Here is a 115,343-nt window from a genome sequence, read left to right on the forward strand (position 1 = left end):
GGGTGGCGGTAGCCTCGCCTTGTGTTGATCGCTGCCGCCGTGTGCCCCCACCCACCCGTGCTGTTCCCCGAGGTCTCCCAGGGGGCCGCGCCGGACCTGGCGGCCCTGCGGGACGCCTGCGACCGGGCCGTGGCCGGGCTCGGCGTCAGTGGGGCGGACCTGCTCTACGTGGTGGGGCGGGGGCCCGAGGAACGACACCATGGCCCCGAGACCGGGGGAGACCTGCGCGCCTTCGGAGTGGATGTGCGGGTGGGTCCGGAACCGGCGGTGTTGGACCTGGCCGCCACCACCGGCCGCTGGCTGGCCGAACGCTCCGGCCTGAGCCCCGACGGCTACCTGGAGGTCTCCTCCAGGATCGCTCCGGAGCGCGCCCTCGAATTCGGTGCCGCGCTGGCGGAGGCGGGGGACCGGGTCGCGCTGCTGGTCATGGGGGACGGCAGCGCCCGCCGGACCGAGCACTCACCCGGCTACGTGGACGAACGCGCGATCCCCTACGACGACGCCGTCGCCGAGGCGCTGGCCAAGGCGGACACCGCCCACCTGGCCGGGCTCGCCCCCGAGCCGGCCCGCGAGCTCATGGTCGCCGGGCGCCCCGCCTGGCAGGTGCTGGCCGGTGCGGCGGGGGAGAGCCCGCTCACCGGTGACCTGCTCGCCTACGAGGCGCCCTACGGCGTGGGGTACTTCGTGGCCGCCTGGTCCTGAGCCCGCGCCAGCCCGAACCGAAAGCGGCGCGGTTCAGTGCTGGGAGTGGGGCAGCAGCGTGGCGATGTCCACCAGGGCCTCGCCGGGCTCCTCCACCTTGCCTGCCAGAGCCGCCTCCACCTGGGCCATCGCCCGCTCCAGGAGGTTCGGGGCGTCGTAGGGTAGCCACTGCACGCGCTGGTCGCGGCGGAACCACGACTCCTGGCGGCGGGCGAACCGGCGGGTGGCCTGGGCGGTCTGCTCCTTGGCCTCGGTCTCGGTGATCTCGCCGTCCAGCTGGGCGAGCGCCTGCGCGTAGCCGAGCGCCTTGGCAGCTGTGCGGCCCTCGCGCAGCCCCTGCTTGTCCAGGCGGCGGACCTCCTCCAGCAGCCCCTGGCCCCACATGCGCTCGACCCGCAGGTCGATGCGCTCGTCCAGCTCCGGGCGCGGGGCGGTCAGCCCCAGCTGCACGCACGGGTAGAACGAGGTGTGGTCGGGCAGGTTGGCGGTGAAGGGCTGTCCGGTGAGCTCGATGACCTCCAGCGCCCGGACGATCCGCCGCCCGTTGCCGGGCAGGATCGTACGGGCCGCCGCCGGGTCGGCCTCGGCTAGTCGGGCGTGCATCAGCCCGGGGCCGACGTCGGCCAGCTCGGACTCCAGCCGGGCCCGCACCTCGGGGTCGGTGCCTGGGAACTCCATGTGGTCCAGGACTGCGCGTACGTACAGCCCGGAACCGCCCACCAGGACGGGGATGACGTCGCGGTCCGCGCAGTCGTCCACCCGCTCCCGGGCCAGGGTCTGGTAGCTGGCCACGTCGGCCGGTTCGTGCACGTCCCAGATGTCCAGCAGATGGTGGGGGATGCCCCGGCGCTCCTCCTCGGGGAGCTTCGCGGTGCCGATGTCCATGCCCCGGTACAGCTGCATGGAGTCGGCGTTGATCACCTCGCCGCGACGACCGGTGCGTTCTTCCAGCCACTCCGCGAGGTCGACGGCCAGGTCCGACTTGCCTACAGCGGTCGGGCCCACGACCGCGATCACCTTGATCATCTCTCCAGCGTAACCACGTCGGACCCGCGCTGGGGCCACACCGGGTGAGAGACAGGTGGGAATCGTGTGACGGACGGGTTACTGACCAGCGGCCGAGCGTCGGCGTTCGATCGTCGGGGAGCGCGCACCTAGGATGGTCGGCATGCGATTCGCCAAGGGCCACGGAACAGAGAACGACTTCGTGATCCTCCCCGACCCCGACGGGGAGCTCCAGGTCACGGAGGAGACCGTCCGGCTGCTGTGCAACCGCCGGGCGGGCATCGGCGGCGACGGCATCCTCCGGGTGGTGCGCACCAGCGCGCTCGGTGAGACGCTCGCCCCGGCGGCCCGCACGGCCGAACGGGCCGAGTGGTTCATGGACTACCGCAACTCCGACGGGAGCATCGCGGAAATGTGCGGCAACGGGGTGCGGGTCTTCGCCCGCTACCTGCTGCACGCCGGCTACGTCCGGGCCGACCGCTTCGAGGTCGGCACCCGCGACGGAGCCAAGGGGGTCGTGATCGAGCCCAACGGCGACGTCACCATAGACATGGGCCGGGTCGAGCGCCAGGGCACCTCGTCGGCCAAGCTCGCCCGGCAGGTCGTGCACGGCGCCCAGATCTCTGTGGGCAACCCGCACCTGGCCTGCGAGGTCGAAGGGCCGGTCGCCGACGTCGACCTCAGCCAGCTCCCCGAACTCGACGCGGAGGCCTTCCCCCAGGGCGCCAACGTCGAGGTGTACACCGAGACGGCCCCCGGGGTGCTGGAGATGCGCGTGTACGAACGCGGCTCCGGCGAGACCCGCTCCTGCGGTACCGGCATCGTGGCGGCGGCCGCCGCGGCCACCCCCGAGGGCGAGGGCGCCACCTGGAGGGTGCGCGTGCTCGGCGGCGAGTGCACGGTCTACCTGGACGCCTCGGGCGCCCGCCTGAGCGGCCCCGCCGTCATCGTCGCGGAGGGCGAGACCGTCCTGGTCTGACGGGGCCGCACCACGGGTCAGCGCGGGGCGAACTCCCGCTGGGCGGCGACGTCGAAGGCGGTGTCGCAGGCGTCGCGCACGCTGTCGTTGTGCGTGGCGATGACCACCGCGCACCCCGATCGGCTCATCTCGCGCAGCACGTCCACCACCATGGCGCCGTTGTCGCTGTCCAGGGCCCCGGTGGGTTCGTCGGCCAGTACCAGCGACGGCTTCTTAACCATGAGCCGGGCCAGCGCCACCCGCTGCTGCTCGCCCCCGGACAGGTAGTGCACCTTCTCCTTCTCACGCCCGGCCAGGCCCACCCGCTCCAGGGCGGCAGCCTGGTCGGGACGTGTGCCCCGACGCCTGGCCACGTCCAGGTTGGCCTTCACCGTGGCGTTCTCGATCAGCGCGTAGTTCTGGAAGAGGTAGCCCAGGTGGTCGCGGCGGAACCGGCGCTGTCGACCCGGGCCCAACCGGGTGACGTCGGAGCCCTCGAACAGGATCTGCCCGCCGGTCGGTTTCTCCAGTAGCCCCATGCAGTTGAGCAGGGTGGTCTTGCCCGATCCGCTGGCGCCGACCAGGGCCAGCATCCGGCCGGGCTCGACCGTGAGGTCGAGGTCCTTCCACAGGACGCGGCTGCCGAACGACTTGCTGAGGTTCTTCAGGATGATCACGGCGTTCCTCAGTTCTTTGGTTGGTCAGGCCTGGGAAGCGCCCTCGCGGACAATCTTTCGGTGGAAGAGGGCCAGTGCGGTGACGGTGATCACCAGGCAGAGCAGTACGATCCCCAGCGCGTAGAAGGGCTCGGCCCCGCTGGGTGACGGACCCGGAACACCGGCCCGGGCCGGGTCAGCCGCGGTGGCCAGCCCGGTGAGGGTGTCCCACACCGCCCAGCCCAGGAAGGCCAGGGCGATCGCACCCTCGACGAGCAGCAGCCGCCGGTGGACGGATACGAAGGCCCATCCGTTGATGTGCCGGGCGAAGATCTCCTGGGCCCGGGAACGCACGTGGACGACACACGCCGCCATCGCGGTGAGCAGCAGTACGGCCGCCGCGCCGATCAGGTTGAACAGCTCGCTGCGCAGGATGTTCAGGGTCAGGGCCTGCTCGTGGCGCGCGTTGACGGTGAGGGTCTCCACCATCGCGATGTACCGGGACGCCTCCGGGTTCTGAGCCCGGTGGTCGGCCACCACGTCCGGATCGGGAAAGACGGTGGAGCGCGCCGTCATGTAGGCGATGTACGCGCTGTCGGAGAGAACGGCGCCGTTGGGCAGGACGATGATGACGGGTTCGTGGAGCAGGGGGAGATGGGGCCGGGGATCGTCGAAGCGTTTGGCGGCGTAGGTGAACAGCGTCTGCCCTTCGGCGGCGGGGAGCACCTCCGCTTCGGGGGCGGCCCCCGGTTCTCCGTGGAGTTCGAGCCAGGTGCCGGTGACCCCTTCGACGATGTCCTCGCTGTGTGCCGCCGCGCTCTCGGGGACGAGCACGCGCAGGGTCTCACCCGGGCCGTACCGTTCGCCGGAGGGAGAAAGGACCTCCTGCTCGGCGAGGTAGGTGTTGTTGACGAAGAGGACCTGCTGGCCGATGTCGGGTGAGTTCCACGAGGCCGTCGGACCGGGCGGAAGGAACTCCATGGTGCTACCGGGGATGACCAGCACCATGTCGCCGTCGGTGTCGGCGCGGCGCAGCCAGGGGCCGAGCTCGTCGTCCACGCTCAGGTCGTCGGCCCACCCGTAGTTGGCGCTCAGCGAGAGGAAGGAGGCTTCGCCCTGACCCCGGGCCAACTCCAGTTGGACGCGTTGGTCCCGTAGGTCCTGGGCGGCTGTGACGATGCTGCCGAGAATGATCAGGGTCAGCACCAGCACGGGGGCTCTGACGAGGTAGACGGCGACGGAGGTGCTGCGGACCGGAAGGCGGCCCTTGAGGGCGGCCAGGATGTCGGTGGAGTGCACCAGGCCCAGCACGGCGGCGTGCACGAGCAGGCAGGGAACTGCGAGAAACCCGAGGAAGACCAGGGCCGTCAAGCTGTAGAGACCGAGCTGATTCCACCCGTTGTACGCGCCGAGGAACACCAGCGCGGCGGCGGCGACCAGTGGCAGGACGACCGCGGCCAGCCGGGCGACCTTGAGCAGGTCGGTGGCGAGGAGCCTCGGGTAGGAATGACCCTGGAGGCGCATCACCCCGTAGTCGCGGGAGGCCAGCAGGACACCGGCCCCGGCGGCGGTTGCCGCGCCGAGCAGGGCGATCACCAACAGGTGGAACAGGTGTCCGCTGGTGAAGTAGTGCCACAACTCGGTGATCTGTGTGCCCGGTGCCTCTTGCAGGCCGTGTTCGGCCAGCGTCGCGCGCAGGGCGGTCTCTGCCTCGGGGCCGCCGAAGACGAGGTAGTGGCCGTTGGGTCCCACGCCGCCGAAGTCGGCGATGGGGTGGGTCTGGACGGTGAAGCCCCGGCCGAAGGCGGGGTAGCCGTCCGTCAACCACTCCGCCTGCGGGGAGGAGCTGTCGGGGACCGCGAGGTACAGGTGGGCGGTGGCAGACGGCTCGTTCACGTCCAGGATCGCGTATCCGATGGCGGCGCCGTGGTCGTCGGCAACCCGTTGCACGGAGGCTGCGACCTCGTCGGTGTCACTGGTCCCGTCGTTCTCGGAGATCCACACCAGCCCCGTGTCCTCAAGCACGTACTGGGTGCGCTCCACACCGGCGGCGAGAAGGAAGGCGAGGATCGAGGCGAAGACGGCACAGACCACGTAGGCGAAGGTCAGGGTTCTGTTGGGCACGGAGTGTTCCTGTCAGGGGGTGGGAACGGACCGCAGCGGGCGGGATCCACACCGTTATCGCCATCCGTTCCCCGACCGGTTCACCCCCGGCCGGGGCGTTTCCGGCTGTGCGAACCGAAGAGCTGCTCCGGGTCCAGGCCGCGCAGGGAGGCGTCCAGGAGCTGCGCGGTGTGGGCCACCGCGACCGACGACCCCGCGCGCTCCATCGCCGAGGCGATCTGCAGCGAGCACCCGGGGTTGCCCGAGACCAGGACCCGGGCCCCGGTTGAGGCCACGTCCTCGCCCTTGCGGTCACCCAGCTCACCCGCCGCCTGCGGCTTGAAGAGGTTGTAGACGCCCGCGGACCCGCAGCAGATCTCCTTGTTGGGCAGGTCCGCCACCTCCAGCCCGGGGATCTGCCGCAACAGCTCACGGGGCTGGCGGGTGACCCCCTGGCCGTGGGACAGGTGGCAGGCGTCGTGGTAGGCCACCCGCAGCGGGATCGGGTGGCGTTCGGCTCGCGGCCCCAGGGCGAACAGGTACTCGGTCAGGTCCACGACCTTCTCCGAGACCGTCCGCGCCCGGCGTACCCACGCCGCGCCCGCGCCCGCCTCCGCCAGGGTTCGGTCGAAGTGCTTCATGCTCGAGCCGCACCCGGCGGAGTTCACCACGATCCGCTCCACCTGGCGGGCCTCGAACACCTCGATTAGCCGCTTGGCGAATTCGGCGGCCTCGGTGAGCCGGCCCGAGTGGCCCGACAGCGCTCCGCAGCACCCCTGGGCGCGCGGGATCACCACATCGCACCCCTCCAGGGCCAGTACCCGGGCGGTCGCGGTGTTGACCTCGGGGAAGAACGCCCCCTGCACACAGCCCACGAGCATGCCCACGCGCGCACGGCGCTCGCCCACGGCGGGTACGAGCTCGGGCAGCGGGGGCGGCGGCGCCGACAGCCGCGGGGCGATGCGCTCCATGGTGGCCAGGGTCGGTGAGATCCGCTCCAGGATCCCGGACCGGCGCACCAGCGAGGAGGCCCCGCTGGCCTGGTAGGCGCGCAGCGGGCCGCGCAGCGCCCGCAGCCGCTTGTGGTACGGGAAGAGCGAGAACACCGCCCCGCGCAGCGCGCGCTCGCTCCGGGGGCGTTCGTGCTCCTCCTCGACCCGGTGCCGGGTGTGCTCGATGAGCGCGTCGTAGGCCACCCCGGAAGGGCAGGAGGACACACACGCCAGACAGCCCAGACAGTTGTCGAAGTGCCCGACGGCGGTCTCGGCGAGCACGTCCTCCTCGTGCATCTGCCCCATCAGGTGGATGCGGCCGCGCGGGGAGTCCATCTCCTGGCCCCACAGCACGTTGGTGGGGCAGGTGGGCAGGCAGAACCCGCAGTGCACGCAGTCGTTGAGCAGGTCACCGAAGAGCCGTTCGCGCTCGCCGGGACCGCCGCTGGCCGGTTCGGTCGGTAGGTCGGTCACGGTCGCTCCCAAGGGTCGGGGTCATGGCGATCGGCGGTCAGACGAGGTCAGATGCCTCCGGCGAACCGGCCGGGGGACAGGCGGTGACCGGGGTCGAGCGACTCCTTGACCGCCCGCATCAGCCCCAGGCCGGGCACCTCGCCCCACGGGTCGATCCCGGCGGCGCGCACGTGCGGTTCGGCGCGCAGCAGCACCAGCGGGTGGCCCTCGGCCGAACGCACCCCGTCGACCACCAGCCTGATCCGATCGGCGGGCGTCCCCGGCGGGAAGGTGACGAACAGGACCCCGGTGGCGGCCGAACCGCGGACGTGCGCGCCCGCGTCCACCGCCTCGGAGACCTCCCGAACCCAGTCGGCCGCGGTGACGCTCTCCGCCGGCGGCGCCGTGACCAGGGCGACGGTGCCTTCGGCGGGCAGCAGCCCCCAGCCCTCGGGTAGTTCCTCGGTGACGACTGGTCCTTCATCCGAGGCCCAGGGGGCCAGCGCCCGTGCGGTCGCGGCCACGCGCGCCTCAAGCCCGCCGGAGGTGCCCTCCAGCACTACGTGCAACCGCCCCGGGCCGGTGGCGGGCCAGTCCAGCTCCACCGCCGAGGGCACCACCGCGGTCCCGCGCAGCGCGGACAGAGCCTTCTCCGCGGGGATCCGGGAATCCAGGCGAGCACTCACCAGGCGCAGCGCCTCCGGAACGGGGTGCAGCCGGAAGGCGGCCGAGGCGATCACCCCGAGCGTGCCGTACCCGCCGGTGTGCAGCTTGGCCAGGTCGTACCCGGCCACATTTTTGACCACCCGGCCGCCGCTGCGCGCCACCACCCCGTCGGCGCGTACCACCGTCATGCCGATCACCAGGTCGCGCAGCGCTCCGGAGAGCAGGCGGCGCGGGCCGCTCACCCCCGTGGCCAGCGTCCCGCCCACCGTGCCGCCGAGCCGGACCGGGTCGTAGGACAGGCGCTGCCCGGAGGCGGCCAGCGCCGCGTTCAGGTCGGCCATCGGGGTGCCCGCACCGACCTCCACCACCAGGTCACCGGCGTTGTGGTCGATCCACGACAGCGTCGAGGTGTCCACCAACAGGTCCAGGGAGCGTGGTGGCCAACCCCAGTCCAGGGCGGTTCCGGCGCCGCGCGCGGTCACCGAGAGCCCGCCCCGGTGCGCGGCCGCCATCACCCGGGACAGGGAATCGGTGTCGGAAGGCACCGCCACCTGCTGGGGCACGACCCCGCACACGGTGTCCTCCGCGGCTGCCTCCCGCACTGCGCAGCCCTCGACGTCCAGGTTCTGTGTCACCCTCGGCCCTCCCGGCCAGTGTCGGTGGTACTCGGGTCTCTACCCGCCCCCGTGACCGGGCCACCGTCCGGGTCGTGACCCCGGTCGCGGCCAGGACGGATCAGAACTGCTCGGCCTCACCGGACTCCACCAGCGGGTGCACACCCGTGCGGACTCCGGGCCGTTCACCGCACAGGCGGGGCGTGGGCAGCAGCTTCTCCGGGTTGGCGATCCCGGCCGGGTCGAAAGCCCGCCGGAACAGGTCGAAGGTCTCCAGGGACGCGTCGTCGTACATCCGCGGCATCTTGCAGGCCTTGTCCACCCCCACCCCGTGCTCACCGGTGATGGAACCGCCGTGCTCGATGCACAGGTCCAGGATCGCCCCGGAGACCTCCTCGGCGCGTTCGCCCGCGCCGGGTTCGGCGTCGTCGAACAGCACGAGCGGGTGCAGGTTGCCGTCACCGGCGTGGAAGACGTTGGCCACCCGGATACCGGACTCGGCCGACAGCGCGGCGATCCGGCCCAGCACCTCGCCCAACGCGGTGCGCGGCACCACCCCGTCCTGGACGATGTAGGCCGGGCTGATCCGACCCACGGCGGCGAACGCGGACTTGCGGCCCTTCCAGATGAGCGCGCGCTCCTCGGCTCCGTCGGCCACCCGGGTCTCGAAGGAACCGGCGTCCGCGCACAGGGCGGTGACCCGCTCCAGCTGGGCGTCGACCTCCCCGGCCGGGCCGTCCAGCTCCACCACCAGCACGGCGCCCGCGCCCGCCGGGTAGTCGCAGGCCACGGCACGCTCGGCGGCCTCGATGGCCAGCGCGTCCATCATCTCGATCGCCGAGGGCAGCACCCCGGCGGCGATGATGGCGCTGACCGCCTGTCCGCCCGCGTCGAGCGAGGTGAACGCGGACAGCAGGGTGACGGTCTTCTCGGGGGAACGGGTCAGCGAGACGGTGATCTGGGTGGCTACGCCCAGGGTGCCCTCGGAGCCGACGAACGCCCCGATGAGGTCGTAGCCGTGCGCGCCCGGGGCCTTTCCGCCCAACTCCACGATCTCACCGGCCGGGGTGACGATCTCCAGGCCGCGCACGTGGTTGACGGTGAACCCGTACTTGAGGCAGTGGGCGCCGCCGGAGTTCTCCGCGACGTTTCCGCCCACCGAGCACACCTGCTGGCTGGAGGGGTCGGGCGCGTAGTAGTAGCCGTGCGGGGCGGCGGCGCGGGTGATGTCGAGGTTGGCGACGCCCGGTTCGACCACCGCGCACTCGTTGTCGAGGTCGATCTCGAGGATGCGGCGCATACGCGAGGTGACCAGCAGGACACCCTCGGCGTGGGGGAGAGCTCCCGCGGACAGGCCGGTGCCCGCCCCGCGCGGAACATAGGGGACGCCGTGCTCGGCGCAGAGCCGGATGACGGCGGCGACCTGGCCGGTGGTGGTCGGCATGACCACGACACCGGGGGTGGAGCGGTGGTAGGTGAGACCGTCGCTCTCGTAGACGCGCCGCTGGGAGAGGTCGGTCAGCACCCCGTCGGCACCGCAGATCTCGCGCAGCCGGGGGATCAGGGCGGTCAGCGCCGCGGGTGTGTGCTCGGAGGCGCCGGAGCCACCGGAGCCGCCTGGCGTGCGCGCGGAACCCTCGGGTGTGTGGGGTGCGGTCGTGGCCATGGGCGCCTCCCGGTTCCGTTCGGAGAACGCGGCTGGGGTCCCGTTCTCCGACTGCGACCTCGCAAGGGGACCGTACGACCGCGCCCCCTGCCGAAGCAAGGGGGCGCGGTGGAAACGGTATTTCGTTGTATGAAACCGCGTTGTATGAAACCGCGTTGTACGGAACCGCGGTGTTCGAAACCGGCGGAACCTCGACCGGGGCCCCGTCCAGGTTGGCCGCGCTGGACGGTGTGCCCGGGGTCCGGGTGCGGGTTCGGTTACGGCATGCGCTCGTAGGCGGGCAGCGTCAGGAAGTCGACGTAGTCGTCGTCCAGCGCGACCTCGGTGAACAGCTCGCTGGCCTGCTTGTACAGGTCCTCGTTGAAGTTCGCGCCGAGGGCCTCCTTGATGGTGGCCAGCTCCTCACCGATGATCTGCTTGACCAGCTCGGCGGTGACCTTCTCGCCGCCGTCCAGCGTGACGTCGTTGTGCAGCCACTGCCAGATCTGCGAGCGCGAGATCTCGGCGGTGGCGGCGTCCTCCATGAGGTTGTGGATCGCCACCGCGCCGTTGCCGCCCATCCACGCCGCCAGGTACTGCAGGGCGACGTTGATGTTGGCGCGCAGACCGGCGAGCGTGACGCCGCCCGGGGTCTGGTCGACGGCGAGCAGGTCGGCGGCGGTCACCTCGACCTCGGGGCGCTGCTTGTCGATCTGGTTGGGCTTGTCGCCCAGGACGCCGTCGAAGATCTCCTTGGCGACCGGGACCAGGTCGGGGTGGGCGACCCAGGAGCCGTCGAAGCCGTCACCGGACTCGCGGGACTTGTCGTCGCGGACCTTGGCGAAGGCGACCTTGTTGACCTCCTCGTCCTTGCGGGACGGGATGAAGGCGGCCATACCGCCGATGGCGTGGGCACCGCGCTTGTGGCAGGTCTTGACCAGCAGCTCGGTGTAGGCGCGCATCATCGGGGCGGTCATCGTGACGGCGTTGCGCTCGGGCAGCAGGAACTTGCGGCCGCGGGTGCGGTGGGTCTTGATGATGCTGAAGAGGTAGTCCCAGCGACCTGCGTTGAGACCGGCGGAGTGCTCGCGCAGCTCGTAGAGGATCTCCTCCATCTCGAACGCGGCCGGGATGGTCTCGATCAGGCAGGTGGCGCGGATGGTGCCGCGGGGGATCTCCAGGCGCTCCTGGGCCAGCACGAAGATGTCGTTCCACAGGCGCGCCTCGAGGTGGCTCTGCATCTTCGGCAGGTAGAAGTACGGGCCCTTGCCCTTGGCGATCTGGCGCTTGGCGCTGTGGAAGAAGTACAGCGCGAAGTCGACGATGCCGCCGCTGGTGCGCTCGCCGTCGACGAGGATGTGCTTCTCGTCCAGGTGCCAGCCGCGCGGGCGGACGACGATCGTGGCCAGCTCGGAGTCCTCCTTGAGGGCGTAGGTCTTGCCCTGGGGGGAGGTGAAGTCGATCTGGCGGTCCAGGGCGTCACGCAGGTTGAGCTGCCCCTGGATCATGTTCTCCCACAGCGGGGTGTTGGCGTCCTCGAAGTCGGACAGCCACACCTTCGCGCCGGAGTTGAGCGCGTTGATCGTCATCTTGCGGTCCGTGGGACCGGTGATCTCGACCCGGCGGTCGGTGATGCCCGGAGCGGGCGGGGCCACCTGCCAGCTGTCGTCCTCGCGGATGTGCTTGGTCTCGGGGAGGAAGTCGAGGTCCTCCCCGGCGGCGATCTGCGCCTCGCGGGTCTTGCGAGCGGCCAGCAGTTCCTGACGGCGCGGCTCGAAGGTGCGGTGCAGTTCGGCGACGAGGGCGAGGGCGTCCTCGGTGAGGATCTCGTCGAACCGTTCGTTGAGGGGGCCGGTGATCTCGACCCCGTGCGTGGCGCCCATGGAAAACCTTCCGCAATACGAAACAAGCTTCTGGTATGTGGAAATGAAGCTACTATCTTGATGTCGAGCGGTCAACGTCACTCGCACCCTTGATCAGTGGAGATCTTCCTGGAACAGGAAGGAACACCAAACTTCTGCGGGAACTTTTGCGTTTCTTGAGTTGCTGATCTACTCCCAGGTTCTCACGCTCCGCGCGGGGTCATGGTGTCCGTCACGTTGCCTGCGATAATTCAGATGCCCAGGTCGGGCGGAGGTGCGAGCATCAAGAGCACGGACCGCCGTCCCCGCTCCGGGAAGAACCATGACGGCACAAGCGTTGACCCACCTGGAGGGATATGAATACAGCTGACACCCACGGAAGCGACCACGCGGGGCACCACGCCCACGACGAGGACGTATTCCGTGAGGAGAACACCGTCGGGGACGGGGTCCACGCCAACGACGCGTCCCGCGAGGCCACGGCCGACGGCGGTAACCGCTACGAGGACCCGAACAACGCCCCCGACCAGGGCGAGATGGAGCTGGCCGAACGGCACGCGCTCCGCCGCGTCCAGGGCCTTTCCACCGAACTCACCGACGTCACCGAGGTCGAGTACCGGAAGCTGCGCCTGGAGCGCGTCGTCCTCATCGGCGTCTGGACCAGGGGAAACCAGACCGACGCCGACAACTCACTCACCGAGCTGGCCGCCCTCGCCGAGACGGCGGGCGCCCTCGTGCTCGAAGGCCTCACCCAGCGCCGCTCCAAGCCCGACCCCGCGACCTACGTCGGTAAGGGCAAGGCCGCAGAACTGCGCGACATCGTCGAGGCCACCGGCGCGGACACCGTCATCTGCGACGGCGAGCTCACCCCGGGCCAGCTGCGCCAGCTGGAGGACGTCGTCAAGGTCAAGGTGGTCGACCGCACCGCCCTGATCCTCGACATCTTCGCTCAGCACGCCAGCAGCAGCGAAGGCAAGGCCCAGGTCGAACTCGCCCAGCTCAACTACCTGCTTCCGCGCCTGCGCGGCTGGGGTGACTCCCTGTCCCGGCAGGCGGGCGGCTCCGGCGGTGGCGGCGCCGGCGGCGGCGTGGGTCTGCGCGGCCCCGGTGAGACCAAGATCGAGACCGATCGCCGACGCATCAACGACAAGATGGCGAAGCTGCGCCGCCAGCTCGCCCACATGCGGACCGCGCGCGACGTCAAGAAGGATGTCCGCCGCACCCGCGAGGTGCCCTCGGTGGCGATCGCCGGATACACCAACGCGGGCAAGTCCAGCCTGCTCAACCGGCTCACCGGAGCCGGGGTGCTGGTGGAGAACGCCCTGTTCGCCACCCTGGACCCGACGGTCCGTCAGGCCCGCACGCCCGACGGCCGCGGCTTCACCCTCAGCGACACGGTCGGCTTCGTCCGGCACCTGCCGCACCAGCTGGTGGAGGCGTTCCGCTCCACCCTGGAGGAGGTCGCCGACTCCGACCTGATCCTGCACGTGGTCGACGGTTCGCACCCCGATCCCGAGTCCCAGATCAGCGCGGTCCGCGAGGTGTTCGCCGAGATCGAGGCCGTGGACGTGCCCGAGCTCATCGTGGTCAACAAGGTCGACGCCGCCGACCCGGACACGCTCAAGACGCTGCGCACCCGCTACCCCGACCTGGTCGAGGTCTCGGCGCGTACCGGCGAGGGCGTCCCCGAACTGGTCACGGCACTGGCCGAGGCGCTGCCCGAGCTCGCCAAGGAGGTGCACGCCCTCGTTCCGTACTCGCGGGGCGACCTCGTGGCCAAGGTGCACGAGGAAGGACGCATCATCAGCGAGGAGCACACCGGGGAGGGCACGGCGCTGCACGCCTTCGTCCCCGCGCTGCTCGCCGCCAGGCTCGACGAGTACACGCCCAGCAACGCCTAGCCGAACAGGGCGCAGACGCCTGAGCGAGGTCTGAGAGCTACACGGCCGGGGTACCCACGGGGGTGCCCCGGCCGTGCTGTGTCCGCAGGCGGCGCGCCAGGTGCGGAGCTTGGGCGGGGGTGTGCCCCTCAGCGCGGACTTCGGTGGTGTTCTTCGGTTTCCTGCCCCGAGCGGCACCGGAACAGGCCTCTGTCACGGGCAGGTGGCCGGTGGGATGCATGTGCGAGGGAAGGCACGTGCGTCACATTCATGTTCTTTCGGGGCAGTGAGGCTGACCAGGGCGAACGGGGAAGACCAGCTCAATGCGGGTGCGGGTGTTCTTCGTCACTCTGCGGGCTTGCGAGTTTCAGTCCGGAACGCTCGCATTCGTCCCCGCGGGGAGGTGTACATGGAGTCCGCGGATGGACTACGGTTTTGGAGCACTGGCCGACAGTGATCGCGGTCCCCCCTGCGGCCGACGCGAACCCCCCACTGTCACGGCACCGCGCGGCGACCCCGAGTCGCCCACGGACCTGTCGGAAGCGCATCCAGATACGAGGTCGCCATGTCCGCCCGTGTACCCCACGCCCCTGCCCCGTACACACCACGGTGGCACTGACCGGCGAGGGCGGACCCCCATGACGGTAGTACTCCTCACCAATATCGGTCGGCTGTGGACCGGGAACGAGCTGCTCACCAAAGCCGCCGTCCTGATGGACAACGACCGGATCGCCTGGGTCGGCCACGCCGCCGAACTGCCCCAGCGCATCCCCGGCGTGATGGAGGACCTCACCGACGTCGACGAGGTTGTCAACATCGGCGGCGGCCTGGTCACTCCCGGGCTGGTCGACGCCCACTGCCACCCCGTCTACGCGGGCGACCGCTACGCCGAGGTCAACATGTGGGCCAAGGGGGCCAGCCGCGCGGACATCTTCGCGGCGGGCGGCGGGGTTTCCACGACCGTCACCATCACCCGGGGGACCGACCCCTGGACGCTGTGCAACGCGGTCCGCGAACGGCTGCGGCACTGGGTGCTGTCCGGCAGCACCACCGTGGAGGCCAAAACCGGCTACCACCTCACCCGGGACGGTGAGCTCGCCGACGTGCGCCTGCTGCGCTCCCTGGAGGAGGAACCGGGCATGCCCCGCCTGCACGTCACCTTCTTCCCCGCGCACGGGGTCCCACCCGAGTTCTTCGGCCGTCCCAAGGAGTACGTGGCCACCGCCGCCTCCTGGCTCAGCGACGCCGCTATGGCCGGAGCCGACGGCGTGGACGTGTACTGCGACAACCAGCAGTTCACCACCGAGGATGCCCACATGCTCCTGAGCGTGGGCCAGTCCGTGGGGCTGCGCACCACCATGCACGCCTGCTCCCGACCCCGGCACGGGGCCGTCCGGATGGCCGCCGAGATGGGCTGCTCCTCGGTCGACCTCGTCCACGAGGCCGACGACGAGGACCTGCTCGCCCTGGCCGCCACCCGAACCCCGGTCGTGGCCTGCCCCACCACCGCCCTGCACGAACGCCGCACCCCGCCGGTACGGGCCCTGCTCGACCACGGCGTCCCCGTGGGCCTGGGCACCGACCACAACCCGGGCCAGTCCGGCACCACGTCCATGCCGTTGGTCATCTCCCTGGCCGTCTCCATGTTCGAGATGACCGTGCAGGAGGCCCTCAACGCCGCCACGGCGGGCAGCGCGCACGCCCTGGCCCTCAACGACCGCGGCATGATCGCCCCCGGAATGCTGGCCGACCTGGTCCAGTGGGACGCCGACCACGAGGGCGCCTTCGCCTGGTCCATGGGCCTGAACACCCTCCGTGTCTGGCAGGGCGGCCGCACCATCCGCTGAGCCGGTCCGGGGCGGCCAGGACTGGCCGTTCTCCCGTCGCCTCAGCGAGTTCCCGGCTCTGGCCAGCTTTCAGCGGCTCTGCTCAGCGGGTGCCGCGGGCGCGGGCGATCTCGATCACCGCGCGTTCCAGCGCGTACTCGGGGTCGCGTCCGGCGCCCTTGATCAGCGCGTCGGTCTCGGCGATCACCGCCATCGCCCGGGTCACTCCGGCCGCGCTCCACCCCCGGGCCTGCTGGCGCAGGGTGCGCAGCTTCCACGGCGGCACCTTGGCACGCTTGGCCAGGTCCGCCTCGCTCACCCCGCGCGGCGGCTGGGCAGCCACCGCGATCCCCCGCACGGCACCGGCCAGGGCGCTGTTGATCAGCACCGGGGCGGTACCCACCGCCAGCGACCAGCGCAGCTGCTCCAGGGCCTCGGGCAGGCGCCCCTCCACGGCCCGGTCGGCCACGCTGAACCCGGAGGCCTCCGCTTTGCCGGAGTGGTACCTGGCCACCGCGGCGGCGTCCACCCTGCCCTCGGTGTCCGCGATCAGCTGCGTGCAGGCCGCGGCGATCTCGCGCAGCTCGGTGCCGACCGCGTCCACCAGGGCCTGTGCGGCGTCAGGGGTGATCTGCCGCCCGGCCGAGGAGAACTCGCCCTTGACGAAGGCGACCCGCTCGGGCCCCTTCGTGGGGCCCTTGCAGTCCACCCGCTGCGCCCCGGCCTTCACCGCGGCCTGGAGCAACGCCTTGCCCTTGGCCCCACCCGCGTGGGTGAGCACCATGAACACGTCGTCGGCGGGCGCCTTGAGGTAGTCGGTGACCGTCGCCGCCAGATCCTTGACCAGGTCCTGAGCGGAACGGAGCACGACCACCCGGCGGTCGCCGAACAGCGAGGGGGAGGTGACCTCCACCAGGGTGGACAGGCCCACCTGGGAGGGCACGAGGTCGTGGACGTCCACCTCGGGGTCGGCCTCACGAGCCGAGGCGACGACGGCGGCCACGGCCCGGTCGACGAGGAGCTCCTCGTCGCCGACAATGAGCGTGATGAGGGCGGGTGCAGGCATACAACGAGCATGCCACGCCCCACCGACCAGCTAGTGCCCAAAACCCGGACCCCGCCCCGAATCACCCCGTTCCCGCCCCCGAATCACTCACCGCCGCTCGCCCGCCCCCGTGCACCCACCCACCTCCGGCCGCTGGGATCTCCGTATCCTGTGCCGCTCCATCTCCATCGCCTATGTGCGTGCTCGCCAGGCCTCCGGCCACGGTCAGTGGTCCGGGTCCGGGCCCCGGGCGGCCACTCGGATCGGGCCGCCCAGGACAGCGATGTCTCCGTCGAGGTCGGTGCGCGCGTTCACCTGGGCCACCCGCTCCAGCACACCCAGCGTGAACGGCGCCGGGTGGCCGTAGGAGTTGTCCCTGCCCACCGATGTCACAGACACCTCCGCCCGGGTCGCGCTGAGGAAGGCCGGATCCTGGGTGCCCGCGCCGTGGTGGGGCGTGGTCAGCACCGTCACGGCGAGCAGCTCGGCCTCCGGTCCGCGCACCAGCCTTCCCTGCGCCTCCTCCTCGATGTCTCCGGTCAGCAGCACCGACATCTCCGGCCCGTCGGCGCGGATCACCACCGAGGTGTCGTTGAGTGACCCGACGAACTCCGGATCCGGCCAGAGCACCCGCAGCAGCCACGGCCCCACCCGGAGGTGCTGCCCGATCTCGGCCGCGGTCAGCGCCACCCCCTCCTCGGCGAGCAGACGGCCCACCGGGCTCTCCTCGAACCCCGCCGGGGCCAGCGCCGCCGACACCCGCCGGTGGCGCAGTACCCCGGGTGTGCCGTCGACGTGGTCGGCGTGGTCGTGGCTGAGCACCAGCAACGGAACCGCGCGCACCCCCAGCCGCTCCAGGCAGTCGTCCACCAGCTCCGGGTCGTCCCCGGTGTCGAACACCACCGCCTCACCTCTGGCGGAGGACAGCACGAACGCGTCCCCCTGTCCCACGTCGCAGGCGACCAGCGCCCACCCCGCGGGCGGCCAGCCGCCCGGGACACATCGGGCGGCCAACCCCAGGACCAGCACCGCCACCATCACGGCGGCGATCACCCGCCGGGTCAGCCCTCTGGTCAGCAGCAACACCACCACAACCGCGGCCAGCAACAGCCCGCCCGCCACGTCCGAGCGCCAGGGCACCGCACCGTAGGGGACCCGCGCCCCGGTCTCGGCCACCAGAGCGAGCCAGGACACCCCCAACCCCGGCAGATGCACCAGGAACGCAGCGGCGTCCGGCCAGACCGAGGCCAGCGCCGCCAGGGCCGACCCCGCCACGGTCACCACCGCCACCACCGGTGCAGCCAGTACGTTGGCCGGAACCGTCACCCAGGACACCTCCCCGGACAGCAGCACTAGGACCGGCGCGACCGCCACGTGCGCGGCCACCGCGACCGCGAAGGCCTCGGCCACCGGTTTGGGCCACCGCGCCGACCACGCCCGGGTCCAGCCCGGCACGAGCACGAGGATGCCCGCGGTGGCCAGCACCGACAGCGCGAAACCGTAGGAGGTGGCCAGCCCAGGTGCCACGAACAGCACCCCGACCACCGTGGCGCACAGGGCTCCCATCCCCGCCTGCGTCCGTCCGGTGGCCAACGCCAGCAGACCCAGCGACCCCATGAACGCCGCCCGCACCACGCTCGGCTCAGGTCGGCAGACCAGGACGAAAATCCAGATCATCAGGGCACCGCCCAGCACCGCGCACCAGGTCGGCGCACGCGTCCAACGCGCCACCGCGAGCACGAAACCGGTCAGGATCGCCAGATTGGCCCCGCTGACGGTCAGCAGATGCGTCATCCCGGTGGCCCGGAAGTCCTCGGCGGTCCGCTCCGGCAGCGCCGACACGTCACCGACGATCAGCGCGGGCAACAGCCCCCGCTCGGGCTGGGGCAGCTCCGCCGCGGCCTCACGCAGGCCCTCGCGCACACTTCCGGCGAACCCCTGGAGCCGACCCGGCTCGGTGACCCCCTCCGGCGGGCCCCGCACCGGCACCAGGGCGGCGGTCAGCCGGTCGCCGTCCGCGGCCAGGAAGGCTCCGCGTGCCTCGAAGGACTGGCCGGGCAGCAGGTCGGCCCAGCCCGGCCCGGAGGCCAGCACCACCACCGGCGCCCGTGAGACGTGCTCCCGTCCGTCCCACCGCACCCACTCCGTGCGCGCGGACACCACCCACTCGGCCCGGCCCGGGCGCGGCATCCCCGCCCGGGAACGCGGATCAGTGGTCACCACCGCCCGGAAGGCCGCCTCACCGCCTCGCTCCACGGCGCTCACCGCCGCACTCGACGCTGTCCGGTACACGTGCGCGCCGGCCACCGCCGCCACCGTGGCGCCGCACACCAAGGTCGCCACCAGGGTCAGCGCGGGGGCCTCCCAGGGTAGGCGGATCGCCGCGAACACCGCCAGGGCGGCACATCCCAGCACCCCCGCGCACAGCCAGGCCAGCCAGGGCGGGGCGGCGAGTGCCCCCAGGGCGGTCAACCAGGTCGCCACGGCGGGCAGGAACAACCTCAGGTCCGGCGGCCGGTCCAGGCCGTACGCGTCGGTGCCCAACCAGGTCACCACGGACCTCACCCCACCGTCACGAGGGGTTCGAGGCTGCTGAACGTCTTCTCCGCGATCCCGTCGACCCCGAGCAGGTCCTCCACGCTGCTGAACGAGCCACCGAGGGATTCCCGGTGCCTGATGATCTTCTGGGCCTTCTTCTCCCCGATCCCGGGCAGGGTCTCCAACTCCGCCTGCCCGGCCTGGTTGAGGTTGACCAGCGATCCGCTCCCCTCCGGGCCCGCGCCCGTTTCCCCTTCCGCCTGGGGGACACCCACCAGGATCCGCTCACCGTCGTTCAGGGTCCGGGCCAGGTTCACCAGGTCCAAGTCGGCGTCGGGCAGCGGCCCGCCGGCCTCCTCCACCGCGTCGGCCACCCGGGAACCCGCGGGCATCGTGTAGATCCCCGGCTCGGCCACCTCCCCGCCCACGTGCACCACCACGTCCCCGCTCGGGGCCGCGTCCGGCCCTCCTCCCTCGCCCCCGGGAGCCTGCCCGTCTCCGTCCGGGACGGTCGAGACCTGATCGCCCGGGTCCTGCCCCGCGGCGGCGGACTGGTTGACCAGTTCGGGCACCGTCACCTCGCCCGGCCGCTCGCGCAGCACCAGGAAGGCGCCCGCCACTGCGAGCAGCCCGAGCACCAGCAGGGCCACCACCGCCCGCCGGGACAGCGAGGCCTGGGGTCCCCACCGCTCGGCGACCCGATCCAGCACGGCACCGGGGGCCTCGGGATCCAGCTCCGTGTACCCCGAAGGCGGTCGCACCGCCTCCGGCCGCCGCCGATGCCGCCCGCCCGACGGCCCTTCAGGCTCTTCCTCCGAAGGCGGCTCAGGCCCGCTGCCCTCGCTCCGGCTGTCAGAGGAGAGCCGGCCCCAACGGCCGTTACGAGTTCTCCTGCCGCTGCGGGGCCTGGGTCCGTTCTCCTGTTCCTGGTCCGGGAAGTCCGCTGGGCCGTGTCCGCTGTCACCGTTCCAGCTGACGGAAGCGGGCTGCTTCTCGCGGTCTCCGCGGGTTGCCTGGCTGAGGGGCCTCGGCCCCTCTGCGCGGACCTGCGCCGGGGGTGTCGTCTCGCGTTCGCCGTTGGCGTTCGGGCCGGTGGCGGAGGGCCCCTTCGCGTGGGTGTCACTTCGGGGAGCTTCGCCGACCGGGGCCCAGCCGTCCTGGGGTCCCTCTGGTGGGGGAGGGTCCCGCCAGGGGCTTTGCGCTGGTGGGGTTCGGGGAGTGGGGCGGTGGGCGCGGCGGTCCAGCCGCAGGCGGACGGTGGGCGCCTCCTCCGGGTCCTCCGTATCCTCTTGATTCTCTTGGGCGGCTGGGCCGCGCGGTGCGGGCGTGGCTGACCACAGCTCGGCGGGGGTGGGCCTCGCAGGTCCGGGCCGGTAGGGGGTGGTGGCCTCCCCGATCGCGTAGGGCGCGCTCGGGACGGCTTCTCCGGGGGAGGGTTCAGTGGAAGCACGGGGGATTCGGGAGCGCAGCCGCCGGGCGGTGGGGGAGGCGTCCAGGCCGAGCGCGCGGAGTCGTTCCTCGGGATCTGACTGTGGAGGTTTGCGCCGTGACCGACGCGAAACGGTCATGAATCCAACGCTAGGCAGCAGGCAACGCTCTGTCAGCAGCCGTTTTCCATCTGTGGATAACTTCCGACGGGCGGACCGGGAGAGCATCGGGGTTGGGGCATGCCGAGGTGGGCGGGAGCGGAGGCTCCCCCGATATCGAGCAAAGCAGGTCGGGGACCAGCACGCCAGCGGCGGGGCAGGTGCCTGTGGACAACTCGCGGACCCGGCCCCAGGGGCCGGCTCAGGGGCCGGGAACGGCGAAGGGCCCGGTCCTGGTGGACCGGGCCCTTCGGGAAGCCTTGTGCTTCTCGTCCTTAGGCGGACTGAAGCGCGTCCAGGCGCTTGGCGATCGCGCTCTTGCGGTTCGCGGCCTGGTTCTGGTGGATGACGCCCTTGCTGCTGGCCTTGTCCAGGGCGCGAGCGGCCTCGCGCTGCGCGATGGTGGCCTGCTCGACGTTCCCGGCCTCGGCAGCCTCGCGGAACTTACGGATGGCAGTCTTCAGGGAAGAGCGCACCGCCTGGTTGCGGATACGAGCCTTCTCGTTCTGCTTGATGCGCTTCTTCTGCGACTTGATGTTCGCCATGCGAAAACGTGCTCCAGTTACTGTGATCATCGCGTCTGGCGAACAGGCGGCTCATCTCACGGGCAGCCGTTCCATGAGAGGCCTGCGTGGGCGCCGACGCAGGGTGTGTGTGAGTCCACAGGGCTCTTAACCGAACGTGGATTTCCGAGACACGGATTTCTTATTATGCCGTACTCGGCGGACTGCTTGGGACTCCGCGGCCGCACCACGCCATCCGGTGCCTGCCGGGGGCAGCCACACCGCTCCGGTGGTCAGCCACTCTGTTCCAGCGGGTTGAGCCACGCGGTGCGGAAGGCGGTCAGATCCCCGTCCCCGACCTCGTCCACCAGGTACAGGGACACACCCACGGTCATCGTCTCGGGGACCTCCTCGGCCTGGGTCAGGCCCAGACGGACTGCGGCGAGCGCGGTCAGCGCGGTCTCGTTGTCGGCCACCGGCCCCCACCGCTCACTGTCGTAGGTCGGCACCCCGAAGCGCACCGTCACGTCCTCGTGGTTGCGCAGCGCCGTCACCGACTCGGTCACCTGACGCACCATGAACCCGCCGTACAGCCCCGCCGTGGGCATGTTCGCGCCCACCCCGGGCAGCACGATCTCGTCCGCGTGCTCGCTCACCCGCTCCAGGTACCCCTTGGACCAGTACTTCTCCTCGCCGCCCGCGATGAAGGACGGAACCCGGCCGCCCGGCATCAGCTCCACGTGCTGGGCCTGCAGCGACAGGACCCGGTCCTCGCCCAGTTCCTCCCGGACCAGTTCCACGAGCGCGGGCAGGGAGGGGTCGTTCACCGTCACCGGGCGGATCTCCAGGTGCACCCCGGCGAACCCGTCGGCCGCGACCTCGGCCGCCCGCGGGGCCAGCCTCTCGCGGGCCTCGGCGTCGAAACGGTCCCGGATCAGCGACGAACCCGACTCCACGTGCCGCAGCCAGGCCAGCGCCGACACCTCGGGGAAATTCGCGTCCAACCACGACAACAGCGCGTCGGTCTCCGGAACCCGCTCCACGGCGCCGTCCGCGTCCGCTTCGCCCGCGTACACGTACAGAGTGCTCACCGCGCCGGTGCCCAGCAGCTCCTCCAGCGCCTCGGTGTCCTCCCACGAACCCACCCACGCCGCGTCCGCCCCCTGCGAGGCGGCCCACTCCTCGGGGGTTCCCGAGTACTGGTAGGACAGCAGCGCGCCCGCGCCCACCAGCACCACCAGGACCGCCGCCACACCGGCCAGCAACCGCTTCAGAAGCCACTTCACCCGTACGCCACCCGTTCCCGTCCGGTCTCCGCTTGGCCGGGCACCCGTTCCGTCCGGCTACCCGCATCGCCCGTTCCCGGTCCCAGGTCGCATAATCTGGACACAGGTCCCGCGCTCGCGCCCATACTGCCGTATCCGTCCCGGCCACATCCGGTGAGGACGGCACCGGCGCCGTGGGATGATGAAAGATGCCGTGGGTCGGTGGTGATCCCACTACCTTCCGCGGCAGGGCGGCGCCACCTCAGGCGCAGCGGCGCCACCTCGGCGCACACGACCCGGACCCAACCCTGTGAACGGAGCACGGTGGCACAGCCGAACTGGACCGATCCCGCGCTGATCCGCAACTTCTGCATCATCGCGCACATCGACCATGGCAAGTCGACGCTGGCCGACCGGATGCTCCAGATCACCGGGGTAGTCGAGGACCGCCAGATGCGCGCCCAGTACCTGGACCGCATGGACATCGAGCGCGAGCGCGGCATCACGATCAAGTCGCAGGCGGTGCGCATCCCGTTCACCGCGTTGGACGACAAGACGTACACGCTGGACCTCATCGACACCCCCGGCCACGTCGACTTCACCTACGAGGTGTCGCGTTCCCTGGCCGCCTGTGAAGGCGCGGTCCTGCTGGTCGACGCCGCGCAGGGCATCGAGGCTCAGACCCTCGCCAACCTCTACATGGCGCTGGACAACGACCTCACGATCATCCCGGTCCTGAACAAGATCGACCTTCCCGCGGCCCAGCCCGAGAAGTACGCTGAGGAGATCGCCGGGATCATCGGCTGTGAGCCCTCCGACGTGCTCAGGGTCAGCGCCAAGACCGGTGAGGGCGTCGAGGAGCTCCTCAACGAGATCGTCAACCAGATCCCCGCGCCGGTCGGTGAGGCCAACGCCCCGGCCCGCGCGATGATCTTCGACTCGGTCTACGACACCTACCGCGGTGTGGTCACCTACGTGCGGGTCATCGACGGCAAGCTCAGCCCGCGTGAGCGCATCCAGATGATGTCCACCAAGGCCTCCCACGAGATCCTGGAGATCGGGGTCAGCTCGCCCGAGCCGACCAAGAGCCAGGGCCTGGGTGTGGGCGAGGTCGGCTACATCATCACCGGTGTGAAGGACGTGCGCCAGTCCAAGGTCGGTGACACCATCACCACCCTGAACAAGCCCGCCACGGAGATGCTCGGCGGCTACCAGGAACCCAAGCCGATGGTGTTCTCGGGCCTGTACCCGATCGAGGGCACCGACTACCCAGTGCTGCGCGACGCCCTGGAGAAGCTCCAGCTCAACGACGCCGCCCTGGCCTTCGAGCCGGAGACCTCCGCCGCCCTGGGCTTCGGTTTCCGCTGCGGCTTCCTCGGCCTGCTCCACCTGGAGATCACCCGAGCGCGCCTGGAGCGCGAGTTCAACCTCGACCTCATCTCCACCGCGCCCAACGTGATCTACCGGGTGGACATGGAGGACGGCGCCGAGCACGTGGTGACCAACCCCAGCGAGTTCCCCACCGGCAAGATCGACGCGATCTACGAGCCGATGGTCAAGGCCACCGTGCTCAGCCCTTCCGACTACATCGGCCAGATCATGGAGCTGTGCCAGGAGCGCCGCGGCGAGCTCCAGGGCATGGACTACCTGTCCGAGGACCGCGTGGAGATGCGGTACACGCTCCCCATGGCGGAGATCGTCTTCGACTTCTTCGACGCACTCAAGTCCCGGACCAAGGGGTACGCCTCCCTGGACTACGAGCCCATCGGCGAACTGCAGGCCGACCTGGTCAAGGTCGACATCCTCCTCCAGGGTGAGGCGGTCGACGCGTTCTCCGCGATCGTCCACAAGGAGAAGGCCTACCCCTACGGCGTCGAGATGACCAAGAAGCTGCGCGAGCTCATCCCGCGGCAGCAGTTCGAGGTGCCCATCCAGGCCGCCATCGGTGCCCGAGTCATCGCCCGTGAGAACATCCGCGCTATCCGCAAGGACGTGCTCTCCAAGTGCTACGGCGGCGACATCAGCCGTAAGCGCAAGCTGCTGGAGAAGCAGAAGGAGGGCAAGAAGCGGATGAAGATGGTCGGCCGGGTCGAGGTACCCCAGGAGGCCTTCATCTCCGCGCTGTCCACCGACACCAGCGGTGCCGAGGACAAAAAGAAGAAGTAGTCGCGTCCGGCCCGGCGGGCACACCGTCACCCGGGCCGCCACCCGGACCCCAGCCGGGCTGGTACACGACGAAGGAGGGGTGCCCCCTACGGGAGCGCCCCTCCTTGCGTGGGCCTCGTGTATCCGGCGGACCTAGCCCTTGACCGCTCCGGCGGTCAGGCCGTCGCTGATGTAGCGCTGGAGGAACCAGAACACGATCAGCGTCGGCAGGGACAGCATGATGGCGCCCACCGCGAACATCCCGAAGTTGGCGTTGCGCTGCGAGGCCACCAGTTGGTAGAGCCCCAGCCCCAACGTCTTGGCGTCGGTGTCCCGCAGGAACACGCTCGCCATCAGGAACTCGTTGATGGTGGAGATGAACACCAGCAGTGCCACGATCGCCAGTACCGGGGTCACCAGCGGCAGCATGATTCGGAAGAACACCTGCGCGTGCGTGGCGCCGTCGATCTGCGCGGACTCGTCCAGCTCCTTCGGCACGGTGTCGAAGAAGCCCTTCATCAGCCACGTGTTGATGCTCAGCGCACCGCCCAGATAGACCAGCAGCAGACCCCAGCGGGTGTCGAAGCCGATCGCTGGGTAGAGCTCCCCGATGTTGGAGAACATCAGGTAGATCGCCACGATCGCCAGGAACTGCGGGAACATCTGGATGATGAGCAGGCCGATCAGGCCCACCCGACGACCCTTGAACCGCATCCGGCTGAAGGCGTAGGCCGCCAGTGCCGAGAGCAGCACCGTCACCGCCGCGTTGGTGAGCGCGAAGAACAGCGAGTTCGCGTACCAGGTGGTGAACGGCGTGTTCTGGAACAGGTCCTGGGCGTTGGCCAGACTCGCTCCGGTCGGCCACAGCTGTGAGCTGCTCAGGGTGCCGACTGGGTTAAGCGCGGCCGAGACCACGAACAGCACGGGGAAGACCGCGAAGGCCGCGACCACCCACATGACCACGTGTCGCCAGCCCAGGCGCTGTGCCCACAGTGCGAACCGGGTGGCGCCGCTGCGCCGGTAGGGCGTGCGCACCGCGTCAGGAACGGTAGCCGTCATCGGTCCACCTCCTTGAGTGCCTTGCTCCGGCTCAGACTGACGATGGAGATCACCGAGACGATCAGGAAGATCATCACCGACAGCGCCGCCGCGTACCCGTACTGGGCCGTGGCCTCGCTGAAGGCCAGCCGGTAGGTGTAGGTGATGAGCAGGTCCGTGCCGCCGGCCGTCGGGTTGTCCGGTGAGAACGGGCCGCCCCTGGTGATCAGCCACACCGCGTTGAAGTTGTTGAAGTTGAACGCGAACGTGGCGATGAGGATCGGAGTCATGGCGACCATCAGCAGCGGCAGGGTGACGTGCCGGAAGGCCTGCCACGGTCCCGCGCCGTCGATCTGCGCGGCCTGACCCAGCTCACGCGGGATGGCCTGCAGAGCACCGGTGGCCACCAGGAACATGTACGGGTAGCCCAGCCACACATTGGTGAGGATGACCGCCGCCCGCGCCGTCCACACGTCGCCCAACCAGTCGACCTGGAGTCCGAGCATCCGGTTGAACAGCCCGAAGTCGGTGTTGAACATGTCCCGCCACAGCAGGTACATGGCCAGCGAGCTCATGGCGTACGGCAGGATCACCAGGATGCGGTAGAAGGTCTTGCCGCGCATCCTGGGCACGTGCAGGGTCATGGCGACCGCCAGGCCCACCACGAAGACCAGACCGGTAACGGCCACCGCGAAGGTGATGTTCCACAGCAGGATGCCGAAGAACGAGCTGGCGAAGGTTGGGTTGAGCAGGAAGCGGGCGAAGTTGTCGAGCCCGACGTTGACCTGCCAGCCCTGGGCCAGCCGCTGTCCGTCCTCGTTGTAGAAGGCACCGCGGTCGTTGTCGGCCGTGTAGACCTCGCCGGTCTCGGTGTCGGTGATGCAGTCGCAGGCCTCGTCGTAGACCCGGATGGCGCTGCCCTCGAAAGCGCTGGACAGGCCGCTGGAGCGGATTCCGGCGCCGTCCCGAGTGGGGACCGCGAACTCCTGGAGCTCGTCGCTGCGCGCGTTCACCTCGGCAGGTGAAAGGAGCGTGTACCCGAACGCGTCGGTCACCTTCCCTGCCTGGTCGACGTCGGCGCCGCCGAGCTCGCTCAGTCCCTCATCGGTGCCCGCGTAGGCGTTGCCCTCGGAGTCGGTGAGCAGGAAGACCAACTCGCCGGTGTCGGGGTCGCCGGTGGTGGCCACGGTCAGGACGTATTCGGGGGAGTCGGGGTCGCGGGTGACCGAGAACGCCTCGATGGCGGCGATCGCCCGGTCCTTGTCGCCCCGGTGACCGTCACTGAGGTTGGTGACCGAGGTGCTCATCGTGTAGAGCACCGGGATGATCTGAAAGGCCAGGAGGAAGACCACACCCGGTACGAGGTACTTCGCCGGGACGGTGCGCTTGGACAGGTAGACGTAGTAGACCAGGCCGACCACCGCGACGACCAGGCCGATGCCCCACCAGTTCCCAGCCACGTAAAGCGGCAGGACCGCCCACACACCGAAGGCGGTGAACAGGCTGAGCAGAGCGATCTTGACGAGTTGCCCGACGATCGACCCGTTGGCGGCGAACCGCCCCCCGGGCAGCGGTGGACGGGCGGGCGCCCCCTGGGAGGGGGCACCCGCACTGTCGGGGCTGGAGGAGGCCACCACTACTCGCCGATCTGCTCGGCGATGGTGTTGTGGGCGGCCTCCATGGCCTCGCGGACGTCGTTGCCCGCGATGGCCTGGGCCTGGGCCTGGCCCAGCGGCTCCCAGGTCTCACCCATCTCGGGGATGGACGGCATCGGCATGCCCTCGGCACCGGCCTCGGCGATCGCCGCGATGTTGGGGTCGTCGGCGGAGACGGACTCCAGGGCCTCGGTCTGCACCGGGGTGCGCGGGTCGGCCTCGTAGAGGCTGAGGATGAAGTCGGTGGAGGTGACGTAGTTGGTCACGAACTCCTGGGCCAGGGCGCTGTTGGCGCTGCCCTCGGTGACGAAGAACGCCTGGTAGCCGATGTAGGGGCTGGCCGGGTTCTCGCCCTCGAAGCCCGGGATGGGGCTGATCTCGAAGTCGATGCCCGCCTCGTTGGCGTCACCGATGTTCCACGGACCGGCGATGAAGAAGGGCGCCTCCTCCTCGTAGAAGAGGTTGGCGTCGTTCTCGGTGTCGATGGAGCGGCGCAGCACCCCTTCGCCGTCCTCGCCGTACTCGGCGATCTTCTCCATGGCTGCGATGGACTCGTCCGAGCCCACGCCCAGGTCCGAGGGGTCCCAGGTGCCGGTGTCGTCCTGGCCGAACAGGTAGCCGCCCGCGGAGGTGAACAGCGCGTTCATCCGGAAGGGCTCGCCCTCCTGGCCCACGGCCATGGCCAGGACCTCGCTGGTGTCGCCCGCATCCTTGAGCTCGGTGCCGACCTCGACGAGCTCCTCGAACGTTTCCGGGGCGTCCGGGACCAGGTCCGTATTGCGCATCAGGAAGATGTTTTCCTGCGAGTACGGGACACCGAAGAGCTGTCCGTCGAAGGAGAGCGCCTCGATGGCGGTCTCGTCCACGCCGCCGGCCTGGTCGCCGGTCAACTCGACCGGGGTGACGGCGCCGTTGCGGACCAGGTTGCCGGTCCAGTCGTGAGCGCCGATGAAGACGTCGGGCGCGTTACCGGCCTGGTGGGCGTTGAGCAGGTCGCCCTGGATGTCGTCGAAGGCCAGGCCCTGGACGTCCACCTCGATGCCGTTGGCCTCGGCGAACTCGGCGGCCGCCCCCTGGATGGCGTCGGCGCGCTCGGGGTCGGACCAGATGACGAGCGTGCCCTCTGCGGTGCCCTCGTCGCCTCCGTCCGAGTCGTCGCTGTTGCACGCTGTCGCCATAAGGGCGATCGCGGCGATACCGGCGACCGCTGACGCGCTGCGGGATCTCATGGTGTCTTCCTTCCGGGAGGACTGATCGGAGGTGCTGTGCATGCGGTCCACCGGCGGAACCGGGTCCGTTGCGGGCATGCTTGGTGATGTGACGTTAGCAATAACTTGCAGCCTTTGAAAGGCTTTGCAGTCGCTGTGGATAAAGATGTGGAAACACCCCGGAAACGGAAAGGTGTTCCCTCCCGAAGGGTGCCAACTCCGTCGCGCTGGGTAATAAAAACGTGGTCGTTTGACGCTCGCCCCGGTGGCGGAGCTACTCTCCGAAGCCCTCGACGATCAGCCGCTCGGCCTCGGCCAACGCCTCGGCGGGGTCCGCGCCACCGATGATGTCCGCGCTGGCCTGCGAGAACGGGCTCCAGACCAGTTCCATCTCGGGGATCGCGGGCATCGGCAGCCCACCCTCGCCCGCACGCTGGAAGGCCTCCAGGTTCGGGTCCTGGTCGGTCACCATCTGCAACGCCTCGTCCAGGGCAGGCACGCGCGGGTCCGCCTCGTGCAGGATCACCGAGAGCTCGGGGTCGTCCAGGATCGCCTGGGCGAGGCTCTGCCCAAGATCCGGGTCGCTGGCCCCGGAAGCCACGTAGAACGCCTGCACACCGATCAGCGGGCGGGCCTTGGCTCTCTCCGCGAACGAGGGCACCGGGTCCACCGCGAACGGTACGCCCTCCTCCTGGGCCGAGGCCACACTCCACGGGCCGCTGACCAGGAATGGAGCCTGTCCGGAGGTGAACAGGGAAGTCGCGTTGGCCGAGTCGGTGGACCGGTTCAGCACCCCTGAGCCCTCCTCCCCGAGCTCGGCCAGCAGCTCGAAGGCGGCGATCGACTCCGGCGCGGCCACACCCAGGTCCGTGGGATCGGGGTCGCCCGAGGCGTCCTCGCCGAACAGGTAACCGCCGGCCGAGGTGAAGAAGGGGTGTATGTGGTAGGCGTCGCCCTCCGCGCCCACCTGAATGCTCAGCGCCTGGCTGGCCGAACCCGAGTCCACCAGGTCCGTGCCGGTCTCCAGCATGTCCTCCAGCGAGGTCGGTGCCTCCGGGGCCAGGTCCGTGTTGCGGAACAGCGCCAGGTTCTCGGTGGCGTAGGGAACTCCGTAGACCTTGCCCTCGTAGCTGACCGCTTCCACGGCACCGGGTGAGAACAGGTCGGTGTCCCCGGACTCCAGCCCGACCGGCACGATCGCCCCGGCGGCGGCCAGCTCACCGGTCCAGTCGTGCGGTCCCACGAGCAGGTCCGGGCCCAGCCCGGTGGCGTGCGAGCTCAGGAAGCTGGCGCGCAGCTCCTCGTGGTCCACGACGATCACCTCCACCGGGCGGTTGGCGTCGCGGGCGAAGGCCTCGGCGAAGGTCCGCATGGCCTGGGCGCGGTCCTCGTCGGCCCAGATGGTCAGCGGAATCGACGAGTACTCGTCGACCTCGTCGGCGGCGGAGCAGGCGGTCAGGGCGAGCACCAGACCCACCGAGCACAGGGAAAGTCGTGACCTCATGGCGGTCTCCAGGGGTGACTGGCGGGGCCCGGGCTAACGGGCGGGAGGGTGCCCCGCGGATGAAGAGGAAAGGGAAGAGGGAGGCAGGCGAAAGGGTGAAGAAGAGGAGCCGCGCGTAGGCGCGGGCTCAGGCGTGAGCGTGCGCCTGTGCAGGAACGCGCAGGCGGGTGCGGGTGCCGGACGGCCTGCGGGCCGCCCGGCACCCGGAACTCAGCGCCGGATCAGGCGCGCAGCCACACCGAGGTCTCGGCGGGCAGCGACAGCGTGCCACCGGACAACTCGGCGCCCGGGCCGCTGGCCACCAGGACCTCACCGGAGGCGGACAGCTCGACCGCCGCGTCGGTCAGGTTCACCGCGACCCGCACACCCGGCTCACGCTCGAAGTACAGAACGCCCTCCGGGGAGTCCAGCCAGCTCATCGAGCCGTCGCCCAGGGCGTCCAGCTCGCGGCGCAGACCGAGCGCGGTGGTGTACAGCTCCAGCGTCGAACCCTGAACCCCGCGCTGGGCGGAGCGCGCCAGGCCCGCCCACGCCTCGGGGACCGGCAGCCACGGCGTGGTGCCCTCGGGGCCGAAGCCAAACGGCGCGGCCTGACCCTCCCACGGCAGCGGCACGCGGCAGCCGTCGCGGCCGCGCTCGGTGCGGCCCGAGCGCTCCCACGTGGGGTCCTGAAGGGACTCCTCCGGCAGGTCGGTGACCTCGGGAAGGCCCAACTCCTCGCCCTGGTAGAGGTAGACCGAACCGGGCAGGCCCAGCATCAGCAGGGTGGCCGCACGCGCCCGGCGCAGCCCCTGCTCGCCGCCGCCAAAGCGGGTGACGTGCCGGGTGACGTCGTGGTTGGACAGCACCCACGTGGTGGTCGCGCCCACGGCGCCGTTGGCGGCCAGCGAACCGTCGATCACCTCACGCAGTCGCGCGGCGTCCCACGGCGCGGTGAGGTACTCGAAGTTGAACGCCTGGTGCAGCTCGTCCGGGCGCAGGTAGCGCGCCACCCGCTCGGCGTCCTCCACCCAGGCCTCGGCCACCATCGTCCGGTCGCCCGGGTACTCGGCGGCGATGCGCGACCAGCGGCGGTAGATCTCGTGCACGCCGTCCTGGTCGAAGTAGGGCAGCGAGGTGCTGCCGTCGAGCAGATCGGCCTTGGCGTTGGGGTCGATGTCGGGCAGGGCCGGGTCCTTGACCATGCCGTGCGCCACGTCGATCCGGAACCCGTCCACGCCCCGGTCCAGCCAGAAACGCAGGACGTCGTCGAACTCATCGTGCACCTCCTGGTTGGTCCAGTCGAAGTCGGGCTGCTCAGCGTCGAACAGGTGCAGGTACCACTGCTCGGGGGTGCCGTCCTCGGTCTTGAGGCGGGTCCAGGCCGGGCCGCCGAAGATCGAGTTCCAGTTGTTGGGCGGCTCGTCGCCGCTCTCACCCTTGCCGTCCCGGAAGATGTACCGGGCGCGGGCGGCGCTGCCCGGCTCGGCTGCCACGGCCTCGCGGAACCAGCGGTGCGCGGAGGAGGAGTGGTTGGGGACCACGTCGATGATCATCCGGATGCCCAGCTCGTGGGCGGTCGCCAGGAGGGCGTCGAAGTCCTCCAGGGTGCCGAAGCGGGGGTCGACGTCGCGGTAGTCGGCGACGTCGTAACCCCCGTCGGCCAGCGGCGAGACGTAGAAGGGGGTGAGCCAGATCGCGTCCACGCCGAGCTCGGCCAGGTGCGGGAGGCGTTCACGGATGCCCGCCAGGTCGCCCTCCCCGTCCCCGTTGGAGTCGGCGAAGCTGCGCACGTAGATCTGGTAGATGGCGGCCTCGCGCCACCAGTGCGACTGGTGCTTCATCTGCGGGGGTCCTTCCGGGTCGCGTCTGCAAGTTCTTGCGCAAGATTACCGCCAACTTTCATCCCTGTGACGGTAATCTCGACTAGAGTTGTCCGCATGGGTCCACGACTTGCCGACATAGCGCGGCACGCAGGCGTCAGCGAGGCAACCGTCTCGCGGGTGCTCAATGACAAGCCCGGCGTCGGCAGCGACACCCGCAAAGCCGTCCTGACCGCGCTCGACGTGCTCGGATACGAGCGCCCCGCCCGACTGCGGCAGCGCTCCGCCGGGCTGGTCGGCATGGTGATCCCCGAACTCGACAACCCGGTCTTCCCGATGTTCGCCCAGGCGGCGGAGGGGGCCCTGGCCCAGCGCGGGTACACCCCGGTGCTGTGCACCCAGACCCCGGGCGGGATAACCGAAGACGAGTACGTGGAACTCCTCCTGGAGCGCAACGTCTCCGGCATCCTCTTCGTCTCCGGCAAGCACGCCGACACCACGGCCTCGCACGAGCGCTACCAGACCCTGGTCTCCCGCCGCCTGCCGATCGTGCTCGTCAACGGCTACACCGAGTCCATCCCCGCGGCCTTCATCTCCGCCGACGACCGCGAGGCCGGACGCCTGGCCGTCAACCACCTGGTCGCCCTCGGCCACACCCGCATCGGCTTCACCAGCGGCCCCGAACGCTACGTCCCGGTCCGCCGCAAGCTGGAGGGCTTCCACCAGGCGCTGGCCGAGCACAGCCTGGACGGCGACGGCCTCGTCGAACTCTCCCTGTTCGGCGTGGAGGGCGGCCACGCCGCCGCGGTCCGCCTCATCGAACGCGGCGTCACCGCGATGGTCTGCGGCTCCGACATCATGGCGCTGGGCGCCATCCGCGCGGCCCGCCAGCGCGGCCTGCGCGTCCCCCAGGACTTCTCCGTGGTCGGCTACGACGACTCCCAGCTCATCGCCTTCACCGACCCGCCCCTGACCACCGTCCGCCAGCCGGTCAACGCCATGGCCATGGCCGCCGCCCGCGCCCTGTGTGACGAGATCGCCGGACACCCCGTCTCCCACGCCGAGTACGTCTTCGACCCCGAACTGGTCGTACGCGGCTCCACCGCCGCCGCCCCGACCGCCCCCGCCGTCTCCGTGCCCGGACCGGTCACCCCCGAGGCCCGCGTGAACAGCCCCGCCCCGCCGCGCCGCGACCCCCAGGAAGCTGCCCAGGGCCGCTGAGCCCCGGAACCCGCACGTACGAGCACTGGGGTGCGCGCTGCGCGCACGCACCCCTGGGTCGGAGAGGTCCTTCGCCGAACCGGACCGCGACCTCCCGTCACCCGTGCCAGGGCACATCGCCGGGTCGGCGACACTGGAGACATGCCATCCGTAGCCCTCGACGGCGAACCCGTGCCCCGGACCGGGGAACTTCCTGAACCCTCGCTCGCCCAGATGGGGGAGCGCCCGCTCGGGTTCTACGTCCACGTGCCCTTCTGCGTCACCCGCTGCGGCTACTGCGACTTCAACACCTACACCGCCGACGAACTCGTCTCCCGCGACGGCACCGCCACCGCCTCCCGCGAGACCTACGCGGAGCAGGCCGCTGCCGAGGTCGCACTGGCCGACCGGGTCCTGATCGGCGACCGTCCCCGCGTCAGCACCGTCTTCGTCGGCGGCGGCACACCCACACTCCTGTCACCTGAGGACCTCGGCCGCGTTCTCGGTGAGATCCGCGACCGCTTCGGGCTCACCCCCGACGCCGAGATCACCACCGAGGCCAACCCCGAGACCGTCGACCCCGACTACCTCGCCCGCCTGCGCGCGGCCGGGTTCACCCGGGTCTCCTTCGGCATGCAGAGCGCCCAGCCGCACGTGCTTAGGATCCTGGAGCGCGGCCACACCCCGGGACGCCCCGAAAAGTGCGTGACCTGGGCGCGCGAGGCCGGTTTCGAGCACGTCAACCTCGACCTCATCTACGGCACCCCGGGAGAGAGCGACCAGGACTGGGCGGCCTCCCTGGAAGCCGCGATCGGTGCCGGACCCGACCACGTCTCCGCCTACTCCCTGATCGTCGAGGACGGCACCCGGCTGGCCGCGCGCGTCCGGCGGGGCGAACTCACCGAACCCGACGACGACGCCATGGCCGACCGCTACCTCATGGCCGACGAGGCCCTGGCCGAGGCCGGGTACACCCCCTACGAGGTGTCCAACTGGGCCCGCAGCACCGAGGGCCGCAGCGCGCACAACATGCTCTACTGGACCGGCGGCCACTGGTGGGGGGTCGGCCCGGGCGCCCATAGCCACGTGGGCGGAACCCGCTGGTGGAATGTCAAGCACCCGGCCGCCTACGCCGCCCGCCTGGCCGCGGGGGACAGCCCGGCCCAGGCCCGTGAGGTTCTCACCGAGGCCGAACGCCGCTTCGAACGCGTCCTGCTCGAACTGCGGGTGGACGGCGGCTGCCCGCTGGACCTGCTGGACGCCCACGGGCTGTCCGCGGCCGAACGCCTGGTCGGCGAAGGGCTCCTGGACGCGCGGGCGCACGCCGAGGGCCGCGCGGCGCTGACCCGGCGGGGGCGGCTGCTCGCCGACGCCGTGGTCCGCGACCTCACCTGAGACACCTGAGACGCCCCGGGGCGAGACCCGGGGCGACCCGAGCCGTCCCGGGCAGAGAGCACAGGGAAGACGGACACGACGAAGGGGCCCGGCGCGATGCCGGACCCCTTCGGTGTCGATCGCGGGGATCGGTGTTACTTGATCCAGCTGACGTTGAACGGGTAGCGGTACCACTCGCCCTTGTTGGCAGCCATGGCCCCCAGGATGCCGAAGACGACCGCGCACACCCAGAGCGCCACGTGAATGAGCCCGCCGATGAGGATGAAGTACAGCACCATCGAGATCAGGTAGCCGATCAGCAGCAGGATCTGGAAGTTCAGCGCCTGCGCGGCCTGGTCGCGGACGAACGGCGACTCGTCCTTCTTGATCAGGTACAGGACCAGCGGCCCGAGGACGCTGAAGAGGATGCCGCTCAGGTGGCTGAGCAGACCCATCGTCCGCTCGTCCTGGTTCGGCTGCCCCGTGACCGCGGAGGAGTCGCCGAAGCCGGGGCCGGGCGCGTAGCCGCCGGGCTGCCCGGGGTAACCGCCCTGGCCGTGAGGAACACCGTAGCCGCCGGGCTGCCCGGGCTGGGGCTGCCCGTAACCGCCCTGACCGGGGTAACCGCCCTGGCCGGGGTAGCCCCCCTGACCGGGGTAACCGCCCTGCTGAGGGTCGGCCGGGGGCGGGTAGCCGCCGGACGGACCCTGGTTGGGCTGCTGGCCGCCCTGGTCGTAGGGATCATCCGGGTTCGGGTTGTTCTGATAGGACATGACGATTCCTCGGTGTCGGGGGACTCGGTTCTACTTCAGGAGCCGGATACTCGCCGGATAGCGGTACCAGGTTCCCTTGTTCGCTCCTGATGCTCCTATGACGCCGAAGACGATGGAAAGGATCCATACGAGGGCGATGAGCAGGTAACCGATCCAGGAGAGGTTGGGGAAGAAGATACCCAGACCGAAGAAAGCCACGCCGGCGAACACGTACGGGATGAGCATGGTGATCTGGAAGTTCGCCGCTTCTGACGCGTGGTGGCGGACGAACTGTGACTGGTTCCGCTTGGCGAAGTAGATCGCCAGCGGCGGGATCCAGCCCAGGCAGGCGATGACGAAGCCGGACAGGTGGGCCAGCATCGCGACCAGAATGTCGTTGCCGCCACCCGGCGCCTGCGGCTGCGGCTGTTGGCCGAAACCGGCCTGCGCACCGCCGGGCTGTCCGTAGGCCCCGGGCTGGCCGAACTGCGGCTGCTGGGCCTGCACCGGCTGGCCGTACTGCTGTTGTCCGGGCTGGGGCTGCTGGCCGTACTGCTGGCCGTAATCAGGCTGCTGTTGTCCGGGCTGGGGCTGTACCGGCTGCTGACCGTACCCCGGCTGTGCGCCGCTGGGCTGACCGTAGGGCTGCTGGGGTTGCTGCGGCTGCGCGGGCTGCTGCTGGGGCTGACCGCCTGAGGGCTGGCCCCACGCGGGCTGAGCGCCACTCTGCTGACCGTACTGCTGCTGGGGCTGCTGGCCGTAACCGGGCTGTGCGCCGCTGGGCTGACCGTAGGGCTGCTGGGGCTGTTGTCCGTACCCGGGCTGCTGCGGCTGGCCGTACGGCTGTTGTCCGGGCTGCTGCCCCGGCTGTGGCTGCTGCGGCTGAGCCTGCGGTTGGCCAGGCTGTCCCTGCTGCTGGCCGTAACCCGGCTGCGGCTGCTGCGGCTGCTGAGCCTGGCCGGGATCCTGCTGCGGCGGGTACTGCTGCCCCGGCGGGTACTGCTGCCCCGGCTCTTCGTCAGGGGACGGGGGACTGGACGGGGTCTCGCTCATGCTCTTCCTTGGCTCCGCTGTTGAGGGGCGTGTGATGTGCTGCCCGAACCGGTCGGGCCGTACCGACGACCGCGGAGGGCCGGAGGCTGTCGTTGTGTCCGCCGGAAACCGGCAAAGGGGACCACGGGGATCCGAGGCTCGCTCGTCAGACGACGCGATGGGGCAATCCTAGTGTTCCGCGCACCGGGAGACCGATGCCCTCAGAGCTCCGCGAGTTCCGTGTCGTGCGGGCCCGTGACAAAGTCGATGAGCTCCTCGACCCGCCCCAGCAGCGAGGGCTCGAGATCGCCGTAGCCGCGGACCGAACCCAGGATGCGGCGCCAGGCCTCACCCGTCTCCACCCGCCAGCCCAGGGCGTCCACGACACCCTCCTTCCACGGCAGGCCCCGAGGCACCTCGGGCCAGGCCCCGATCCCCACCGCACGCGGCCGCACCGCCTGCCAGACGTCCACGTAGGGGTGCCCGACCACCAGCACGTCCGAACCCCGGACGCGCTCCGCGATCCGGCTTTCTTTGGACCCCGGCACCAGGTGGTCCACCAGGACCCCCAGACGGCGCCCCGGCCCGGGTGAGAACTCCGCCACAACGGCCGGGAGGTCGTCGATCCCCTCGAGGAACTCCACGGCCACGCCCTCCACCCGCAGATCGTGGCCCCAGACCTTCTCGACCAGCTCGGCGTCGTGGGCGCCCTCCACGTAGATCCGGCTCTCCCGGGCGGTGCGCGCCCGCGCGTCGGTCACCGCGATCGATCCCGAAGCGCTGCGCACGGGTCCTTGGGGGGCGGCGGCCGGACGAACCAGCGTCACCGGCTCCCCGTCCACCAGGAAGGCGGCCGGGCCCAGCTCGAACACCCGGCGGCGGCCGTCCCGGTCCTCCAGGGTCACCGCGGCCTTGTCCCAGGACACCACGGCACCGCAGAACGTCTCGTCGGCGTCCTCCACGACCAGGTCGCGGGTGAGGGGTATCTCGCGTACCGCACCCTTCTTGGGCCGTCGCCAGTCTCCCGCCAGAACGTCGCGGCCGTAACGGCCGGTTCCCTTGGTAACCACGGTGGTGCAGTCTACCGATGAAGGCGGCCCCGCGCCCGGTACCGGGTGGCGCACGTCGCCGGTCCCCTCGGGAAGAAGCGGTCACCGTGCCCGTGTTACTACTTGCTGGTAGCCGTGCGGGTTTGCGGCCGGGCATAGAATTAGCACTGAGGACCTTGGAGTGCCAGGAGGTGGCGAGTTGCTGGATGAGCGCAAGCTCGCGGTCCTGCGTGCCGTCGTCGAGGATTTCGTCAACACCAATGAACCCGTGGGTTCACGGGCGTTGGCCGACCGGCACCCCCTCGGTGTCTCCCCGGCGACCATCCGCAACGACATGGTCGCCCTGGAGGAGGACGGGTACATCCACCAACCGCACACCAGTGCGGGACGGGTGCCCACCGACAAGGGCTACCGGCTCTTCGTCGACCGCCTCTCCTCGGTCAAGCCGCTCTCGGCGGCCGAACGGCGCGCCATCGAGTCCTTCCTCGGCGGCGCCGTGGACCTGGACGAGATCGTCGCCCGCACGGTACGGCTGCTCGCGCAGCTCACCCGGCAGGTCGCGATCGTCCAGTACCCGTCGCTGACCCGCTCGTCGGTCCAGCACGTGGAACTGGTGCCCCTCGGCAGCCAGCGCATCATGATGGTCGTCATCACCAACACCGGGCGGGTCGAGCAGCGCGTCATCGACGGACTGGGAACGGTCAGCGAGAACGCGGTCAACGACCTGCGCGGCATGCTCAACCGGGCCATCGCCGGAAAGCACCTCGGAGATGTCCCGGACGCGGTGGAGGACCTGCCCGCGCAGGTCGCGCCGGAGGACCGCCCGGTCGCGGTAGCGGTCCTGTCGGTCCTGTTGGAGAGCCTCGTCGAGCGGCACGAGGAGAAGATCGTCCTGGCAGGCACCGCGAACCTCGCGGCCGTCGACTTCGCGGCGAGCCTGCGGGACGTGCTCGAAGCACTGGAAGAGAACATGGTCCTCATCCGTTTGCTTGGTGAGGCGAAGGACCCCTCGATGCTCACAGTGCGCATCGGCGCGGAGAATTTCCACGAAGGCCTTCGGTCCACTTCCATCGTGTCGGCCGACTACGGTGTGGGAAACCAGTCGCTGGCCAAGATCGGTGTGGTGGGACCCACCCGTATGGACTACCCAGGGACAATGGGCGCCGTCCGTGCGGTGGCTCGGTATGTCGGACAGATTTTGGCAGGACAGTAACTCAGTGGCCAGAGACTATTACCAGGTTCTCGGGGTGCGTCGCGACGCGTCCAAGGACGAGATCAAGAAGGCGTACCGGAGGCTCGCGCGCGAGCTCCACCCGGACATCAACCCGGACCCCGCTACCCAGGATCGCTTCAAGGAAGTGACCCAGGCCTACGAGGTCCTCTCCGACGAGAACAAGCGTCGGATGTTCGACATGGGTCAGGACCCCTACGCCCCCGGCGGCGGAGGCGGCGCCGGAGGGTTCGGCGGCGCGGGCGGGTTCGCCTTTGACGACATCATGAACGCCTTCTTCGGCGGCGGCCAGCCCGGCGGGCGTGGCCCCCGGGAGCGGGTTCGGCGCGGACGCAGCATCAAGATCCGCATCGAACTTGACCTCGTCGAGACCGCGTTCGGGGTCAGCAAGGAGATCACCTTCCCGACCGCCATCCTGTGCGACACCTGCCAGGGTGAGGGCACCGCGGCCGGTTCGCACCGGAGCACCTGCGAGATGTGCCACGGCCAGGGTGAGGTCTCCCAGGTCACGCGCTCCTTCCTCGGACAGGTCATGACCTCGCGTCCCTGCCCGCAGTGCTCGGGTCAGGGCTCGGTCATCACCAACCCCTGCGGCGACTGCGCGGGCGAGGGCCGGGTGCGCGAGAAGGTCACCCGCACCGTCAAGATTCCCGCCGGTGTCGACGACGGCACTCGTATCCAGCTCGCTGGCGAGGGCGAGGTCGGCCCCAACGGCGGACCGCGCGGCGACATCATCCTCGAGGTCGTCCAGAAGGCCCACCCAACCTTCGAGCGTCGCGGCGACGACCTGCACTGCACCATCACCGTCCCGATGACGGCGGCGGCTCTGGGCGCGTCCTTCGCCTTCGACACCCTCGACGGCACCGAGAACATCGACCTGCGTCCGGGCACCAACTCGGGCCACGTCATCACGCTGCCGGGCAAGGGCGTCACCCACCTCGACGGCGGCGGCCGGGGCGACCTGCGCATCCGTGTGGACGTGGAGACCCCGAGCAAGCTGGACGAGGAGCAGGAGGCCCTGCTGCGCAAGTTCGCCGAGCTGCGCGGCGAGGACGAGAACCCGGGTCGCTTCAGCCCCGGTCACGGCGGTTTCTTCTCCAAGCTCCGCGACGCCTTCGGCGCCAAGTGACCCCGCCGGTCTTCCTGGTCGAGCCGGCCGCCCTCACGGGTGACCGGATTCGGCTGGACGGCCCGGAGGGCCGCCACGCCGTGGCGGTCCGACGCATCCGTGAGGGCGAGACCGTCGACCTGTCCGACGGTCTCGGCCTGCGTGTGCGCTGTGAGGTGGCCGAGGTCGTCGGCAAGGACACGCTCGTCTGCCGGGTGCTGGAACGCCTGACCGAACCCGAGCCGACCCCGCGGATCACCGTGGTGCAGGCCCTGCCCAAGCGGGACCGGGGTGAACTCGCGGTCGAAATGATGACCGAGGCCGGGGTCGACGCCGTCGTGCCCTGGGCCGCCGAGCGCTGTGTCACGCAGTGGAAGGGCGACCGCGGGGCCAAGGCCCTGGCCAAGTGGCGGGCGAGCGCCCGGGAGGCGGCCAAGCAGGCCCGCCGCGCCCGGACCCCCGAGGTCACCGAACTGCTGGACCGCAAAGGGGTCAGCGCCCTGCTGGCCGAGGCGGACCTGGCCGTGGTCCTGCACGAGGAGGGGGCCCAGCGGCTGTCCGGGCTGCCCCTTCCCAAGGACGGGGCAGGCGAGGGTACCGGGACCGGAATCGTACTGGTGGTCGGCCCCGAGGGCGGGATCTCCGACGCCGAACTCACCGCCTTCGACGAGGCCGGAGCGGTCCGCTCCCTGCTGGGGCCGTCGGTCTTGCGTACCTCCACCGCCGGGGTGGCCGCGCTGTCGGTCCTGCAGGCTCGCACCGGCCGCTGGTGACTCCGCCACCGGTCTGAACGAACACAGGACCGCTGGTCCGAACGAACGCAGTAGGGGCCCACGGGAGAGATCCCGCGGGCCCCTACTGCTGTGTACCGGAAGTTCCTCAGATAAACGGTCAGTTCTGGCTGGTGCCGCTTTCCTCGTCACCGTTGCTGCCGGAACCGCCGCCGTTGCCGCCGCCCGAGCCGCTACCGTCGCCGGAGCCGTTGCTGGACTCGTCGTCCTCGGGGTCGTCACCGTTGCCGCCGCCCGAGCCGTTGCCGGGCTCGTCGGTGGGCTTGTCCGTGGGTTCGTCGGCGGGGTCGCAGTCCGGGTGGTCCGAGCTGCCGTTGTCCCGATCGTCGTCGTCCTCGTCCCGCGTCCCGTTGGTCGCGGTGGCGTCGTCGTCCCTGGGCGGGCACGAGGTGGTGGACTCCAAGCTCTCGTCCTCGGCGGACGAGGAGCCGTCGTCGGCGCCTGTCTCGTTCTCGGGGTCCTGCCCCGGCGTCTCCTCCGGCTTGCTGGTGCCGGTGGCCGAGTCCGTGGTGGGCTCGGGGGCCGCCACACTGTCGCCACCACCCTGCTGAGCCTCGGGCGGGGTGCCCTCGCGGTCGGCGCCGGCGGGGACGATCTCCAGGACCTGGTCCCTTACCTGCGGGCTCGACATGATCACCGAGGCGACGATCAGAACGGCCGCCGCCACCGCTGACGCTGGACGTAGCCACGGCAGTCCGAACCACGCCGAGCCCCGTTGGCGCTCGGTCCGCTCACGGATGAGGTTGAGACCCTCGCCTGAGGGCTTGACCTCGCCCGCCTCGGCCTTGAGTATCTGGCGGAGCTGGTCTTCGAACTCCAGCTCGCTCCGTTCGTTGGGGGTACTCATGACGTCTGCTCCAGTACAGAGCGGAGGGCGGAGATGCCACGCGACGTATGGCTCTTGACCGCGCCTCGGCTGATGCCCATGGCGTCCGCGATCTGCGCCTCGGACAGGTCGCCGTAGTACCGGAGCACGATGGCCTCTCGCTGACGGGTGGGTAGCTTACGCAGTCCCGTGATGACTGCCTCACGTTCCAGGAGGTTCATGGCTCCGTGCTCGGCGCTGGGCGCGTCCGGCATGGCCTTCGGGGCGTGCTTCTCGACGACGGCCCTGTGACGGAGCACCGACCTGGCTTTGTTCACCACCGCCTGGCGGAGGTACGACAGAGCCTTGTTCGGGTCCCTGAGACGACGCCAGGCTCCGTGCATGGCCACGAAGGCGTCCTGAACGACTTCCTCCGCGGTCGCGTGGTCACGGACCAGCAGGGCGGCAAGCCGAACAAGTGGACGGTAGTGCTCTCGGTAGAGCTCCGTCACGGCGTGGTCGGCGTCCCACTCGACCGAGAGTGGCGCCGTGGTGGCACCGGCCACCAACGTTTCTGTCGTCACATCAGTTCGACGCACACCCTTGTCGCGGGGTTTACGAAAGGGCATACCTCTTCTTTTCCAAGTAGACGTGCGTTTCAATCCGAACACGCCGGATGCGGCCAAACGGCGGGCATGCCGACAACCTGACGCGCACGGACGCAAAGCCTATCGCGCCCCGACCCGCCACCGGCGGGGAAAACGGATCGGAACGGTTGCGGAAAGGTTGAGGGTTCATCTCTGTCGGGTGGTCAGCCGGGTCTCGGCCGGGACCTCCACGGGGCCCGCGCACCTGCGGCATCATGGGCACCGAACATGCCCGAGAGGGGTGCCGCCCTGCCCGGCGGCCCCGCGTGACGGAAGGTGAGCGATGGTCGACCCCGACTGCCTTTTCTGCAAGATCGTGAAGGGGGAGGTGCCCGCGGAGATCGTCCGCGAGGGGGAGCGCACGGTCGCCTTCCGCGACATCAACCCCCAGGCGCCCACCCACGTCCTGGTCATCCCGCGTGAGCACCACGCCGACGCCGCGGCCGCCGCGGCCACGGACACCGGCCTGCTGGACGCCGTGGTCCGTGAGGCCCACGAGGTGGCCAAGGCCGAGGACGTGGCCGACATCGGCTACCGGATCGTCTTCAACACCGGGGCGGGGGCCGGGCAGACCGTCTTCCACCTCCACGCGCACGTGCTCGGCGGCCGCGGCCTGAGCTGGCCGCCCGGATAACCACGGGTCGGGGTCGCTGGGGGCGCACACGCCCAGGACGGCCACGTCTTCCGTGCGGCTGTCTCTCCCCAGCTCGGTGGGCGCGAAAAATCCCATCGAGCCCGCCGGGTCCCCGTTGGTAGACTCGCAGACGGGCCCCACCGGCCACTTCGGTTGTCCCGCACACCCGTGGTGAACGTGCACGACACCGTCGGACACGGTGTGCGGCCCGTCCGCGAGGAACCCCGGGAAACCGACCCCGGGGCCGTGACCGAAGGGTAGGGACAGCGGCCGCAAGGCCACACCATGGTCGAGTCAACTCACACGCACCCGGACCGGGAGACCCAGGTCAAGGTCGTGGTGCCGGACGAACACACGATGATCAGCCTGCTGGGTTCGGGGGACGAGCTCCTCCGGGCACTGGAGCGGTCCTTCAAGAGCGACATCCACGTCCGCGGCAACGAGTTCACGATCAGCGGGACCCCCGAGGAAACGGGCATGGTCGTCCGCCTCGTGGAGGAGTTGATCGAGCTCGCCAAGAGCGGCACCCACGTCACCCCCGACACCATCGAGCGCATGATCCACATGCTGCGCTCACCGGGCAAGGAACGCCCCGCGGACGTGCTGACCACCAACATCCTGTCCAACCGGGGCAAGACCATTCGCCCCAAGACGCTGAACCAGAAACGCTACGTCGACATCATCGACCAGCGCACCGTGGTCTTCGGCATCGGTCCGGCAGGCACCGGCAAGACCTACCTGGCCATGGCCAAGGCGGTCAAAGCCCTCCAGGACAAAGAGGTCAACCGGATCATCCTCACCCGCCCCGCGGTCGAGGCCGGCGAACGTCTGGGCTTCCTGCCCGGCACCCTCTACGACAAGATCGACCCCTACCTGCGCCCGCTCTACGACGCCCTGCACGACATGCTCGACCCGGACTCCATCCCCAAACTGATGGCCGCCGGCACCATCGAGGTCGCACCCCTGGCGTATATGAGGGGTAGAACGCTTAATGACTCCTTCATCATCTTGGACGAGGCGCAGAACACCTCACCGGAGCAGATGAAGATGTTCCTCACACGCCTGGGGTTTGGGTCGAAGGTCGTGGTCACCGGTGACGTCACCCAGGTGGACCTGCCCGGCGGGCAGACCAGCGGGCTGCGCACGATCGAGAACATTCTGCGTGATATCGACGACATCGCCTTCTGCCGACTGACCAGTGAGGACGTCGTCCGGCACAAGCTGGTGGGGCAGATCGTCGACGCCTACGGCCGTCACGACGCCGCTCAGAGCAACCAGGCCAACGGGGACCGGGGTCGTCCGGGCCCGCGTCAGGGGCGGCGCCAGGGCGGCGACACCCCGAGGGACGGTGGTGGCGGCGCAGAGGGCGCCCAGGACCGGGCAGACTGAGAAGAAGTACGTAGTGACACCGGCCGGTGGGCCCGCCTCGTGCGGGCCCACCGCTGTCGGTAGGGCACCCCTCGCTGGGCGCCCCGGCGGGAACACCGCCGACCACCGACCACCGACCTGAGACGCAAGAAGGCAGCCGCAACCGATGAGTATCGACGTCGCCAACGAGTCCGGCGTCAGCAGCGTGGACGAGGAGCGACTCTCCCGCCTGGCCCGGCACGTGCTCGACGCCATGCGGGTCCACCCGTTGGCCGAGCTGTCCGTCGTGCTGGTGGACGAGGGACCCATGACCGACCTCCACGTGCGCTGGATGGACGAGCCCGGCCCCACCGACGTGCTCTCGTTCCCCATGGACGAGCTGCGCCCCGGCGGACCCGGCCGCACCAGTGACCCCGGCGTGCTCGGTGACGTGATCATCTGCCCGCAGGTGGCCGAGCGCCAGGGCGAGACGGCCGGTCACGGAACCGAGGCCGAGATCGACCTGCTGTGCACGCACGGCATCTTGCACCTGCTCGGCTACGACCACGCCGAGCCCGAGGAACACAAGGAGATGTTCGGTCTCCAGGGTGAGATCCTCGCCGCCTGGCGCGAGCGCGAGGCCGCCGACGAGGAGACCACCGAAGGGGACGAGAGCGCCCGATGAGCGCGCCCTTGTGGCCCGACCTTGCGCCGCTCACCACGGGTGACCCCCTGGAGTGGGCGGCGGCCTTCGTGGCCGCCCTGGTGCTGACCGCCGTCGCCGGGTTCCTGGTGGCGGCGGAGGTCGCCGTCACCCGCGTGGCCTCCATGGGAATGGAGGCGCTCCACGGTGAGCGCTCCGCTAAGGCCGGCCGTGCCTGGGAGCGGGTCTGCGCCGATCCCACCGCGCACCTGAACATGCTGCTGTTTTTGCGCGTGGTATGCGAGGTCTGCGCGGTCCTGGCCGCCGCCGTCGGCATGGTCTTCCTGCTGGGGCTGGGCTGGCCCGCCCTGGTGCTGACCGCCGTGGCGATGGTCGTGGTGGAGTGCGTCCTGATCGCTGTCACCCCGCGTATCCTCGGCCGCCAGTTCGCCGGTCCGCTCGCCCGGGCCAGCGCCGCGGTCGTCTACCCGCTCCAGGTGGTGCTGGGCCCGATCGCCAGGCTCCTGGTGGGCGCGGGCCGCGCGCTCACTCCGCGGGGCAAGGGCGACCGGGACGGCCCCTTCAGCAGCGAGGTCGAGCTGCGCCAGCTCGTGGACCTGGCCGAGCAGGGGGAGGTCATCGACCCCGAGGAGCGCCAGATGATCCACTCGGTGTTCAAACTCGACGACACCTCCGTGCGCGAGGTGATGGTGCCGCGGCCCGACATCGTCTTCACCAGCCGGGACGCCGACGCCGACGCGGTCCTCACGCTCGCCATGGGCAGCGGGTACTCGCGGATCCCGGTGACCGGCGAGGACGAGGACGACGTGGTCGGCATCGTCTACCTCAAGGACCTGGTGGAGCGGCTGCGCGACCGCTGGGCGGCGGCCGCGGGCGGCGCGGAGGACGTGCCGCTGACCGCCGCCGACGTGATGCGTCAGGCCAGCTACGTGCCCGACACCAAGCCCATTGACGAGCTGCTGCGCGAGATGCAGCAGCAGCGCAACCACGTGGCGGTGGCGATCGACGAGTACGGCGGCACCGCCGGGCTGGTCACCCTGGAGGACATCGTGGAAGAGATCGTCGGTGAGATCACCGACGAGTACGACCACGAGATCGCCCCGGTGGACTGGCTGGACGAGGACAAGGTGCGGGTGACCGCGCGCCTGCCGCTGGGTGAGCTCGCCGAACTCTTCCCCGACCGCGATCTGGAGGTCTCCGACGTGGAGACCGTGGGCGGTCTGGTGGCCTTCGTGCTGGGGCGGGTTCCAGCAGGCGGAGCCCAGGCACAATACGCTGGACTCAGGCTCACCCTGGAGGGCAAGAGCAGCCGCCGCAACCGGATGACCACGGTGCTGGTGGAACGCCTGCCCCTCGAACAGGGCCAGGGTTCGGACGAACACGTAAGGAGCACGGACCAGTGACGGACACGACGGGACTCGGCCCCGAGGACGGCAAGCTCATCACGCTCGCGCGGGCCTCCCGGGCCCGGAACGCGGCCGCTGAGGGCGCAGCCGTGCGCGACGAGACCGGGCGCACGTACGTCGCCACCACGGTGTCGCTGCCCTCGCTCAAGCTGACCGCGCTCCAGGCCGCCGTGGCCGCGGCGGCCTCCAGCGAGGCCTCCGCGTTGGAGGCCGCGGTGGTCGTCACCGAGGCCAAGGAGTTGACCGAGGCCGACCGCGCGGTGGCGGACGACCTGAAGACCCAGGTGGTGGTGATCGCCGCCCCTGACGGGGTGCCCGCGAGCATCACCCGGCGCTAAAGAAGGATCCATGAAAGACCTCGACCTCGAGAAGCTCCGCGTGCCACTGGAGTTGCCCTCCTACCCGGAGGGCTTCCGGAGCGGTTTCGCCTGCTTCGTGGGCCGCCCGAACGTGGGCAAGTCCACCCTGATGAACGCGCTGGTCGGGCAGAAGGTGGCGATCACCAGCAACCGGCCCCAGACCACCCGGCGGACCGTGCGCGGCATCGTGCACCGGCCGGACGCGCAGTTGATCATCGTGGACACGCCCGGTCTGCACAAGCCCCGCACCCTGCTGGGGGAGCGGTTGGACTCGCTGGTGCGGTCCACGTTGGTCGAGGTGGACGTGATCGCGTTCTGTCTTCCGGCCAACGAGCCGATCGGGCGCGGTGACACCTACATCGCCAAGGAGCTCGCGGAGCAGACCAACACCCCGGTGGTCGCCCTGGTGACCAAGACCGACCTGGTGGACAAGGCGACCGTCGGGGAACACCTGATGGCCGTGAACGAGCTGGGCGACTGGGCCGACATCGTCCCGGTGTCCGCGCGCGGCGCCTACCAGCTGGACACGGTCACCGAAGTGCTGTGCTCGCACCTGCCGGAGGGGCCGCCGCTGTACCCGGACGGCGACCTCACCGACGAACCCGACGAGATGCTCGTGGCCGAACTGGTCCGGGAGGCTGCCCTGGAGGGGGTTCGGGACGAGCTTCCGCACTCCATCGCGGTGGTCGTGGACGAGATGTACGAGCGCGAGAACACCAAGCCCGGCAAGGAGCTGGTGGACATCTACGCGTCGCTGTACGTGGAGCGTCCCAGCCAGAAGGCGATCGTGATCGGCTCGAAGGGTTCGCGGCTGCGCGACGTGGGCTCGCGGGCCCGCAAGCAGATCGAGGGCCTGCTGGGCCAGCGGGTCTTCCTGGACCTGCGGGTTCGGGTGGCCAAGGACTGGCAGCGCGACCCCAAGCAGCTGCGCAAGCTGGGCTTCGACCAGCAGACGTAGGCGTCGGCCGAGTCAGGTGTCGGTAGGGGCAGGAGCTCCGCTGAGTCGGATTTGGGCAGGATCCAGGCAACGAGAGGGGCCGTGACCACATGTGGTCACGGCCCCTCTCGTGTTCCGCGTGTCGCGTGCGGCACAGCGCACCGGGCGCGGTGTGCTTCGTGCGCTAGCTCTGGTTGTTGAGGTCGGTGGCCAGGACCCGGGCGCACTTGCGCACGATGGGGGCGGCCTGGTCTACGAAGCCCCAGCTCACCCGGGCTTCGGGGCCCGAGACCGACACCGCCATGCCCGAGGGGGCGTCCTTGACGGGCACGGCCACGCAGCGCACGCCCACCTCCTGCTCGCCGTCGTCGATGGCGTAGCCGGTCTCGCGGATGCGCTGGAGTTCGGTGAGGAAGGCCTCGGGGTCGGTGATGGTGCGCTCGGTGGCGGCGGGCATGCCGGTGCGGCGCACGGTGGCTAGGGCCTCCTCGTCGCTGAGCTGGGAGAGCAGGGCCTTGCCCACACCCGCCGAGTGCGGCAGGACGCGGCGGCCGACCTCGGTGAACATGCGCATGGCATGCGGTGAGGGGACCTGGGCCACGTAGATGACCTTGTCACCGTCGAGCATGGCGAGGTTGGCGGTCTCGCCGAGGTCCTCCACGAGCTGGGCCAGGTGGGGGCGGGCCCAGGTGCCGAGCATCTGCGCTGCCTTGTCGCCGAGGCCGATCAGGCGCGGACCCAGGGCGTAGCGGCGGGAGGGGAGCTGGCGCACGTATCCGTTGCCGACCAGGGTGCGGATGATGCGGTGGATGGTGGGCAGGGGCAGGCCAGAGGAGTCGGCGAGCTGGCTCAGGGAGGCCTCCCCGCCGAACTCGGCCATGATCTCCAGGAGCGCGAAGGCGCGGTCCAGGGACTGCACGCCGCCGGAGCGCCGGGCCGCCGCCTCCTCGGGAGGTCGGGGCTGGTCCGTTTGGGGGATCTCTGAGGCTGACAAGGGTCGTGCTCCCATGCTGAGGGCCGCTGCGGTCACGTCCATCATTCTGCAATACGAAAGCTGTTTTTCGCTCTCCGTTGTGTATCGAAGCTTCCGGATCCGGATCGTCGGTGCCTCAGGGGCCTTGTTCTTCCGAATCGCAGAAGTTAGTATCCGCATATAGAAATTAGTGACCGGTCTCTCAGTGACTCCGAGAGACCGGCACCGACGACGGAGGAGGACACGACACGTGGCGAGTGACAGCCTGCAAGGCCTGACCGACCTGGTCACCGAACTCGACACCCGGCTCGCGGAGGCGGACAAGCGGCTGGACCGCGAGTACCCCGGGACCAACGGCGGCCGCCAGCCGGTCCACAGCGTCTACGTGCCCGCCGACCGCATCCAGCCCGGCCTCGCCGCCGCCTGGGGCGAACAGGCGATCGCGGCCCTCGACGAGTACGCGCCCAAGGCCGCGGACCTCGCCGAGATCACCGGACTCAGCGAGACCGCCGTCGCCGACGCACTCCCGCTGGTACGAGCCAAACTCACCCGCGAACCCATCGAGGACCTGCGCGCCGACTTCGAGGACGGCTACGGGGCCCCCGGTGACGAGGCCGAGGACGCCCACGTGCTCGCCACCGCGAACGCGTTCGTCTCGGATCTGAAGCAGGGGACGGCCACCCCCTACTTCGGTATTCGGATGAAGGGCATGGAGGCGGCCGGGCGCCACCGCGGCGTGCGCACCCTCACTCTCTTCCTGCAGACCCTGCTGGAGGGGCACGGCTCCCTGCCGGACAACCTCGTGCTCACCCTGCCCAAGATCACCTCGGTCGAGCAGGTCGAGGCGATGGTGTGGGTCAGCGAGCGGCTGGAGGAGCGCTTTGGGCTGCCCGCCGGGCGGCTGCGGTTCGAGCTCCAGATCGAGACCCCCCAGTCGATCCTGCTCACCGATGGCACCGTGTCCGTCGCCCGCATGATCCAGGCCGGTCAGGGCCGGGTCACCGCCCTGCACTACGGCACCTATGACTACAGCGCGGCCTGCGGGATCACCGCCGCCCACCAGAGCCTGGCGCACCCGGTGGCCGACTTCGCGAAGTCGGTCATGCAGGTGGCCGCGGCCGGTACCGGCGTGTGGATCTCCGACGGCGGCAGCAACATCCTGCCCACGGGCACCCCCGAGGACGTGCGTTCCGCGTGGAACCTGCACGCGGGCCTGGTCCGCCGCTCCCTAGAGCGCGGCTTCTACCAGGGCTGGGACCTGCACCCGGGCCAGCTGCCCATCCGCTACCTGGCCACCTACGCCTTCTACCGCGAGGCCTTCGCCCCCGCGGCCGCGCGGCTGAAGGCCTACCTCGGCCAGGCAGGCGGCAATGTCATGGACGAGCCCGCCACCGCCCAGGCCCTGGCCTCGGTCCTGGCCAGCGGTCTGCGCTGTGGCGCGCTCGAGGAATCCGAGGTCGTTGATGCCTCCGGTGCCGACGCCGGTACCATCGTCGGTCTGGCAACCCGCCGTGTCGGACAGGAGCAGTGAGTTGACCGAACACGCACTCGTCGTCCGCGCCCGCCGCGCCCTCACCCCCGAGGGTGAGCGCCCGGTGAGCGTGGTCATCGACGACGGACGGATCACCGAGGTCCTCACCGGGGACGACGCCCCGGTCCAGACCGAGCGCGAGCTGCGCCTGGCCGAGGACGAGGTGCTGCTGCCCGGGCTCGTGGACAGCCATGTTCACGTCAACGAGCCGGGCCGCACCGAGTGGGAGGGGTTCGCGAGCGCCACCCGCGCCGCAGCCCTGGGCGGGGTGACCACCCTGGTGGACATGCCGCTGAACAGTGTTCCGCCCACCACCAGCATCGAAGGCCTCAAGGCCAAACGCGCCGTGGCCGAGGGCAAGCTCGCCGTGGACGTGGGCTTCTGGGGCGGAGCCGTCCCGGAGAACAGCGGTGCCGGCACCACCGGCATCCTGTCCGACCTGTGGACCGAAGGCGTCTTCGGGTTCAAGGCGTTTCTTTCGCCCTCTGGTGTGGACGAGTTCGGCCACCTGTCCCCGGAGCAGCTGCACACCGCGGCCACGGCCATCCACGCCTTCGGCGGCAGACTGATCGTGCACGCCGAGGACCCCGCCGTCCTGGACTCCGCACCCGCCGCCTCCGGGCGCGACTACGCGGACTTCCTGGCCTCCCGCCCGGACGAGGCGGAGCACGCGGCGATCGCCCTGGTCATCGACACCGCTCGCCGCACCGGGGTTCGCGCGCACATCCTGCACCTGTCCAGCGCCTCCGCGCTGCCCCTGATCGCCCAGGCCAAACAGGAAGGCGTGCCGCTCACGGTGGAGAGCTGCCCGCACTACCTGACCCTGGCCGCGGAAGAGATTCCGGCGGGTGACACGAGTTACAAGTGCTGCCCGCCCATTCGCGACAGCGCCAACCGCGACCTCCTCTGGAGGGCGCTCCAGGACAGTCTGATCGACTGCGTGGTCAGTGACCACTCACCGAGCACCCCGGACCTGAAGGACCTGGACACTGGCGACTTCGGCACCGCCTGGGGCGGCGTCGCCGGACTTCAGGTAGGCCTGCCCGCCATGTGGACCGAGGCCCGTTCCCGCGGCATCGCCCTCGCCGAGGTCGTCCGCTGGATGTCCGCGGAGCCCGCCCGCGTCGCCGGCGTGCCCGGCAAGGGCTCGATCGCCCCGGGCCTGGACGCCGACCTCACGGTCTTCGCCCCGGAAGAGACGGTCCGCATCGAAGCCCGCTCCCTGGCCCACCGCAACCCGGTGAGCGCCTATGACGGCGCCGACCTGTTCGGCCGGGTCCGCCGCACCATCCTGCGCGGATCTGACATCGGACCGGAGAGCACCAACGGCCGGATGATCACCCGGGGCTAGTTCCCCGAACCGTTCACGGGCGCCCCGCCGATGTGGTGGGGTGCCCGTTCGGTTGTGCGGGGGAGGAGCTAGTGCAGGTGGGATAAGTCGTCAAAGTGCCGTCCTCCAAGCCCCGGAGCACGGTATCGGCCCCCTGTTCCGAAGATGATCTTGCTACCAGGAGCGAAATGGGCGCTGAACTTGCTACTGGTAGCAAGATCATCGGGGGATGGGGTGGTTTCGAGGCCCGGGCTTGACCCAGGGGGAGCACCGCAGAGGGCAACCATCGGGCGGCGGGAAATCGGGCGGCGGGAAATCGGGCGGCGGGAAACAGGTGAACGGGAGCGGGGAGCCCGAGAGCCCGGCAGCCAACCCGGACCCTCTGCGGCAGCCAAACCTGGGTTCCCCTTCATGTGTTTCATGGGGACACGTGGAGGGGCGGGCACGCTGACGCGTGCCCGCCCCGGTCTCTTGGCGCTGGTCAGACCTGGGCGGACTGCCAGCGGTTACGGAGGTCTGTTTCGCCCGCTTCGGTGAGGGAGCCGTAGACGTTCAGGCGGGCGATGCCGCCGTCGGGGAAGACGTCGGTACGGATGTGGGTGACGGTAGCAGGGGCATCCAGGACGAAGCGGTGGGCGCTGTCGGGCTGGAGCCTGGTGCGGCCCACGAGCTCGAACCACTCGCCGTCACCGTCGCGGCCCAGGATGGTGACCCAGCCCGCCGAGTTGCCCTTGAGGTAGGCGGTGTCCAGCTCGATGGCGCGGACGGAGGCCTGGGCGGTCAGGCGGAAGCGGACCCAGTCGTTACCGGTGTCGCGGCGGCGGCGGTTCTCCCAGCCGTCGTCCATCTTGTGCGACCGGCCGGGCTGGATGATGTTCTCCGGCGAGGAGTAGAAGCGGTCCGACGCGTCCTCGACGGTGCCGCCGTTGACCAGGGCGGCCAGGTCGAAGCTGCCCAGGGTGGAGAGCCAGGTGGGGTCCGCGACCGGCTCGCCGTACACGCGCAGGCGCGCTACGCCCCCGTCGGGGAACTGCTTGAGGCGCAGGTGGGTCCAGCGGCGCCGGACATCGACCTTGAACCCGTTCTCCGCGTGCCCGTACACCGGAGTGCGGGGGACGATCTCGGTCCACTCGGCGGCGAGGAGCTCGTCGGTGGTGGGGGTGCCCTCGACGTGCGCGACCTCGACGCTGACCTCGGTGGGGTGGTTGCCGCGGAAGTGCGCGGTGTCCACCACGAGGCCGCGGATGATCCCGGGCAGAGCCAGGCGGACCAGGGCCCAGTCGTGGTCCTCGGCGGTGGGGTGCGGCTGCTCGGCGCTCACGCCGCGGCGGCGGCGGGTCTCCCAGCCGTCCATGACCTTGCCCTTGTGCCCGAAGTGGTGCGGGTCGAACACCGCGGGCTCTGTGCGGAGCAGGTTCTCGCGCTCGGCGAAGAACTCGTCGTTGGCGGCCACGACACCGGCGCCCAGGCGGCGGTCGGCGAGGTCGACCAGCCCGGAGAAGTCCAGTTCGGTCTTCTTGAAGTCACCGTAGGGGTCCCCACCCGGGTAGGGCTGGGCGTTGTAGGCGCGGGGGTCGAAGGACGGGGCCTGGCTCACGTTTCTCCTGTCGGTCTCTGTGGTGGGACCTTTCCAGGTTCGCAGGAGAAACCGATTAATTCCAGCGAAAGTTTTTGATCACTATGTTCGCTTTGGCTGAACAATCGGGTTGCTCAGATGCGCGGCGGCCTCGGCCAGGGCCTGGAGGGCGAGGGCGATCTGCGGGCGCTGACCCGAGCCTGAGCGAACCGCGGTGACCACGTGGCGGCGCGGTTGGTCCGTGTGCGGGATACGCAGCGCGACCCCCGGTGTCTCCTGGGCGGCTGCCAACCGGGGGATCAGCGCCACCCCCATGCCCGCCGCCACCATGTCCAGGATCGCCCGCCAGTCGGAGGCCACGTGCGCCTGCTCGGGGGCGAACCCCGCCTGGGCGCAGGCCGCCAGAGTGATCTCCCGCCAGGGCCCCGACGCCCCGTAGATCCACGGCTCCTCGGCGAGGTCGCGCATCCGCAGCGCCGGGGTGGTGGCCAGCCGGTGCTGGGCGGGCACCGCCACGTCCAGGGGGTCGGTGAGCAGTTCGGCCCGGTCGTAGCGGCCGTCGGAGCCGGTCGGTGCCTGCGCGGCCAGGGACAGGCCGATGTCGATCTCCCCCGCGGAGAGCAGCTCGTACACCTCGGCCGCCTCGGCCTGGTGCACCCGGGTGCGCAGCCCCGGGTGGGCCGTGCGCAGGGCGTTCAACGCGGGTACCACCAGCCCGGGGATGGCGGTGGCGAAGGTACCCACGCGCACGCGCCCGGACTCGCCGCGCACGTACCCGTCCAGCTCGGCCTCGGCCCGCTCCAACTGGGCCAGCACCACGTCGGTGTGCCGCAGCAGCACGTGCGCGGCGTCCGTCAGCCGGACCCGCCGCCCGTGCGCCTCCAGCAGCGCCACCCCCACCTGCTGGGACAGCGACGACAGCTGTTGGGAGACGGCCGAAGGCGTCATCGAAAGGGCCTCGGCGGTGGCGCGGACGGTCCCGAGCTCTTCGAGGGTGCGGAGTACGCGCAGCTTGCGCAGGTCCCAGTCGGTCACCCTCACAGACATACCATTCACCTTCGCTTAACAGAAAGCGGGGCGGGCGCACGGTTACGGTGCGCCCGCCCCTGGGGGAGTACGGAGAGGTCAGGTCCGTTCGGGGTGCTCGGTCCCCTCGCGCCCGCTCTCCTGCGACGACGAACCGCGGTAGGTCGCGCCCGCCTGGTCGGTGTACTTGGCCTCACCGGGCCCGGCGCTGCCGATGTCCGCTTGGTCGATCTCGGCGGGAGAAGAGGCGGGGCCGCGGCCGATCACGTTGAAGCAGATGTTCAGCAGGATCGACACGATCGCCGCACCGATGATGCCCGAGTGCGCGATCAGCTCGACTGACTCCGGCAGGAACTTGTAGAAGGTCGGGTAGGCGAGCGGGATGATCGCCACGCCCACCGAGGCGGCCACCAGGATCAGGTTGAGGTTGTTGGTGAAGTCCACCTTGGCCAGGGTCTTGATGCCGCTGGCCGCGACGCTGCCGAACAGCACCAGGCCGGCACCGCCCAGAACCGGGGTGGGGATGGCGGCCATGACCCCGCCGAGCACCGGGAACAGGCCAAGGACCAGCAGGATGCCCGCGCCGGTGGCGACCACGTAGCGGCTGCGGATCCCGGTCAGCGCGAGCAGGCCGATGTTCTGCGCGAACGAGCTGGTGGGGGTGGCGCTGAAGATCGGACCGATGATCGAACCGCTGACGTCGGCGCGCAGACCGGCGGAGATGCGCTTGGCGTCGACCTTGGAACCGGTGATCTCACCGACCGCGATGATGTGCGAGGCGCCCTCGGTCAGGACCACGAGCATGATGATGCACATGGTGATGATCGCGGCGATCTCGAACTGCGGCGCGCCGAAGTAGAACACCGAGGTCGGGTTGAACACGAAGTCGGCCTCGCCCACCCGGCTGAAGTCGGCCATGCCGAGCGGGATCGCGACGAGCGTGCCCACGACCAGGCCGAGCAGGATGGACAGCCGCCCCCAGATGCCGGGGAAGAGGCGGGAGCCGACGAGAATGACGGCCAGGGTCAGCCCGGCCAGGGCGAGGTTGCCCAGGGGAGCGGCCGGGACCTCGCTGCCGTCCTCCAGGACACGGGTGGAACCGTCCATGATCCAACGGGCGGCCACCGGCATCAGGCTGACGCCGATCACCGTGATGATCGTGCCCGTGACGATCGGCGGGAAGAAGCGGATCAGCTGCCCGAAGAAGGGGGTCAGCAGCAGGGCGAACACACCCGCGGCGATCGACGCGCCGAAGGCCACGGGGAGGTTCTCGCCGTTCTGGCCGGCGGCCAGGGCGGTGATGGCGCTGACGGGGACGAAGGAGCAGGCCACCACGATCGGCATCTGCGCGCCGATCCGCTTGTGGCCGACGGTCTGCATCAGGGTGGCGATACCCGCCACCAGGAGTGCGCCGCTGACGAGGATTCCCATGGCGGCGGGGTCGTTCGCGAGCCCAGCGGCGGCGCCGATGACGAGTGCCGGTGCCACCGCACCGGCGTACATGGTGAGGATGTGCTGGAGCCCGTAGACGAGCATGAGCCGCAGGGGCAGCTTCTCGTCCTCGGGACGAGTGGGGGTCGTGGCGTTTGTTGTGGCCGAGTCCTTCGCGGACGGACTGTTCGACATGGCCAGTTTCCAGCCTTCGGGTTGTTGGCCACCACGGGGGTGACCGGGTTCTCCGGGCGGGTGCCCGGTGGTGTCGCGCCGGCCCTGGCTGATCGGAACGCCTGTTTTCAGGCATGCCAAAGGCCGGTGTAGCCCAGTTCTGGGTGGGCAGGCGAGGGAGACCTCGGGTGGGTGCCCCGGCCGCGGTCGATCCACGTTTGAGTCGGTTCCGGGGTAGAGAGTCCCGAAGACTTCGTGTATCCGAAGCCCTCGAGTTCCCGGAGTCTCGACCGATCACGGGTCCGACCGGTTCGGGGCGGAGAATCCGGGGCCCGGCCGCACGCACGGGCCCCGGTGTTCAGGGAGCTCGAAAGAGCGCGGGGGAGGGCCCGGGCGAGCGCGCGGCACTCACCGGGGCCATCACCCGGAAGGGGCTAGACGAAACCCGGAACGGCCTTCCAGGCGTCGCCCGCCTCGGGGGCGTCGTCCCGCTCGACCGTCGCCTCGATCTTGCCGTAGGGGCGGTCGGCGGCGAAGAAGACCTCGTTGGGGTTGTCCAGGTCGAAGGAGGACAGGTCGACCAGGAAGTGGTGCTTGTTCGGCATGGAGAACCGGATCTCGGCAATCTCCGGGTGGGCCTCCAGGACGGCGGTGCCCATCGCGTACAGCGTCTGCTGCAAGGCGAGGCTGTGCGTCTCGGCGAAGGCCTCCAGGCACAGGGCCCGGACGGAGGCGTACGACTTGTCGAAGTCGTGCTCGGTGCCGACGTAGCGCCAGCGGGCGGTGACGTCGGTGGCCAGGATCCGATCGTTGGTCTCGGGGAGCGTGGTGTACCGGGTCTTGGGGTACCCGTGGAACTCCGAGCCGGTGGACTTGAGGACGGTCAGGCCCTCGAAGCCGGAGACCACCCACTCCTTGTCGCCGTCCTTGTTGACGACGGTGGTGCGGGTCTCGGCGCCGTTGCGGGAGAAGGCGTGGTCGTGCGGGCCCTTCGCGGTGGCGATCCGGTCCCAGGAGTACTCCTGGATCTCCTGGCGGGCGCCGTACACGTACTCGTGCTCGTCCACGAAGTGGCGGGCCAGACGCAGCGCGAAGTCCTCGATCGCGCCGACGCCGCCCCACTCACGGGCCTTGGCGTAGACGGTGTTCTTCTGGGTGTCGGTCGGCAGGCACTTGCTGTTGTCGCCGACGGTGTGGACTTCCTCAAGGTCGCCGCGCAGCTGCGAGGTGACGTTGATGTCCTTGATCTGGTGGACGGCGGTGTCGCGCTTGACGTGGACGAGGCGGACCTCGGCCTTGCCGTACTGGTTGTCTCCGAGCTTGATGCCCATCAGGGTGAACTCCATCCGTGTGGATTCGGTTTCATCGCTTGCGCCGCGCTTTGCGTTCGCGTCGGTGCGCTGTGCGTATGAGGGAGGACCGCTGTGGTCATGCGGAAGGACCTGTCACGCACTCGAAGAGGTTGAGATGTTTCAGCTGGTGGTGGGGCCTTGGCTGCTCCTGGCCGATGGGGTGGGGTACCGGGCGCTCGCTGGCTGGGGACCGGCTACGAGCCCCGGTAGGTCGAGTAGGCGAACGGGCTCAGGAGCAGCGGTACGTGGTAGTGCTGGTCCTCCTCGGCGAGGTCGAACACGATGCTGACCTCGGGGTAGAACCCCTTCTGTCCGCTCGCCTCGAAGTAGGACCCGGTGTCGAAGACGACCCGGTAGTACCCCGCGGAGAGCTGCTCGGGCCCCAGGTCGGGCACGCGGCCGTCGCTGTTGGTGCGGCCCTCGGCGACGGTCTTCCAGGAGCTGCGACCGGGGTCGACCGCGGCCTCCAGACGGACCGGAACGTCGCGGGCGGGCTTGCCCAGGGCGGCGTCCAGGATGTGGGTGGTCACGTGGCTCATGCTGCCTCCAGGAGTTTGACCAGGCGGAGTCCGGAGATCTTGCGGAGCTCCTCGCCGACCATGGTCAGCTCGGTGTCGCGGTCGTTGTCCAGCCGGGCGACCAGGTCCGCGAGGAGTTCGCGGCTGCTGCGGCCGCTGGCGCAGACAAGGTAGATCTGCCCGAACCTTCCCTCGTACTCACCCTGCGCGAACGTGAAGATCCGCTGAACCCGGGCGGAGGCGTCGTCGGTGTCGGCGGCGAACGCCGACTGCTCACCGCGCGACCACGCCGACTCGGTGTCCTGTCCCTTGGCCTTCTCCCCGATACGGGGGTGGCGGGCCAGGGCGGTGGCGACCTCGTCGGAGGTGATTCCGCGCGCGTGGCTGTCGGCCCGCGCGATCAGGGTCTCGCGGTCGGAGTAGGGCGCCTCGGACGCGACGGCCTCCACCCAGCGGTCCACGTTCAGGCACTGCGCGAGTTCGGTGCGCAGGTCCTCCTTGGAGAGGGCGTTCAGACGCGCCAGACCCGGGTCGGGGGCGCCCCCCGGCTGGTCCGGGGTGGTCTCGGGCATGTGTTCTCCCGTGGCTCGGCCGGTGCTCGGGCTCCCCGCCGTGGAGGGCAGAGGACCGTCGAACCGGCCTGGGCTTTCGTAGTGCAGATAGCTGATTCCGTATTACGGATTGGAGGGACTCTAGTTGATGACAGTGTGACCTTGTCAACACTGGCAAGGGGGGATCTCGGAAAAACAGTCGAATCTGTGTCTCCGCACAAAGAAATCGCGAAGTTCCTGCGTGCTGGCGAGGTGTAGGGGGTGGTTGGGGCCGTTGCTGTCGGTTCGTGCAGGCGTCGCGCCGGGGTTCGACGCGTGTCCGGCGGGGGTCTGCTGGAGGTCCATCCGAACTTCGGTTCGGCCGGGTGGTTGACAAGCGGCGGTGGCCCACCCCACACTCAAGGCATTCCTTAAAGTGAAAACTACTTTCCGCAATACGGAAGTGGATGTCGGAGGCAACGCATGAGCCACACACTCGGGTACACGGTGAACTGCTCCCTGCTGTTCACCGAGCTCCCCGTCAACGAGCGCCCCCAGGCCGCACGCGACGCGGGCTTCCACGCCGTCGAGTTCTGGTGGCCCTTCGAGACCGCCACCCCGGAGCAGGCGGAGATCGACGCCTTCGTCACCGCCCTCGACAACGCGGGCGTGCGCCTCAGCGGCCTCAACTTCTTCGCGGGCCAGCTCCCCGGCCCCGACCGAGGCGTGCTCTCCCACCCCTCGCGCACCGCCGAGTTCCTCGCCAACACCGCGGTGGTCGCCCAGATCGCCGAACGCACCGGCACCACCGGGTTCAACGCCCTCTACGGCCTGCGCCAGGACGGCGTGGACCCGGCTGAGCAGGACCGGCTCGCGCTGGAGAACACCGTGGCCGCTGCCAACGCGGTCGCCAAGGTCGGCGGCACCGTACTCGTCGAGCCCCTCAGCGGCTCCGACGACTACCCGCTCAAGACCGCCGCCGAGGGCCTGGCCTTTGTCGCCAAGGTCAGAGAGGCCGGGGCCGAGAACGTCGCGCTCCTCGCCGACTTCTTCCACCTGGCCGTCAACGGCGACGACGTGGCCGCCGTGGTCCGCGACCACGCGGCCGAGTTCGGGCACATCCAGATCGCCGACGCCCCCGGCCGCGGCGAGCCCGGCACCGGCGAACTGCCCATCGACGAACTCCTCACCGCGGCTCAGGCCGGCGGCTATCGGGGCCTGGTCGGCCTGGAGTACAAGCCGACCGTCCCCAGCGCGCAGAGCTTCGGCTGGCTGAGCTGACCCCACGGGTCACAGCGGCCCGGCCGAGTCGCGGAGCAGCGCATCGCGTCGCACCGATGCGCGGTGCACCGCGCCGCACGGAAGGCGTAGCACACCGCGACTCACCGGGCCGCGCACACCAGCCGCACCCCGTGGCAGCCACAGCAACAACAGAGCCACAGCAACAACAGCAACAACACGCAGTACTGCGACCACACGCAGCACAGCCACACAGTCACACAGTTGGAAAGGGGCCGACATGGCCGCCAAGAAGATCGCCTTCATCGGTCTGGGCATCATGGGCCTGCCCATGGCCACCCACCTCGTCAAGGCCGGCTACACCGTCACCGGTGTCAACAAGGGCCGCGAGCCCGAGGACGCCCTGGTCGCCGAGGGCGGCCTGCGCGGCGGGAGCATCGCCGAGGCGGTCGCCGACGCCGACATCGTCATCACGATGGTTCCGGACTCCCCGGACGTCGACCTGGTCCTGCGCGGGGAGGGCGGCGTCTACGACAACGCCAAGCCCGGCACCCTCGTCATCGACATGAGCACCATCCGCCCCGACGTCTCCCGCGAGCTCGCCGCGGTCGGCACCGAGCGCGGCTTCCGCGTCCTGGACGCCCCGGTCAGCGGTGGCGAGGCCGGCGCGGTCGAGGCCAAGCTGTCCATCATGGTCGGCGGTGCGCAGGAGGACTTCGAGGCCGCGCGCCCGGTCTTCGACGTCCTGGGCACCACCCCGGTCCTGGTCGGCCCCAGTGGCTCCGGTCAGACCGTCAAGGCCGCGAACCAGCTCATCGTGGCGGGCAACATCCAGCTCCTCGCCGAAGCCCTCGTCTTCCTCGAGGCGCACAACGTGGACACCGAGGCGGGCCTTGAGGTCCTGGGCGGCGGGCTCGCGGGCAGCACCGTGCTCCAGCGCAAGGGCAAGGCCATGCGCGAGCGCGACTTCGCGCCCGGCTTCCGCATCGCCCTGCACGACAAGGACATGCGCATCATCACCGACTCCGCGACCGCCGCCGGTGTGGCGATCCCGCTGGGTTCGCAGGTGGCGCAGTACGTGGCCGCTCTCAAGAACCAGGGGCACGGCGGTCTCGACCACTCCGCGCTGCTCAAGGTCGTCCTGGAGCTCTCCGGCCGCGAGGCCGACTAGCCGGGAGGCAGTGGCCGGACCCCGGCCGCACCGCAGTACCCGTAGCAGAGCAACACCAGCGGTTTCCCCAGCCACAGCAGTCCGTATGACCGGGACGTCGCGTCGTCCCCGGGTGGTGGCCCACCCGGGAGGCAGACGAGCGCGCCGCCCCACCCCTAGCACTCATCTCTGGATGGCCGGGGGACGTCCACCCAGCCAGGACGCCCCCGGCACCCCAGCCACCCCAGCACTGAAGGGTTCGCTCCCATGGCGAAAATGCCCGCGATGAACGCCGTCGTGGAGGTTCTCAAGGACGAGGGCGTCGACACCGCCTTCGGCTGCCCCGGCGCCGCGATCCTCCCCCTCTACAAGGCGATGGAGGACGTCGGTGGTATCGAGCACCTGACCGTCCGCCACGAAGAGGGCGCCACCCACATGGCCGACGGCTGGTCGCGTACGACCGGCAAGGTCGGCGTGGCCATCGGCACCTCCGGCCCCGCCGGAACCAACATGATCACCGGCCTATACACCGCCATCGCGGACTCGGTCCCGATCGTGTGCATCACCGGCCAGCAGCGCACCGACCTGCTCGACAAGGAGGGCTTCCAGGCGGTCGACATCGTCGAGATCGCCAAGCCCGTCACCAAGTGGGCCGTGCAGATCAAGGAGGCGGCCACCGCCCCGTGGATCTTCCGCGAGGCCTTCCGGATCGCCCAGGAGGGTCGTCCCGGCCCGGTCCTGATCGACATTCCGGTAGACGTCGCCCAGAAGATCATCGACTACGACCCCGAGCTGGACGCCGCGCTCAAGATCAACACGGTCGAGCCGCACCTGCCCCGGGTCGAGAAAGCCCTGGACCTGCTGCTGGCGGCCGAGCGCCCGCTCATCCTCGCCGGCGGCGGCGTGATCCTGGCCGAGGCCTCCGACGACCTGCGCGAGCTGGCCGACCACCTCCAGGTCCCGGTCCAGGTCACCCTCATGGGCAAGGGCTCCTTCGACGAGGACTCGCCCCTGTACTCCGGCATGACCGGTGTCCAGACCTCCCAGCGCTACGGCAACGCCTCCTTCCTGGAGTCGGACCTGGTCCTGGCCGTGGGCGCGCGCTTCGCCGACCGCCACACCGGCCAGATCGACGTCTACCGCGGTGAGCGCAAGTTCATCCACGTGGACATCGAGGCCACCCAGATCGGCCGGGTCTTCGAGCCCGACCTGGGCGTGGTCTCCGACGCCAAGCTGTTCATCCAGGAACTGCTGGCCGCCGCCAAGCGCCGCAAGGCCACGGCGAAGGTCGGTGCGTGGATCGAGCGCGTCAACGAGCTCAAGTCCACCCTGACCCGCCGCGAGGACTTCGACACCGTCCCCGTGAAGGCGCCCCGCGTCTACAAGGAGATCAACGAGGTCTTCGACGAGGACACCTACTTCGTCACCGCCATCGGCCTCTACCAGATCTGGGGCGGCCAGCACCAGAAGGCGTACAAGCCGCGCCACTACCAGATCTGCGGCCAGGCGGGCCCGCTCGGCTGGGAGATCCCGGCGGCCATCGGCGTCAAGAAGGCGCTGAAGAACACCGAGCCGGACGCCGAGGTGGTCGGCATCGTCGGCGACTACGGCTTCCAGTACATGGTCGAGGAGCTGGCGGTCGCGGCGCAATACAACGTGCCGTACGTGATCATCATGCTCAACAACGAGTACCTGGGCCTGATCCGCCAGGCGTCCATCCCGTTCGACATGAACTACCAGGTGGACATCCACTACGACGAGTACGGCACCGACAGCGTGAAGCTGATGGAGGCCTACGGCTGCTCCGGCCGCCGCGTCTGGGAGCCCTCGGAGATCCGGGAGTCCCTGGAGTGGGCGCGCAAGCAGGCCCAGACCACCTCCCGCCCGGTGCTCGTCGAGATCATGATCGAGCGCGAGGCCAACACCCCGCACGGCCCGGCGATCAACGCGGTGAAGGAGTTCGAGCCGGTCCCCGGCGAGTAACTCGCGTGGTTCCCCGCAAAGTCCGGTGAGTTCATCGGGTCCGGGCGCATCATCGGGGCCCGGACCCGCCACAGACCGCCACGGGGTCGGACCTGCACCCCGACCCCGTGGCTCAGGCCCCCTCCGCGACCGGCAGGAGGGGGCCTCCACCAACCCCGAGGGGCGGTAACGTTCTTCGCTGGCTCAGTGCCGCCCCTCGGTTCACCCTTGCGGGACTCTCCGGAGCCCATGATCTCTGAAGAGCGGACGATCAGTCTGAGCGCGGCGCCCACCCCTTTCTGGGGCGGGCGCCGCGCTGTTCTTGTTAGCGGCTGGTACGGGTTTGCTCTCCTGAGCTCCCTGGGGGTGTCCTGATGCGCGGTTCAGGTCAGCCGCAGTAGGCCTCTTCCTCGCCGATGATGCGGTAGGGGCAGTCCGCGTAGTCGAGCAGGCGAAGGACGGCCTCCTCGTTGCGGGCGGTTTCGCGTTCGATCACCGACGAGGGCGGATAGAAGCCGCCGCCCCAGGGCGAGCAGGGGTACATCTCGTACGTGTAGTTCACGATGCCCTGGTCGCCCCACAGCCAGTCGTTGATCGAGCCGTCCGTGATGTAGAGGTCACTGGACTGCTGGGGGATGTAGCCGTTGGCCTCGGCCATGTACTCGCCCAGACTCTTGGCGGAGATCGAGGTAAGCCTCGAGACCTGCACGGCGGTCCACCTCGCGGAGAGCAGGCTTGAGAATCTGCGTGCTGGTCGCAGCGGCACGGTTCTGTTGGCCGAAGTGATGGCCGAGTACGACACGGAAGCCTGAGCTTCATGACTACGCCCGGTGTGAGCACGCCTGGACGTGACGGCCTGATGACGGCCCTCTCTGAGGTGACGCGCAAGAGGCAAGAGAAACGCCCGCCCCCTGGCTCCGGGGGCGGGCGTTGAAAAAGGATCTCCGTCGGCGGTACCGGCTCTGCGGCGGTAGGGCTTACCTGCCTGCCGAGGCCTCGGGTGTTGGCCGCACCCTGGGTCCCGCCGACGGCATCCGTATGACCCCCCTAGCACTGAAGGGTTCCCCTCCAGGGTAACCGCTCCCGGCTGTATCTTGAAGTCGAGGTACCTCTTTTGAACGATCATCTAAAATCCGCAGGAAGCGTGCGAATCGCCGCAGTTCAGCGAGGGTCCGTCCCATCATGTGGACAGCGGGTACCGGATTCCGTCGCAGGTCTGCTAGCGTAACGATCGTTATGCTGCGCGAGCTCCTCCTTCTTAGTGGCCGCGGCGGGGATCGTTAAAAGGTCGGCCCCTCGCCGCGGGACTTCGGCTTGCCGTGTCGACCACGACATCACGCGCCACACTTTTCCCGAGGAGCTACACCGTTATGGTGCCGCAGCAGAAGACCAGCCCCATGCCGTTCCACCGTTACGAGCCCTTCGCTCCGGTGGACCTGCCGGACCGCACCTGGCCCACGAAGACCATCACCGAAGCGCCCCGCTGGCTGTCCACCGACCTGCGTGACGGCAACCAGGCGCTGATCGAGCCGATGGACTCCGCCCGCAAGCACGAGATCTTCCAGCTGCTGGTCAAGATGGGCTACAAGGAGATCGAGGTCGGCTTCCCCTCCGCCAGCCAGACCGACTTCGACTTCGTCCGGTCGCTGATCGAGGACGACCTGATCCCCGACGACGTACAGATCTCCGTACTGACCCAGGCGCGCGAGGACCTGATCGAGCGCACCGTGCAGAGCCTGGTCGGCGCCAAGCGCTCCACCGTGCACCTGTACAACGCCACCGCGCCCACCTTCCGCCGTGTCGTCTTCCGGGTCGACCGCCAGGCCTGCAAGAACATCGCCGTCGAGGGCACCCGCCACGTGATGCGCTTCGCCGAGCAGTACCTGGGTGACACCGAGTATTTCGGCTACGAGTACTCGCCGGAGATCTTCGTCGACACCGAGCTGGACTTCGCCCTGGAGGTCTGCGAGGCCGTCATGGACGTCTGGCAGCCCGGACCGGGCCGCGAGATCATCCTGAACCTGCCCGCCACCGTCGAGCGCTCCACGCCCAACGTCTACGCCGACCAGATCGAGTGGATGAGCCGCAACCTGTCGCGGCGCGAGCACGTGGTCCTGTCCGTGCACCCGCACAACGACCGCGGCACCGGGGTGGCCTCCGCCGAACTGGCCGTCATGGGCGGCGCCGACCGCGTCGAGGGCTGCCTGTTCGGCCACGGCGAGCGCACCGGCAACGTCTGCCTGGTCACCCTGGGCATGAACCTGTTCAGCCAGGGCGTGGACCCCAAGATCGACTTCTCCGACATCGACGAGATCCGCCGCACGGTCGAGCACTGCACCCAGCTGCCGGTCGCGCCCCGCCACCCCTACGGCGGTGACCTGGTCTACACGGCCTTCTCCGGCTCCCACCAGGACGCCATCAAGAAGGGCTTCACCGACCTGGACGCCCGCGCCGAAGAGGCGGGCAAGGCCGTCGAGGACTACCCGTGGGACGTCCCGTACCTGCCCATCGACCCCAAGGACGTGGGCCGCAACTACGAGGCGGTCATCCGGGTCAACAGCCAGTCCGGCAAGGGCGGCGTCTCCTACATCATGCAGCGCGACCACTCGCTGGACCTGCCGCGCCGCCTGCAGATCGAGTTCTCCCAGGTCATCCAGGGCCACATGGACACCGATGGCGGCGAGTTCCAGGCCGAGAAGATCTGGGACATCTTCTCCGACACCTACCTGGCCGACCAGGGCCCCGTGGCGGTTCTGGCGCACCGCTCCAGCACCGCCGAGGACGGCACCTACACGATCGAGGCCGACGCCCGCGTCAACGGTGAGATCCGCGAGCTGAAGGGCACCGGCAACGGCCCCATCTCGGCCTTCGGTGACGCCCTGGCCGACGTGGACGTCAAGGTCCGGGTCATCGACTACGTGGAGCACTCCATGGGCGAGGACGGCAACGCCCGCGCCGCCGCCTACGTGGAGGCCGAGATCGACGGTAAGACGGTGTGGGGCGTGGGAATCCACAGCAGCATCACCACGGCCTCGCTGAAGGCCATGTGCAGCGCCATCGGCCGCGCCTGACCCGCACCACCTGAACCACACACCCGAATCGCGGCGATTGGCCCGCCGCGACCGGCTGCCCCTGGCACCGAACGAACGGGGCCCGCGACCACGGCTGGAGATCCAGCCCGCGTCGCGGGCCCCGTCCCGTGTCTTCGGGGGAATGAGATCACAGGTACAGGTAGAACCCGCCGCCCTCCCACTGCGAGTACCCGCAGGAGCGGTAGAAAGTGTGCACGTAGGCGTCCTCGGCGGCGAGGAACTGGATTTTGTAGCAGCCCTCCCGCTCGGCGGTCCGCCGCACCTCGTTCATGAGCAGGCGGCCCACACCCCGGCGCCGGTGGGACTCGGACACGATCAGGTTCTCCATGACCAGGCGCGGCCGACCGCCCCGGCTCAGGTTCGGCATGACCACACAGTCCACAGTGCCCAACAGATCACCCGAGTGGTCCTGCGCAACCAGCATGGATCTGCCGCTCTGCGCCTCGATCTCCGCCCAGATCCGGGCGGACCGAGCCGCTGACAGCACGGGGTCCTCCGGGTACATCTCACCGAGGAGTCGCAGGACGTGGGGTAGGTCGGTGCCGGTCGCGGGCCGGATCTCGATGCTCACCCGAAGCACTTTAGCCATCCGTTCTGTGGTGCTGGTCACCCGGCTGGCGGTTCCTTCTCGACCTGCTCCTGGCAATCACCGGCACACTCTCCTCGCCCCTTCGGGGCCGGGCGGTTCGTACCGGAGATGCCCGGCCGCCCGCCCGGCATGACGAGAGCGGGCCGCACCCCCATCGGGGATACGGCCCCGCTCTCGCTGTTCCTCCTGTGTCCCTGCCAGCCGGTGCTGACTACTCCCAGCCGAACTTCTGGGTCCAGGCGAAGTTGGCCTCGCCGACACCGATGGCGACCAGGCCGCAGTTGAGGATGTTGGCCCGGTGACCGGGGCTGTTCATCCACGCGTCCATGACCTGGTCGGCGGTGCGCTGCCCCTTCGCGACGTTCTCGGCGCCCCACGCGTCATACCCGTGCCTGCTCGCACGATCGCCCGGGCCCTCGCCGTCGGGGCTCTCGTGCGCCATGTAGTTACGGGCGTCCATGTCCTCGCTGTGCTCTTGGGCGGCAGCCGTCAGCCGGTCGTCCACGCGCAGCGGGCCGCAGCCGTTCGCGGCGCGCTCGCTGTTGACCAGGGTCACCACGGCCGAGGCGCTGGGACCGCCGGCGGCCTGGTTGCTGCCGCCCCCGCCCCCGTTGCCGCCGCCACCGTTCCCACCACCGGAGCTGTTGCCTCCGCCTCCGCTGCCGCCACCGCCGCGGCCGCCCGCGTCCTCCTCGACCCCAGAGTCTTCGGAGTCCTCGGCGGACGACGAAGCGGTGACCGCGGTGCTCTGCGGGCCGCTGTCCCCCTGGGGTTCAGCGGCTTCGGGCGCGTCGGTGGGCGGTTCGAAGAAGTCGTCGGTGGCCGTGTCGGGAGCGTTGGAGTCGTCGCTGATCGCGCCGCCCACCTCGCCGACACCAGCGGCGGTCGTGCCGTCCGCGGGGTCCGCGTCGTTACCGACTACGGAGAGCACCAGGGCCCCGGCCAGGGTCAGGCCCACCGGGATCGCGGCCATCGCGGCGACCAGCGGGACCTTCCTGGCCTTCTTACCCTTCCTGCGTGGTTCCTCGTGCTCCGAGCGCTGTTCGCGAGCGCTCATTCTGCGCCTGCCTCGGCGACCTCGCGTCATATCGCTCTGCCTTCCGTGCCGGGTGGGGAATAGTTCGGGCACCCCTGTGGGGTGGTCGGGGACCTGGGGTCCCGACGGGGTTCCGCCGCCGGGGTGGGTCTTCCCCGGGTCGGGTCTTCCCGTGCCCATGGCCACGTGAGAAATCAGTGGCTTCGTATCGATCGGGCCAGGTTTACGGTCTCGGTCGTCAGAGCCGCGGGGGAGGGGCGGCGGGACCGAAACCATCAGGCCCTAGCGCGTGAGAGTAGAGCAAATATCCGAAAAAGGGAATCCAAACCGTAATAAACCAGTTCAGGGTGGTGCGCGTCGTCGGGACACCGGGAAACCCGCGTCGGTGGTCCGTACCGGACCGCACGGGACGGTCGGTGCCATCCGCGACAATGGGACCGTGAGTCTCTACCGCGACGAAGGCGTAGTCCTGCGCAACCAGAAGCTGGGCGAGGCCGACCGCATCGTCACCCTTCTGACCCGCCGCACCGGGCTGGTGCGCGCCGTCGGCAAGGGCGTGCGCCGCACCAAGTCGCGCTTCGGCGCCCGGCTGGAGCCGTGCACCCACGTCGACCTCCAGCTGCACACCGGCCGGACCCTGGACGTCATCACCCAGGCCGAGACCGTGCGCTCCTACGGGGCCGCGGTCGTGTCCGACTACGCCCGCTACACCGCCGCCACCGCGATGCTGGAGACCGCCGAGAAGATCGTCGCCGTGGAGAAGGACCCGGCCCTACGCCAGTTCCTCCTGCTCATCGGCGCCCTGCGTACCCTGGGAGAAGGAAGCCACGACTCCCGGCTGGTCCTGGACGCCTACCTCCTCCGGTCCCTGTCCGTGGCCGGGTACGCCCCGGCCCTGACCGAGTGCGCCCGCTGCGGCAGCCGGGGGGAGCACCGTGCGTTCGCGGTCCACGCCGGCGGTATGGTCTGCTCGGTGTGCCGTCCCCACGGTTCCACGCACCCCTCACCGGACACGCTCCGACTCATGTCGGCGCTGCTCGGGGGCGACTGGGACAGCGCGGACGCCAGCGACGGCAAGTACCGCTCCGAGTGCAGCGGGCTGGTCGCGGCCTACCTACAGTGGCACCTGGAAAACGGAATCCGATCACTGCGCCATGTGGAGCGTTCTTGAGTCTGTTCAGCTTCGACAACGGTAAGCGGCGCGAGCGGGACTACACCCCGCCCGTCCCGCACCCCAGCGGGGCCCGGCCCCCGCAGCTCCCTGCCGACCTGGTGCCCCGCCACGTGGCCGTGGTCATGGACGGCAACGGCCGTTGGGCGAAGGAACGCGGCCTGCCGCGCACCGAGGGCCACAAGGCCGGTGAGTCCTCGCTCTTCGACGTGATCGAGGGCGCCCTGGAGATGGGCGTCCCCCATCTGTCGGCCTACGCCTTCTCCACCGAGAACTGGAAGCGCTCGCCCGACGAGGTGCGCTTCCTCCTCGGTTTCAACCGCGACACCATCCGCAACCGCCGAGACGAGCTGCACGCCCGCGGCGTGCGCGTCAAGTGGGCCGGACGCTCCGGGATGCTCTGGAAGAGCGTCATCAAGGAGCTCAAGGACGCGGAGGAGATGACCAAGGACAACACCAGGCTCACCCTCCAGTTCTGTGTGAACTACGGCGGACAGGCCGAGATCGTGGACGCCGCGCGCGAGCTGGCCAGGCAGGCCGCCGCCGGGCAGATCTCCCCGGAGAAGATCACCGAGGACACCCTCTCCCAGCACCTGTACGCCCCGGACGTCCCGCCGGTGGACCTGTTCGTGCGCTCCTCGGGTGAGCAGCGGCTGTCCAACTTCCTCCTGTGGCAGTCCGCCTACGCCGAGTTCGTCTTCCTGGAGACGCTCTGGCCCGACTTCGACCGCCGCGACCTGTGGCGAGCCTGTGAGATGTACGCGAGCCGGGACCGCCGCTACGGCGGGGCAGTACCCAACCCGGTGGAGGAGGAGAAGAAGTGATGGCCGAAGGCAACGGCTCGCAGAAGGCCGCGGACTCCACGGGGTCGGAGTCCCCGCTGATCAGGCCCGGGATGACGCTCGCCTCGCTCGGTGACAGCTTCACCGAGGGCGTGGGCGACCCCTACCCGGACGGCGGCGGTGTCTTCCGCGGCTGGGCGGACCGGCTGGCCGAGCACCTGGCCGACCACACGGGCGGGATCGAGTACGCCAACCTCGCCGTGCGCGGCAAGCTCATCCGCCAGATCGTCACCGACCAGGTCCCGCCCGCCCTGGAGATGGCCCCGGACCTGGTCACCCTGTGCGCGGGCGGCAACGACCTGCTGCGCCCCGCCGGCGACCCCGAGCGCCTGGCCAAGATCCTGGACCACACGGTGGGCCGCCTGCGCGCCAAGGGCAGCCAGGTCGTGCTCTTCACCGGCGTGAACGTGGCCACGGGCTACATGCGCGGCACCATCGGCCTGTTCGCGCGCTACTACATGAACGTGCGCGCGATCGCCGACAAGCACGACTGCTTCCTGGTCGACCAGTGGTCCATGGACGTGCTCACGGACTCCCGTGCCTGGGACGAGGACCGGCTGCACATGTCCCCGGAGGGCCACCGACGCCTCGCCCTGCGCGTGGCCGAGGTCCTGGGCGTGCCCACCGAGGAGCGCTGGGACGCGCCCTGGCCCGAGGCGGACCCGGTCAGCTGGACCGAGGCGCGCCGGGACGACCTGCACTGGGTCAAGGAGTCCCTGGGGCCGTGGATCGGGCGCAGGCTCACCGGTAAGTCCTCGGGTGACACGGTGACCGCCAAGCGCCCCGAGCTCACCCCGCTCACCAAGGACCGCTGACGCCGCTGCCACGTCTGGCGCGACGTTTCCGGGCACACCGCCCATGGTGTGAGCTCAGCCCCAAAAAGCGACAAACCATCTACCTACTGTCGCGTAACCAGGGCCTTGAGTAGCATCATCGAACACCATGAGCGGTGTGCCGACCGGATCTCCCGGTGACCTGAAAAGCAAGGACATTCTGTCCTACGTCGCCCTCGGGGACAGCTTCACCGAGGGCATGAGCGACCACTACCCGGACAGCGACAGCGTGCCCAACGGCCGCTATCGAGGCTGGGCCGACCGCGTGGCGGAACACCTCGCCGACCACGTGCCCGAGGTCCGCTACGCCAACCTCGCTATCCGCGGGCGCCTCATCGCGCAGATCCGCGACGAGCAGGTGCCGCGTGCGGTCGAGATGAAGCCCGACCTCATCACCGTCTGCGCGGGCGGCAACGACATCATCCGCCCGGGCAGCGACCCCGACCAGGTTGTCGAGATCTTCGAGTCGATGATCGGCGACCTGCGCGCCACCGGAGCCCGGGTGGTCATCTTCACCGGCTTCGACACCAACTGGCAGCCGGTCATGCGCCACCTGCGCGGCAAGATCGCCACCTACAACATGCACATGCGCGCCGTCGCCGACAAGTACGGCTGCGACGTCGTCGACGTGTGGAGCATGAAGATCTTCTCGGACGCGCACGCCTGGAACTGGGACCGCCTCCACCTGTCCTCGGAGGGCCACCGGCGCCTGGCCCTGCGCGTGTGCGAGGTCCTAGACATCCCGGTCGACGGCGACTGGAACGAGCCCTGGCCGCCCCCCGCGCCCCGCGACTGGCGCGCCGCCCGCCAGGAGGACCTGCACTGGGCCCGCGAGTTCCTCGTCCCGTGGATCCACCGCCGCCTCACTGGCCGTTCCTCGGGCGACGGCGTCCACGCCAAACGCCCCACCCTGGAACGCTGCGACCCACCGCAGAGCCGGGATCACCACTGACCACGCCGTGCGGCCCTCGACACCGGGGGCCGCACACGTGTGTAGGGCCGGGCCGACTCAGCTGGTCGGGGTCAGGTTCTGGGTGGTGGCCATGTTGACCTTGCTCGGCAGAGGGCTGACCGGCCAGTTGCGTGTGGAACCGCCCGCCGCGTGGATCGCCGTGCGGATGAGGTCCAGGCCCCGGCCCAGCACCCGGGTCGGATCCGTCTCGTCCAGGAGCAGGATCTCCACGGTGATGCTCCGCTCGGCAGCGTCGGTGCTCACGGTGGAGTCGGTGAAGTCGGAGTTCAGCCTTTCGAGTTCGAGCAGTCCGCGCATCACGGCCTCGCCGTGGGCGTGGAACATCTCCGGGGTGGTCGCGGGAGCCGCGGCCAGTTGGAACTGGAGGGAGAGCTGAGTGGCCTTCCTCGCGCTCACACGTCCTCCTTCTGCTCGGGCCGGCACACTCGTCTGACGAAGCGTACGGTCTGATTCCAGTAGTTCGGGTTGGCGGGTGTCAGGTGCACCTGTCTCTGGTGGTTACCGCAGGGGCACTTGATCGTGTAGTAGGTGGGCGGATTCTCGATCCGCCATCCGAGGTCCGAGATCTGCCGGAGCGCCTCCTCGCCCTCCTTCCTCGGATGCTTCCTCCAGTAACCCAACGGGAATCCTTCCCAGATTCGCTCATCGGCGGCGGTTCTGTCGAGAGTGACTGTGCGCACCTTAGCCTTCGTGTACAGAGAAACGGGACAGGTCGCCGGAAAAGGACGGAGGACCCCGCCGACGGCAGGGTCCTCCGGGCGTGCGTTCAGAGCCGGTCAGACGGCGGGGGCGGTGCCGAAGACCGGGTAGTGGTCGGAGTAGTCGTCGTAGGTGTAGTTGCGGCCCCAGGAGCGGACCGTCCAGGCTTCGCTCTTCACGGCCCGGGTCTCGTTGACGTAGGACTGTGGGGCCGCGCTGTTGCGGACGGGCAGGACGTGGTCCAGCTGCTGCGGGTCCCAGTTGGGGTAGTCGTAGCCGGCGATCGAGTTGGTGGTGGGATCCCAGGAGATCGCGTCGCCGGTGTAGGTCGGCTCCACGGCGTCGAGCCGCTTGACCGCCCGGTCCCATTCGGCGCTGCCGCCCACGATGTTCAGGTCACCAGCCACGTAGATCTGCTCGTCGTCGGGGATGGCCTTCTCGTCCAGCAGCGCGACGATCTGGTCCAGCTGGGCCTCGCGGACGCTCTCGTCCTCGCCGCCTGCGCAGGCGCTGTCCTCGGACTGCATGTGCGTGCCCACCACGTGCAGTGGGCCTTCGGGGGTCTCCAGCTCCACGTAGGCGAAGCCCTTGTTGGAGAACCAGTCGGCCCCGCAGGCGCGGGAGAACACGTGCTGTTCGGCGCGGAGGATCGGCCAGACGCTGTGCACGCTCACACCACCGTTGGTGACGGTCTCGTGCCGGAAACCTGTGGTGTGGTCCCAGCCGGAGGTGGAGCGGCCCAGGACGGGTGTGCCGTGCGGGTACTCCTCGGCCAGTCCCGAGCGCAGGCGTTCGGCGCTGGAGTTCTCGAACAGTTCCTGCAGGACCACCACGTCCTGACCGGAGAGGAGGCCGTCCTGGACGGTCAGGTCGGCGCGGATGTCCTGGCCCCAGTTCGGGTAGAGGGCCTTGGGCAGCAGAAAGGCGTTGTGGGTGACGATGCGGGGGTGGGCCGCGTCCTGTTGGACGGAGGGGCCTGGTTCGGCGGAGGCGGGGGAGGCGGACAGGAGCGGGGAGATGAGCAGCGCGGACAGCAGCGCCGCCGTTGTTCGTCTGTACACGAACACAAAGCCTGGACCAGTCACCGCACAGCATGACTACCAGCGGGTAACCATCGGGTGGAGGCCAGGTGCACGCCGATTTCCGTGCGTCAGGATCCCTGGCTCTGTGTAGTGCCCTCGTGCGCACCAGTCCCACGGGCCCACGCACGCTACAGCTATCACAGACGACGAAGGCCCCGCACACACCGTGAAACGAAAAAGGTGTGCGCGAGGCCCGGATGTCGTCGGTCAGGCCCGCTGCGCGGTGCGCAGGGTGCAATTGCCGCAGGTGCCAAATACCTCGACAGTGTGGGTCACCCCGGTGAATCCGTGCTGGGCCCCCACCTCGGCGGCCCACTTCTCCACGGTGGGGCCCTCGATCTCCACGGCCGTGGAGCACGAACGGCACACCAGGTGATGGTGGTGGCTATCGGTGTCGCACGCACGGTAGACGGCCTCGCCGTCGTCGGTGCGCAGCACGTCCACCTCGCCGGAGTCGCTCAGAGCCTGCAGCGCTCGGTAGACCGTGGTCAGGCCGATCTTCGATCCGTCGGCCCGCAGGTCCGCGTAAAGGTCCTGCGCGCTACGGAAACCGGAGGACTCGGTCAGCGCCTGGCGAACCGCATCGCGTCGTGTACTCATGGTGTCACCCTCCCCCGATCAGTCTGGGGCATCGTATCCGCCGGACCCTCCGCAACGGGATGCAGGGGTGCCGGTGGGCGCCGCTTGGTCAGGCGGCGCAGGACCCCGCCGACGAGCACGGCGAGGCAGAAGAACGCCAGGGCGAGCAGCACGATCGTGGCGCCCGGCGAGAGGTCGGAGTAGAAGGCCGTGGTCAGCCCGCCGAGCGAGGAGAGCAGTCCGATCAGGATCGCCAGCCCCATCGTCACTCGGAAGCTGCGGCTCAGCTGCTGGGCGGCGGCGACCGGGACGATCATCAGCGCGCTCACCATCAGCACACCCACCACCCGCATCGCGATCACCACGGTCAGCGCGGCGGTCACCGCCAGCAGGATGCTCAGGAAACGGACCGGGAGGCCGTGCGCCCTGGCCACCTCCTCGTCCTGGCACAGCACGAACAGCTCGCGGCCGAACACCGCCAGCACCGCGACCACGCCGACCGCCAGCACACCCACGATCCAGATGTCCTGCTCGCCAACGGTGCTCACCGAGCCGAACAGGTAGGAGGTCAGGGTGGCGTTGCTCGCCCCCGGGGTCATCCCGATGAGCAGCACACCGCCCGCGATACCGCCGTAGAACAGCAGCGCCAGCGCCACGTCGCCGCTGGTACGCGTGCGCACCCGGACCAGCTCCATCACGATGGCGCCCGCGGTGGCCACGACGGCCGCGGTGAGCACCGGCGAAGTGCTGGTGAGCAGGCCCAGGGCCACGCCGGTCAGGGCGATGTGGCCGATGCCGTCACCCAACAGGGCGAGCCGCCGCTGGACCAGGAAGGTGCCGATGATCGGGGTGACCAGGCCGACCAGCACCGCGGCGATCAGCGCGCGCCGCATGAACTCGTACTGGAGCAGCTCAGTCACGGCGGGGCACCTCGAGTCTGATCATCTCCGACGGCGCGGCAGTGGGCGCGGCGTGCGGATCGGGGTCGTTGGGGTCGGGGTGGGGGTGCTGGTGCTCGTGTCCGGGACGCGCGCACTCCCCGGTGGCCTCGGGCGCTGTGCCGTCGTGCACGATACGGCCGTGGTCCAACACCACCGAGCGCTCGATGACCTCTTCCAGCGGGCCCAACTCGTGCAGGACCAGGACCACGGTGCTGCCGTGGTCGCGCAGGCGGGCGATGGCCTTGGCCAGTGCGCGCTGGTTCTCGGCGTCCACCCCGGCCATGGGCTCGTCCATCACGAAGGTGTCGGGCCGCCCGGCGAGCGCGCGGGCGATCAGCACCCGCTGCTGCTGGCCGCCAGAGAGCTCGCGCACGGCGTTACCGGCCCGGTCGGACAGGTCCACGGCGGCCAGGGCCTCGTCGACGGCAGCGCGGTCGGCCCGGGTCGGCCAGGAGAGCCGGCGGCGCCGGGCGACCTGCCCGGAGGCGACGATCTCGCGCACGGTGGCGGGCACGGCGCCCCCGGCGGTGAGCCGCTGAGGCACGTAGCCGATCCGCTTCCAGTCCCGAAACCGGCGCAGCGGCGTGCCGTGTACGAGGATCTCGCCGGAGCTGAGGGGGACGATGCCGAGCATCGCGCGCATCAGGGTGGACTTGCCCGAACCGTTGGGTCCGAGGACGGCCATGGTCTGACCCACGGGTATCTCGAGGCTGAGGTCGTCGAGGACGGGAACGCCGTCGTAGGCGACTCGCGCGTCGATGGCCTGGAAGGCGGGCGGGGTCTCGGGGCTCAGGGCCCCGTCCTCCGTGAACTGGGCAGACACTGCTTCATTATCGCGAAAACGAAAATGGTTGTCAAAATTGACGGGGGTGTCCTGTCCCTCAGAGGCCTGTCCCTCAGAAACCCAGCATCCGGGCCATAGCCAAGACCAGCACCACCAGCATCATCAGCACGCGGGGCACCCGCTGCTGCCGGGCCAGGGAGGGCCAGGTGAGGTAGGCCAGCCACAGGAAGAACACCGCCACCAGCAGCAGACACAGCGCGCCCAGTGGGCCGGGGGCCATCAGCCCCGCGATGAACAGTGCTCCCAAGATCACCGGCGGTATCCACCGCGGCCGTTGGTGCAACCAGACCAGGGGTACCGCGCTGCGCTGCTCGACCTCGCGGCGCAACCGCCCGGCGCCCGGTGTGAGAAGGCTGTCACCCAGGGGAAGGGGGCGTCCCTGCCCGGCTCGCCGTCGTTCGTCCTCGTGCTCGGGAGAGGTCATCGCCGCCCGTTCCTCTTCCTGTGGCCCGGCGCTGTGTACTCCGCCCGGGGCTGATAGGGGCCCTCAGGTGTGCGAACCGTGCCCCAGCGCCTGTGGTAATCCTTGAAACGTTGGATCTGACCCTAGTGCAGGGACCTGGCACAGCGCCGGGCGAAGGCGCGGCAGCAGCGCAACACCGCCGCGCGATCCCCCCTCGCACCCGCATCCCCTTCTGTTCCGGGTTTGACACGCGACGGGTCAGGAACCGCCTACATTCAGTTACTGGCCGTCTGATCAACGCGGACCGTTCGCACCACGGTGCCCGCACGTCGTGCAAGCGACGAACCCTCCGGAGGGTGTCAACTTCCGTGCCCGAACCCACAGTTGTCGTGACGTTCGACGTCACCGAACCACACTTGCAGAACTGCCTCGACTCCCTGGCCCGTCAACGTGACGAGACCCAGGGCGGGGACGCGGCGCCCGGTGGTGCCGCACGGCCGGACATCGAGGTCGTCCTCGTCCCGGTCCGCACCACCAACGGCGCCCCGAGACCGGCGCTCGCCGAACCCGGCTCCGCTGATCAGGGCTTGAACGGAGCCAACGGCGACAACGGGGACGAGGAGGGAACCCTCCCCGACCCCGACGCGCCCCGCCCCGAGGAGAACGACCAGGGCGACGAGGCCGTCGAGTCCGCCCGCGAGGACGGCCTGGCCACCGCCGCGGCCTTCGCTCAGGCGCCGCCCGCCGGGCTCAGCGTCACCCTGCTGTCCGGCGAACCGGCCCCGAACCACCCCGAGGCGCGTTCCCTGGGCGGTGCCGCGGCCACCGGCAGCCACCTGCTCTTCCTCGCCGGCTCCGACGCGCTCACCGCCTACGCCCTGGCCTACCTGGTGCGCAGCGCCGCGGACACCCGCTCGGACCTGGTCGTCGGCAACGTCCACCAGTTCAACGAACTGGGCGCCGCGCCCTCCAAGGCGCACAGGAAGTTCGGCCGCCACCGGCTGGCCGAGGACCCCCGCTCCGTGCCCGGACTGGTGGCCGACGCCACCCTGGGCAACCGGCTCTGGCGCAAGGAGTTCTGGGACTCCCTGCCCGACCTCGACATCGCCCCGGAGGACACCGACCTCGCCCTCGGCCGGGCCACGCTGCTCGCCCGGGCCGTCGACGTCCTGCCCGCCCCAGTCCTGCTGATGCGCGAACGCGAGAGCGCGGGCATCCCCCTGGACAGCGCGGTACTCACCCGGCGCATCACTCTCATGCGCGAACTCTCCGCCGAGCTCACCAGCGCCGACCGCGAGCAGTGGGACCGTATCCGCCTCCAGGGCGAACTCCACCGCATGCTCCTACGGCTCGACGACGCCGACGAGCAGGTCCGCGAGACCGCCATCGAGCTGCTGAACACCTACCTCGACGAGGTCCCCAACGCCCTCCTGCGCAGCCTCAACGTGCTGGACCGCCTGCTGCTCCACCTGGTGCGCAAACGGCGCCTGGCCGACGTGCTGGAGGTCGCGACCTTCGCCAAGAGCGTGGAGATCAAGAAGGCCACTGTCGTCCGGCAGGGGCTGGGCTACTACATTCGCTACCCGTTCTTCGGCGCCAAGGACCCGGACAAGGCCGTGCCCCGGGAGATCTACCGCCTCGAGGACGAGATCAAGGTTCGGCAGAAGACCGAGGACATCCGCTGGGAGAACGGCCGCCTACACATCAGCGGCCGGTTCGGCATCCGCAACCTGCGGGCGCGCAAGCGCTGGCAGCAGCACGCGATCGCCTTCGTGGTCAACACCGCCACCAAGCGCCGAGTCCGCGTCCCGGTGCGCACCCGCCTGGCCGCCGAGTACCGCCTGCCCGACCTGCCCGACTCCGCCCGGCACGACTACGGCGGCTTCACCGTCGTCGTGGACCCGCGCCGCCTGCGCACCTCGGGGGGCTGGGTACCGGGCGAGTGGAAGGTCGAGCTCGTGGTGTTCAATCGCAGCCTGACCCGGCGCCGCATCGTGTCCAGTCCGGTGGCCGGGCCGCCCGAGCGCCCCGGATACCAGAGCGTGGGCGACGACGTGTGGATCCGCCCGCAGTGGAACAAGGACAAGCACCTGGTCATCGCGGTCGAACCGGCGCGTGTACGGGTCACCGAGCACCACTTCGACACCCGGACCGCTGAACTGTCCCTGAGCGGCGAGCTGCTGTCCGCGCCCGCGGCCGAGGCCACCGAGCTCCGGCTGGTCCGGCGCCCGGGCACGGCCCAGCTCAGCTACCCGGTCACCATCCAGGGCGGCCGCTTCGACTCCAGGATCAGGGGTGAGGAGCTCTTCGCCCGCAGCCTCAGCGAGTGCGGCGGGGTGATCCGGCAGGAGGAGTGGGACGCCCACCTGGTCACCGACGACCAGCGCACCCTCCCGCTCGTTCTGCCCGAGGACGTCGAGACCACCGCCTACGACTCCGAGGGCGCACAGCAGCAGCTGGCCGTCCAGCGCACCTTCACCGGCCACCTCAGGCTGCGCGCGGGTCGGGCCCGGCCGGTGGTCGACCGCGCCGAGTGGCAGGAGCGCGTCCTGGTCCTGGGCGGGGACTTCCCCTCCGGTGTGGACCTGAACATCGTTGCCAAGGCGCGGGGCCGGGACGAGGAGCACGAACTCACCGTGGAGCGTTCCGGAAACCGCTTCACGGCCCGGTTCGACCCCTCCCGCATCGCCACCCTGTCCGGTGAGCTCTCCCTGTCGACCGGCACCTACCAGCTGTGGGGCCGGGTCAGGGAGGAGCCTGCCGAGAAGACCAAGGGAGCGGAGGGCGCCGAGGTAACCGCCGCGGACGTGGCCGGCGCGGACGTGGGTGTGGAGTTCGACGACACCCTCATCCACGGGCTGCCGCTGGAGACCGAGAGCCCCGAGCGCGCCTACACGCTCTCCTACCAGGGGCGCGGCATCCCGGTGCTGCAGGTCTGTACCGACCTGCGCCCCGCCGAGCGCGGCACCTTCGCCCAGCGCGAGCTCCGGGAGACCTTCTACCCGGCCCAGCGGGCGAAGGAGATCACCGAGGGCATCCTCTTCGACACCTACACCGGGCGCCAGTACTCCGACAGCCCGCAGAGCGTCTACGCCGAGTTGCGCAAGCGGGACAGGTGGGCCGACTACCCGATGTCATGGCTGGTCGCCGACGGGCAGGTCCGACTGCCGGACGACCTCACCCCGGTCCGTCACAAGGGCGAGGAGTACTACCGGGAACTGGCCCGCAGCCGGTACCTGGTGAGCAACTCCCGCCAGCCTGCGTGGTTCCACCGCCACCCGGACCAGGTGGTCGTGCAGACCTGGCACGGTTCGATGCTCAAGCGGATCGGCTTTGACGTGGAGAACATCCGCGGCAAGTCGCGCGACTACTTCGACAAGCTCGCGTGGGAGACCCGGCAGTGGGACTACCTGGTCTCGCCGAGCCCCTGGGCGACCCCGATCCTGCGCAGCGCCTTCAGGTTCGAGGGCGAGGTCCTGGAGACCGGTTACCCACGCAACGACATCTTCTTCGCACCGGACCGCGAGGCGATCGCCGAACGCACCCGGCGCCTGCTCGGCCTGCCCGAGGGCAAGAAGGTGGTGCTGTACGCGCCCACCTGGCGGGACGACAAGTACTACACGCGTGGCAAGCACAAGCTTGATCTGCACCTGGACCTGCGCCGTATGTACGAGAAGCTCGGTGACGACCACGTGCTGCTGGTGCGCCGCCACCCGCGCGTGGTGGACAGCGTCCCGATCGTGGGGGAGGACTTCGTCTACGACGTGTCCCTGTACCCGGAGATCCAGGAGCTCTTCCTGATCACCGACGTGCTCGTCACGGACTACTCGTCGATGATGTTCGACTTCGCCAACACTGGTCGGCCCATGCTCTTCTTCACCTACGACCTGGAGAGCTACCGGGACAACCTGCGCGGGTTCTACTTCGACTTCGAGGAGACCGCGCCGGGGCCGCTGCTGACCCGCTCGGACGACGTCATCGGTGCCCTACTGGACATCGACGAGGTCGCGGAGAAGAGCAGCGCCTCGTATCGGTCCTTCGTGGACCAGTTCTGCCCCTTGGACGACGGTCAGGCGTCGGCCAGGGTCGTGGACCGGGTCTTCGGTAAGGACTAGGCCGAGCCGGTAGCGGTCCGGCCGTGGCCGCGGGCCGTCCCCGAGCATCATCGGGGGCGGCCCGCTCCGTCATCTGCGCCACAATGGTCCGGTGATCGTCATCACCCGATACTCCGTGCCCGAGGCCGATACCGAGGCCTTCCGAACCGACGCCGATGCCGCAGTGGAGGTCCTCTCCCAGCGTCCGGGCTTCCGATGCCACCGCATCGGACGCGCCGCCGACGAACCCACGCTGTGGACCGTGGTCACCGAATGGGACGGCGCCGGCTACTACCGACGGGCCCTGTCGAACTTCGACGTCAAGATCACCGCGGTGCCGCTGCTCTCCCGGGCCATCGACGAGCCCACCGCGTTCGAGATCCTTGCCAGCGGTGACACCAGCGCAGACGCTCCCTCCTGACGCCGGCTCCGCGGTGCGTACTACGCGTGCTCGGGCGGACTCCGGCTCCGAACAAAGAGTGCGCGCCCGCCTCCGGATTGCTCTAGCCTGGGGGGAAGCGGTCGCCCGGTGCGCCACATCCGTGGCTCCGCGTGCGGACCGCTTCCCAACAGACCCGACGATGTATCGCGAACAGCGATCCACCGACCGCCAGCCGGATGGAGAGTCACCCCATGGCCGCCAAGTCAGAGGCAATGGACGCACTGGTCAACCTCGCCAAACGCCGAGGTCTGGTCTACCCCTCCAGTGAGATCTACGGAGGTCTGCGCGCCGCCTGGGACTACGGCCCCCTTGGCGTGGAGCTGAAGAACAACGTCAAGCGTCAGTGGTGGCGTTCGATGGTGCAGGAGCGGGACGACATCGTCGGCCTGGACTCCAGCGTGATCCTGGCCCGCGAGGTCTGGGAGGCCTCCGGCCACGTCAAGGAGTTCGTGGACCCGCTCACCGAGTGCCAGTCCTGCCACAAGCGCTTCCGCGCGGACCACCTCATCGAGGCCTACGCGGAGAAGCACGGCAAGGAGCCGGAGGAGGGCCTGGCGGCTATCGCCTGCCCCAACTGCGGTTCCAAGGCCTCCTTCACCGAGCCGCGCATGTTCAACGGCCTTCTGCGCACCTACCTGGGTCCGGTCCAGGACGAGAAGGGCCTCGCCTACCTGCGCCCCGAGACGGCGCAGGGCATCTTCATCAACTACAAGAACGTCGAGCAGAGCGCCCGCCGCAAGGTTCCCTTCGGCATCGGCCAGATCGGCAAGTCGTTCCGTAACGAGATCACCCCGGGCAACTTCATCTTCCGGACCCGCGAGTTCGAGCAGATGGAGATGGAGTTCTTCTGCAAGCCCGGTACCGATGAGGAATGGCACCAGTACTGGATCGACCAGCGCCACCAGTGGTACCTGGACCTGGGCATCGCCAAGGACAACCTCCGCATCTACGAGCACCCGCAGGAGAAGCTGTCCCATTACTCCAAGCGGACTGTGGACCTGGAGTACCGCTTCGGCTTCCAGGGCAGTGAGTGGGGTGAGCTCGAGGGCGTGGCCAACCGCACCGACTTCGACCTGCGCACGCACGCCGAGGCCTCCGGCGTCGACCTGTCGTACTTCGACCAGGAGAACAACGAGCGCTACATTCCGTACGTCATCGAGCCCGCGGCCGGTGTCGACCGGGCGGTGCTCACGTTCATGCTGGACGCCTACAACGTCGACGAGGCGCCCAACGCCAAGGGCAAGCTGGAGAAGCGCGCCGTGATGCGCCTGGACCCGCGCTTGTCCCCGGTCAAGGCCGCGGTCCTGCCGCTGTCGCGCAACACCGACCTCTCGCCCAAGGCCCGCGACCTCGCCGCCCTGCTGCGCAAGCGCTGGAACGTGGAGTTTGACGACGCCGGCGCGATCGGCCGCCGCTACCGCCGCCAGGACGAGATCGGTACGCCGTTCTGCGTGACGGTGGACTTCGACACGCTTGAGGACAACGCGGTGACCGTGCGCGAGCGCGACACCATGTCGCAGGAGCGTGTGTCGCTGGACCGCGTCGAGATGTACCTGCTGGAGCGCCTCCCCGGCTGCTAGGGCAGAGCTCCTAGAGCAGAAGGTGTGAAAGGCCGCCCGTTCCCACGAGGGGACGGGCGGCTTTTGCATGTGCCCTACGTGCGGGTATGAGCTGGAGGAAGCCGGAAGGGAGCGGCGGTCCGCTCCGGGGACAACTCCGGATCTACCTGTTGCGGGAAATACGCGCCAGTTCCTCTCGGGCCTTTTCCATCACGCGGATCTCCTTCATGACTTTTTCGAGGGTCTGGGTAGCCTTTTCTAGCTTTTCCTTTGGGTTTCGCACGTGCTTGAAGGGATCCGTGATGTCCTTGAGGAGGACGTTGACCGCGTTGTCCGTCGTGCTCTTCTTGATGCCGACGATCACGGAGAAGACGACGAGAGCTGAGGGCAGAGCCAAGTCGATGCGCGGTTCCTGGCTGGGGTCGGCCCCCACCACGATCACCAGAGCGAAGGTGGCCACAGCGACGACGAAGCCGTAATCCCAGCCGTGGTTACCGATGATCTTGTTCGCCTCCCTGCGCGCTGGTACGAACTCCTCCAGCACCTTTCTCCGGTTGCTGAGTCGCTTGTCGCTGGTGACGACTTCGCTGAGCGTTTGGCAGAGTGCGCTGATCACCAGGTTTCGGCTCACACGCTCGCTGACCGGCATGTCGGGAGTGGGTTCGGTCGGAAGAGCCTGCTTCCACTGCTCGTTGATTAGCCCGTGCAGTTCGTTGCTCTGCTGCTCTGCCTGCTGCTCGCTGAGGGTGTAGAAGATAAACGTGATTTCACTGGCCTCGAAGTGACTCGTCCAGTCCTGCTCCCAATCCCCATGAGGGTGGTGCTCTTCCGTCCACCGGATATAGGGGAGACTCTCCGTCTTATATGCCCGCTGCGCTTCCCGGACGTCCTCGATGAGGCGGCGGTACTGGGCGCAGCCCTCACCTGCTGGGCAGAGATGTTCGGAGTTCTGGCACTTATGTGCGGCCATCACTTCCATGACCTCAAGGGTGTTGTTCCTGAATCCAGCGAGGGGGATGGGACTGACGAGGGGAACCCCCGGCTGATCTGGTGCCTCATGTAATGCGGACAGGCTCAGGTCGATATCTCCGTAACGCGGAGGCAGATCAGGGCGTGCCTGTGAGACGAAGAGAAGGACCGCCATCCTGGCGTTCTTGGGCTGCTTCCTCAACAGGCTCCGGTCGATCCGGGTTTCTCCAAGATCCTCGATAATCCAGCTGGCCAGGGCTGCCCGTTCGTCGCGGTTCGCGAACACCTCAGCTGCGGTGCTCGGTTTTGCCTGCATGCTTTCGGCGAGTTCGCCCACGCTGTGGTGGAGGCGACCAGCGAAATGGTAAGGAGGGGTCGTGGGGGCGGGGGGCGGCTGCAGCAGCTCGGGATCCGGAACCGGAGTCACTTCCTCCCGAAGCACCTTCGAGGTTTCCTTGCGGGTGGGGGGAAGTCCCTGCGCCTCCGTGGTTAGTTCACGGGTCGCCTTGAGGTTGCCCTGGGTCAGGGCGGTGTCCACGTCGGCGCTTTCTTCCGTTTGGCCTAGGAGGATGTTGAGGACCTGGTGGGCGGTCGGCCTTTGCTCGGGGTCCTTTGACAAGCAGCGGGTCACCAGGCCGCGCAGTTCATCGGGGACTCCGGAGCAGTCGGGTTCGTCCATCAGGATGCGTTTGATGACGGCGGTCTGGCGGCTGCCCGAGAACGCATGGCGGCCGCTGGCCGCGTAGGCGATGACGGCGCCCCAGGCGAAGACGTCCACGGCCGGGGTGAGGTGCGGGGTGTCGTCCAGCCGTTCGGGGGCCATGTAGGGGAGGGTCCCGATTCGGGCGGTTGCGGTGAACCGGGCCGTCTCCTCGAAGGCGCGGGCGATTCCGAAGTCGATCACCCTCGGCCCGTCCGGGGCCATCATGATGTTCTCCGGTTTGAGGTCCCGGTGCACGATGCCCGCGCGGTGGATCGCGGTCAGCGCGGTTGAGGTCGAGACGGCCAGGCGCTGCAGGTCGGCTCCGGTGCGGGGGCCGTCGGCCCGGACCTCTTCGGCGAGGGTGCGGCCCTCGATGTACTCGCTGGCGATCCAGGGCTGTTCGGCGTGTGGATCGGCGTCCAGGACCTGGGCGATGCAGAAGGGGCTGATCCGGCGGGCCGCGTCCACCTCGGTGGCGAACATCGTGGCGAAGCGAAGGTCGGTGTCGGGGGACAGGTGGAGCAGCTTCACGGCCGCTCGGCTGCCGTCGGGGGCCTCCGCCAGGTGGACGGTGCCGAAGCCGCCTCGACCGATCTCCCGGATCAGCCGGTACCCGCCGACCTCGGTGTGTTGTCCGCTTGTTTCGCCCATGAACCACCGCATCCGTCGAGTCCGGCTGTCCCAGACGTTTGTACCGTCTCGAAGGCCCGTGGTTAAGGGGTTTCGCGTAGAGGAACTGTGCGGGTCGGCCCTCGATTCGCGTGGAACCGACATGGCGAGGCGGCCGGACCCGGGGGGATGTGGTTTCCGACCGCCTCTTCGGTTTCCCCGCCGCACACGGCAGGGGAACCGATTCCCAACCTAGCGTCAGGCCTGAGGGAGTCTGGGGGAGTTTCACCCTCCTTGTCCTGCCGCGTGAGTAAATCGTGACGGCATCGTCTGCGCGGTTGCCGATGACATGGGCGCGGCGCGGGCCGATCGGCTGGAAGACCACTGGCCGATGGGTGCCCGGGCCTGGCCCGGACGGGGGAGTGCGTTTGCGCGCTCGGGATGCTTCCGTCCCGTTCGGCCCGGTCAGGTCACGGTGTAGACCACGAACGACACCGCGATGTAGTGGCAGACGAACGCCGCGATGGTCAGTGAATGGAAGATCTCGTGGAAGCCGAACCAGCGCGGGGCGGGGTCGGGTCGTTTGAGGCCGTAGACCACGGCGCCGACGCTGTAGAGCACGCCGCCCACGAGGATGAGGATCCAGGCGGCCGGGTGGGTGCCGTTGACCAGGTCCGGGATGAACAGGACCGCGACCCAGCCGATGGCCAGGTAGAGGGCGGTGGACAGCCAGCGCGGGGAGTTCAGCCACAGGAGCTTGAACGCCACCCCGGCGATGGCCCCGCCCCAGACCAGCGCGAGCATGGCCGTGCGCAGGGTGCCCTCCAGGACGAGCACGATGAACGGCGTGTAGGTGCCCGCGATGATCAGGTAGATGTTCGAGTGGTCCATGCGGCGCAGGACTTTCTGTGCGCGCGGGGACCAGCGGCCCACGTGGTAGACGGCCGAGGTGCTGAACAGCATCACCGAGCTGAGGGCGTACACCGCGCTGGCAATCATGGCGGGCACGGTGGGGGAGAGTACCACCAGGACGATGCCCGCGGCCAGGGCGATCGGGGCGGTGCCCAGGTGCAGCCAGCCGCGGAGGCGGGGTTTGACGGCCTCCAGAAGATCTCCGGCGGCAGCGGCGGCCCGTTCGGGGACGGAGGCCTCCGCGTTCCCTGTTTCCCGGTCCTTCGACAACCTTCGCACCCCTTTGGTCCAGTGAACCCCGCTCGGTGGCGGGCCACACCGCAAAGCCTAACTTACGGATGCGTAGGTTACTTCCTGGTAATGCTGTGTCGCGCCGCACAGTCGCTTGCCGGGAGGCCTGCGTGGCGGGGGAGTGGTTGTGTTCCTGGTTTTGGTTGGCGCTGTTCACTCTTGACCTACTGTTAGGTTGCGGTCAAGCGCCCGTGACCAGCGGTGTCGCCTGCCACATCGCTACCCCTGTGCCGTTTTGGCTCGTGGGGACACGTGTGCCCAAGCTGGACCATTGGTATAGACCTTTTTAACGCCTGTGAACAGGTGTTATGCCGTAAAACGGTGGTTCATGGAGGGTTACTTTTGCGGAGTGTGGATAGAGTCGCGCCCAACAGCTGGCCGACCCGACGCCGAGTCGCCGAGAGAGAACGAGGGAGCACCCCCGTGACCAAGTACGTCTACAAGTTCACCGAGGGCAACAAGGACCTGAAGGATCTGCTCGGTGGCAAGGGGGCCAACCTCGCCGAGATGACCAACATCGGTCTCCCGGTTCCCCCCGGCTTCACCATCACTACCGAGGCGTGCCGTCACTACCTGGAGAGCGGTGCCGTTCCCGCGGGCCTGGACGCCGAGATCGAGGCCAACCTCAAGGAACTCGAGAAGTCCATGGGGCGCAGGCTCGGCCAGCCCGATGATCCGCTCCTGGTGAGTGTACGTTCGGGTGCCAGATTCTCCATGCCCGGCATGATGGAGACCGTCCTCAACATCGGCCTCAACGACGAGTCCGTCGTCGGCCTGGCCACCCAGGGTGGTGACGAGCGCTTCGCCTGGGACTCCTACCGGCGCCTCATCCAGATGTTCGGCAAGACCGTGCAGGACATCGACGGCGAGCTCTTCGAGGACGTCATCGACGAGCTCAAGGCCGCTAAGGGCATCACCAACGACCTGGACCTGGACGCCGACGACTTCCGTCAGCTCGTGGCCCGGTTCAAGGAGATCGTCGCCGAGCAGACCGGCAAGCCCTTCCCGACCGACCCGCGCGAGCAGATGACGCTCGCGGTCAAGGCGGTCTTCGATTCCTGGAACGCGCCCCGCGCCGTGCTCTACCGCCGCCAGGAGCGCATCCCCGCTGATCTGGGCACCGCCGTCAACATCTGCTCCATGGTCTTCGGCAACCTCGGCATGGATTCGGGCACTGGCGTCGCCTTCACCCGCGACCCTGCCTCCGGCCAGCCCGGTGTCTACGGCGACTACCTCCAGAACGCGCAGGGCGAGGACGTGGTGGCGGGCATCCGCAACACCGTTCCCCTCGCGGATCTGGAGAAGATCGACGCCCGTAGCTACGAGCAGCTCATGGGCATCATGGACACGCTCGAGAACCACTACCGCGACCTGTGCGACATCGAGTTCACCATCGAGCGCGGCAAACTGTGGATGCTGCAGACCCGCGTGGGCAAGCGCACCGCCGCGGCCGCCTTCCGTATCGCCGACCAGCTCGTCGACCAGGGCATGATCACCCTCGACGAGGCGGTCCAGCGCGTCACCGGCGACCAGCTCGCCCAGCTGATGTTCCCGCGCTTCGACGACGTCGCCGCCGCCGGGGACGGCGTCCACCGCCTGGGCCGCGGCATGAACGCCTCGCCCGGCGCCGCGGTGGGCAAGGCCGTCTTCGACTCCTACACCGCCGTCAAGTGGTCGCGCAGCGGCGAGAAGGTCATCCTCTGCCGTCGCGAGACCAACCCCGACGACCTCGAGGGCATGATCGCCGCCGAGGGCATCCTCACCAGCCGCGGCGGCAAGACCTCGCACGCGGCCGTCGTCGCCCGCGGCATGGGCAAGACCTGCGTCTGCGGTGCGGAAGAGCTCGACATCGACACCAAGAACCGGCGTATGACGGCGCCGGGCGGCGAGGTGATCGAGGAGGGCGACGTCATCGCTATCGACGGCACCAGCGGCCAGGTCTACCTCGGCGAGGTGCCGGTCGTGGATTCCCCGGTGGTCCGCTACTTCGAGGGCGAGATCGACCCCGCCTCCGACCAGGCCGACGACCTGGTGCGTTCGGTGGACCGGCTCATGCACTACGTGGACGCCGCCCGCCGCATGTACGTGCGCGCCAACGCCGACACCCCCGAGGACGCGGCCCGCGCCCGCCGCATGGGCGCCCAGGGCATCGGCCTGTGCCGCACCGAGCACATGTTCCTCGGCGACCGCCGCCAGCTGGTCGAGCGCCTCATCCTGGCCGACACCCCCGACGAGCAGCAGGAGTCCCTGGACGCCCTGCTGCCACTCCAGCGCGCGGACTTCAACGGCATCCTCGACGCCATGGACGGCCTGCCCGTCACCGTCCGCCTGCTCGACCCGCCGCTGCACGAGTTCCTGCCCGACATCACCGAGTTGTCGGTGCGCGTGGCGGTGGCCGAGGCCCGCGGCGAGAGCCACGAGAACGACCTGCGCGTCCTGCAGGCCGTACACAAGCTCCACGAGCAGAACCCGATGCTGGGCCTGCGCGGCGTGCGCCTGGGCCTGGTCGTGCCCGGCCTGTTCACCATGCAGGTCCGCGCCATCGCCCAGGCCGCGGTGGACCGGATCAAGGAGGGCGGCCGCCCCCGTCCGGAAATCATGATTCCGCTGGTCGGTACCGTCCAGGAGCTGGAGATCATCCGTGACGACGCCCAGCGCGTGCTGCGCGAGGTGGGCGAGGAGAACGGCCTGGAGCTGGACTTCCCGGTCGGCACCATGATCGAGCTGCCCCGGGCCGCGCTCACCGCCGGGCAGATCGCGGAGAACGCCGAGTTCTTCTCCTTCGGCACCAACGACCTCACCCAGACCGTGTGGGGCTTCTCCCGCGACGACGTGGAGGCCTCCTTCTTCTCCGCCTACCTGGAGAAGGGAGTCTTCGGGGTGTCGCCGTTCGAGTCCCTGGACGTGGACGGCGTCGGCCGCCTGATCCGCATCGCGGTGGAGGAGGGCCGCGCCGCTCGTCCGGGTATCAAGCTCGGTGTGTGCGGCGAGCACGGCGGTGACCCGGCCTCGGTGCACTTCTTCCACAAGGTGGGCCTGGACTACGTCTCCTGCTCGCCCTTCCGGGTACCCGTGGCCCGCCTGGAGGCGGGCCGGGCCGCAGGGCGCTCCGCCCAGGGCTGATCCTGACCCGGGGCCGGATCTGAGCCGAACCGGGCCGACGTGGCGGCGCGCCTACGACAGGCGCGCCGCCACGGGCGCTTCACGGGTCCGGGGCGACTAGAATCGGGCATCACGGCGGAGGTCGACCGGAAAGTCGGCTGTGACCTGTTCGTGATATATTCTAGCCGTCGGTACGCTGCTCATACACGATGTCTGAATCCGCCATCCCACCGGCGGGAGCTCGGGCACGTTCGGCCACCTACCCCACGTCCACTCCCCTTCGCCAGCCGGGGATGCCCGCGAACCAGCGGTGGACACCGGGCGTCCCAGTGGGCGTACCGTGTCCAGATCAAACCAAGCGGAGGTGAGCCGGTGCGAACGGCCAGCGACGGTCGCGGCGAAGAGCCGTGGGAGGACCCCACCACAACTCCGGTCTCCGCTGACAACGAGGCCACCCAGGTCTTCTCCCGTGACGGGTTCTCCGGATCCGCCCCGGCCGCCGAGGCCACGCGGGAGTTCTCCAGGGCGCCCCAGGCCCCGGCCGATGGCGGTGCCACCCAGGTGTTCACCGGCGACGACGGCGCAGGGGACACCCGCGAGTTCAACCGCTCCGAGGCGGGCGACGAGAATAATGCGTTCACCCGCAGGTTCGTCCGGGACCGGCCGTTGCCGCGCGCCCAGGGGGACCGCCCCCTGTACCGGGAGGCGCAGGGTGACGCGGATCCGGCCGGCCGCGGTTCGGACGAGCAGGGTCACACGGACCCGGCGGGTGAACAGCCGTGGGAGGAACCGCGGGCGGACGAACCCCGCCGACATCGCGGCCGCCGCTCCGTCCCGCCCCGCGAGCCCCGGCCCCACCAGCCCAAGCGACGCAAACGACGCCGCTTCCGTGTGCGCTGGATCATCGCCCTGATTCTGGTCACCGCCCTGGCCATCCCGCCCGGCACCTGGGGTTGGGTCTGGTACACCGCCCGTCAGGACGACCGCACCGCCTCCGACGCCATCATCGTGCTCGGCGCCAGCCAGTACAACGGTGTTCCCTCACCCGTCTTCGAGGCCCGCCTGCGCCAGGCCCAGGTCCTCTACCTGGACGGTGTGGCACCCTACATCGTCACCGTCGGCGGGAAACAGCCCGACGACGCCTACACCGAGGCAGCCGCGGGCCGGAACTGGCTCGTGGAGGTGGGCATCCCCGCCGAACAGGTCATCGCGGTGGAGGAGGGCAGCGACACCCTCCAGAGCTTCCAGGCGATGGAGGAGGTCTTCACCGCCAACGAGTGGGAGACCGCCATCCTCGTCTCCGACCCCTGGCACAGCCTGCGCTCCAAGGTCATGGCCGCCGACCACGGCATCGAGGCGGGCACCTCACCCTCACGCTCCGGCCCGGCCGTCATCGAACGCCGCACCCAGCTGTGGTACATCACCAGAGAAACCGCCTCTCTCTGGTACTACTGGATTTTCAACGACAGCAGCGACATCCGCGTCAACGCGGCCTGACCAGGGCCAATGACGCGTTCTGTCACAGCCGGGAAGTAGGCTCGGGGCCATGACGACCACCCCCGGCGAACCCGTGCGCACCGAGAACACCGCACGACCCGAAAACACCGCACGACCCGAAAACACCGTGTCGGCCTACACCGCGCGGGACACCGAACGCCTGCACCAGGAGTCACGCAAGAGCCGCAGACGCGGACCCTTCGAACGGGATCGCGCCCGCGTCCTGCACAGCTCCGCCCTGCGCCGGCTCTCCGCCAAGACCCAGGTCGTCCAACCCGGGGTGAGCGACTTCCCGCGCACCCGGCTCACCCACTCCCTGGAGTGCGCCCAGATCGGCCGCGAACTCGGTCAGGCCCTGGGCTGCGATCCCGACCTCGTCGAGGCCGCCTGCCTGTCCCACGACCTCGGCCACCCGCCCTTCGGCCACAACGGCGAACGTGCGCTGGACGAGGCCGCTGCGGCCTGCGGCGGGTTCGAGGGCAACGCCCAGAGCCTGCGCTTGCTCATTCGGCTGGAGGGCAAGGTCATCGACCCCGACGGCCGCAGCGCCGGGCTCAACCTCACCCGTGCCACCCTGGACGCCACCGTCAAGTACCCCTGGCGTCGCGGCGAGGGCGGCGACACCCACAAGTTCAACTGCTACCCCGACGACTCCGAGGCTTTCGCCTGGCTGCGCGAGGGCGCGCCCGCCGGGCGCACCTGCTTCGAGGCACAGGTCATGGACTGGGCCGACGACGTCGCCTACTCCGTGCACGACGTCGAGGACGCCCTGCACGCCGGACTGGTCAGCATGGCCGCCCTGCGTGACCCCGGCCAGCGCGCCGAGGTCTGCCGCATCGCCGCCGCCCACTACTGCGACGCCGACGAGGCCGAACTCGACGAGGTGTTCACCGAACTGCTGGCCGAGCCCGTCTGGCCCAGCGAGTTCACCGGCGACCTCTCCTCCCTGGCCGCCCTCAAGAACCTCACCAGCGAACTCATCGGCCGCTTCTGCCGGGCCGCCGAACGCGCCACCCGCAAGGCCCACGGCCCCGGCCGCCTCACCCGCTACCGCGCCGACCTTGTCCTGCCCCGCCGCACCCTCCTGGAGTGTGCCCTGCTCAAGGCGGTAGCCGCGCACTTCGTCATGTCCCGCGAAGAGGCCCGGATCTACCAGGCCGAGGAACGCCGCACCATCACCGAACTGGTCGGCGCCCTGCGGCTCGGCGCCCCCGGTGCCCTCGACCCGCAGTTCCGCGACTCCTTCGAGAACGCGCCCAACGACGCCGCGGCTCTGCGTGTCATCGTCGACCAGGTCGCCTCCCTCACCGATACCTCGGCCATCGCGCTGCACGCCCAGCTCGTGCGCTGACCGATACAGCAGGACCCGGGACGGCAAGACTCGGAACATACGGAAAGTTCCGAAACTGGCGGCGTTTACCGGTCTTGACGGGCCCCGTGCCGGCGCACACACTGCTCAGTGCGCACGGCCACCACGAACGAGGGACCAGGGCATGCCCGAACGGCGCGGACGCAGCCCCGTCATGCACGACGTCGCCCGGCTGGTCGGCGTCCTCACCACCGTTCCCGACCACCCCGAGACCGCCCGCGCGTGCGCCAAAGCACCGGGCCGCCTCCCGCGCGCCGTCTTCGTTAGGCGCTCGCTGGCCCACTGGTAGCCGCGGATCCCCCGGAAGACCCGCCCGGCACCAGGGCCAGGGTCTGGCTCACACCGGGCTGCAGGACCCATCTTCGGCCGGGCCCGTGAGCAGGAGTACGGTCTCGCACCGGAAGGATCTCCCGGGGGAAGGAAATGGTCCTCTACGGCGGTATCCGGGCCCAACCCTCAGCTAGCGCCCAGATGTCCGGCAGATAGCGCGTCGGGAGAGCCCGGCCTGTGGACCCGTGGCCGGAAGGTCCCCGGAGCGAACTAGGCTGGAAACCGTGGCAGGCCGGATCAAAGACGAAGACATCGCCCTCGTACGCGAGCGCACCCCCATCGCTGACGTGATCGGTGAGTACCTCCAACTGCGCAACGCCGGCGGGGGCTCGCTCAAGGGGCTCTGCCCCTTCCACGACGAGAAGTCCCCCTCCTTCAACGTCACCCCCGCCAAGAACCTCTGGTACTGCTTGGCAGGCGAGACGCGGGTACTGACCCGGGACGGGGTCAGGCCTATCCGCGAACTGGCCGGGGGCAGACACACGATCCTCACGAAGAGCGCCACCTGGGTGGAGGCGCCCTTCTACTCCTTCGGCGTGCAGCGGCTGATGCGGCTGACCCTGAGCCGGAACGGCCAGCGCAAGGAGATCCACGCCACCCCCGAGCACCGGTGGTTCGTCCAGGCGGGCAAGGACAGCTCGAAGGTGCGCGAGGTCACCACCGAGGAGCTGCGCCCTGACCACCGCCTCGCCTACGTCTTCCCGCCCAAGAAGGTCACCGGGACCACGCCCTCACCGTTCGGGGTCGCGCACGGCATCACTTTCGGTGACGGCACTCGCCTGGGGCGTGGCAGCATGGCGGAGTTGGACATTGAGAAGGACCCCGGGCTACTCAAGTGGTTCCCCAATAGTGAGACCAGCCAACGTGGCCGTCAGATCCTTATTCACCACCTGCCCGGCTTCTTCAAGGACCTGCCGCCCCTGGACGAGTCCCATTCCTACCTCTATGGATGGCTCGCCGGGTACCTCGCCGCGGACGGACATGTCTCCAAGGACGGGACGGTCCTGCTCAATTGCGCCGACCGCTCCGTACTAGAGCATGTCCGCATGGTCGCGACCCGGCTCGGGATCGGCACCTACGGGATCACCGAACAGGTACGTGAGGGCTTCCCCGGGCGTGAGCCCTCCTCGCTCTTCCGGGTGCACTTCGTCAACGAAGACCTGACCGAGGAGTTCTTCCTCCACGACGAGCACCGGATGCGCTTCACCGGGGCTGAGAAGAAGTTCGCCCGCCGGGGCTGGACCGTGCGCTCGGTCGAGGAGACCGACCGCTGTGAAGAGGTCTTCTGCGCCGTCGTGGACGAGGGGCACGCCTTCGTCCTCGAAGACAACATCCTCACCGGGAACTGCTTCGGCTGTGGAGAGGGCGGGGACGTCATCTCGTTCGTGCAGCAGATCGACAGCCTCAGTTTCACCGACGCGGTCGAGTCGCTGGCGCGGCAGACCGGGATCGTGCTCCGCTACGAGGAGGGCGGGCGCAGTACCTCCCGGAGGGACGAGGGCAAGCGACAGCGGCTGCTGGACGCCCACAAGGCAGCGGCGCAGTTCTACTCCGAGCAGCTGCTGTCAGCCGAGGCGGTCATCGGGCGGCGGTTCCTGGCGGAGCGGGGGTTCAACCGGGTGCACGCCGAGCAGTTCGGGTTGGGCTTCGCGCCCGCCGGTTGGCAGAACCTCACGGATCACTTGCGTACCAAGGGTTTCACCGACGCCGAGATCATCGAGGGCGGGCTGGCCAGTCAGGGGCGGCGCGGGGCCTACGACCGGTTCCGGAACCGGCTGCTGTGGCCGGTGCGCGAGGTCACCGGGGAAGTGGTCGGGTTCGGTGCGCGCAAGCTGGCCGCCGAGGAGGACGGGCCCAAGTACCTCAACTCCCCCGAGAGCCCCATCTTCCACAAGGGGCGCCTGCTGTACGGGCTGGATCTGGCCAAGCGGGAGATCTCCCGGCAGAGCAAGGCGGTCATCGTCGAGGGCTACACCGACGTCATGGCCTGCCACGAGGCCGGGGTGACCACGGCGGTCGCCACCTGCGGCACCTCGTTCGGTGAGGACCACCTCAAGATCCTGCGCAGGATGTTGCTGGGCCGCTCCAACCACGGCAGCAAGGTCGTGTTCACCTTCGACGGCGACAAAGCCGGGCAGAAGGCCGCCGTGCGCGCCTTCGCCGAGGAGCACGGGTTCACCTCCGAGACCTTCGTGGCGGTCCAGCCGGACGGGCTCGACCCCTGCGACCTGCGGCTCCAGCACGGCCCGCAGGCGGTGGCCGACCTCGTGGACGGGGCCAGCCCGCTGTACGAGTTCATGATCCGCAACATCGTCGAGGGCTACGACCTGTCCAGCGCCGAGGGGCGCATCGCCGCCCTGGACGCGGCGGCCCCCGTGGTGGCCAGTATCCGGGACGAGGGAGTCCGACTCACCTACGGTAAGAACCTGGACCGCTGGCTCGGGCTCATGGACGAGTCCTTCGTGCTGCGCCGCGTGCGCCAGCACATGGGCCGGGGCAAGGGCTCGGGCCGCCCCGGACCACAGGCGTCGCCTGTGCCCACCCCCGACGCCCGGAGCGCCCCCTACGACCTGCGTGACCCCTCGGTGCAGCGGGAGCGGCAGGCGCTCAAGGTCGCGGTCAAGCACCCGAACCTGGCCCGGGGCTTCGACACCCTCACCGACGAGGACTTCACCGTCCCCCAGCACAGGGCCGTCCTCCAGCTCATTCGGGAACAGGGCGGGATCGCGGGCGTGACCGACCCGGAAAGCTGGGCGCTCACCCTTCGTGACGCCGCGCCGAATGATGTTCAGCGCGATTTCGTCACACGCCTGGGTGTAGAGGCGATCGAGTTCTATGGAGAACTTGACGAACATTTCGCCCAGCAAATGCTGGACACAATCAGAACTCATTCCATCAACCGGCGCGAGTCAAACCTCAAATCCGAGCTGCACCGGATTGACCAGGCGGCTCAGCCGGAGGAGTACAACCGGATTTTCGTCGAGCTTATGCAGCTTGGCCAGCAGAAACGAGCATTGCAGGAGTCCGACTCCGGGGGTATGTAGCACGGGGGTGACAATAATAGATCTCCCTATTGGGCTAGGGGTGTGGGCACAATGTAGTGGTGGCTCCCACCGTTGTTACCAGCGAAATACCACCTATTCGTCAGGTGGTCCGACTACTACCCGACTCTGGCCGGGGAACGATGAGTCGTGGGGAGGTCGCGTCGGCGTTGGAACGCCTGGACGCGTCCCCCGACTCCCTGGACCAGACCATCACCGACCTGGCCCGTGTCGGGGTCGAGGTGGCCGAACCCGAGGAGGCGGCCCCCGTCGTCGACCCGGGCCGCCGCACCGGCTCCGACCTGGTTCGCATGTACCTGCGCGAGATCGGCCGGGTCCCGCTCCTGACCGCGCAGGAGGAGGTGGACCTGGCCAAGGCCATCGAGGCGGGTCTGTGCGCGCAGCGCCGCGAACCCGAACCGGGGTACTGCACCGCCGAGGAGCTGGCTGACCTCGTGGAGGAGGGCCGGCGCGCCAAACGGCGCCTGATCGAGTCCAACCTGCGCCTGGTCGTGTCCATCGCCAAGCGCTACATGGGGCGCGGACTGCTCTTCCTGGACCTGATTCAGGAGGGCAACCTCGGCCTGATCCGCGCGGTGGAGAAGTTCGACTACTCCAAGGGCTTCAAGTTCTCCACGTACGCCACCTGGTGGATCCGCCAGGCCATCACCCGGGCCATCGCCGACCAGGCCCGCACCATCCGCATTCCGGTGCACATGGTCGAGACCATCAACAAGCTCGTCCGGGTCCAACACCAGCTCCACCAGCAGCTCGGCCGCGAACCGAGCGTCGCGGAGATCTCCTCCGCCGCGGGCTTCGGCGGGGACCGGGTCCTGGAGATCCAGCGCATCGCCCGCGAACCCGTCTCCCTTCAGGCGCCCATCGGCGACGAGGAGTCCGACTTCGGTGACTTCATCGAGGACTCCGACGCGGTGATGCCGGTCGAGGCGGCTGCCTTCACGCTACTCCAGGAACAGCTGCGGGTGCTCCTGGGTGACCTCTCCGAACGCGAGCAGCGCATCATCCGGCTGCGCTTCGGCCTGGCCGACGGCCATCCGCGCACCCTGGAGGAGGTGGGAAGGGAGTTCGGGGTCACGCGTGAGCGGATCCGGCAGATCGAGGCCAAGACCCTCGCCAAGCTCCGCCATCCCTCGCGGGCAGGCACCCTGAAGGACTTCCTGCGCAGCGGCTAGAGGTGGCCAGCGGTGGCTGAAGGCTCCGAACATCGGAGCTGAACCGGCCGGGTCTCATGTGTGACCGCGCCTATAACGTGTGAGACGGCGCGCGGGTTCCCGCACGTCCCGGAACGGCCTGATCTGGCCGACATGGGACGAACATCCCGCCCCGGTGCCGCCGTGCCCCTACCTTCGAGGTGTGAACGCCATTCCGACCCCGCCCACGTCCAGGACGCCCGTCGGACGGCGTCCGCTGCTGGTACTGGGCGCGGCCGCCGTCGCAGTAGCACTACTCGTGGGAACCTTTGTGCTCATGAACCAACGCGAACCCGAGCGGATCGGGTACTTCGCTGACTGGAACGTGGCCAACCGCGGCTACACCGTCAACGAGCTGCGCAACAGCGGAGCCCCCGAGCACCTCACCAGACTCATGTGGGCCTTCGGCAATATCGACCGCGACGGTCTGTGCTTCATCCCCGAGGACAGCCACGACCAGCCCTGGGAGCTGTACCAGCGCCGCTACGGCGAGGACGAGAGCGTCAGCGGCGAGGCCGACGAGTACGAGCAGGAACTGGCGGGTGGCCTCAACCAGCTGCGCCAGCTCCGTGCCGAGTACCCGGACCTGGGCGCGAGCCTGTCCCTGGGCGGCTGGAACTGGTCGGTGAACTTCTCCACCGCGGCCCGCACCGAGGAGTCCCGGGAGGCCTTCGTGACCTCCTGCCTGGACCTGTGGCTGCGCGGGAACCTCCCGGTGCGCGGGGGCGAGCCCCAGGGCGGCGAGGGCGTGGCCGCCGGGGTCTTCGACGGCATCGACCTGGACTGGGAATGGCCGGGCGGGCAGGGCAACCCCGACAACGTGGAGCACCCCGACGACGCGCGCAACTTCACCCTGCTGGTCGCCGAGTTCCGCCGCCAGATGGACGAGCTGTCCCGCGAGACCGGGGACGACTACCTCCTGTCCGTCTCCCTGCCCGGGGGAGTGGCGCACACCGAGGCCTTCGAGGCGGAGCTCTTTGAGTACGTCGACTTCGCCACCGTGCAGGGCTACGACTTCGCCGGGCCCTGGAACGAACGCACCACCCACCACTCCAACCTCTACGTCCCCGACTACAACGAGGACGCCAACAGCGTGGACGCGGCCATCCAGCGTTACCTGGACCTGGGCGCCGACCCCGAGCAGCTCGTGATGGGCATCCCGGCCTTCGGACGCGGCTGGCAGGGCGTGCCTGCCCAGGAGGAGGGTCGCTACCAGGAGGCCTCTGGCCCGGCCGACGACGACTACGACGGCCCCACCCGTCCCTTCGACCAGCTGGAGGAGATGGGCGGCCGCCGCTTCCTGGACGAGGACTCCGGCTCCTACTGGGTCTACGACGGCGACGAGTGGTGGACCTACGACAACCCGGACGTGATCGAGCTCAAGGGTCAGTACGTGCAGGACCACGACCTGGCCGGGATGATGGTCTGGAACCTGGACATGGACCCCAACGGCGACTTGGTCCGCACCATGCACAAGTCCCTGGACTGACCGTCCACACGGGCACATGACAGGAGCGGCCGCCGGACCCGCGCGCCGTGGTTGCCACGCCGCCACCGCCCGCGACACGCTGTGAGCATGGCCGACCCGCAGAGCAGCACCGCACGCCCCGACCTTCCCGCACTCCGCCGTGACCTCGAAGCCGGCGTTCAGGGAACCGTCGCCCTGGACGCGGGCACCCTCGCCCTGTACACCTCCGACGCCTCCAACTACCGCCGCGTCCCGCTTGCGGTGGTCATCCCCGAGACCGTTGACGACTGCGTGGCCGCCGTCCGCGCCTGCGCCGCGCACCAGGTGCCGATCATCCCGCGCGGCGGCGGCACCTCCATCGCCGGGAACTCCATCGGCACCGGCGTGGTCATCGACACCTCGCGCCACCTGCGCGCCATCATCGACATCGACCAGGCGGCCCGCACCGCCACGGTCCAGCCCGGGGTCATCCTCGACGACCTGCGCGCCGCCGCCGCCGAACACGGGCTCACCTTCGCCCCCGACCCCTCCACGCACAGCCGCTGCACCATCGGCGGGATGATCGGCAACAACGCCTGCGGCTCCCACTCGGTCGCCTGGGGCACCACCGCCGACAACGTCGTCTCCTTGGACCTGCTGCTCTCCGACGGCACCCGAATCACCGTCGGCTCCGAGCACACCGCCGAGGAGTTCGCCGAACTGGCCGCCCGCCCCGGCCGCGAAGGGGAGATCCACGCCGCCCTGGGCCGCCTCGTGGAGACCCACCGCTCCGAGATGCGCACCGCTATGCCCCAGTTCCGGCGCCGCGTCTCCGGCTACGCCCTGGACCGGTTGCTCCCGGAGAAGGGCCGCGACGTCGCCGCCGCCCTGGTGGGCACCGAGGGCACCTGCGCCATGGTGCTGGGCGCCACCGTCCGCCTGGTGGAGTCGCCGCCCGCCCGCGCACTGGCGGTGCTGGGCTACGAGGACGCCCCGGCCGCCGCCGACGCCGTCCCCGGGCTCCTGGAGCACTCCCCGCTCACCGTCGAAGGCCTCAACGACCGCATCGTGGCCGCCCTGGACCGGCACGGGTCCAAGACCCGGGTCCCGCTGCCGCTGGGCCACGCCTGGCTGCTGGTGGAGATCGCCGGTCAGACCATGGACGAGGCGGCCGTCGCCGCGCAGACCATGATCGACTCCCTGGACGAGTCCAGTAGTCCCCGCGACGCCGCCGTGGTCACCGACCCCGCCCACCAGAAGGCCCTCTGGCGGATCCGCGAGGAGGGTGCCGGTCTCACCTCCCGCACCCCCACCACTGCCGAGGCGTGGTCCGGATGGGAGGACGCCGCCGTACCGCCGGAGAACCTCGGCGCCTACCTGCGCGACTTCGAGGGCCTCATGGCCCGCCATGACCGCTACGGGGTCGTCTACGGCCACTTCGGCGACGGCTGCCTGCACGTGCGCATCGACTTCGAGCTCACCCACGAGCGCGGCCGCCGCGCGTACCGGGCCTTCATGGAGGAGGCTGCCGAGATCGTGGTGCGGCACGGGGGTTCGCTCTCCGGCGAGCACGGCGACGGACAGGCCCGCTCCGAACTCCTCAGCCGTATGTATCCCGAGAGCCTCATCCGCGCCTTCGGCGAGTTTAAGCGCGTCTGGGACCCGGACAATCTGATGAACCCGGGCATCATCGTCGACCCGCTGCCGCTGGACTCCGACATCCGGGTCGCCACCGACCTGCGCCCCGAGCTCCCGCTGCTGTCCCAGACCACTTTGGCCTACAACGAGGACGACGGCGACTTCGCCAAGGCCCTGCGCCGGTGTTCGGGGGTGGGCAAGTGCCGCCGCCAGAGCGGCCCGGGCGTGATGTGCCCCAGCTACCAGGTGACCCAGGAGGAGAAGCACTCCACCCGCGGTCGCGCCCACCTGCTGTTCGAGATGGCCAACGGCGAGGTCATCACCGACGGCTGGCGTTCGGAGGAGGTCCGCGAATCCCTGGACCTGTGCCTGTCCTGCAAGGGCTGTCTGAGCGACTGCCCGGTCAACGTGGACATGGCCTCCTACAAGGCCGAGTTCCTGCACCAGCACTACAAGGGCCGGGTGCGCCCGGCCGCGCACTACTCGATGGGGTGGCTGCCGGTGCTGGCCCGCCTGGCCGCCCTGGCCCCCGTGGAGGCCAACCGGCTGGTGCGCTTGCCCGGGGTGTCCACACTGGCCAAGAAGATGGCCGGTGTGGCTGCCCAGCGCGACCTGCCCGCCTTCGCCCGCACCACGTTCACCCACGCCTTCCGCCGCCGCCTGAACCGGGGTGAGGGCCGTCAGGGCGGTCCCAAGGTGGTGCTGTGGCCGGACACCTTCGGCAACCTGCTCAACCCGAACGTCCTCGTCTCGGCCGTGCGGGTGCTGGAGGACGCCGGTTTCTCCGTGGTACTGCCCAAGGGGCAGGTCTGCTGCGGGCTCACCTGGGTCTCCACCGGCCAGCTGGACGTGGCCCGCGCGGTGATGCGCCGTGCAGTGACCGCCCTGGCGCCGCTGGTCTCCCAGGGGCTGCCGGTGGTGGGCCTGGAGCCGAGCTGCACGGCGGCGCTCAAGCATGACCTCGTGGAGCTGCTGCCGGGGGAGGAGAGCAAGCGGGTGGCGGCCGCGGTGCACACCTTCGCGGGCTTCCTCAACGAGTACGCCCCGGACTGGCAGCCGCCGCGCGTGGCTGCCTCCGCGCTGGCCCAGGTGCACTGCCACCAGCACGCCGTGACCGGCTTCGACGCCGACCGGGACCTGATCGCCAGGGCCGGGATCGACGGCGAGGTACTGGACTCGGGCTGCTGTGGGCTGGCGGGCGACTTCGGTTTCACCGAGGGGCACTATGAGGTGTCCTCGGCGATCGGCGAACGCGAACTCCTGCCCCGGGTGCGCGCCGCCGACCCCGACACCCTGGTCCTGGCCGACGGCTACAGCTGCCGCACCCAGATCGAACAGGGCACGGGGCGCAAGGCCCTGCACCTGGCCGAGGTCCTCGCCCAGGGCCTGGACAAACGGAAGTAGGGGAGCGCGTTCACACGCCCATCTGTTCGCGGATCAGGGCCAGGGCCCGGGAGACGGCCGTGGAGAGGCGCGGGTCCTCCGGGTCCAGGTCCTCGCCCAGGTGCACCCGCCAGTCGATCTCACTGCCCAGCGGGGCGCGCCGGGCCACCAGTCGGAAGCCGGTGGTGGACTCGGTGGAGGGGAAGGGGACGAAGCGGTTCACCAGGATGGTGGAGGTGACCCGTTCGGAGACGGTCTCGGCCATGCGCCGGTAGTCCACCGGGTCACCGGTGAGTTCTGTGCGCAGACGCACGGTGTGCTCGCCCACGCCCTCCTCCACGAAGGTGAGCGCGTCGGGGCTCCACCGGGCGCGGTCGATGTCCTGCCAGAGCACGGCACGCCCCTCGGGCAGGTACAGGGCGCGGGTGGTCGCGACCAGGACGGCCCCGCCGGGGGCCGGGGAGTCCCCGGCCGGGGCGGCGACGGGTGCCTGTGCGAGCACCCGTTCACCGCGCTCCAGCCGGGAACGCACCTGTTCGGGGAGGTGGGGTCCGAACAGAGCCATAGTCAGAAGTCCCGGTCCTCGGGCCTGCTGTCTCCGGTCCGGCCCTTCTCGGGGCTGTGCCCGGGCCGTGTCCCGTTGGCCACGCTGGTCTCCCACTCCATGAGCTGGACCTCCTCGTCGGTGGGGCGCGCGAGGAAGTCCCGCACCGAGGTGACGGGCATCTTCTCCACGGCCTTGTCGTAGACGGCCCGTCCGGCCTTGCTGGTCTGGGCGCCGACGACCCCGGCCACCTCCTGGACCAGCGGGCTGTCGGCCACCTTGCGGGCGGTGCGGGCGAGCTGCTCGTAGCGGGCCCTGCCCGCCTTGGCACCCAGCACGTATCCGATGGCGAGTCCGGCGACGAACGTGATCCGGTAGCGCATGGCTCCCTCTTTACGGACTTGGTGACGGTCGGAGTGCTGCGTGCCCGACGTTACCTTCCCGTGGTTGGGGCCACACGAGCCGACACCGGTCACGAGCACTCTCGAAGCGCGCTAGTCTATTCATGTCGCCGAGGCCGCAGGGCTTCGGGGCGGTGTCGATCCCGCGTAGCTCAATCGGCAGAGCAGCCGGCTGTTAACCGGCAGGTTACTGGTTCGAGTCCAGTCGCGGGAGCAGTAGAGAAAGGGCCCATCGGAGAAATCCGGTGGGCCTTCTTCGTATTGGGAGCCCCCGGCCCGCGGGTGGCCTGTAGGGGATGGTCCGCGGGGCGGCGGGCAGGCTGACGGGTTGCGTGCACGTGAGTGTCCGGTGGGGTGAGCTGGGCTGCACAGGGCGAAAAGGCGTCGCGAGCACCCTCGTGGAGGCGCTAGGATTGTGCATGTCGCCGAGGCCGCAGGGCTTCGGGGCGGTGTCGATCCCGCGTAGCTCAATCGGCAGAGCAGCCGGCTGTTAACCGGCAGGTTACTGGTTCGAGTCCAGTCGCGGGAGCCACATCAGGGCCCTACTTCTCCAAGTGGGGCCCTTTGCCGTGGATGCTGCGGGTCTCGTCGTGGGTGAAGTCCGCGAAGGGGAGGCCGGAACGGACATCCGGATGCCCGGGACCGACGGCCTCGCCGCCACCCGGGAGATTACGGCGGACCCTGCCCTGGCGCAGACCAAGGTCGTGGTTCTGACCCCCTTCGAGATCGATGACTACGTTTACCAAGCGTTGCGGGCCGGGGCGAGCGGCTTCCTCGGCAAGGGGGTGGAACCGTCCGCTCTGGTGGACGGTGTCCGCGCGGCCGTGCGCGGGGACACCCTGCTGTCGCCGGCGGCGACCAGGGGGCTGATCCGGCGTTTTCTGGAGTCTTTGACGCCCGTAGCGACCACGGCGCATCCGGGGGTGGCGGAGCTGACCGCGCGGGAGCGGGAACTGACCGCTCTGGTGGCGGAGGGCCTGTCCAACGCGGAGATTGCCGACCGACTGTTCCTCTCACCTTTGACGGTGAAGACTCACGTCAATCGCGCGATGACCAAGCTCGGATCGCGGGATCGAGCACAGTTGGTGGTGGCCGCCTACAAGTACGGGTTGGCCGAACCGTTGGTTTGACGAGAACGCCCCATCGCGGCTGCGGGGGTCGAGAGCGGCGCCGGGGCGAGTTCGGGTTCAGGGGCGACCCTCGCCCGCTGCCGGGCCCGGGGGCTCCAACGCGGGTACGAGGGTGGGGCGAGCTCAGATGCGTCCTATGCCGCCGATGATGAGTTGCTGGTTGCGCTGTGGCATCGCGTAGCTCCCGGGGACGGGGGGATCCACCTGCAGGGGGTGCCACTTCTGGGTCTGGAGCAGGCCCGGGGTCACCGTCTCCCAGCCGTCGAAGAGTGAAGCGATCTCCTTCTCGGTCCGCCAGTAGCCGTGCCCGAGGTGTTCGGTGAACAGGCGCTGGAGCTGCTCCGCCCGGAGCGCGCTCTTGGGGCTGCGCGCGGAGTCGGGGCGGCAGTAGTGGCTGAGGGCCATGTGGCTGCCGGGGGCCAGGGCCTCGCGCAGTTCCGCGATACCGCGGGCGGCCGCCTCGAAGTCGCTCAGGTGTGAGACGGCGCCGGTGAGCAGGAGCCCGATCGGCTGGTCCAGGTCGAGCAGCTGGCTGCTCTCCGGGTCGTGCAGGAGGCTGTGGGTGTCTCCCAGCCCGCCCCGCACGGCGGTGGTGGTGCGTCCGTCGCGGATCAGTGCGAGGTGGTTGGTGAGGACCACGGGGTCGTCGCTGGCATAGACGACCCGGGCGTCGGGGATGCTCTCGTGGGCGATCTCGTGAGGATCCCCGGGCGCGGGCATTCCGGACCCCACCTGGAGGAACTGGCGGATGCCCACTTCCGCGGCCAGGTGGCGTACTGCCCGCTGGAGGAAGGCGCGTTCCCCCAGGACGATGTCGACGAAACCGGGCACGGCGCGCTCGGCTTTGACGGCCAGATCACGGTCGACCGCGAAGTGGTCCTTCCCCTCGAGGTGGAAGGAGCGCAGTCGGGTGATGCTGGCGCTGACCAGGTTGACGGGCGGCGGAGGTTTGGCCCTGACGTGTTTGTCCCCCGCCTGCCTCAGGAAATCGGGGGAGGTGAAACGAGACATCGCCGTCCTCTTGTCTGAGGTGGGGAAGTGCGGTCGACTCCCAGGTTTCTGGGAAGGTCCCGTGCGGGACCGCGTCAAGGGATTCTATTCCGCGTTGGCGCGGTTGTTAACCGACTCCAGGATACAGGTGGTAAAAAACGTTGCCTGAGGTTGCCCTTGAAGGTGCGCGCGCTACGTGTTAAGGCGGCCTTGAGTGAACACGCACTTATACACCCAATGTCCATTATGCGAGGAATGGGGTCAGAGTCACCGGCCCCACCCCGGGACCGGTGAACCACCCGAGCCACCTCGGAGGCTCGAAACCTCCCCGCTCTTCGGGCTTCACCGGGGGAACCGGCCGAGCGGCTCCACCCGGCGGCCCCGGCCGGGGAGGTCCTCCTGTACCCCCCGCGAACCCCTCCGAAGGGCCCGGGTCGTGGGTCCCGAACGGTCGCGGATGCCGAAACAGCCGCGGTCGCCGATGGCGAAATCGGCGCGTATTCTCCCTAACGGCACCGCTGCCAGCGACAATCCCCGCCGAGCGCGGTTAAGCCATTCACGCACTTCTCCAGTGGTAGGCCCCGGAAAAGGAAGAGCGTGGGGAAGAGAACACGCGCCCGCGCACGACCTCGGACTTCACCCGCGCGAACGCCGTTAACCTGGGGGCATGGACCGTCCCTACACCATCCTGAGCTGCGCGATGTCGATCGACGGACGCATCGACGACACCAGCCCCGAACGCCTGCGCCTGTCCAACGAGGCCGACTTCGCCGAGATCGACGAACTACGCGCCGGATGCGACGCGATCCTGGTCGGCGCGGGCACCCTGAGGGCCGACAACCCCCGCCTCCTCGTGCGCTCACCGGTCCTGCGCGAACGCCGCCGCGAACAGGGACGTACCGAGAACCTGCTCAAGGCCGTGATCACCCGGGGCGGCGACGTGGACCCCGGCGCGCGCTTCTTCTCCACCGGCGACGCGGGCGCGGTCGTCTACACCGGCGGGCCCGGCGTGGCCACCGCCACCGAGCGCCTGGCCGGACGCCCTGACACCGACCCGCCCGCCGAGGTCGTGGACGCGGGAGACCCGCCCACCGCCGAGGCGATCCTGAACGACCTGGCCGGCCGGGGCGTCACCCGGTTGCTGATCGAGGGCGGCGGACACATCCACACCCTGTTCCTCACCTCTGGCCTGGCCGACGAGCTCCGGCTGGCTGTCGCCCCGTTCCTCGTGGGTGAGGAGGACGCTCCGCGCTTCGTCATGCCGGGCGCCTACCCCTACTCCCCGCAGACGCCCATGCGCCTCGTGGAGGCTCGCGCCTTGGGCGGGATCGCGGTGCTGCGGTACGCGCTGAACCCGGGGGAGCGGTGATGGACCCGACTGGGAGAACCGGCGGCCCCCGGCCGGCGGAGGGGGCGGCCGACCGCTTCTGGCTGACGGCGGCGATCCAGTTGTCCCGCTCCTGCCCGCCCTCGAGCACCGCCTTCTCCGTCGGTGCCGTCGTGGTCTCCGCGCAGGGACAGCTCCTCGCCGAGGGCTACTCGCGCCGCGACGACCCGCATGACCACGCCGAGGAGGTGGCCTTCCGGGGGATCGATCCCGAGGACCCGCGGCTGAGGGAGGCGACCGTCTACACGTCCCTGGAGCCGTGCAGCTCACGGGCCTCACGCCCGCGCTCGTGCGCTGAGCTGATCCTCTCCACGCCCGTTCCGCGCGTGGTCCTGGCCTGGCGTGAACCGGCCCTGTTCGTGGACTGCGACGGCGCCGAACGCCTGACCGCCGCCGGACGCACCGTGGTCGAACGCCCCGACCTCGCCGAGGGCGTCCGCGAGGTCAACGCCCACCTGCTGAACTGACCGGGGGACACTTCACCCCACCGGGTTATCCACAGGAGGGCGGCTCCGCACTGGCGCGAACGCCTCGCCCCGGTGTCCCCTTGTACTGGGGGAGCCTTCCGCCTCGCCCACCTCAGCACGCCCAGAAACCTCGGAAAACGCGGACGGGGCCCTCCCCGCCCCAGATGCTGTTGCCGCATCTGGGTGGGGTCCGGGGGTGGTTTCCGGCAGTGGGTTCGGGGGCTTGGGGGTGGGTGGAGGTGTCCGAAACCCGGGCTGGCACGTGTCTGTTGCTTCCGTAACCGTCAGGTCCTCGGTGATCTTGCTACCAGGAGCAAGTTCGGCGCCGAACTTGCTCCTGGTAGCAAGATCACGCTGAAAGGAGGGGCCGAAACCGGTCCGGGTCCGGCCGGGGTGGTGCTTCGATCGGTCTGTCCACCGGGCCGGGTAGGGGTTCCCGCCGGGGCGGGAGCGGTGTCTTCGCTGTTGCTGTTCGTTGGGGTGCGTGACCGGACGCGACACGGCCAGGCCTTGCGCGCAGGCCGGTGGAGGGTACCGCGCAGTTGCCGTTGGGCCCCTTCGGGGCCCGTCTGTCACCCAGACCACTCCTCCCCCGTTTCCCGATAGCTGCCCACCGCTGTCGCAGCGAAGCGGGTCAAGGTGGACACGGCGAAGCCGCGACGGCGACGACCTTGACGCGCGCAGCGCAGACGGCAACCACCAAGCGGCGGGCAACGGAGCCCCAACCCGAACCCCAGCCCGGACTCCCCCCGGATTCGCCAACAGCATCCGCCCCGGGAAGGCCCCGCCCCGCACCTCCGGCTCGTCTAGAGCCGGTTCACGTCCGTCACGTGTACCACTGCGCGCCCCTCGGCGTTCGACGCGGCCAGGTCGACCTCCGCGCTGATCCCCCAGTCGTGGTCACCGGCCGGGTCGGCGAGGATCTGGCGGACCCGCCACATGTCGTCCTCCTCCTCGATGAGGAGCATCTTCGGACCGCGCGCGTCCGGACCGGTACCGATCTGGTCGTGCTCGGCGTAGTACGCCTCCACGGCCTCGGCCCACTCCTCGCCGCTCCACTCGTCGTCCTCGGAAAGCTTGCCCAGGTCGCCGTAGCGCCGCCGGGAGGCCAGCTCCACGCGGCGGAACATCTCGTTGCGGACCAATACCCGGAAGGCACGGGCGTTCGCGGTGACCGGGCGGACCTTTTCCTCGACCTCCGCGCCCTCGGCCTCCTCCTCCGGGTTGGTGAGCTGCTCCCACTCGTCCAGGAGGCTGGAGTCCACCTGGCGCACTAGCTCGCCCAGCCACTCGATGAGGTCGCGCAGCTCCTCGGTCTTGGCGTCGTCCGGCACCGTCTGGTTGAGCGCCTTGTACGCGCTGGCCAGGTAGCGCAGCACCAGTCCCTCGGAGCGGGCCAGCTCGTAGTAGCCCACGTACTCCACGAAGTTCATCGCGCGCTCGTACATGTCACGGGCGATGGTCTTGGGTCGCAGCGGGTGGTCGCCCACCCACGGGTGGCCGGTCCGGTAGACCTCGTAGGCGTGGTTGAGGAGCTCCTCGAGCGGCTTGGGGTAGTCGACCTCCTCCAGCAGCTCCATGCGCTCCTCGTACTCGATGCCCTCCATCTTCATTTCCTGGACGGCTTCGCCACGCGCCTTGTTGAGCTGGGCGCCGAGGATCTGACGCGGGTCGTCCAGGGTGGACTCCACCACGGTGAGCGCGTCCAGCGGGTAGGTCGGCGACTCCACGTCCAGCAGGTCCAACGCGGCCAGCGCGAACGTGGACAGCGGCTGGTTGAGGGCGAAATCGGCCTGCAGGTCCACGGTGAGCCTCGCGGTGCGGCCCTGCTCGTCCGGTTCGGGCAGGGTCTCCACGATCCCGCCGTCCAGCAGCGACCGGTAGATGGAGACCGCGTCGTGGATGTGGCGGCGCTGTGTCTTGCGGTCGTCGTGGTTCTCGGTGAGCAGGTACTTCATGGCGGTGAAGCAGTTGCCCGGCCGCCCGATCACGCTCAGCAGCATCGCGTTGCTCACCCGGAACCGCGAGTTCAGCGGCTCGGGCTCGGACTCGATGAGCTTGCGGAAGGTCGCCTCGTCCCAGGACACGAACCCGTCGGGGGCCTTCTTGCGCACCACCTTGCGCCGCTTCTTGCTGTCGTCGCCCGCCTTGGCCAGCGCCTTCTCGTTCTCGATCACGTGCTCGGGGGCCTGGGCGACCACGTTGCCGACGGTGTCGAACCCGGCCCGCCCGGCACGCCCGGCGATCTGGTGGAACTCGCGGGCCCGGAGCCTGCGCACCCGCACCCCGTCGTACTTGCTCAGCGCGGTGAACAGCACGGTGCGGATGGGCACGTTCACGCCCACGCCCAGGGTGTCGGTGCCGCAGATGACCTTGAGTAGCCCGGACTGGGCCAGCCGCTCGACCAGGCGCCGGTACTTGGGCAGCATTCCGGCGTGGTGCACGCCGATGCCGTGCCGCACGTAGCGGGACAGGTTGCGACCGAACTTGGTGGTGAAGCGGAAGTTGCCGATCTCCTCGGCGATCTTCGCCTTCTCTTCCTTGGTGCACATGTTGATGCTGGTCAACGACTGTGCGCGCTCCACGGCCTGCGCCTGGGTGAAGTGCACGATGTACACGGGCGCGTGACCGTCGCCGAGGAGTTCCTCGAGGGTCTCGTGCAGCGGGGTGACGCGGTAGTCGTAGTAGAGGGGGACCGGGCGCTCGGCGGAGGCGACCACGGCGGTCGACCGTCCGGTGCGCTTCTCCAGGTCCTCCTCGAACCGGCTGACGTCGCCCAGGGTGGCCGACATCAGCAGGAACTGCGCCTGGGGCATCTCCAGCAGGGGCACCTGCCACGCCCACCCGCGGTCGGGTTCGGCGTAGAAGTGGAACTCGTCCATGACGACGGTGTTGATGTCGGCGTCCTTGCCCTCGGCCAGGGCGATCTGGGCGAGAACCTCCGCCGTGCAGCACACGATGGGAGCGTCGGCGTTGACGCTGGCGTCACCGGTCATCATGCCGACGTTCTCGGTGCCGAAGATCTTGCACAGGTCGAAGAACTTCTCCGACACCAGCGCCTTGATCGGCGCGGTGTAGAACGCGCACTCGTTCCGTGCCAGGGCGGCGAACAACGCGCCGGTGGCGACCAGGCTCTTGCCGGAGCCGGTGGGGGTGTTGAGGATGACGTTGGACCCGGAGACGACCTCGATGAGGGCCTCCTCCTGGTGCGGGTAGAGGGTGATGCCCCGCTCCTCGGCCCACAAAGCGAACGCCTCGAAGAGGGAATCGGGTTCTGGTTCGGCCGGAAGCACATCGATGAGACTCACGGTCTCTATACTGCCCGCTTTCCGCACCCCTTCGGGACACGGCGGGGGGTTCGTCCGCTCACCAGGGCCTTGTGCGGTCGCGAACTCCCACACACGCGAAGGGCACGCCCCCGTGAAGAGGGCGTGCCCGTGACAGCCACGCGCTGCGGACCTACGAGCGGACCCGCTGACGGAACTGCTAGACGAGGCCGAGCTTCTTGACGGTGTCGCGCTCCTCGACGAGCTCCTGCACCGAAGCGTCGATACGGCCGCGGGAGAACTCGTCGATCTCCAGGCCCTGCACGATCTCCCACTTGCCGTCCTTGGAGGTGACGGGGAAGGAGGAGATGAGGCCCTCGGGCACGCCGTAGGAACCGTCGGACGGGATGGCCGCGGAGGTCCAGTCGCCCTCGGGGGTGCCGTTCACCCAGTCGTAGACGTGGTCGATGGCGGCGTTCGCGGCCGAGGCGGCCGAGGACGCGCCACGGGCCTCGATGATCGCGGCGCCGCGCTTGGCGACGGTCGGGATGAAGTTGTTCTCCAGCCAGGCCTGGTCACCGACGGCCTTGGCGGCGTTGGCGCCGTTGACCTCGGCGTTGAACAGGTCCGGGTACTGGGTGGCGGAGTGGTTGCCCCAGATCGTGAGCTTCTTGATGTCGTTGATCGACACGTCGAGCTTCTTGGCGAGCTGGGTCAGCGCGCGGTTGTGGTCCAGACGCGTCATCGCGGTGAAGCGCTCGGCCGGGACGTCCGGGGCGTGGCTCTGCGCGATGAGGGCGTTGGTGTTGGCCGGGTTGCCGACCACCAGGACGCGGATGTCGTCGGCGGCGCCGGCGTTGATCGCCTCACCCTGGGGCTTGAAGATGCCGCCGTTGGCCTGGAGCAGGTCACCGCGCTCCATGCCCGGGCCGCGCGGACGGGCGCCGACCAGCAGGCCGACGTTGGCACCCTCGAACGCCTTGTTGGCGTCGTCGAAGATGTCGATGCCCTGGAGCAGCGGGAAGGCGCAGTCGTCAAGCTCCATCGCCGTGCCCTCGGCGGCCTTGACGGCCTGCGGGATCTCCAGCAGGCGCAGCTTCACCGGGGTGTCGGCGCCGAGCAGCTGACCGGAGGCGATCCGGAACAGGAGGGCGTAGCCGATCTGGCCGGCGGCGCCGGTGACGGTGACGTTGACGGGTGCTTTGGACATGCGTGAACTCTCCTGACGACGATGTGCGACCCGCGATGTTACCAACGGGTTCGAGGCGGCTCCGGTGCCGGGCCCAGGGGGTACGGCCAGGCGCGCGCCGCACCATCACACCCTAGACCGCTCCCCGGCGCCGTCCGTGACCAAGGTGCGGTCTAACGCTTCGCGCGTCGCCGCCCACGGCCTCACGTGCGTCGTTGTCCGGCTCGTCTCCAGTGTTGCTCCCGGGTGTGGGCAAGCCCTGCGGCGCAACGGATTTACCGCGAGGAAACGGCGGACACACCCTGTTAGGATGACGTTTGCTGGCGACAGGGGGCCGGTAGCTCAGTTGGTTAGAGCAGGGGACTCATAATCCCTGGGTCGCGGGTTCGAGTCCTGCCCGGCCTACACCTCTCACCTGTGTGGAAACCCCCTCCACGCGGCGCCGACGGCACTCTTGGGCCGTCGGCGCACCCACCCCTTCAATTCCTGAACCGGGGTGGCGTGCGCGGACTATCTCGCTTTTCGTGACGTTTGTCCGAATGGTTCCCTTTTCTGGTTTTCCGGTGGCGCGTGTCCAGCGAAGACCGTGTTCTCCGCCGGAAACGGACAGCACCGAAACCTCACCGCCCGGGGCCCGTTCGTTCGGCGGGCTCCCGGGGTGATCGACGCGATGGCCACGTGGTCAGTCGTCGCCCACCATCTGTTTGACGAAGGACCGGTAGTCGCGCAGGACCAGCCGCAGCGCCTCGGTGTCGGCCTCGTTGTCGTTCCAGACCGAGCGCAGAGAGGCCCGGCGCGCCTCGATCTCGGCGATCAGGGCGTCGGCGACCTCATCGGCCAACGCGTCCGCCTCGCGCACCGAGCGCGGGGGGTCGTCCACGAACTCGCCCTGGGCTTCGGTCCAGCGCTCACGCACCTCGTGTGTGACCAGGCCGCGGGGGCGGAGGCGCCAGGTTCGGGAGGGGTCGGGGGTTCGGCGGGGTCTGGCCTGCTGGGGCACGCGCACCTCGGTCGTCTCGGTCACGTCGGTCGTCGTGGCCTTTCCACCGGTCTCGGCTTCGCCGCCGGTTCCGACTCGCCCGGCGGGCTCGGTCGGGGCGGCAGGCTCGGGGGCCGACACCGGTTGCGGGGGCTTCAGTTTCTCGACGGGCTCGGGGTCGATCCGTTTCGCGCCCGGCCGGTGCCGGGGCCGCACTGGGCGATCCGCCATGTCAACCTCCCTCGTGATGGCTACTCCGTCTGTTCCGCCTGCGCGGTACGGGGTGTTCCGGTCTCCCGGCCGTTGCCCTTCCTGCGCTCCTTGGGGAGTCCGCCGAGCAGGGCTTCCACCAGGTCCCGGTAGGCCAACAGCGCCTCGCGCAGGTTCTCGGTGGCCGTCTGGTCCGCCTCGGCGAGGTGCCCGGCCGCCCAGGTGGCGCGGTAGCGGGCGACCGCCTCGGGGTGGTCCACGGACAGATCCTTGGCGCGTCTTTCGAAGCTCGCGTCGTCGTGGACACCGCCCTCGGCCATCGGGCCGTCGGGGTAGCCCAGGTCCCGCATGATGCTGTCGGTGAGGCTGCGCGCGCTGCGGACCGACCCGACGGGGTCGTCCACGAACTCCCCCTGAACCGCGGCCCAGGCGTCGGCGTGTGCCGCGGCCTCCTCCCGGGTGAGCTCACGAAACTCGGTGCCCCCGCGCTCACGGAGCCGTTCGGTGAGGTCCCGCTCGGCATCCGCCCTGTCGCCGTACGCCTCCAGAGCGTGGTCGTACTCGGGGCCGAAGCGTCTTCTGAGGCGGCTGGTGCGAAGGGCGGGGAGGAGCACCAGCTGAGCGGCGGCCGCGGCTCCTCCGGCGATGACGATCACGACTATGACGATGATGACGATCGTTCCGGTCTCCACGGGGGGTACCTCCTGACCGCCCTTTTGCCCTCAAGGGGCGGGTACGAAACGCGACGTTCCGTGTGCCTGCGGACTTTCCGCAGGTCGGGGCGGGTGCGAAGAGATCACCGGGTTTCCCGGGGGTGGTTCCGGAGTGTCGGAGGGGGCCGTTGGGTCGGGGCCGAAAGCGAATGCGAGGCCCCTCGAACACGGGGTCGGCACCCCCGTTCTCCCCTAAACTGGCGGCCGGTCGGCGGCCGCCATGTCCCATGTCTCCCGCGTCCGGTGCAACCACCGCGCCGGGGTTCGTTGGACCAGTGGGTGTCTCAGACGTGTACGGGAGCATCCGCCGCCTCCGGTGGATGCGGACATCGGAGTGCACTCGGGGCGGCCGGGAGGAACAGACGGGGAGGAAGGCGTGTGGTGGACGGGGGGCGAACAGGCACGGGCGCCGCGAACCCGAAGGCCACGGTCTGGGACCACGTCCTGCGGGGCGTCTCCGTCCTCGCGGTGTTCCTGCTTGTGCTGACCGCCTTCAACACCACGGTCACCCCCGACGTCACCGCGCACCCCGCCGACGAACCCGTCGCGCAGCCGCTGTCCGCCCTCATCGATCGGATCGGGATCTCCCCGGACGGCTCCGCCGGCGCCGGGGACCTCGACCACGCGGGCAACAGCCTGTCCGCGCGCGGCCTGGCCGCGGCCGGCTGGCACCCTGGCGGAGAGGTCATCCTGCTGGACACCCCGCTCGAACTCCCCGTCTACGGTCCTGGACGCCCCGACCACGTGATCTCCGACGGCCAGTCCGTAGCGCTCACCGCCGAACCCGCCGAGTTCCAGTCCGTGACCTTCCTGGCCACCGGGACCCGGACCGACGGCACCGGCGAGGACGTGCGGGGCAACGGCCGGGTGGTCTACTCGGACGGCACCACCAAGGACTTCCCGTTCTCGGTTCCGGACTGGGCGGCGGGCCCGGCCGGGGACGCGGCCCTGTCCCTGCCCTACGCCAACTCCGCCACGGGTTTCGGGCAGGACACCATCGGCTCGGTACGCCTGTACGCCCGTTCCGTGCCGCTGGACCCCGACCGCGAGGTCGACCACGTCATTTTGCCCACGGTCCTGGACGACGACGCCAGCCTGCACGTGTTTTCCGTGGGCGGGCGGTCCGCGGCGCAGTCCTGGACCGGTACCTGGGCCCGCGCCACCTCCGGGTACGCCGAGGTGGGCCCGTGGGAGGACCAGACGCTGCGCCTGACGGTGCGCACCACCACTGGCGGCTACAAGGCCCGGATCCGGCTCGACAACACCTTCGCCTCCCGCCCGGTCGCCATCGGCGCGGCCTCCATCGCCCTGCGGGACGAGGACACGTCCACGCACGGCGCGGCCATTCGCGGCGCGGCGGTCCCGATCACCTTCGACGGCGCACCCGGAGCGGTCATCCCGGCCGGGGGCAGGCTGGTCAGCGACCCCGTCGACATCCTCCTGCCGCCGCAGACACAGCTCCTGGTCAGCTTCCACCTGCCCGAACGGGTCACCGCTGCGCCGGTGCACTACGCCTCGGTGGACACCAACTACACGAGCGTGCCCGGCAGCGGCAACCAGACCATGGACGGCACCGGCGAGCCGTTCACCGGGCTGGTGGACCGGTGGCCGTTCCTCACCGGGATCGAGATTTCGGACGGCCCGGGTGCGGTGGTGACCTACGGCGACTCCATCACCGACGGCCTGCGTTCGGGCCGGGACGCCTACACGCGCTGGCCGGACGTGCTCAGCGCGCGGCTGCACGCCAGCCCTGACCTGCCCAACCCGGGGGTGCTCAACCTCGGGGTGGCGGGTAACCGGATCACCTCGGACGGCTACCCGGGCGAGGGCGTGTCCACCTACGCCAGCGGAGTGAGCATGCTGCACCGCGCCCAGCGGGACGTCTTCTCCCAGAACGGGGTGGACTCGGTGGTGGTCTTCGCCGGGATCAACGACCTGCGTTGGGGCGTACACCCGGACGAGGTGGTCGCGGGGCTGAGGCGGTTGGCCAACACCGCCAACGAGCACGGAGTGCGGGTCTTCGTGGCGACCCTGGTGCCCTGCGCGGGGGAGGCCCGGTGCACTCCGGAGGTAGACCAGGGGCGTGAGTACGTCAACGCCCACCTGCGGGAACAGGCGCAGGACCCGGCCTCCTCGGCTTTCGACGGGGTGTGGGACTTCGACGCGGTGCTGCGCGACCCGATGGCGCCGGACCGGCTGCGCTCGGAGTACGACTCCGGCGACCACCTGCATCCCAACGACGCCGGGCTGAGGGCGATCGCGGAGTCGGTGGACCTGTACGAGCTGATCGGCGGCTGACAGCCCTTCCCGCCGGTGCGGTCAGCGCGGGTACTGGAGGTGGTGGTGGATCACCAGGTCGACGTAGACGCCGCCGAGATCGCTGAGGCTGAGTCCGGCCTCGGGGTCGTACCAGTGCAGCAGTGAGTCGAAGGTGTCCAGGACGGAGTCGGTGGCCTTGCCGGTGTCGCGGATGGGGAACTGTCCGGCGGCCACCCCCGCCACGATGATCCCGTGCACGTGCGCGCGGAAGGTCCGGTGCAGCGAGCTGATCTCGCGGTGTCGGGCGGGGTTGATGGCCCGCAAGGTCGGCAGCAGGTCCTGGCTCAGGGCGATGGCGGCACGGTGTTTCCAACCGGAGCTCACCTGCCTGCGGACGAGGTCGGACATGCGTTCGGTGGGTGGCCGTTCGGGGGCGTCGGCCGCCAGCTGGGTGTTGACGCGTTCTCTGGTGGCACGTAACACGACGGCGTAGGTCAGGTCGAACCTGGTGGGGAAGGCCCGCCTGAGGCATGCCGCGTCGGTGTCGGTCTCGGCCGCGATCCGGTGGGTCAGATCGGACATGGCCATGCCGCGGGAACCGTGCTCGGCGAACAGGCGGGCCGCGCAGTCCAGGACGGGGGCTGTCGTGCGAAGCACGTGAGGGGAGAGGTCGGCCGTCATGCGTGGGTTTCTCGTCGGTCGGTGTGCACCGCAAAGGGGAGGGAACTCCAGGGTATCCGCGAGCGGGTGACAAAACGTGTGGAACAGCGGAACTCATTGACCAAAGCGGATTTTGTGGTGCGCATGGTGTTCATGTGCGCAATGACATTATTTATGGGTGTCGTGTGCTGTTTCTCCAGGGCGGCCAGTGGGCCGTGGTGGGCCCCTGGTCTGCTGTCTCAGTACCTCCTCAGGTCGCTCCGGTGGGCGGGTTCGTTCCCTGCGCGACTCCGTGGAAGGAGCCCTGGGCGGCGCTTTGTTCCGCGTTGTGAACGCCGTTGTGGGCGGCGTTGTTAATGGCGTTATGGTGCGTCCCCTGGTGCGCCTCGTGCGGTGTCACCGATGGCCGCTGCGGAGTTCCCGGCACAACCCCCTGAGGGGTTTCCTGGGAACGGCCTGAAGTCAGCGAAACCAGGTCGTCGACGCGTTCGGTGGCCAGAGCGTCCACACCCATGCCGATGAGCCGCGCCATCTCCGGGAACTCGTTCACCGTCCAGGCGACCACCCGATAACCGTGCCGGTGTATCTCACCGATCCTCTCCCGGTCCAACAGGGTGTAGTGCGTCCCCAGGAACGTCGGCCTCAACGCGTGTGCCACCTCCTGCGGAGGCGGTCCGGGCTGCTCCCAGGCCAGCATCAGCCGCACGCCGGGGCTCCGGGCGCGCAGGGCCTGTAGGGTCTCCAGCGGCCCGGTGAACAGCGCCTGGTCGCCGAAGCCGTGCTCACGCAGGACCTGGTCGGCGGCGAGCGCGGCCTCCGGCGAGGTGACGTCAATCAACAGGGGCGAGGCGTCCCGGCCGCAGAACTCGGCCAGCACCTCCATCAGTGTGGGTACGCGCTGCTCCACGTCGTCGCGGGTGGCGGCAAGTTCGGCCAGGGTCAGATCACCGACCTGGCGGGGCGGGGAACCCGGGGCGGTCACGACACGTTCGTCCACCAGGACCGGGTACCCGTCCGAGCTCAGGTGGACGTCGATCTTGACCAGGTCCACTCCGGCGCGCAAGGCTGAGCGCAGGGCCGGAAGCGTGTTACCCGGGAATCGTGCGGTGTCTCCGCGTAGTGCGATGGACATCGTCATGCAGTCAAGAGTCGCAAAAAGCAGCGCGTCACGTGGCGCAAACAGGAAAAACGCCCACCAAGGCGTCCGGGCGGGGCCCGTGCGAGCGGTGCGCGGCGCCGGTACGTACGGTGCTGAGGTCCGGTCGCGGTGGGATTGCGAGCGGACTCACGTCGTCAGGACACCGTCCTGGGTACAGCTACCTGGGAAACTTTGTTAATGGGTGTCGTGATGGCACGGCGCCCCAAGGCCGGCCCCCGAGTGTGAGGCGAACGATGATCCCGGACCAACGGCGAGAGCACATCCTGAAGCTCCTGCAGGAGCGGCACGTGCTGAGTATCAACGAGCTCACGTCGATGCTGTCCGTGTCCCACATGACGGTGCGTCGCGACATCCAGTCCCTGGAGAACGACGGCAAGGTCCTGTCGGTCACCGGCGGCGTGCGGCTGGCTGCCCGGCTCAAGAGCGAGCCCTCCTACCTGGCCAAGGCCCAGCTGGAGGTGCCCGCCAAGCGTGCCATAGCGCGCGCCGCGGCCGACTTGGTGCGCGAGAACTTCACCATCTACCTGGA

At 69.6% G+C, this 115,343-nt stretch carries 91 protein-coding genes, 3 tRNA genes and 3 pseudogenes (1 of these 97 cut by a window edge); 47 read left to right on the forward strand and 50 right to left on the reverse strand.

The genetic code is table 11. The annotated features are described in order from the left end of the window. The first annotated feature begins 21 nt into the window (after window positions 1–21). Entirely contained in the window at window positions 22–702 is a 681-nt protein-coding gene (locus D457_RS0105140) for a class III extradiol dioxygenase subunit B-like domain-containing protein (RefSeq protein ID WP_017579574.1), read from the forward strand. A gap of 33 nt (window positions 703–735) precedes the next feature. On the opposite strand, the gene miaA is transcribed toward D457_RS0105140, so the two are convergent. Then, the gene (miaA, locus tag D457_RS0105145) at window positions 736–1,728 is read right to left on the reverse strand and encodes a tRNA (adenosine(37)-N6)-dimethylallyltransferase MiaA (protein WP_017579575.1); all 993 of its coding nucleotides are present in this window, start codon (window positions 1,726–1,728) and stop codon (window positions 736–738) included. A 142-nt stretch (window positions 1,729–1,870) separates the two neighbouring features. Between miaA and dapF the strand changes: the two genes are divergently transcribed. After that, a complete protein-coding gene (dapF, locus tag D457_RS0105150; RefSeq protein ID WP_026116348.1) occupies window positions 1,871–2,686 on the forward strand; it encodes a diaminopimelate epimerase in 816 nt (271 codons plus the stop codon). Between the two features lie 17 nt (window positions 2,687–2,703). Here the strand turns inward: dapF and D457_RS0105155 are convergent, their stop codons facing one another. The 6 genes from D457_RS0105155 to aceB all read right to left on the reverse strand — a co-directional run bounded on the left by D457_RS0105155 (window position 2,704) and on the right by aceB (window position 11,677). Then, the gene (locus D457_RS0105155; protein WP_017579577.1) at window positions 2,704–3,342 is read right to left on the reverse strand and encodes an ATP-binding cassette domain-containing protein; all 639 of its coding nucleotides are present in this window, start codon (window positions 3,340–3,342) and stop codon (window positions 2,704–2,706) included. Between the two features lie 24 nt (window positions 3,343–3,366). Then, window positions 3,367–5,445: a bacteriocin-associated integral membrane family protein gene (locus D457_RS0105160; RefSeq protein ID WP_020480258.1), complete on the reverse strand. Its 2,079-nt coding sequence runs from the start codon at window positions 5,443–5,445 to the stop codon at window positions 3,367–3,369. 80 nt (window positions 5,446–5,525) lie between these two features. Continuing rightward, window positions 5,526–6,890 carry a (Fe-S)-binding protein gene (locus D457_RS0105165; RefSeq protein ID WP_017579578.1) on the reverse strand — a complete coding sequence of 455 codons (1,365 nt, stop codon included), beginning with the start codon at window positions 6,888–6,890 and terminating at the stop codon, window positions 5,526–5,528. A gap of 47 nt (window positions 6,891–6,937) precedes the next feature. Continuing rightward, the gene (locus D457_RS0105170) at window positions 6,938–8,170 is read right to left on the reverse strand and encodes an FAD-binding oxidoreductase (RefSeq protein WP_017579579.1); all 1,233 of its coding nucleotides are present in this window, start codon (window positions 8,168–8,170) and stop codon (window positions 6,938–6,940) included. Between the two features lie 100 nt (window positions 8,171–8,270). After that, window positions 8,271–9,815: an FAD-linked oxidase C-terminal domain-containing protein gene (locus D457_RS0105175; protein ID WP_017579580.1), complete on the reverse strand. Its 1,545-nt coding sequence runs from the start codon at window positions 9,813–9,815 to the stop codon at window positions 8,271–8,273. Window positions 9,816–10,072: 257 nt separating this feature from the next. Further along, window positions 10,073–11,677 carry a malate synthase A gene (gene aceB, locus D457_RS0105180; RefSeq protein WP_017579581.1) on the reverse strand — a complete coding sequence of 535 codons (1,605 nt, stop codon included), beginning with the start codon at window positions 11,675–11,677 and terminating at the stop codon, window positions 10,073–10,075. A gap of 335 nt (window positions 11,678–12,012) precedes the next feature. On the opposite strand from aceB, the gene hflX reads away from it, so the two are divergent. Both hflX and D457_RS0105190 read left to right on the forward strand, forming a co-directional pair. Then, window positions 12,013–13,557, forward strand: coding sequence for a GTPase HflX (hflX, locus tag D457_RS0105185; protein ID WP_017579582.1), 1,545 nt, complete (start codon window positions 12,013–12,015; stop codon window positions 13,555–13,557). Between the two features lie 617 nt (window positions 13,558–14,174). Next, on the forward strand, window positions 14,175–15,383 hold the full coding sequence (locus D457_RS0105190; protein ID WP_017579583.1) for an amidohydrolase family protein: 1,209 nt from the start codon (window positions 14,175–14,177) through the stop codon (window positions 15,381–15,383). 82 nt (window positions 15,384–15,465) lie between these two features. On the opposite strand, the gene holA is transcribed toward D457_RS0105190, so the two are convergent. The 5 genes from holA to D457_RS0105220 all read right to left on the reverse strand — a co-directional run bounded on the left by holA (window position 15,466) and on the right by D457_RS0105220 (window position 22,320). Next, the gene (gene holA, locus D457_RS0105195; RefSeq protein ID WP_017579584.1) at window positions 15,466–16,428 is read right to left on the reverse strand and encodes a DNA polymerase III subunit delta; all 963 of its coding nucleotides are present in this window, start codon (window positions 16,426–16,428) and stop codon (window positions 15,466–15,468) included. Window positions 16,429–16,632: 204 nt separating this feature from the next. Continuing rightward, entirely contained in the window at window positions 16,633–18,963 is a 2,331-nt protein-coding gene (locus D457_RS0105200; RefSeq protein ID WP_026116350.1) for a ComEC/Rec2 family competence protein, read from the reverse strand. Between the two features lie 5 nt (window positions 18,964–18,968). Further along, entirely contained in the window at window positions 18,969–19,706 is a 738-nt protein-coding gene (locus tag D457_RS36890) for a ComEA family DNA-binding protein (RefSeq protein ID WP_017579586.1), read from the reverse strand. Window positions 19,707–20,806: 1,100 nt separating this feature from the next. Further along, complete coding sequence (rpsT, locus tag D457_RS0105215) at window positions 20,807–21,076, reverse strand: 30S ribosomal protein S20 (protein ID WP_017579588.1); 270 nt, start codon at window positions 21,074–21,076, stop codon at window positions 20,807–20,809. Window positions 21,077–21,327: 251 nt separating this feature from the next. After that, window positions 21,328–22,320: a hypothetical protein gene (locus D457_RS0105220; RefSeq protein ID WP_017579589.1), complete on the reverse strand. Its 993-nt coding sequence runs from the start codon at window positions 22,318–22,320 to the stop codon at window positions 21,328–21,330. Window positions 22,321–22,623: 303 nt separating this feature from the next. Between D457_RS0105220 and lepA the strand changes: the two genes are divergently transcribed. Then, window positions 22,624–24,465, forward strand: a complete 1,842-nt coding sequence (gene lepA, locus D457_RS0105225; protein WP_017579590.1) for a translation elongation factor 4 — start codon at window positions 22,624–22,626, stop codon at window positions 24,463–24,465. Window positions 24,466–24,597: 132 nt separating this feature from the next. On the opposite strand, the gene D457_RS0105230 is transcribed toward lepA, so the two are convergent. From D457_RS0105230 to D457_RS0105250, 5 genes are all read right to left on the reverse strand, one after another. After that, window positions 24,598–25,503, reverse strand: a complete 906-nt coding sequence (locus tag D457_RS0105230; protein WP_017579591.1) for a sugar ABC transporter permease — start codon at window positions 25,501–25,503, stop codon at window positions 24,598–24,600. Continuing rightward, window positions 25,500–27,119: an ABC transporter permease subunit gene (locus D457_RS0105235; protein ID WP_017579592.1), complete on the reverse strand. Its 1,620-nt coding sequence runs from the start codon at window positions 27,117–27,119 to the stop codon at window positions 25,500–25,502. Before D457_RS0105235 ends, D457_RS0105230 begins: the two co-directional genes overlap by 4 nt. Then, window positions 27,119–28,366, reverse strand: coding sequence for a sugar ABC transporter substrate-binding protein (locus D457_RS0105240; protein ID WP_026116352.1), 1,248 nt, complete (start codon window positions 28,364–28,366; stop codon window positions 27,119–27,121). Before D457_RS0105240 ends, D457_RS0105235 begins: the two co-directional genes overlap by 1 nt. 253 nt (window positions 28,367–28,619) lie before the next feature. Continuing rightward, entirely contained in the window at window positions 28,620–29,849 is a 1,230-nt protein-coding gene (locus D457_RS0105245; protein ID WP_026116353.1) for a sugar ABC transporter substrate-binding protein, read from the reverse strand. Window positions 29,850–30,070: 221 nt separating this feature from the next. Beyond that, window positions 30,071–31,672 carry a glycoside hydrolase family 13 protein gene (locus tag D457_RS0105250; protein WP_017579595.1) on the reverse strand — a complete coding sequence of 534 codons (1,602 nt, stop codon included), beginning with the start codon at window positions 31,670–31,672 and terminating at the stop codon, window positions 30,071–30,073. Window positions 31,673–31,768: 96 nt separating this feature from the next. On the opposite strand from D457_RS0105250, the gene D457_RS0105255 reads away from it, so the two are divergent. Both D457_RS0105255 and hemW read left to right on the forward strand, forming a co-directional pair. Further along, on the forward strand, window positions 31,769–32,872 hold the full coding sequence (locus D457_RS0105255; protein ID WP_026116354.1) for a LacI family DNA-binding transcriptional regulator: 1,104 nt from the start codon (window positions 31,769–31,771) through the stop codon (window positions 32,870–32,872). Window positions 32,873–33,013: 141 nt separating this feature from the next. Then, a complete protein-coding gene (gene hemW, locus D457_RS0105260; RefSeq protein ID WP_017579597.1) occupies window positions 33,014–34,246 on the forward strand; it encodes a radical SAM family heme chaperone HemW in 1,233 nt (410 codons plus the stop codon). Between the two features lie 134 nt (window positions 34,247–34,380). Here the strand turns inward: hemW and D457_RS0105265 are convergent, their stop codons facing one another. Continuing rightward, a complete protein-coding gene (locus tag D457_RS0105265; RefSeq protein WP_017579598.1) occupies window positions 34,381–34,998 on the reverse strand; it encodes a DUF4870 domain-containing protein in 618 nt (205 codons plus the stop codon). Window positions 34,999–35,028: 30 nt separating this feature from the next. Beyond that, window positions 35,029–35,358: a DUF4870 domain-containing protein gene (locus D457_RS0105270; RefSeq protein ID WP_017579599.1), complete on the reverse strand. Its 330-nt coding sequence runs from the start codon at window positions 35,356–35,358 to the stop codon at window positions 35,029–35,031. On the opposite strand from D457_RS0105270, the gene D457_RS33995 reads away from it, so the two are divergent. Next, window positions 35,347–35,673 carry a hypothetical protein gene (locus D457_RS33995; protein ID WP_152514148.1) on the forward strand — a complete coding sequence of 109 codons (327 nt, stop codon included), beginning with the start codon at window positions 35,347–35,349 and terminating at the stop codon, window positions 35,671–35,673. The two genes, D457_RS0105270 and D457_RS33995, sit on opposite strands and share 12 nt — an antisense overlap. A 111-nt stretch (window positions 35,674–35,784) precedes the next feature. Next, the gene (locus D457_RS34000) at window positions 35,785–36,054 is read left to right on the forward strand and encodes a hypothetical protein (protein WP_017579601.1); all 270 of its coding nucleotides are present in this window, start codon (window positions 35,785–35,787) and stop codon (window positions 36,052–36,054) included. Window positions 36,055–36,230: 176 nt separating this feature from the next. Here D457_RS34000 and D457_RS0105285 read toward each other — a convergent pair whose 3' ends face one another. Continuing rightward, entirely contained in the window at window positions 36,231–37,079 is an 849-nt protein-coding gene (locus tag D457_RS0105285; RefSeq protein ID WP_017579602.1) for a DUF3097 domain-containing protein, read from the reverse strand. A gap of 178 nt (window positions 37,080–37,257) precedes the next feature. Here D457_RS0105285 and hrcA point away from each other — a divergent pair, with 178 nt between their 5' ends. From hrcA to D457_RS0105300, 3 genes are read left to right on the forward strand one after another with little or no spacing between them, the layout of a single operon-like run. After that, on the forward strand, window positions 37,258–38,271 hold the full coding sequence (gene hrcA, locus D457_RS0105290) for a heat-inducible transcriptional repressor HrcA (RefSeq protein WP_017579603.1): 1,014 nt from the start codon (window positions 37,258–37,260) through the stop codon (window positions 38,269–38,271). A 4-nt stretch (window positions 38,272–38,275) separates the two neighbouring features. Continuing rightward, window positions 38,276–39,418 carry a molecular chaperone DnaJ gene (dnaJ, locus tag D457_RS0105295; RefSeq protein WP_017579604.1) on the forward strand — a complete coding sequence of 381 codons (1,143 nt, stop codon included), beginning with the start codon at window positions 38,276–38,278 and terminating at the stop codon, window positions 39,416–39,418. After that, on the forward strand, window positions 39,415–40,170 hold the full coding sequence (locus tag D457_RS0105300; protein WP_017579605.1) for a 16S rRNA (uracil(1498)-N(3))-methyltransferase: 756 nt from the start codon (window positions 39,415–39,417) through the stop codon (window positions 40,168–40,170). The genes dnaJ and D457_RS0105300 overlap by 4 nt, the downstream gene beginning before the upstream one ends. 118 nt (window positions 40,171–40,288) lie before the next feature. On the opposite strand, the gene D457_RS0105305 is transcribed toward D457_RS0105300, so the two are convergent. Both D457_RS0105305 and D457_RS0105310 read right to left on the reverse strand, forming a co-directional pair. Continuing rightward, complete coding sequence (locus D457_RS0105305; RefSeq protein WP_017579606.1) at window positions 40,289–41,035, reverse strand: hypothetical protein; 747 nt, start codon at window positions 41,033–41,035, stop codon at window positions 40,289–40,291. Continuing rightward, window positions 41,032–41,562 carry a SigE family RNA polymerase sigma factor gene (locus D457_RS0105310; RefSeq protein ID WP_026116355.1) on the reverse strand — a complete coding sequence of 177 codons (531 nt, stop codon included), beginning with the start codon at window positions 41,560–41,562 and terminating at the stop codon, window positions 41,032–41,034. The genes D457_RS0105305 and D457_RS0105310 overlap by 4 nt, the downstream gene beginning before the upstream one ends. Window positions 41,563–41,923: 361 nt before the next feature. Between D457_RS0105310 and D457_RS0105315 the strand changes: the two genes are divergently transcribed. From D457_RS0105315 to era, 6 genes are all read left to right on the forward strand, one after another. Then, a complete protein-coding gene (locus D457_RS0105315) occupies window positions 41,924–42,274 on the forward strand; it encodes a histidine triad nucleotide-binding protein (RefSeq protein WP_017579608.1) in 351 nt (116 codons plus the stop codon). Window positions 42,275–42,559: 285 nt separating this feature from the next. After that, window positions 42,560–43,663 (forward strand): PhoH family protein, encoded by a 1,104-nt coding sequence (locus tag D457_RS0105325; protein ID WP_017579610.1) that lies wholly within the window; start codon window positions 42,560–42,562, stop codon window positions 43,661–43,663. 145 nt (window positions 43,664–43,808) lie between these two features. Next, complete coding sequence (ybeY, locus tag D457_RS0105330; RefSeq protein ID WP_017579611.1) at window positions 43,809–44,306, forward strand: rRNA maturation RNase YbeY; 498 nt, start codon at window positions 43,809–43,811, stop codon at window positions 44,304–44,306. After that, window positions 44,303–45,688, forward strand: coding sequence for a hemolysin family protein (locus D457_RS0105335; RefSeq protein ID WP_017579612.1), 1,386 nt, complete (start codon window positions 44,303–44,305; stop codon window positions 45,686–45,688). Before ybeY ends, D457_RS0105335 begins: the two co-directional genes overlap by 4 nt. Then, a complete protein-coding gene (locus tag D457_RS0105340) occupies window positions 45,685–46,029 on the forward strand; it encodes a hypothetical protein (RefSeq protein ID WP_017579613.1) in 345 nt (114 codons plus the stop codon). Before D457_RS0105335 ends, D457_RS0105340 begins: the two co-directional genes overlap by 4 nt. A 10-nt stretch (window positions 46,030–46,039) precedes the next feature. Next, window positions 46,040–47,008, forward strand: coding sequence for a GTPase Era (gene era, locus D457_RS0105345; protein ID WP_017579614.1), 969 nt, complete (start codon window positions 46,040–46,042; stop codon window positions 47,006–47,008). A gap of 163 nt (window positions 47,009–47,171) precedes the next feature. On the opposite strand, the gene D457_RS0105350 is transcribed toward era, so the two are convergent. Beyond that, window positions 47,172–47,906: an IclR family transcriptional regulator gene (locus D457_RS0105350; protein WP_017579615.1), complete on the reverse strand. Its 735-nt coding sequence runs from the start codon at window positions 47,904–47,906 to the stop codon at window positions 47,172–47,174. 304 nt (window positions 47,907–48,210) lie between these two features. Between D457_RS0105350 and D457_RS0105355 the strand changes: the two genes are divergently transcribed. Both D457_RS0105355 and allB read left to right on the forward strand, forming a co-directional pair. Beyond that, complete coding sequence (locus tag D457_RS0105355; RefSeq protein WP_017579616.1) at window positions 48,211–49,491, forward strand: DUF6986 family protein; 1,281 nt, start codon at window positions 48,211–48,213, stop codon at window positions 49,489–49,491. 1 nt (window position 49,492) lies between these two features. After that, window positions 49,493–50,842 (forward strand): allantoinase AllB, encoded by a 1,350-nt coding sequence (gene allB, locus D457_RS0105360; protein ID WP_017579617.1) that lies wholly within the window; start codon window positions 49,493–49,495, stop codon window positions 50,840–50,842. A 460-nt stretch (window positions 50,843–51,302) separates the two neighbouring features. Here allB and alc read toward each other — a convergent pair whose 3' ends face one another. The 6 genes from alc to uraD form a co-directional block, all read right to left on the reverse strand. After that, entirely contained in the window at window positions 51,303–52,418 is a 1,116-nt protein-coding gene (gene alc / locus D457_RS0105365) for an allantoicase (protein ID WP_017579618.1), read from the reverse strand. 81 nt (window positions 52,419–52,499) lie between these two features. Further along, window positions 52,500–53,444 (reverse strand): LysR family transcriptional regulator, encoded by a 945-nt coding sequence (locus D457_RS0105370; RefSeq protein ID WP_017579619.1) that lies wholly within the window; start codon window positions 53,442–53,444, stop codon window positions 52,500–52,502. Window positions 53,445–53,522: 78 nt separating this feature from the next. After that, complete coding sequence (locus D457_RS0105375) at window positions 53,523–55,049, reverse strand: nucleobase:cation symporter-2 family protein (protein WP_017579620.1); 1,527 nt, start codon at window positions 55,047–55,049, stop codon at window positions 53,523–53,525. Window positions 55,050–55,462: 413 nt separating this feature from the next. Further along, on the reverse strand, window positions 55,463–56,359 hold the full coding sequence (gene pucL, locus D457_RS0105380; protein ID WP_026116356.1) for a factor-independent urate hydroxylase: 897 nt from the start codon (window positions 56,357–56,359) through the stop codon (window positions 55,463–55,465). A 215-nt stretch (window positions 56,360–56,574) separates the two neighbouring features. Then, on the reverse strand, window positions 56,575–56,919 hold the full coding sequence (gene uraH, locus D457_RS0105385; RefSeq protein WP_017579622.1) for a hydroxyisourate hydrolase: 345 nt from the start codon (window positions 56,917–56,919) through the stop codon (window positions 56,575–56,577). After that, window positions 56,916–57,470, reverse strand: coding sequence for a 2-oxo-4-hydroxy-4-carboxy-5-ureidoimidazoline decarboxylase (uraD, locus tag D457_RS0105390; protein ID WP_017579623.1), 555 nt, complete (start codon window positions 57,468–57,470; stop codon window positions 56,916–56,918). The genes uraH and uraD overlap by 4 nt, the downstream gene beginning before the upstream one ends. Before the next feature lie 441 nt (window positions 57,471–57,911). On the opposite strand from uraD, the gene D457_RS0105395 reads away from it, so the two are divergent. From D457_RS0105395 to gcl, 3 genes and pseudogenes are all read left to right on the forward strand, one after another. Further along, the gene (locus D457_RS0105395; protein ID WP_017579624.1) at window positions 57,912–58,709 is read left to right on the forward strand and encodes a hydroxypyruvate isomerase family protein; all 798 of its coding nucleotides are present in this window, start codon (window positions 57,912–57,914) and stop codon (window positions 58,707–58,709) included. Between the two features lie 199 nt (window positions 58,710–58,908). Then, window positions 58,909–59,838, forward strand: a pseudogene (locus D457_RS0105400) (2-hydroxy-3-oxopropionate reductase); the annotation flags it as partial. 246 nt (window positions 59,839–60,084) lie between these two features. Next, window positions 60,085–61,800, forward strand: coding sequence for a glyoxylate carboligase (gene gcl, locus D457_RS0105405; protein ID WP_026116357.1), 1,716 nt, complete (start codon window positions 60,085–60,087; stop codon window positions 61,798–61,800). A 367-nt stretch (window positions 61,801–62,167) separates the two neighbouring features. Here the strand turns inward: gcl and D457_RS0105410 are convergent. Next, window positions 62,168–62,455 (reverse strand): annotated as a pseudogene (locus D457_RS0105410) (zinc carboxypeptidase); the annotation flags it as partial. Window positions 62,456–63,149: 694 nt separating this feature from the next. Between D457_RS0105410 and leuA the strand changes: the two are divergent. Beyond that, window positions 63,150–64,850, forward strand: a complete 1,701-nt coding sequence (gene leuA, locus D457_RS0105420) for a 2-isopropylmalate synthase (RefSeq protein ID WP_017579629.1) — start codon at window positions 63,150–63,152, stop codon at window positions 64,848–64,850. Window positions 64,851–64,998: 148 nt separating this feature from the next. Here leuA and D457_RS0105425 read toward each other — a convergent pair whose 3' ends face one another. Together D457_RS0105425 and D457_RS0105430 are read right to left on the reverse strand one after the other, a co-directional pair. Then, complete coding sequence (locus D457_RS0105425; RefSeq protein ID WP_017579630.1) at window positions 64,999–65,442, reverse strand: GNAT family N-acetyltransferase; 444 nt, start codon at window positions 65,440–65,442, stop codon at window positions 64,999–65,001. Window positions 65,443–65,671: 229 nt separating this feature from the next. Continuing rightward, window positions 65,672–66,517 (reverse strand): CAP domain-containing protein, encoded by an 846-nt coding sequence (locus tag D457_RS0105430; RefSeq protein WP_017579631.1) that lies wholly within the window; start codon window positions 66,515–66,517, stop codon window positions 65,672–65,674. 418 nt (window positions 66,518–66,935) lie between these two features. Between D457_RS0105430 and recO the strand changes: the two genes are divergently transcribed. From recO to D457_RS0105450, 4 genes are all read left to right on the forward strand, one after another. Further along, complete coding sequence (recO, locus tag D457_RS0105435) at window positions 66,936–67,667, forward strand: DNA repair protein RecO (RefSeq protein WP_026116359.1); 732 nt, start codon at window positions 66,936–66,938, stop codon at window positions 67,665–67,667. Further along, window positions 67,664–68,491, forward strand: coding sequence for an isoprenyl transferase (locus tag D457_RS0105440; RefSeq protein ID WP_017579633.1), 828 nt, complete (start codon window positions 67,664–67,666; stop codon window positions 68,489–68,491). Before recO ends, D457_RS0105440 begins: the two co-directional genes overlap by 4 nt. Beyond that, on the forward strand, window positions 68,491–69,324 hold the full coding sequence (locus tag D457_RS0105445; RefSeq protein ID WP_017579634.1) for an SGNH/GDSL hydrolase family protein: 834 nt from the start codon (window positions 68,491–68,493) through the stop codon (window positions 69,322–69,324). Before D457_RS0105440 ends, D457_RS0105445 begins: the two co-directional genes overlap by 1 nt. Window positions 69,325–69,451: 127 nt before the next feature. Continuing rightward, window positions 69,452–70,294: an SGNH/GDSL hydrolase family protein gene (locus D457_RS0105450; RefSeq protein ID WP_017579635.1), complete on the forward strand. Its 843-nt coding sequence runs from the start codon at window positions 69,452–69,454 to the stop codon at window positions 70,292–70,294. A gap of 57 nt (window positions 70,295–70,351) precedes the next feature. Here D457_RS0105450 and D457_RS0105455 read toward each other — a convergent pair whose 3' ends face one another. The 7 genes from D457_RS0105455 to D457_RS0105485 form a co-directional block, all read right to left on the reverse strand. After that, window positions 70,352–70,711 carry a hypothetical protein gene (locus tag D457_RS0105455; protein WP_017579636.1) on the reverse strand — a complete coding sequence of 120 codons (360 nt, stop codon included), beginning with the start codon at window positions 70,709–70,711 and terminating at the stop codon, window positions 70,352–70,354. Then, window positions 70,708–70,935 carry a hypothetical protein gene (locus D457_RS0105460; RefSeq protein WP_017579637.1) on the reverse strand — a complete coding sequence of 76 codons (228 nt, stop codon included), beginning with the start codon at window positions 70,933–70,935 and terminating at the stop codon, window positions 70,708–70,710. The genes D457_RS0105455 and D457_RS0105460 overlap by 4 nt, the downstream gene beginning before the upstream one ends. 156 nt (window positions 70,936–71,091) lie before the next feature. Next, window positions 71,092–72,075 (reverse strand): sphingomyelin phosphodiesterase, encoded by a 984-nt coding sequence (sph, locus tag D457_RS0105465; RefSeq protein WP_086002184.1) that lies wholly within the window; start codon window positions 72,073–72,075, stop codon window positions 71,092–71,094. 228 nt (window positions 72,076–72,303) lie between these two features. Then, on the reverse strand, window positions 72,304–72,696 hold the full coding sequence (locus D457_RS0105470; protein WP_017579639.1) for a Fur family transcriptional regulator: 393 nt from the start codon (window positions 72,694–72,696) through the stop codon (window positions 72,304–72,306). Then, the gene (locus D457_RS0105475) at window positions 72,693–73,595 is read right to left on the reverse strand and encodes a metal ABC transporter permease (protein WP_017579640.1); all 903 of its coding nucleotides are present in this window, start codon (window positions 73,593–73,595) and stop codon (window positions 72,693–72,695) included. The genes D457_RS0105470 and D457_RS0105475 overlap by 4 nt, the downstream gene beginning before the upstream one ends. Next, window positions 73,588–74,439 carry a metal ABC transporter ATP-binding protein gene (locus D457_RS0105480; protein ID WP_017579641.1) on the reverse strand — a complete coding sequence of 284 codons (852 nt, stop codon included), beginning with the start codon at window positions 74,437–74,439 and terminating at the stop codon, window positions 73,588–73,590. The genes D457_RS0105475 and D457_RS0105480 overlap by 8 nt, the downstream gene beginning before the upstream one ends. 73 nt (window positions 74,440–74,512) lie before the next feature. After that, window positions 74,513–74,884, reverse strand: coding sequence for a DUF6703 family protein (locus tag D457_RS0105485; protein WP_017579642.1), 372 nt, complete (start codon window positions 74,882–74,884; stop codon window positions 74,513–74,515). 347 nt (window positions 74,885–75,231) lie between these two features. On the opposite strand from D457_RS0105485, the gene D457_RS0105490 reads away from it, so the two are divergent. The 3 genes from D457_RS0105490 to D457_RS0105500 all read left to right on the forward strand — a co-directional run bounded on the left by D457_RS0105490 (window position 75,232) and on the right by D457_RS0105500 (window position 80,979). Beyond that, window positions 75,232–78,978 carry a bifunctional glycosyltransferase/CDP-glycerol:glycerophosphate glycerophosphotransferase gene (locus D457_RS0105490; protein ID WP_026116362.1) on the forward strand — a complete coding sequence of 1,249 codons (3,747 nt, stop codon included), beginning with the start codon at window positions 75,232–75,234 and terminating at the stop codon, window positions 78,976–78,978. 91 nt (window positions 78,979–79,069) lie between these two features. Further along, window positions 79,070–79,378 carry an antibiotic biosynthesis monooxygenase family protein gene (locus D457_RS0105495; RefSeq protein ID WP_017579644.1) on the forward strand — a complete coding sequence of 103 codons (309 nt, stop codon included), beginning with the start codon at window positions 79,070–79,072 and terminating at the stop codon, window positions 79,376–79,378. Between the two features lie 212 nt (window positions 79,379–79,590). Beyond that, complete coding sequence (locus tag D457_RS0105500) at window positions 79,591–80,979, forward strand: glycine--tRNA ligase (protein ID WP_193374448.1); 1,389 nt, start codon at window positions 79,591–79,593, stop codon at window positions 80,977–80,979. A gap of 142 nt (window positions 80,980–81,121) precedes the next feature. On the opposite strand, the gene D457_RS34005 is transcribed toward D457_RS0105500, so the two are convergent. Together D457_RS34005 and trhA are read right to left on the reverse strand one after the other, a co-directional pair. Continuing rightward, window positions 81,122–83,281, reverse strand: a complete 2,160-nt coding sequence (locus D457_RS34005; protein ID WP_160167387.1) for a serine/threonine protein kinase — start codon at window positions 83,279–83,281, stop codon at window positions 81,122–81,124. Between the two features lie 423 nt (window positions 83,282–83,704). After that, a complete protein-coding gene (gene trhA, locus D457_RS0105510; RefSeq protein WP_017579647.1) occupies window positions 83,705–84,421 on the reverse strand; it encodes a PAQR family membrane homeostasis protein TrhA in 717 nt (238 codons plus the stop codon). A gap of 444 nt (window positions 84,422–84,865) precedes the next feature. Here trhA and ppdK point away from each other — a divergent pair, with 444 nt between their 5' ends. The 8 genes from ppdK to D457_RS0105550 all read left to right on the forward strand — a co-directional run bounded on the left by ppdK (window position 84,866) and on the right by D457_RS0105550 (window position 99,481). Then, the gene (gene ppdK, locus D457_RS0105515) at window positions 84,866–87,565 is read left to right on the forward strand and encodes a pyruvate, phosphate dikinase (protein ID WP_017579648.1); all 2,700 of its coding nucleotides are present in this window, start codon (window positions 84,866–84,868) and stop codon (window positions 87,563–87,565) included. Window positions 87,566–87,916: 351 nt separating this feature from the next. Next, window positions 87,917–89,041, forward strand: a complete 1,125-nt coding sequence (locus D457_RS0105520) for an ElyC/SanA/YdcF family protein (RefSeq protein WP_017579649.1) — start codon at window positions 87,917–87,919, stop codon at window positions 89,039–89,041. A 49-nt stretch (window positions 89,042–89,090) separates the two neighbouring features. Continuing rightward, on the forward strand, window positions 89,091–90,392 hold the full coding sequence (locus tag D457_RS0105525) for a deoxyguanosinetriphosphate triphosphohydrolase (protein WP_017579650.1): 1,302 nt from the start codon (window positions 89,091–89,093) through the stop codon (window positions 90,390–90,392). A gap of 142 nt (window positions 90,393–90,534) precedes the next feature. Then, window positions 90,535–90,699, forward strand: a complete 165-nt coding sequence (locus D457_RS36110) for a hypothetical protein (protein WP_017579651.1) — start codon at window positions 90,535–90,537, stop codon at window positions 90,697–90,699. A gap of 265 nt (window positions 90,700–90,964) precedes the next feature. After that, window positions 90,965–93,784 (forward strand): DNA primase, encoded by a 2,820-nt coding sequence (dnaG, locus tag D457_RS37685; protein WP_017579652.1) that lies wholly within the window; start codon window positions 90,965–90,967, stop codon window positions 93,782–93,784. 104 nt (window positions 93,785–93,888) lie between these two features. Further along, window positions 93,889–94,974: an RNA polymerase sigma factor RpoD gene (gene rpoD, locus D457_RS0105540; protein ID WP_026116364.1), complete on the forward strand. Its 1,086-nt coding sequence runs from the start codon at window positions 93,889–93,891 to the stop codon at window positions 94,972–94,974. A 181-nt stretch (window positions 94,975–95,155) separates the two neighbouring features. Further along, the gene (locus D457_RS0105545) at window positions 95,156–96,481 is read left to right on the forward strand and encodes a glycoside hydrolase family 18 protein (protein ID WP_026116365.1); all 1,326 of its coding nucleotides are present in this window, start codon (window positions 95,156–95,158) and stop codon (window positions 96,479–96,481) included. Between the two features lie 87 nt (window positions 96,482–96,568). Then, window positions 96,569–99,481, forward strand: coding sequence for an FAD-binding and (Fe-S)-binding domain-containing protein (locus tag D457_RS0105550; protein WP_017579655.1), 2,913 nt, complete (start codon window positions 96,569–96,571; stop codon window positions 99,479–99,481). Between the two features lie 10 nt (window positions 99,482–99,491). Here D457_RS0105550 and D457_RS0105555 read toward each other — a convergent pair whose 3' ends face one another. Both D457_RS0105555 and D457_RS0105560 read right to left on the reverse strand, forming a co-directional pair. Beyond that, window positions 99,492–100,025, reverse strand: a complete 534-nt coding sequence (locus tag D457_RS0105555) for a hypothetical protein (RefSeq protein ID WP_017579656.1) — start codon at window positions 100,023–100,025, stop codon at window positions 99,492–99,494. 2 nt (window positions 100,026–100,027) lie between these two features. Continuing rightward, window positions 100,028–100,387 (reverse strand): hypothetical protein, encoded by a 360-nt coding sequence (locus D457_RS0105560; protein ID WP_017579657.1) that lies wholly within the window; start codon window positions 100,385–100,387, stop codon window positions 100,028–100,030. Between the two features lie 159 nt (window positions 100,388–100,546). Here D457_RS0105560 and D457_RS0105565 point away from each other — a divergent pair. The 3 genes from D457_RS0105565 to D457_RS31940 all read left to right on the forward strand — a co-directional run bounded on the left by D457_RS0105565 (window position 100,547) and on the right by D457_RS31940 (window position 101,535). Then, window positions 100,547–100,619, forward strand: a tRNA-Asn gene (locus tag D457_RS0105565). A 242-nt stretch (window positions 100,620–100,861) separates the two neighbouring features. Continuing rightward, window positions 100,862–100,937 (forward strand) — tRNA-Asn (locus D457_RS0105570). 58 nt (window positions 100,938–100,995) lie between these two features. After that, window positions 100,996–101,535 (forward strand): response regulator transcription factor, encoded by a 540-nt coding sequence (locus tag D457_RS31940; RefSeq protein ID WP_394297030.1) that lies wholly within the window; start codon window positions 100,996–100,998, stop codon window positions 101,533–101,535. A 123-nt stretch (window positions 101,536–101,658) separates the two neighbouring features. Here D457_RS31940 and D457_RS0105580 read toward each other — a convergent pair whose 3' ends face one another. Next, complete coding sequence (locus tag D457_RS0105580; protein ID WP_017579659.1) at window positions 101,659–102,546, reverse strand: SAM-dependent methyltransferase; 888 nt, start codon at window positions 102,544–102,546, stop codon at window positions 101,659–101,661. A gap of 646 nt (window positions 102,547–103,192) precedes the next feature. Here D457_RS0105580 and D457_RS0105585 point away from each other — a divergent pair. Both D457_RS0105585 and D457_RS0105590 read left to right on the forward strand, forming a co-directional pair. Beyond that, window positions 103,193–103,894, forward strand: coding sequence for a RibD family protein (locus D457_RS0105585; RefSeq protein ID WP_017579660.1), 702 nt, complete (start codon window positions 103,193–103,195; stop codon window positions 103,892–103,894). Further along, on the forward strand, window positions 103,894–104,379 hold the full coding sequence (locus tag D457_RS0105590; protein ID WP_017579661.1) for a cytidine/deoxycytidylate deaminase family protein: 486 nt from the start codon (window positions 103,894–103,896) through the stop codon (window positions 104,377–104,379). The genes D457_RS0105585 and D457_RS0105590 overlap by 1 nt, the downstream gene beginning before the upstream one ends. Window positions 104,380–105,185: 806 nt before the next feature. Here the strand turns inward: D457_RS0105590 and D457_RS0105595 are convergent. Further along, a complete protein-coding gene (locus tag D457_RS0105595) occupies window positions 105,186–107,672 on the reverse strand; it encodes a DEAD/DEAH box helicase (protein WP_026116366.1) in 2,487 nt (828 codons plus the stop codon). 193 nt (window positions 107,673–107,865) lie between these two features. Continuing rightward, complete coding sequence (locus D457_RS0105600; RefSeq protein ID WP_017579663.1) at window positions 107,866–108,855, reverse strand: malate dehydrogenase; 990 nt, start codon at window positions 108,853–108,855, stop codon at window positions 107,866–107,868. Between the two features lie 310 nt (window positions 108,856–109,165). Between D457_RS0105600 and D457_RS0105605 the strand changes: the two genes are divergently transcribed. Continuing rightward, window positions 109,166–109,239 (forward strand) — tRNA-Ile (locus D457_RS0105605). Between the two features lie 277 nt (window positions 109,240–109,516). Here D457_RS0105605 and D457_RS0105610 read toward each other — a convergent pair. After that, window positions 109,517–110,044 carry a hypothetical protein gene (locus D457_RS0105610; protein ID WP_239646018.1) on the reverse strand — a complete coding sequence of 176 codons (528 nt, stop codon included), beginning with the start codon at window positions 110,042–110,044 and terminating at the stop codon, window positions 109,517–109,519. A gap of 20 nt (window positions 110,045–110,064) precedes the next feature. Beyond that, window positions 110,065–110,715 carry a hypothetical protein gene (locus D457_RS0105615; RefSeq protein WP_017579665.1) on the reverse strand — a complete coding sequence of 217 codons (651 nt, stop codon included), beginning with the start codon at window positions 110,713–110,715 and terminating at the stop codon, window positions 110,065–110,067. A 399-nt stretch (window positions 110,716–111,114) separates the two neighbouring features. Between D457_RS0105615 and D457_RS0105620 the strand changes: the two genes are divergently transcribed. After that, a complete protein-coding gene (locus D457_RS0105620) occupies window positions 111,115–113,034 on the forward strand; it encodes a GDSL-type esterase/lipase family protein (RefSeq protein WP_017579666.1) in 1,920 nt (639 codons plus the stop codon). A gap of 21 nt (window positions 113,035–113,055) precedes the next feature. Here D457_RS0105620 and D457_RS0105625 read toward each other — a convergent pair whose 3' ends face one another. Together D457_RS0105625 and D457_RS31945 are read right to left on the reverse strand one after the other, a co-directional pair. Beyond that, window positions 113,056–113,676: a TetR family transcriptional regulator gene (locus tag D457_RS0105625; RefSeq protein WP_017579667.1), complete on the reverse strand. Its 621-nt coding sequence runs from the start codon at window positions 113,674–113,676 to the stop codon at window positions 113,056–113,058. Between the two features lie 415 nt (window positions 113,677–114,091). Beyond that, window positions 114,092–114,793: pseudogene (locus D457_RS31945) on the reverse strand (glycerophosphodiester phosphodiesterase); the annotation flags it as partial. Between the two features lie 254 nt (window positions 114,794–115,047). Between D457_RS31945 and D457_RS0105635 the strand changes: the two are divergent. Beyond that, window positions 115,048–115,343: the beginning of a DeoR/GlpR family DNA-binding transcription regulator gene (locus tag D457_RS0105635; RefSeq protein WP_017579669.1), read on the forward strand. The gene runs 475 nt beyond the window's last position; 296 of the gene's 771 nt are visible here — the first part of the coding sequence; its start codon is at window positions 115,048–115,050; the stop codon falls past the right edge of the window.

It is taken from the genome of Nocardiopsis valliformis DSM 45023, from assembly GCF_000340985.1.
Lineage (GTDB): Bacteria > Actinomycetota > Actinomycetes > Streptosporangiales > Streptosporangiaceae > Nocardiopsis > Nocardiopsis exhalans.

Bases quoted from the DNA above. Each gene is read 5' to 3' on its own strand.
- D457_RS0105395 (WP_017579624.1), top strand. From the start codon at position 57,912: ATGAGCCACACACTCGGGTACACGGTGAACTGCTCCCTGCTGTTCACC.
- D457_RS36110 (WP_017579651.1), top strand. From the start codon at position 90,535: ATGCCCGAACGGCGCGGACGCAGCCCCGTCATGCACGACGTCGCCCGG.
- D457_RS0105370 (WP_017579619.1), bottom strand. From the start codon at position 53,444: ATGTCTGTGAGGGTGACCGACTGGGACCTGCGCAAGCTGCGCGTACTC.
- D457_RS0105610 (WP_239646018.1), bottom strand. From the start codon at position 110,044: ATGGCGGATCGCCCAGTGCGGCCCCGGCACCGGCCGGGCGCGAAACGG.
- hemW (WP_017579597.1), top strand. From the start codon at position 33,014: ATGCCATCCGTAGCCCTCGACGGCGAACCCGTGCCCCGGACCGGGGAA.
- D457_RS0105325 (WP_017579610.1), top strand. From the start codon at position 42,560: ATGGTCGAGTCAACTCACACGCACCCGGACCGGGAGACCCAGGTCAAG.
- D457_RS0105230 (WP_017579591.1), bottom strand. From the start codon at position 25,503: ATGACGGCTACCGTTCCTGACGCGGTGCGCACGCCCTACCGGCGCAGC.
- gcl (WP_026116357.1), top strand. From the start codon at position 60,085: ATGGCGAAAATGCCCGCGATGAACGCCGTCGTGGAGGTTCTCAAGGAC.
- D457_RS0105255 (WP_026116354.1), top strand. From the start codon at position 31,769: ATGGGTCCACGACTTGCCGACATAGCGCGGCACGCAGGCGTCAGCGAG.
- dapF (WP_026116348.1), top strand. From the start codon at position 1,871: ATGCGATTCGCCAAGGGCCACGGAACAGAGAACGACTTCGTGATCCTC.
- D457_RS0105550 (WP_017579655.1), top strand. From the start codon at position 96,569: ATGGCCGACCCGCAGAGCAGCACCGCACGCCCCGACCTTCCCGCACTC.
- D457_RS0105590 (WP_017579661.1), top strand. From the start codon at position 103,894: ATGGACCCGACTGGGAGAACCGGCGGCCCCCGGCCGGCGGAGGGGGCG.
- D457_RS0105375 (WP_017579620.1), bottom strand. From the start codon at position 55,049: ATGTCGAACAGTCCGTCCGCGAAGGACTCGGCCACAACAAACGCCACG.
- D457_RS0105450 (WP_017579635.1), top strand. From the start codon at position 69,452: ATGAGCGGTGTGCCGACCGGATCTCCCGGTGACCTGAAAAGCAAGGAC.
- leuA (WP_017579629.1), top strand. From the start codon at position 63,150: ATGGTGCCGCAGCAGAAGACCAGCCCCATGCCGTTCCACCGTTACGAG.
- D457_RS0105245 (WP_026116353.1), bottom strand. From the start codon at position 29,849: ATGAGGTCACGACTTTCCCTGTGCTCGGTGGGTCTGGTGCTCGCCCTG.
- D457_RS34005 (WP_160167387.1), bottom strand. From the start codon at position 83,281: ATGGGCGAAACAAGCGGACAACACACCGAGGTCGGCGGGTACCGGCTG.
- D457_RS0105250 (WP_017579595.1), bottom strand. From the start codon at position 31,672: ATGAAGCACCAGTCGCACTGGTGGCGCGAGGCCGCCATCTACCAGATC.
- pucL (WP_026116356.1), bottom strand. From the start codon at position 56,359: ATGGGCATCAAGCTCGGAGACAACCAGTACGGCAAGGCCGAGGTCCGC.
- holA (WP_017579584.1), bottom strand. From the start codon at position 16,428: ATGCCTGCACCCGCCCTCATCACGCTCATTGTCGGCGACGAGGAGCTC.
- D457_RS0105430 (WP_017579631.1), bottom strand. From the start codon at position 66,517: ATGAGCGCTCGCGAACAGCGCTCGGAGCACGAGGAACCACGCAGGAAG.
- uraD (WP_017579623.1), bottom strand. From the start codon at position 57,470: ATGCCCGAGACCACCCCGGACCAGCCGGGGGGCGCCCCCGACCCGGGT.
- D457_RS0105500 (WP_193374448.1), top strand. From the start codon at position 79,591: ATGGCCGCCAAGTCAGAGGCAATGGACGCACTGGTCAACCTCGCCAAA.
- D457_RS0105265 (WP_017579598.1), bottom strand. From the start codon at position 34,998: ATGTCCTATCAGAACAACCCGAACCCGGATGATCCCTACGACCAGGGC.
- D457_RS0105600 (WP_017579663.1), bottom strand. From the start codon at position 108,855: ATGTCCAAAGCACCCGTCAACGTCACCGTCACCGGCGCCGCCGGCCAG.
- D457_RS0105625 (WP_017579667.1), bottom strand. From the start codon at position 113,676: ATGACGGCCGACCTCTCCCCTCACGTGCTTCGCACGACAGCCCCCGTC.
- D457_RS0105335 (WP_017579612.1), top strand. From the start codon at position 44,303: ATGAGCGCGCCCTTGTGGCCCGACCTTGCGCCGCTCACCACGGGTGAC.
- D457_RS0105175 (WP_017579580.1), bottom strand. From the start codon at position 9,815: ATGGCCACGACCGCACCCCACACACCCGAGGGTTCCGCGCGCACGCCA.
- D457_RS0105190 (WP_017579583.1), top strand. From the start codon at position 14,175: ATGACGGTAGTACTCCTCACCAATATCGGTCGGCTGTGGACCGGGAAC.
- D457_RS0105270 (WP_017579599.1), bottom strand. From the start codon at position 35,358: ATGCTGGCCCACCTGTCCGGCTTCGTCATCGCCTGCCTGGGCTGGATC.
- D457_RS0105525 (WP_017579650.1), top strand. From the start codon at position 89,091: ATGACGACCACCCCCGGCGAACCCGTGCGCACCGAGAACACCGCACGA.
- aceB (WP_017579581.1), bottom strand. From the start codon at position 11,677: ATGGGCGCCACGCACGGGGTCGAGATCACCGGCCCCCTCAACGAACGG.
- D457_RS0105585 (WP_017579660.1), top strand. From the start codon at position 103,193: ATGGACCGTCCCTACACCATCCTGAGCTGCGCGATGTCGATCGACGGA.
- D457_RS0105485 (WP_017579642.1), bottom strand. From the start codon at position 74,884: ATGACCTCTCCCGAGCACGAGGACGAACGACGGCGAGCCGGGCAGGGA.
- D457_RS0105560 (WP_017579657.1), bottom strand. From the start codon at position 100,387: ATGCGCTACCGGATCACGTTCGTCGCCGGACTCGCCATCGGATACGTG.
- D457_RS0105470 (WP_017579639.1), bottom strand. From the start codon at position 72,696: ATGAGTACACGACGCGATGCGGTTCGCCAGGCGCTGACCGAGTCCTCC.
- D457_RS0105445 (WP_017579634.1), top strand. From the start codon at position 68,491: ATGGCCGAAGGCAACGGCTCGCAGAAGGCCGCGGACTCCACGGGGTCG.
- D457_RS0105240 (WP_026116352.1), bottom strand. From the start codon at position 28,366: ATGAGATCCCGCAGCGCGTCAGCGGTCGCCGGTATCGCCGCGATCGCC.
- ybeY (WP_017579611.1), top strand. From the start codon at position 43,809: ATGAGTATCGACGTCGCCAACGAGTCCGGCGTCAGCAGCGTGGACGAG.
- D457_RS0105580 (WP_017579659.1), bottom strand. From the start codon at position 102,546: ATGTCTCGTTTCACCTCCCCCGATTTCCTGAGGCAGGCGGGGGACAAA.
- rpsT (WP_017579588.1), bottom strand. From the start codon at position 21,076: ATGGCGAACATCAAGTCGCAGAAGAAGCGCATCAAGCAGAACGAGAAG.
- hflX (WP_017579582.1), top strand. From the start codon at position 12,013: ATGAATACAGCTGACACCCACGGAAGCGACCACGCGGGGCACCACGCC.
- D457_RS0105305 (WP_017579606.1), bottom strand. From the start codon at position 41,035: ATGAGTACCCCCAACGAACGGAGCGAGCTGGAGTTCGAAGACCAGCTC.
- uraH (WP_017579622.1), bottom strand. From the start codon at position 56,919: ATGAGCCACGTGACCACCCACATCCTGGACGCCGCCCTGGGCAAGCCC.
- era (WP_017579614.1), top strand. From the start codon at position 46,040: ATGAAAGACCTCGACCTCGAGAAGCTCCGCGTGCCACTGGAGTTGCCC.
- D457_RS0105315 (WP_017579608.1), top strand. From the start codon at position 41,924: ATGGTCGACCCCGACTGCCTTTTCTGCAAGATCGTGAAGGGGGAGGTG.
- miaA (WP_017579575.1), bottom strand. From the start codon at position 1,728: ATGATCAAGGTGATCGCGGTCGTGGGCCCGACCGCTGTAGGCAAGTCG.
- D457_RS0105555 (WP_017579656.1), bottom strand. From the start codon at position 100,025: ATGGCTCTGTTCGGACCCCACCTCCCCGAACAGGTGCGTTCCCGGCTG.